The sequence below is a fragment of the Cerasicoccus frondis genome (genome assembly GCA_031296915.1).
GTDB classification, from domain to species: Bacteria; Verrucomicrobiota; Verrucomicrobiia; order Opitutales; family Cerasicoccaceae; genus Cerasicoccus; species Cerasicoccus frondis.
The window spans coordinates 1-86,411 of sequence record JAVDPC010000029.1; the positions used below are offsets into that span (position 1 = coordinate 1).

Sequence of the window (86,411 nt, forward strand, 5' to 3'; positions counted from 1 at the left end):
AGTGGCATGCCAAGTCATGCTTAAAACTGTTACCTATGTCACCGCACGTTTGTAACCCATCTTGACGGTCTATACAGTCTCGATCCGCAATTCCGTCCTGCCGGGCCACCTAATGCAACTGCGGATCGAGACGATCCGCGCCACCCTGCCACTCCAACGGGCGGCTTGCGGGACAAGCCCCACCACTCCTACTAAGCGTCATCAGCCGCGCTGAAATCCGACCGTTCGCGTAAGTAGTCGCATCGCTACCGGCGGCGGAAACCGCTGCTTCTATCGAGGCGCAGACCACGGTTTAGCATGGGGTTTTTGTGCGTGATCGTTTATCCACTGGCATGTAAATGCCAACACTTTCACCCGTTTCCCAAGAGCCGCACCAGCCGCTCATTGCCACACCGCGACACCCGCTGGGCGGGAAGGCGCGCATCCTGTTAACGTCCGTTTTCGGGCCCTACGCGCAGGACGACGAATACGGCAGCCGCAAACTGAACCCGATGGAGCTATACCACAACCAGGTGACGCGCACGCAGGGTCCGTTCTCGCTGCGTATGTTCCACCGCAGTTGGGGCATCATGATCATCCAGGCGAATATTCAGGCGCCGTGCACGGTGCTGGATTTCCCCGTCCGCAACCGCTTCATCGAAGAGCTGAAAGACAATGAATACGACGTGATCGGCATCACCGCGATCACGCCGAATATTCTCAAAGTCCGGCACATGTGTAAGCTGATTCGTGAGCTTCAGCCAAAGGCGACCATCGTCATCGGCGGACATATTTCCAACATTCCGGATTTAAGAAGACGCGTCGACGCCGACCTCATTTCGCGTGGCGACGGCGTGCGCTGGTTCCGCGAATATTTGGGCGAAGATCCTGACCGCCCCGTCAACCACCCCGCCACGTTGTCCGGCTTCGGCACACGGTCAGCGGGCTTCAGTTTAAACCCCAAGCCGGGCGACACCGCAGCTACCCTGATACCCTCAGTCGGCTGTCCGCTCGGCTGTAATTTCTGCTCCACGTCGGCCATGTTTGGCGGCAAGGGCAAGTTCATCAACTTCTACAATCAGGGCGATGAACTGTTCTCCATCATGGAGCAACTCGAGCAACGACTACAGACCAGCAGCTTCTTTGTGATGGACGAAAATTTCCTCTTCCATCGCAAGCGCGCCCTGCGCCTGCTGGAGCTCATCGAGGAGCATGATAAGGCGTGGTCATTGTATGTTTTTGCATCGGCCAACATCCTGCGCAGCTACAAGATCGAGCAGCTTGTCCGCCTCGGCATCAGCTGGGTGTGGATGGGCATTGAGGGCCGCAACAGCCAATACCAGAAGACCAAAAACATCGACACCTTCGAACTCGTCAAGGAGCTGCAATCCCATGGCATCCGCGTGCTCGGCTCTACGATTATTGGGCTCGAAGAACACACGCCGGACAACCTCCCGGCCGCGCTGGATTACGCCGCCGCGCACGACACGGATTTCCACCAGTTCATGCTCTACACGCCGATCCCCGGCACCGCCCTGCATCGTCAGCTCTCCGCCGAAGGGCGCATGAAGGACGAGAGCCTGTTTAACCCGTCGGACATCCACGGGCAGCAGGAGTTTAATTACCACCACCCCACGATTCCTTCGGGCACGGAGGGAGACTGGGTCATCCGCGCCTTTAACCGCGACTTCGAGATCAACGGCCCCAGCATTCTGCGCATTGCGCGCACCACGCTCGCCGGTTGGAAGCGCTACGCACAGCATGCCGATGCGCGCATCGTGCGGCGCTTCAAGCAGGAAGCCTCCGGGCTGGCCACGACTTACCCGCCCGTCATCAAGGCCGCCATCAAGCACTTCAAAGGCAACGTCGAAGTGCAGAATCGTCTCCGCGCATTACTGAAAGATCTGCAGCAAACGTTCGGCTTCAAGGCGCATCTATCCGGTCTCGCCAGCCCATGGGTCTCGCACCTGATCAAGGCCGAAGCCAAGCGCCTTGCCAGTGGCTGGACATACGAGCCGCCAACGTTTTACGAGCGCAATGAATACCGTGAGGACTCGGCGATTCCGCTGTGTCAGTTTGCGAAGCCATTGTGCTCTAGCATCAACGTGTAACGACAGAGACGCATCTCAAAAGAAAAATGCTCGCCTGAGTTCACTGGCTGGCTCTGAATGCCCGCATGCCATTGTCCCCCAGTGAGACGCGCACGCTGCTCGAAAGCCTTGGGCACCGTCCGAACAAGCGCCTCGGTCAGAACTTCCTGATCGACGGCAACATCGTGCGCAAATCACTGGAGTTGGCCAATGTTCAACCCGGCGATAAAGTCGTGGAGGTCGGCCCGGGCTTGGGCACCCTGTCCTCTGCCCTGCTGGAAGCTGGCGCCGAAGTCTGGGCTGTCGAGTTTGACCAGCGTCTCCACGCCAATCTCGACGCCACGCTGGCGAAAGAGCATCCGGAAAAATTTCACCTGCTGCATGGCGACGCCGTGGACTCCCCACGCGCAAACTTTGCATTGCAAAGTAACTACAAGATCGTCGCCAATCTGCCTTACGCGATCTCGACGCCGTGGATGGAAAAAATCCTCGCTGGTCCCCTGCCCGACCGCCTCGTGTTGATGCTGCAAAAGGAAGCCGCCGATCGTTTCACCGCAGCGCCCGGTCACAAGAACTACGGGGCGATTTCGGTGTTCATTGAAGCGGCCTATCAGCGCAAGCCCGGGCACAAGGTTTCGCGCCAATGCTTTTACCCGGCGCCCGATGTCGACTCCACGCTGCTGCACCTGGAGCGTCTGCCCGACGCCTTTCATTTCAACGCCACGCAACGCGAAGTCATCCGCGCCATTTTCACCCAGCGCCGCAAGCAAATCGGCAGTCTGGTCAATAAGCACCCGCGCGCAGATGCATTACGCCCATGGCTCGCAAAATTGGCCGAACTGGGTATTCCTGAAACCACCCGCCCGGAGGCAATTCCCCTGCCGGGGTGGCGGCAATTGCCAAGTATCGATCAGGATTAAACGACAAATCATGCTTGCAACGCGAGATTCCGGCGGGATTAGATAGGCGGAAATCCCCCGCCATGAGCCTCGATCTCCAGCGCTTTCAAAATCCCCCTGCCTCGTTTCGTGGCGCGCCGTTTTGGGCGTTGAACCACGACCTGACCAACCACGACCGACTGCGTGAGCACATCGACGCCTTTGCCGAGATGGGCCTCGGCGGCTATCATTTACACGTTCGCTGCGGCCTGCAAACGCCCTACATGGGCCAGGCGTTTCTCGACACCCTCAAAGCCGCGCGCGACTACGGCGCGAGCAAAGGCATGCTCAGCTACCTCTACGATGAGGACACCTGGCCATCCGGTTGGGCCGGCGGAGCCGTGACCACTGAGCTTCAGCATCGCCGCAACTGGATGGAGCTCCGCAAAGGCCAGCCAACCGAACCACCATCCGCAATGCGCACGCCCGTCTGCGCCTACCGCATTGAGCAAGACGAAGACGGAAAATTGATCAGCGCCGAGCGCATAGATTACGATGCAGGCGACGAAACCTGCTGGCGTCTCACGCACGTGATCGCGCCCAATGTCGACCGCTACAACGGCGCATCCTATGTCGACTCAATCAGTCCAACGGCCATTCGCGCGTTCATCGATTTCACCCACGAGACATTACTCAAAAGCTTCGGCGGCGAATTTCCTGCGGACGTGCCTGCGATCTTCACCGACGAGCCAAACTTCGGCCCCAACTCACCGCTGCGTGAACCGTTCGATGGGCAGACAACGCTGGCGTGGACCGGTGATTTACGCGACAGTTTTCGCGCGGCTTGGGACGTCGAATTGCTCGACATATTACCCTGCGTGGTCTGGCCAAGGGCGGACGGCGACGCGACCTGGCGCTGGCGCTATTGGGATCATTTGGCCGGTCGTTTTGCCCAAGCCTACAGCCAACAAATTGGCGACTGGTGCGCCGAGCACAACATCGCCTCGACCGGCCACATGCTCCACGAAGATGACTTAACCGGGCAAGCGGGCAGCACCGGCGAAAGCATGCGGCACTACCCGCATTTTCAAATCCCCGGCATCGACCTTTTGTGCGATCAATATCTACCCGCCACGGCGAAGCAAGCCGTGAGCGTCGCACGACAGGAGGGCAAATCCCAAGTCATGAGCGAGCTCTACGGCGTGACGAATTGGGACTTCCCATTTGCTGGCCATAAAGCGCAGGGCGACTGGCAGGCGGCGCTAGGCATCAACCTGCGGGTGCCACACCTGGCTTGGCTCAGCATGGAGGGTTCGAGTAAGCGCGACTACCCCGCAGTGATCGGTCTGCAATCCCCTTGGCGCCGCGAATACAAAATGGTCGAAGACCACTTTGCCCGCGTCGGCGCCGCACTGAATGAAGGACAGGCGCTCGTCCGCATTGGCGTTGTGCATCCCGTTGAAAGCATTTGGGTTAAGCGTGGCGTCAATTCTCTGGATAATGCCAACGCCAGCGAATGCGAACAGACGTTCAACGACACGCTAAACTGGCTGCTCGACGCCGGTCTCGACTTCGACTTCATTGCGGAATCGCTTCTGCCACAGCAAGAGCGCCATACGGCTGACCCCGTATGGCAAGTCGGCAAAATGAGCTACGATGTCGTCGTGCTACCGCCGATGGAGACTATCCGCCAAAGCACCCTCGACAGCCTGGAGTCGTTTCTAAAACGAGGCGGCGTCGTTATCGCACTGGGCAAGCTGCCTAAGCTTTGTAATGGAAAGTTAAGCGACGCGCCAACCACTAAACTTTGCAACGCAAAGTTAATCAACAGCAGCGCCATTGCCCTGCGTGACGCATTGGAACCGTGGCGCGAAGTCGCATTTGAACAAGGCGCCAATCAGTTCGTTGGAACCATCAACCACCAGCTACGCCAAGTCGGCGAGGAGCGCATTCTCTTCTGCAGTAATCGCGCGCGCACCGACAAGCCATCACGCCCCTGGGCGCCCTTCATCGAGCAGACGACAATCCGCATAAAAGGACACTGGCGAGTGCGCGAACTTTGCACTGCAAAGGGAGTTGAGCACGACTGCGCTTATCATCAGGCTGACGGCTGGACCGTGATTCCCTGGCAATGCCATCCGCAGAGCCATCGCCTACTTCGCCTCACTCCGGGCGAAGGAGAACACACCGTTTCGGAGCCGACTTGGCAAGCCGTTCGGGACCTCCCGGAGCCCCTCGACATTCAGCGTGTAGAACCCAACGTTTACCTGCTCGATCAGGCCGAATGGCGGATAGACGATGAGCCCTGGCAACCCGCCGAAGACACGCTCATGGTCCAGCTCAAACTCGCAGAGCGCTTTGGCTGGCCGGACTGGGGCCAACCCTACTCCGTTAAAAATCCTGGGCCGAAACGGAGAGTCTCCCGGCGCTATACTTTGCATTGCAAAGTAAATGTCCCCGATTCGCTTTTCATGTGTGAGCGTTTGAACGAAACCTCGATTATGCTCAACGGCGCCCCACTGCCCGCCCAGGCGACCGGCTGGTGGGTTGATCGTGATTTACCCACGATGGCGCTGCCTGCATTAGCCGCAGGTGATCACGTTCTGGAAATCACACAGGAACTCGACGGCGTGCAACGCTACCTCGAGTGGTGCTACGTGCTGGGCGATTTCGATGTGGTAACCCGAGGCGCGCACGCCTGGATAGTTGCGCAGGAAGCCAAATTCTGGGGCGACCTTACGCGCCAAGGCTTGCCGTTTTACGGCGACAACCTCAACTACATCGTCTCTATCGAGATAACCGAAGCCGGACGCTACGCACTGCGTTGCCCGGACTTCGGCGGCGCCTTGCTCCGCGTTTGGTGTGACGGCCGCGACTGTGGCCCAGTCGCGTATTCACCTTATCGGATTGAACTTGGCGAGCTCGCCCCTGGCGCCCACGAGTTGCGTATTCGCTGTTACGGCACGCGCATGAACACCTTTGGCGCGCTGCACAATAACTGCCCCAACTGGACGTGGTGGGGTCCGCCAGCCTGGCGACTCGATGGCCAGCATCGTAACAACGTGTGGCGACTCCGCCCAACCGGCATCCTGCGCGCGCCCATGCTCGAACGCACTGTCTAGCCCACCGCCGCGCGGTAGCTGTAATCGAAAAGCAGCTCGAACTCGCGTTGTTGAATCGCCTGGCAGCGTGCTTCATTTTCGCCGCCACGGCGGTATGCCGCTTTCACTTGGTCGATAAAATCGAACGGATCGAAGTCGGGAAATTCCGCCGCCAACTCCGTCAAAACCGGGTGCTGCCCCACCAGTCGAAACCAGTATTTGGCATTCCCATAGTCCGGCTCGCGACGGTGCATGATCCCATGCCAGAAACTGCCGGTCGAATCGTCAATGCCTTGGCTGATCGTGTGCGACTCATCGAGGAAATCCAGTCGCAGCAAAACGCCGCTCAAGCAAGCTTCCGCCATCGGCGCATTCACCACTTGCGTTCCTGCAAACGCATGGCCGACCGTCAGTTCATCGAAGCGCGCGCGCAGTGAGTCATTGGGCTGCCCCGGGCCGAGGTTAACGGGGTGTTCGATGGTCAGCCAGTCGGCAAGAACCGGGCCGTAGTCTGCGGGGTTAAAGCTCATGTCGTCAGCCAACCGCCTGCCCGCCGCTTAGTCAAACACGACCGTCTTGTTATTATAAACCAGAATGCGGTGCTCAAGCTGCCAACGAATCGCCTGGGCGAACACCGCCTTTTCCAAATCCTTACCGCGACGAATTAAATCCGCCGGTCCATTGCGGTGGGTGACGCGCGCCACGTCCTGCGCAATGATGGGCCCTTCGTCGAGGTCGGCCGTCGCAAAATGCGCGGTGGCGCCAATCAATTTCACCCCGCGTTCATAAGCCTGATGGTAGGGACGCCCGCCCGCAAAGGCTGGCAGAAAGCTGTGGTGAATGTTAATGACCGGGCAGCCGATATTCGCCAAAAAGTCCTCCGACAGCACCTGCATGTAGCGCGCCATAACGACGAGGTCCACCCCGGCCTCCTGCAGAATGCGGATCTGCTCCTGCTCGGCCTTTTCCTTCGTAGCCTTGGTCACCGGGATGTAGTGGAAAGGCAGGTCATACGATTCCGCCGCCGCCGCCAAATCAGTGTGATTCGACACCACCACGACAGCCTCGCCGGGAAATTCCCCCGAGCGAAAACGCAGCGCAATGTCGTGAAAGCAATGATCGATCTTCGACACCATGATGCCCACCCGCTGCCGTTCCGTGCCCAGCGACATGTTGCACGACATGCCCAGCTCGCCCTCAGCAAACTCGGCAAAGGCCTGCGCTTCAGTTTCCGGCTGACTGCCGTCTGCTGACTCCCACACGAGACGCTGGAAAAATACGTTCGCCGCATCGTCACGATGCTGATCGGCGTGGCGAATATTGCCGCCACGGGAAAAAATCCAGCTGGCGACATTGGCGACGATGCCGGGCTTGTCGGGGCCAAAAAGCAGGGCGGTGATCGGGTTGGCTTGGTTGGACATGGTGTTACACGCTATAAAAGCCATCTGCGCGCTCGTATAAAGTCTTTTATCACCCCGGGAGGCCATCTGGCGAATTACCGAAATTCATGTATCAATTAGGAGGTAATACTCAAATTTCATCTAATTTGTAAAATGATCGTAAAGGATAGCTGAACTGCGATTAAAGATTCCGGCAAAACATTGTCAAAGCCTCTGCCTGCTTCTGGGTGATCCCCCCAATCTGCCAAATATGAAACTGTAAGGCGCTGAAATATCCCTGCGCACATCGATCAATTTTGATTTATTCTTGGCATAACCATCACCTACCATGAAAAGCATCTATGACTGCATCTGTTTTTTCGGGCGCACCAGCATTGCCCTGCTAGCCGCAACGGCGCTTGTCGCCACCACCCAGGCAACCCCTGACAACACCCTCCCCATCAAAGACGCGCAAGGCGCCGTGATTGGTTCAGTGATTCAGCCGCTCAAGTGCAAAGCCAACGTCGCGCCATCGGTCATGATTGAGCTCAAAGACGGCACGCAACAGGCCATCCTCGCCAGTAACCTCCAGCGCGAAGGCGACGCCTACATCCTGACGCCCGCCAGCATCCCCCAAAGCGAAACCGAGGAAGCCTTTAATTCCGCCTTCGAAGTGCGCTCCATGACGATGGTCCTCATCATGCAAAGTCATGAGGACGCCAAAATACTCAGCGAAATCTCCAATCTCGCCTACAACATCAAGGACAACCGGCTCTACCTCAACGGCTCCATGAGCAACACCTACTACCTGGAGCGCCTGCTGGAAGTCACTTCCGAGCTGTGCGAATTCGAAATCGTGCCCAACATAACCTTCAGCGCAGACTCCGCGCGCAGCTAGAGCCTGTGAGCGAAAAGCCAACAACGCTGGCGCGGAAAAGCACTCGGTTTAGGGCTTGGGGCCAGATTGGAAGTTCGCGGCGTTGGCATTTCAATCACGGGCTTCCAGCCCGCTCAATCAAAGCCGCCTTGCGCTGCATCCAATCTCTACCCCACCTGACTAGGCCAATCTAGATGAAAAGTGCTCTAGAGTAAGGCCTAAACATTTCCGCTAAACGCAGCCCCCTGATGGGCGCTGCGTTTTTTTGTGCAAAAAAGGCATTGACGCAGTGAACATTTATCTAATACTCATTTGCACAACAAAGAATCTACTATGAAAAAACTTACCACCCGCCAGCAAGAAATCCTGACTTACATCCAGCAGCAGTTCCGCGAACAAAGCTATTGGCCGAGTATTCGTGAAATTCAAGAACACTTTGGATTTAAGAGCACTAACGCCGTCATGGGCCACCTGCGCGCGCTTGAGCGCAAAGGCTACATCAGCCGTGCGCCCGGCCAAGCCCGCACCTTCCGCGTCACCTATGACGACGGCACCAACAAGCCCGTTTTCGCCAAGGACGTGGTCGACATCCCCATTTATGGCACCATCGCCGCCGGTTATCCGGAAGGCGTGGAATCCGGCGGTGAAATTGGCCGCCTCCAGCTCGACATTTCCACTGCAGGCGTCCGCCGCAACAAGCGCGCCTTCGCCCTCAAAGTCCGTGGCGAAAGCATGATCGACGCTGGCATCTATGACGGCGACGTAGTTGTCCTCGAGCCTGGCCTCCCGAAGGAAGGCGACATCGTGGCGGCCCTGATCGACAACGAAACCACGCTCAAGCGCTACGTGCAAGACGCCAGCGCCCCCTACCTGAAGGCTGAAAACGTCGACTATCCGGAGCTTCATCCAGTCGCCGAATTGGTCATCCAGGGCATCGCCAAAGCCGTCGTCCGCACCCTGTAAGGGATTCCGGGCCATGACTGAGGCCAGCTTGCTGGAGCAGCGCATCGGATATTGTTTCCGCGATCCCAATCTGTTGGAGCAGGCGCTCACGCACTCATCCCGACTTCAGGATTTTCCGGAAGCCACTGACAATCAACGGCTTGAATTTTTGGGCGACTCCATATTGGGCGTCTTTCTAGCCGAGGCGCTCTTTCAAACCTATCCAGACGAACGCGAGGGCTTTCTGGCCCGGGCGAAATCGGTCTTGGCCAAAGGCAATTTCCTTGCCCAGCTTGCCCGCGAGCTCGACCTCCCCCCCCACCTTCGACTCAGCGAGGCCGAACGCTCACAAGAAGGCCACACCCGCGACGCCGCGCTGGAGGACGCCCTCGAAGCGTTAATCGGCGCCATCTACCTCGACAGCGATTACCCGACCACCCGCGCCTGCCTGCAGCAGTGGTTCGGCGACCTCCCCCCCCGGCTTAAAAAAAGGTTGGCGCAAGACAACCCCAAGGGCCGCCTCCAAGAGTGGATCCAAGCCCAGGGCCAGGAGCAACCCGCCTACACCATCGTCAACGAGACTGGCCCCGGCCACGCCCGCGAGTTCACCGCCGAAGTCGCGATTCAGGGTGTCGTCCATGGTTCTGGCAGCGGAGCCAGCAAAAAAGAAGCCGAGGAAGCCGCCGCCCGCAGCGCCATCGCAGAACTGGATATTTAGGAGGCGCCCCAAGATTTTCGCGGGCAAAAATTGCCTTTCCCTGGAAAACGTCTTTTCTGGTTCGTTTCCCGCCTCCCTACTACCCACTAACCAATGAAACCCGTCGTCCTGCCAACTGACGCCGATATCCGCCTTTTGTACGGGGTGGCCGGCCCGGCAGTGCCTGCGGTCAGCGTGGAAGCAATCAGCGCCCCCCCCCGCCCCCCGACTGGTATCGCGATTTTGGTTGGGCAGGCAGGTAAAACCTTGGAGGCCTGGGCCGAAGATTTTGATTATTTTTTCCGGCGCAAATTTCCAAAGGCTAAGGTGCGCGTGCATGCGTTCCCGCGCCTGGGTGAGGTCGAGGAGGATGACGCCCGCGCCTTCGAACTCCATTGCGACCGACTCGCCGCGCTGTCTGCCCTGGTCGACGCCCGCCCAAATGAGCTCGTCTGCCTCGCGGTCCAGCCCGACGCCCTGCTGCAGCCCCTCCCCCCTCCCCGTCAGCTAACCGCCGCCTCAGTTCAGCTCAAAGTCGGCGCACAAATCGATTTCCAGGGCTTGGTGGACCAGCTCAACGGCGAGCTTGGTTACGACTCCGAGGCCATCTGTGAGACACCGGGCCAGTTCGCCGTCCGCGGCGGATTGATCGATATCTACCCGCTCAACGCCACCGCCCCCCTCCGCATTGATTTCTTTGGCGACGAAATTGAGTCCATCCATGAATTTGACCCGACCAGCCAACGCTCGGGCGATTCGATCAGCGAAACCTTTCTCTCTCCCGCGATAGAGGTCACCACGAGCCAAACCGCCACCTTGCTCGATTACCTGCCCAAGCGTGTCACCTGGCTTCTGCGCGAACCGGCCCAGCTGACCGAGCGCGACCCCGAGCTTTTTCAATACCCGGAAAACATCCCCCCCCCTTCGCGGAACCTGAAACACCTCGTCGACGCCCGCGCTGGTTGCACTGATCAGTGGATTGCCCTCGCGGAAATTGATCAGGCCCTCCCCCTCCTGGGTAAAACGCCGCAGAAAGATGAGCTGATCAGCGAGTCACTGGAGCCCTACGCGACCTTTGCCGAAACGACCCAGATGGGCGTCATCCGGCAGGAGTCCGAGCAGCGCTCCCGGCGGGATTTCCTGAGTCAGATTCTACGCTGGCAAGAGGCCGGGCATCGCACGATTTTCATCCTCAAAACTGAGGCCGAAGAACGCCGCCTCCGCCAGATGCTCGAAGAGGACGCCTCTGGCCGCAAACTGGAGGCCGAGTTCCAAATTGGCACGCTGAGCGAGGGCTTCCGCCTGACCTTGCCTGATCGCCGCGAGGTCTATGTGACCGAGGCCGAGCTGTTTGGCCGCAAACGCATTCGTGTCGGGCGCCGCCAACGCAAGATGCCGCATCGGCAGGCCGTGGACCAGGCCCTCGATTTCTCCGAACTCGCAGACGGCGACTACCTCGTCCACCTGCAAAACGGCGTTTGCCAGTTCCGTGGTCTGCAAAAACTGAAGATCGGCCCGCGTGAGGAGGAAGTCATTTCGCTCGAGTTCGACGAGGGCGTCACCGTCCACCTGCGCCTGCACGAAAGCCACTTGCTCAGCCGCTACGTGGGCCTGTCCAAGGCCACCCCCAAACTGGGAAAACTCGGCAGCAACCAGTGGTCCAAAGCGCGCGCCGCCGCCGAACGCGCCACGCTGGACTTCGCGGGCGAACTGCTGCGCCTGCAGGCCGAGCGTGAAACGAATCCCGGCCACGCCTGCGCCCCCGACCACCCCTGGCTGCGCGACTTTGAGGACGCCTTCGTCCACGAGGAAACGCCCGACCAAAAGCAGGCCATCGAAGACACCAAGCGCGACCTTGAGCGCCCCCTCCCCATGGACCGTCTGCTCTGTGGCGACGTCGGCTTCGGCAAGACCGAAGTCGCAATCCGCGCCGCCTTCAAAATGGCGCTGGAGGGCAAACAGGTCGCGTTGCTCATTCCGACAACGGTTCTGTGCCAGCAGCATTTCCAGACCTTCCGTGAGCGCTTCGCGAACTACCCGATTACGGTCGAAATGCTGTCCCGATTCCGCACACCACAGCAGAAGCGCGAGATTCTCAAGCAGCTCAAGGAAGGCAAGATCGACATGATCGTCGGCACCCACGCCCTGCTCGGCAAGGACGTAAAATACAAGGACCTCGGCCTGCTCATCATCGACGAAGAGCACCGTTTTGGCGTCCGCCAGAAGGAGTCGCTCAAGCAGCTCAAGCGCAGTGTCGACGTGATGACGATGAGCGCCACCCCCATCCCCCGCACCCTTTATTTTGCGCTCGTGGGCGCCCGCGACCTAAGCGTCATCGAGACGGCGCCCCGCGACCGCCGCCCCATCGAAACCATCGTCAAAAGCTACGACCCCAAACTGGTGCAGACGGCCATCGAGCGCGAGGTCGAGCGCGGCGGCCAGGTTTTCTATCTGCACAATCAGGTGCAAACCATCGAAACCGTCGCCGGTCACCTGCGCAAAATGCTGCCCAAGCTGAACATCGGCGTTGGCCACGGCCAAATGTCCGAGCGCGGCCTGGAAAAGGTCATGACGGATTTTGTTGGCGGGCGTTACGACGTCCTCGTTTGCACGACGATCATTGAAAACGGCCTGGATATTCCCAACTGCAACACGATCATTATTGAGGGCGCTGACCGCTTTGGCCTGAGCCAGCTTTACCAGCTCCGCGGTCGCGTGGGCCGATTCAACCGGCAGGCGTATTGTTACCTACTGCTACACCGACACAGCAAGTTACTGGACCTCGCCCGCAAGCGACTCGGCGCGATCCGGCAGTTCAACCAACTCGGCGCGGGCTTTCGCATCGCCATGCGCGACCTCGAGTTGCGCGGAGCCGGTAACCTCATCGGCCTCAAGCAACATGGGCACATCGCCAACGTCGGCTTCGACCTGTATTGCCAACTGCTGCGCCAGAGCATCGCCCGCCTGAAGGGCGACGACCACGCCGCCGTCATCCGCGCCAACGTGAAGCTGGATTTCGTCCTCGTCGGCCGCTACCTCGGCGAATCTGGCGAAGGCGAAGTGAAAATCGGCTACGACGCCCTGAAAAAAGTCGACCGCGACAAAGACGCCGTTGAAAAAGTCGAAGCGTTCTTGCCGGAAAGTTATTTGCACGAAGCACGTTTGCGCATCGATTTCTACCGCCGCCTGGCTTTGGCGTCGACGCAGGAAGCCGTGCGGGAGATCGGCGCAGAGCTCAAAGATCGCTTTGGCGCCCGCCCCACCGAGGTCGACATCTTGCTTTTATTAACAGAAATTCGCGTCTTCGCTGAACGTTGTGGCATTTCTTCAGTCGAAACCGAAGGCAACAAACTCAAATGCAAACGCGCGAAAAGTGGCGGCTCTGACTTTCTTATGGTCGGCAACCGCTTTCCCCGCTTGACCGGCAAGGACGCCACAACCAGAATGCGCGAAATTTTGACATTCCTGAAACGACAGGAACCAAAACTGACATGACCAAATACCTGCCCATTTTCATATCGCTGATTTTTGCGCTTCAAGCACAGGCCCAACTCAAGGAGGACTGGGATATCAAGTACACCAACGGCATTGCCGCCCAGGTGAACGATGAAATCATTACGCTTGAAGCCCTGCGCAAGGAGGTGGCCCCTCTCGTGCCCGAAGTGCGCCGCAGCTCACGCACACGCATGGAGTTCGACCGGAACATCCAGTCGATCACGCGCGAAATCCTTCAAAACATGATCGACCAGATCCTGATCATTGCGGAGTTCGAGGAAAAGGGCTATCAGATTCCCCAGCCCTATCTGGACAACGAATACGACGACTACATCACCAAGGAATTTAATGGTAACCGCTCCGAATTCCTCGAATACCTCGCACTTCAGGGGAAGTCGGACTTGCAGTTTCGCGAAGAACTCCGCGACCGCATTGTGGTCAGCTACATGCGCAGCCAAATGCTGAAGTCGCAGACTGAAGTCAGCCCGCAGAAAATTCAGGAGTATTACGAAAAAAACAAGAGCCAGTTCTTCGAAGATGAAGGCGTCAAACTGCGCATGATCACCCTGATGCCGATCACCGGCGAGAGCGAAGACCTCATGGAGCAGCAGGCAACCACCATCATGGAGCAATTGTCGCAGGGCGCGGACTTTGGCGAACTCGCCAGCAAATACAGCCAGGACATGAACGCCGCCAACGGTGGCGACTGGGGCTGGCGCGAATACACCGATCTGCGCGACGTCATCGCCGACGCCGCACGCCAGCTTTCGGTCGGCGAATACAGCCAACCCATTATCGACAATGAAGTCACCTTCATCGTCAAGGTCGACGAAAAGCGCGAATCCGGCGTCAAGCAACTCGCTGCGGTGCGCCAGGAAATCGAGCAAGCCATTACCAATCGCCTAGCCCGTCAAGCGCAGGAGCGTTGGCTCGAACGTTTGCGCAAGAAAGCCTACGTTAAATTCTTCCTTCGCGAAGCAGGCCAGAGCCCGCAAATCGACGACAGCCCCGTCCAAATGACCTTCGGCAAGAATGAAGAAGAGCCAGAGGCTCCGATGCCTTGGGAAGCAGCCCCTCAACAGCGAAACGAACCGATTCCAGTCGAGGCCCCGGCACGCACCAACGAAGGCATGGGCCCACATGGCCCAAAGAAGTAGTTGTAACAACAGCAATGATTTCTTTCCTGAGGGCGCAGTTATCTGCGCCCTTTTCGTTTGGTCCGCCAACGCTTTGGCGCACCATGCCGATTGCATCAATCCAGGCTGATCAACAAAAAGGCCGCCCCATATCGGGACGGCCTTTGTTTTAAATGTATCTGGGCTTAACCCACCGCAGCTTCCTGCTCGAAGAATAGGGCGTCATCACGGACAACAACCTTGATCGGCTCGCCACGTTTGACTTCCTCCCGGAGGATTGCCTCTGCCAACGGGTCTTCCAAGTGACGCTCGACTGCACGACGCAACGGACGCGCACCGTATTTCTCGTCCCAACCACGTTCGATGAGGAAATCCTTGGCTTCGTCGGTGATCACAAAGCTGATGTCGTGATCCTTCAGACGCTTGCTGACCTTGGTGAGTTCCAGGTCGACGATCTTGGTCATGTTTTCCTTCGTCAGTTGGCGGAAGATCACGATCTCCGTCAAACGATTCAGGAACTCCGGCTTGAAGGCCTTCTTGGTCTCGTCGAGGATTTTCTCCTTAACGCGCTCGAAGTCGCGGGCGTCATCCATGCCCACATCGAAGCCCATCGAAGTGCTCCGCTGCAGCACATCGGCGCCAACGTTCGAGGTCATAATCAGGATCGTGTTGCGGAAATCAACCGTGCGGCCGAGGCTGTCAGTCAGACGGCCATCTTCCAGAACTTGGAGGAGAATCTGAGCCACATCCGGGTGCGCCTTTTCGATTTCGTCGAAGAGAATCACGCAGTAAGGCTTGCGACGCACCTGCTCGGTGAGCTGACCGCCTTCCTCGTATCCAACATAACCGGGAGGCGAACCAATCAGGCGGCTGAGCGCGAACTTCTCCATGTATTCAGACATGTCGATCTGGATCAGTGCTTCCTGATCGCCAAACATTTTCTCCGCCAGAATCTTGGCCAAGTGCGTCTTGCCCACACCTGTCGGCCCGAGGAACATGAATGAACCGATCGGACGACGCGGATCTTTCAAGTCTGCGCGCGAACGGCGCAAAGCCTTGGAAATAACCTGCGTCGCTTCGTCCTGGCCGATGATGTAATTCTGTAATTCGGCTTCGAGGCCAAGCAGTTTCTGGCTTTCGGTCTGCTCCATGCGGGAGAGCGGAATGCCCGTCCAGTCGGAAACAACTTCACGCATCTGCTCTTCGTCTACCGTAATAACCTGCTCTTCACGGCTGGTCTTCCAGTCTTCAATCATCTGCTCGCGCTTGGCGCGCAGTTGCTTTTCCTGGTCACGGAACTTGGCGGCCTGTTCGAAATGTTGCTTACTGATCGCGTCTTCCTTTTGCGCGCAGACTTCATCAATCTGCCCCGCGAGGTCTTCGATCTCTGGCGGACGATTCAGCGAATCAATGCGGGCGCGCGAACCTGCCTCATCAAGCACGTCGATTGCCTTATCCGGCAAGAAGCGTGAGGTGATGTAGCGGTCCGAAAGCTTGACGGCGTATTCCAAAGCGGAGTCGGTGAAGGTCACCTTGTGGTGGTCTTCGTATTTGCCGCGGATGCCCTTCAAAATCTGCAAGGTGTCCTCCATACTTGGCGCCTCCACCTTCACCGATTGGAAACGGCGATCCAGCGCACTGTCCTTTTCGATATACTTGCGGTATTCGGCCAAAGTCGTGGCGCCAATGCACTGCAATTCGCCGCGGCTGAGAGACGGCTTGAAAATGTTCGACGCATCCATTGCGCCTTCCGCAGCGCCAGCGCCTACGATCGTGTGGAGCTCGTCGATGAAGATGATGATGTTCTTCGCGCGGCGAATTTCATCCATCACCGCCTTGATGCGCTCTTCGAACTGACCACGGTATTTCGTGCCCGCAACCATCAGCGCAAGGTCGAGGGTGATCACTCGCTTGTCGGCCAGAATTTCCGGCACCACGCCTGAAGCAATCTCCATGGCGAGGCCTTCAACGATAGCGGTCTTGCCCACGCCAGCTTCCCCAATGAGGACTGGGTTGTTCTTGGTGCGGCGGCAAAGGATTTGAATAACGCGGCGAATCTCCTTTTTGCGGCCGATAACCGGATCCATCTCACCATTTTTGGCAAGTTCGGTCAGGTCGCGACCAAAGGCCTTGAGCGCCGGTGTCTTGACTTCCTTTTTGTCGTCGCCACCCGATCCACTGGCGCCAGCCGGTTGTGCGCCACTGAGCGGCGCATCTTCGGATTCACCAGAGAAATTGGGATCGAGTTCGGAGAGGATTTCGTTGCGGCAACGCTCGATATCCACATCCAAGCTCTTCAAAACGCGGGCGGCTACGCCCTCGCCTTCCCGCAACAGCCCCAGCAGGATGTGCTCGGTGCCGATGTAGGAATGATTCAGGGATTTGGCTTCCTTGCCGGCAAGGGCGAGGACTTTTTTGACACGCGGCGTGTAGGGAATGCTGCCAGTAGGCTTGCTTTCCGGACCGGTGCCAACTTGCTTTTCGACCGCCGCACGCACGGTGTCGAGGTCGAGCCCCATTTTCTGTAGGACGTTGACTGCTACCCCCTGGCCAAGGTTGATCAGGCCGAGCAGTAAATGCTCAGTTCCGACATAATTGTGGTGAAACCGGTCTGCCTCCTTGCGTGCGAGGGCGAGGACCTGTTGGGCTCTGGGGGTGAAATTATTCATTGGCTCCATTCAGTTATCAGTTCCTTGGTGTTAGTTAATTATTAAAATCACGAAAATGCCAGCTTGTCAAAATTGAGAGACGGCATTCGGCCAGTTTCTTCCCGCAACATCCGAGCCCGGGCAATATCCCGGCCCTCGCTGTCGATATTTTCCCGCGCGGCGAATTGGATGTGCCCCGGCTGACACTCGAGGAACAACCGGTCTACCTGCGCCCGCTGCTCGCTGGGTAGCAGACCAAGGTCTACCGCCAGACGTATGAGCGAGAGAAAATTCATAGCTTCGCTTGAGCTTAAAACGTGCCCATGCTGCAAAATTCCGTAGGCGCGGCCAATTTTATCAGCCAATTTCGACGGATCGTTTTCCACCAAACGGAGCCGCGCGTTGATTTCCTGCTCCTTGATCGTCTCGATCACGCTGCCCAAACGGCGGATGATGTCGGCCTCGCTTTCGCCCAATGTTTGCTGGTTGGAAATCTGAAAAAGACTGCCCGAAGCGTCCGAGCCTTCCCCAAACAAACCGCGCACCACCATGCCCAGTTGATTGACCGCACGGACGACTTTCTCCATCTGCCCAGCCAGCACCAACCCTGGAAGGTGCATCATGACCGAGGCGCGCAAACCCGTTCCAACATTGGTCGGACAGGCAGTCAGGTAACCAATTTCCTCGGAAAAAGCGTAGTCGAGTTTGTCCTCCAGACAGCTGTCGATCGTGTCGATGGCCTGCCAAATATCCTGGAAGTGGTACCCGGAACGCAGCACCTGAATGCGCAAGTGATCTTCTTCGTTAATCATGATCGCTACAGCCTGATCCGGACTCACAACGACTCCGGAACCCGCTCCATGCGCCGATAATTCACGGCTGATCAAATGACGTTCGACGAGCACCTGTTTTTCGAGATCGGAAAGACTTTCAATTTCGAGCACCGCGCCGTTTTGCATGGCGTCCAACGATGCAATCGCCTGCTCACAAGCGGTCAAAACGTCCCGCCGCTGCGCCGTTTTGGCCCACCCGGGGAATGGGTGTCCCTGAAGGTTGCGCGCCAAGCGCACCCGCGTACTGATGACGACCTCTTGAGGCGGCTCAGCCGCATGAGTTAATTCACTTTTGCCGTCAATGAGCGGTTGTATCTGCATGTGTGCGTAAAATGTCCTGGTCATCGGGATGATGCGCCTCGCGATGAAGCGCGGGGAATAAAAGAACAAAATTTTTGGACGCTAAGCGCCCACGCTAACCATGGGAACAGTTAGTCGATTCGGAGTCGCTTTGCAAGGCTTTCAGTTCGTCTCGCCATTTGGCCGCCTCCTCATAATTTTCACTGAGCACGGCGGCCTCCAGGGCAGCTTCGGCTTCCTCAACCTTGCGTTTGTGCTGTAATCTGGCCACGAGCATTTGAGGATACTTGCCCAAATGATGGGTGCCACGATGCATTTTTGCGAGCATGGGCGCAATGAATTCACCCAGTGTCTCATAACACTCGGGGCAACCGAAGCGACCGAGCTTTTTAAAGTTTTTCGTGCTGAAGCCGCAGTTTGGGCAGGTGCCGGAAGCCGTATGCTCACTTGAAAAGGCTGCGTCATCGCCAGTGGAAAGCAGGTCGGCTAAAGAAAAGCCTGCTGGGTCCGTGACGCCTTTCTGGTGCGGACAGTCCTCGCAAAAGTCCAGTTTCTTGATCTCGTTATTGACGATTTGCGTCAGGTGGATCGTGGCCGGCTTTTGGCAGTGACTACAATCTGGGGGCTTTGCCATGTTCAATTCCTCTATTAATAATTGCCGATACGTAACCTTATCGGCGCCTTTCATCAGAGCCTTAGCACATCATGCACCAAGTCACCGGCTTTCGTCAACCAGCGCCAACACAAAGTCGATGGTCAAAGCCGTCTTGCCCTCCAGTTTGATGGACCCACGCATGAAGTTGAAGCCGCGTGTTTCCTCCTTGAAAATCGCTTCGATTTCGATGGTGTCGCCCGGTTTCACCATGCGCTTAAAGCGCGCATCCTGGATGCGTGAGAGCACCGGGGTTTTTCCCGTCAAGTCAACGCCAGCAGCCTCCAAGCGCTTGGCGAGGTAGATGGCGCCCGTCTGAAAAACCGCCTCGCACAGCAGAACACCCGGCGTGATCGGATTACCCGGATAGTGGCCTTCGTAAAAGTTCTCCTCGGCCTTTAAAGTACGGCGGCAAAGCCCGCGTGTATCGGTGATTTCGACAATTTCGTCGACAAACAGAAACGGCGGGCGGTGGGGAATCGTGCGGAATATCTCTTCCATGAGCCCCATTAATTGGTTGGCGATCTCAATATTGCAACGGCTAATCGAGGGGAATTCTACTCAGAAAATCCCCGCAATGACGCCAAAGCCAAAACTACCTAATAATGTGTGTTATCAGTCCGCGCAGCATATTGCTTCCAGACGGCCAGCGCCTCATCCCTCAGCAGCTCTAGTTGCGGCACTTTGCGATCCTCGGCTCGACGCTTCAACTCCTCCTGAATAAACGAGTCATCGAAACCGCCAAACTCAAGCGCATCGGCATGAGTCGACGCATAATAGACCTTTTCGATCCGCGCCCAGTAGATCGCCGCCATGCACATGGGGCAAGGTTCGCCGGACGTGTAAATCGTCGCGCCGGAGAGGTCAAAATCGCCAACCTTGCTGGATGCAGCGCGAATCGCCGCCATCTCCGCATGCCAAGTCGGGTCATTTTGCGCGACCACGCGATTCCAGCCTTCGCCGATGATCTCGCCTCCCTGGACTACAACCGCGCCAAACACGCCACCAGAACGATCCTCAATGCCCGCGCGCGCCGAGAGGGCAATCGCACGGCGCATGAATGCCTGGTGCTCAATGCTCATCTTGGGAGCCTGAAAGAAGCCCCTGAATTACTTGGCGTCTGGATCGCCCAGATCGGGAATGGATTGCAGCGCGCCAGCTTCACCCCATTGAGCGAGCTTTCCGTCAACAAAGTAGACCATGTAAGTGGGCTTGTTCTTGTCCCCAGTGTAGCGCCAACCGGTGACCTTCTTACCGCTCTTATTGATCGAGTTAGCCACGACATCGTAGTCGTCGCCCATTTCTTCGCGAACCTGGTCCGGAGTCATGCCAAAGTTCAGCGCCTTAACGCCACCAGAGCTGCTCGCGCAGGCAGACAGAAAAAACGACAGGAAAAGTAACGTAATGATTCGCTTCATGCCGCCAATGTAAATTCCGCCGCCCACGACACAAGGACGTAATTTCAGGCAGCGTTAAGAAATTTCGCCCGATGTCATACTCATGCTTTCGAATGTGATATTTATTATAATCATCCAGAAAACAGAGTGATACAAAACAGCTATAGCCTTTTCAAAGGATTCCAATGTTTGCTTGACGCCAATTTAATATTTATTAAAAACATACCATCACTGCTTCATTACGCAGCGATGCATCCCCCCATTGCCCATGAGAAAACGATTCAAAAAAGCGCCTTCCCCCAAAGGTTTCGCCTTGGTGATATCCCTGATACTAATGGCCCTGATGGTGCTGCTCATGACCAGTCTCGCCACGCTGACCAGCGTAGAACTGTCATCAGCAACTCAAAGCAAACAGGACGTTGAAACCCGCGAAGTGGCGCGCTTCGCAATCCTCGAAGCCATGGGCGAACTCCAGCAATTCATGGGGCCTGACGCCCGGATCAGCGCTCGGCACGAGATCTACGATGCAGACCCCGACACCCTGGCGCTGGACAACGTGAGCAACCCTTGGCTGACCGCCATCTGGGACGCATCAGCCCCCGATCAGTTGCCTCGCACGCTCATCAGTGGCAATGACCAATCCGCCTTTGATCCCGCCAGTGCGACCAGCTATCCTGGCAACTACACTGGCCCAACCAGCAGCGCCCTGCCCTCGCCCAATGCAGACGACGACATTGCGCTGATCTACGAAGACTCCGCCAATCCCAGCAATGATCTCTATGCGCCAAAGGAAGACATCGTGAACGCCGACGGCGTCACCACAGGGCGCTTTGCCTGGGTGATTCTGGACGAGGGCATCAAGACCAACCTCCACTCACAAACACATGCCAGCATACCTGCCGAGCTCTCCCCCCTCCCCAACCAAAGCTTCACTGCTCCAGAGACAACTGGGCTTCAATTACTCGACGGCATGGCTGACTTTGACGAAGGGTCGACGGAGCGTTCGCTGATCGAGCGTTCCATCGACATGTCCGTGCTCGATAGCCTGTCATCGGGCGGCCACTCGCTGGCGTCTGAGAATTTTCATCACGCCACGTTCAAGTCGACAGGCGTCCTTTCCAAAACCACGTACTCGTCGGATACGAATCTCTGGGGCGGCCTGAAAGTCGACCTAACCAACGCCTTGAGCGCAGATGGCCTCGACCCCAGCCTGATCGGCGAACACATTTTCCCGGCGGCCACCAGCAACCCCGGCGACGACGGCGGACCGCTCTGGGACCAGCTTCACGCCTGGGTCAACCTCTCCCCCTCTAATGGCAATACGGGCTCTGGCGCGGCGTATGCGCCGATTCCCTACGATGGCGATTCGCCGGGCGTCACGCCGGTGCTCACCCTCGTCCAGCTCCACGTAAATGTGCTCGTGCTTGAAGAAGCCACCCCAAACCAATACGCGATCTGGTATTTCCTGCAGCCTGCCTTCGTATTGTGGAACCCCTATGACGCCGCAATAGACGCCAGTTCCTTCATCGTCGACTCCCAGTTGTCGAACAGCGGCGCCACCGAACTCAAATGGCTGCACCGCGTGGAATGGCATCCACAGGCGTCCTCATCGGAACCCGTCATCCAATTCCCCACCTCCGGCGTGACCGAAGACGGTAATCAATATCAATACATCGGCCTGCAAACGCCTGCCTATGGCCGCATCGCCTTCCGGCTCAACCTGAGCAGCAACCTCCAGCCGGGCGAGGCCGTTGTCTTTTCCCCACAACTGGCGGATCAGGTCATCACCAGCGCGGCGAGCCCGCTAGACCTTTACCCTGGTTACCGCAGCGGATTTTCTTTCGCATTCAAGGTCCCGAATTCCACGATGACCATTGACCCCGCCGAACATTCGCTTGCCGTCATCCAGACGATTTCCCAACAGCGGGTATCTGGCGTAGTCCGACTGGCGCGCACAGAGAGTGAACTCGCCACACAGCCGCTTCAGCATATCGAACGGCTCAATATCTCCGGCTTCAATTCCAGCAAATACTGGGACCGTCTCTACGCCACTGGTTCGCAACTCGACATTTATGGTGAACCAGGCACATCGAACGCGCCCTTCATTGAGGACATTGGCGCGAACTTCTCTTACCGTGCAGGCCAGAAATTCGCCCATAGTCGGCTGGAAGAACACGAAGCCACCAGCACATCCGGCGCGGAGTATTTCCGCATCCAATGGCTGGAAGACTACAACCCCACCGCCCCCTACGTCGGCCGATCGCCGCTCGAATACGAAGCCAGCTCCAGCAGTAATGGCGGCACGGGCGACAATCCTTCCTGGATTGCCGATTTCTTCTTCACCACCGAACTCGCCTCGGCTATCGACGACGCCGAAATTCCGAACAATGGAGACAACGCTTTCGTTGGCTTTACCGATGACGCCTCCGACAGCCTCAGTGCGCCGCTCTTTCACCTGCCGCGCACCAGCCGTGAGTTTTATTCAATCGGCGACCTGCGTCATGCCCGCCTTGGATTGGCGCAGGGTTATACCCAGGCGCAGAACTACTGGAAATGGGGCAACACCTCCCCCGCCTACGCCATCGGCAGCAGCAGCGCGAGCCCCTACCTCGAAGCCGATTCGGTCTACCGCGCAGGGTGGCCAGATTTCAGCAGCCCGGACTCAGGCGCGCCCGTTTACTACGACATGCCCTGGAATCTCAACACCGCGCTTTGGGATGACTATTTCTTCTCCACCATTGTCGACAGCGATCTCCGCAGCTCGTCTTATCTGGCGGAAAACCCACGCATTTACGGCAAAACGGACCTCGTCGACGCCAACCTCGACTCCGCGACTGACGCCGCAGGCGAGCTCTACGTCCACGGCGCATTCAACGTCAACTCCACTTCGGTCGAAGCGTGGAAAGCGCTGCTCGCGGCCAACTTTGGCGCTGAGGTGGAAACGACCAGTGGCACCGAAAGCAATCCGGAACAAACGCCCTACCTCCGACATCCGTATCCACGCAGCGAGGCAGTTACAGCCGACTCCAATACCCTGCCGGAAGACGCAGAATCCTACACGGGTTTTCGCACACTGAGCGAAGCGGAAATCGATACGCTCGCCAACGCAATCGTCAAGCAGGTCAAGCTACGCGGACCCTTTGTCTCGATGGCGGAATTCGTCAACCGGGCCCCCACCCCAACCAGCCACATCAGCCGCACGATAACCGACCCCGATTCCTGGCGTCAAACTGGGGCACTGCAGGCCGCCATCGATGAGTCCGGCATCAATGCGTATTACTTTGATCTCAATGACGCCAGCGACGGCGACGACGACTCGCTCGAATACAGTGTCGAGGACCCCGAAAATCTCTACCTCGACAACATCATGGCCTCACGCTACTTCCGCGAGTTCAATCGCGACGCCATGCAAGGCGCCTTCGCCGCCAACGCTCCGGGTTACCTGACGCAGGGTGATTTGCTCGCTGCTTTCGGCAGCCAGTTGACGGTGCGCTCGGACACCTTCCGCATCCGGGTTTGGGCCGAGTCGTTGAACCCACTGGGCATGCGAAACAACGAGATGTGGGCGGAAGCCGTAGTCCAACGCACCCCGAACAAACTCGACCCCAACGAAACCATCACGGATGGCGATCCGCTCAACGGCCAAGGTCGCCGATTCGTGATCACCAGCTTCCGCTGGCTCAATTCACCCGACTCGCATTAAGTCCATCATGCGCTTTCTAACACTCGCCCAAATTCTTGCCCTAATCTGCTTCATGATGCCCTTGGCGCATGCTCAGGAGGCGCCCCCTAGCGTTCATTGCCAAGTTAGCCTTTACCTGGTGGGCGGTCGCGCCAAAGGCGCGCAAGCTGTCGCCCGCGGAGCTGAACGGAAAACGGAAAAACTGTATTACTTCAGTTCCGGCGAAGCGCATGAGATTTCCATCAAGGCTGGCCAACGCACGCCAGAGTTTCCCTACATCGGCGATCCGGAGTTTAAGCTTTACCGTCGCAGCGGGACCGATGCGGCTGGTCAGCCCGCGTATTCACTAGTCGCATCTCAACGCCTGAGTCTCGACGAACAGCGCACGATGCTGACCCTGGTTGAGCAGGGGCAACACTATGCCCTCCTGCCGCTCGATCTCGCCCGTATTGAAGCAGCTTCCAACGAGGCGCTCGTTCTCAATCTGGGCAACCTGACAATCGCTTGTCTGGCGGGCGACCAGAAGTTCACTTTGCAACCGCTTGAGTCCAGACAGATTTCGCTCCGCCCGGTCGGCTCAGACCTGCAATTTGAAATCAAATGCGCCGCCCAACTCCAGGACGATTGGGCCATCGTTTATTCCGGCTCCCAAACGGTGCGAAAAGGCAGCCATTACGTATTTCTGCTGCTGCCAGAAGACGACGGCAGTGTCTATCGCGTCATTCGCTTTCGCGTTTAGGGATTACCAGCGTCGCTGGCGTATCACTGCTCAATGCGCTTTAGCGTGAAGAAACGGTTGCCGCCCAAGGCGCCGTAATCCCGATCAGGAATCTTCACAAAATAGCCCTTAGGATGAAATTTTGGATGGTTCGTCATCCAGGCGTAAGATCCGCCCGTAACCGGAGTGCCGCCAACATAGGTCAGGTTGCCAAAGCGATCCACCACCCGCAGCTCACCCGCGAAATATTCGTTACTGATCGCGACCGCATAGTTGAGCAAACGCGCAAAACGGCCCGGCTTCCCCTGCCCGGCAATGCCAGTCAGGTATTGAATGCGCTCATGCACGCGTGGGACCATCGCCAATTGCCCGTTCGCCTCACGGTAAAAGCCATCCACCTGCCCACGCACGCCCCCCGCTGTGATCACATCGAGAATATTTGCCGAATTGGTGTCCGCCACCTGCATCCGCGTATAGGGCTTGGGCAAAGCAACGCTACGCGCGTGCAACGTCAACAAAATGGCCTCCATCGCCGCCCGTGAATCCGACTCCGACACGTAGCCATGCTCTCCGGGAAAAGGCGCTTCGTTGATTAATAACCTCGCCAAAAAGCCCTGGGCCGATTGGGAAGGCGGCAGTTCGACTACGGCAATAGCACTGTGCCCAGCCCAGAGCCAGCAAGCAGCAAGCGCCAATATCCTCCCGAAGGCTCCAGTAGTAAGCATGACGCCTATCATGCAAACTGAGAACCTTGGAGACAAGTTCTTAGATCCCCTATGCGAGTAAACCCTGGAACCGACAAATTTACAGGGCAATGAACCTTATGCTAATTTAATGGCCCAAATCCCATTAAGACTTATTATGCCAGAGTCATGAAGCCCTACTGTTATTTATTCGCCCTCGTCGCAGCGCCATCCGTGTTTGGATTTGGCACGCTGATCCAAACGTTCGAATCCGGCGAAGACACTTCGGACTGGGGGAACTCATTTTGGGATGCGCCAGCTGGCTTTACCGCGACAACGCCCAGCTTCCTTGATTCATCTATTGGCGGCGCGCAAGCTGGCTATGGCAGCACTTCAGATGGCCAGGATGCCCGTCGGGTCTATAAATTCAACACGGCCAACCTCGACTATACCAGTGAATACACCATTTCACTGTACATAGTCCTTTCCTCAGACAGCATCCCCAGCAGCGGCGAGTTCTCGGTGATCAACGGTAACTATGGTGGCGAAAGCTTTGGCGATCTACGCGTTGTTTCCGACGGCGATAACCTCGACTGGGAAGCTCGGGATGACTCTGTCTTTCAAGATGTCGGCATCGATCTCGCCGCCGACACGCCATACTTCATCCAGTTTACCATCAAACCTGAAACGGCTACCTACGACGTTTACGTTGCCGAAGTAGATACATTTGGAGTTGTTCAGGAATCCGGCTCCCTGACTGACCTGTCAATCGCATCCTACGTCATCACCAATGACAACTACAGCACGCTCCGGGTTCATGCGAACGCCTCGGCGGGCACACTCGATTTTGCTGCTGACAACATCAACATTGCCAACGTCCCCGAGCCGCGAGCATTCGCGGCTTTGGCCGGATGCGTCGCTCTCGCGGCAGTGTGGCGACGTCGGCAGCAAAGCTAGGCACGTTTCATCTAATCGCCACTCTGGCTTTCCTGGTATTCGTCGATGATCGCCTGATGCAGACGGCTGGCGTTCAGCCCAACCATCACCCGATCGCCCACGATGAATGCGGGGCCATGCGTCAGCCCATGCTGTTCCAACAGCTCACGACCACGAGTTGATTTGATTGCGTCATAAACAACGTAATGAAAATCCTGCCCGGTCAGGAACCGCTTCACCTCCGTCGTATGGGGCGTATTGTCGGAGACAACGACGATCACGCGCACGTGCTCTTTCGCTTCATCATATAAATCGTAACCAGACTTCGGCTTTCCTGAGGCGGATGAGAACTTAGGCTGCTTTAGCAATTCGCGGCTCTCTTCGCTCAACCGCTTCAGCGGGAAAGTGAAACGCTGCTCATCAACGGTTCGAATAATTTCCACTTCCCCATCCCGAACGGCCACTACCCGGCAGGAGAGCGTCCGCCCCTCAACATCCGTTAATTCGACCGTCTGAGAAAACGGATTCTTTAATTTTTCCAGGAATGACGTCTCTTCCAGATTACCGTCATTGCTCGCTGACAGCAGCGAAGAAATATCCACGTCCCTCCATTGAACGAAGGCCACGCCGAGCAAGACAAATAACAGACCTGCAAAAATCCATTTCACATCCGAGAATTTGCAGAACGAAACAATCGAAAGCGAGAAGTAATCACAATTCGGGAATAAAAATTACGGAATCAAATGAGGGCGCGCACAACCCGTTATCAACAAAAAAACCCAGGCCAAGAACGACCTGGGTTCGTGAAAAATAGGACTCGGCGACTTAAAGCGCGGCGAGGATCTTCTTTTCGAGTTTGACGATGTCGACACCGAAGCGACGGATGCCGTCGGAGAGCTTCTCGGTCGCCATTTGATCTTCGTTGAGCATCCAACGGAAGGTCTTTTCGTCCATCGAGATCTTCTCGACATCGGCTTCCTTGGCGCTCGCGGCGTCGAGCTTCTTTTCAAGCACGCCTTCGGTCGCGGCCAGTTCACCCAAGAGCTTCGGGCTAATGGTCAATAGGTCGCAGCCGGCCAGCTCGATGATTTCGCTGGTGTTGCGGAAGCTCGCGCCCATGACTTCAGTCTCGTAGCCGAACTTCTTGTAATACGTGTAGATCGCCTGCACGGACTGCACGCCCGGGTCTTCGGCGCCGACGTATTCCTTGCCAGTCGAAGCCTTATACCAGTCGAGAATGCGACCAACAAACGGCGAGATCAATTGTGCGCCGACTTCCGCTGCGCCAATGGCCTGCGCCATGGAGAAGAGCAGCGTCATGTTGCAGTTAATGCCGTCCTTCTTGAGGATTTCTGCGGCCTTAATCCCTTCCCAGGTCGTCGCCAGCTTGATGAGGATGCGCTCGCGGGAAATGCCGTTCTTTTCATACAAGGCAATGATATCGTGGGCGAGGTCGACGCTGCCCTCGATGTCAAAAGACAAACGGGCGTCGACTTCCGTGGATACGCGACCGGGGACAATTTTCAGAATCTCGGAGCCAAAAGCGACCAGGAGGTCGATCATGACTTGGCGGCTCAAGGCGTCGCCCGTCAGGCTCGAGCCCTTGTTATCAGCAATCGCCTTGTCAAAGAGTGCGCCGTATTCAGGCATTTCCACCGCAGAGTAAATGAGGGACGGATTCGTGGTCGCGTCCTGCGGCTGGTATTCCTTCATGGACTCAAAATCGCCGGTGTCCGCAACCACCTTGGTGTATTGCTTGAGGGATTCGAGTTGGTTCGTGGCTGTTTGGGTGCTCATGTTGTGGTATTTGATAGGTATGGCAGTGTGGCCAATGGTTTAGTGGTTTCTTAATTAGCCAGCGTGTTTGCTGAACATGACACCAAAGGCGGAGCAACTTCAATCCTTAAGCGCAGATTTAACGGCAATTACCGCCAGAATCCCCCAGCCGACCAGAAAACAAATCCCACCCAGTGGCGTGATAGGCCCCAGCCAGCGCAAACCACTCAGACAAAGCCAATACAACGAGCCGCTGAAAAGCAAAACGCCCAGCACGAAAAACGCCGCTGCAACCGTGATCGCCCGTCCCTTAACCGGGGCCAAGCCCAGCGCCAGTAGCGCCAGCGCATGCCAGAACTGGTAATCCGCCGCCGTCTGCCAGGTTTCGGCCTTTCCGCTCGCCTCCAACATATCCTTAAGCCCGTGAGCCCCAAAAGCGCCCAACGCCACCGCGAGAAAGGCCAGCACGGCAGCGGTCGCTACTAGACATGGATTAGAAAAATAAGCTGTTCGATTGTGTTCACTCATACAAAGATACCCTTGGTTTTTGCACAAAATCCAAAGTATTAGGGACTTTTGTGGCGGTTATGTAAAGAAAGACAACTAATCGGCATACGACATGCTCAAACAAAATTCGAAAAAAATCTTGTTTTTTTGAACGTATTTTGAAATTGTTCGTCCTGTTGAGCCTAACCAGCTCAAAAAACTAGCAAACAAACCTAACTGACACACAAAATGAAAAAGACCATCGCGACTATCGCTCTTGCTGGCGTCGCAACGGCAGCTTCCGCTGATTTCCTCAGCGATCTGTCCATCGCCGGCACCTTCGACTACGAATCGGAATACGTTTTCCGTTCGTCCAAGCTCGCTCAAGAGTCCTTCCAGCCAAGCGTTGACTTCGGCTACTCGGTACTCGGCGGCGACCTCTATGCTGGTATCTGGACCATGCAGCCGATCTCTGCTGGTTACGCCAACGAAATCGATTTCTACACCGGTTATGCATACCCGGTGACCGACATCTTCACCGTTGATGCTGGTTTCACATACTACTACTACCCAGACACCGGTGTTGGTGGCCTGACTCGTAGCCGTGAAGTCTTCCTCGGTGCTTCCGCTGACGTTCTCCTCAGCCCTGCTGTTTACTTCTACTATGACGTAGACCTCGAGCAGACTGTATTTGAGTTCTCCATCGGTTACAGCCTCGACCTCGGCGAATACGCCAGCGTTGAAGGTCTGTCCCTCGACACCGGTGCATACCTTGGCTTCGTCGACACGCAAGACGTAGGCGGCCTCGGTGGCGGTCTCCACAACGGTTACACCTACGGTGGCATCACTCTCGACCTCGTTTACGCTCTCAACGAGAACGTATCCAGCTCGATCGGTGGTCGCTGGTCCATCAACAACGACGGCAAGGGTGCTGGCGTAAATGTTGGCGGCGAGTCCAAGCTCTGGTTCGGTGCGACCCTCGGCTTCGCTTACTAAGCCTAGTCTGAGCTAACACTCATCACTTTCAAACCCGCGCTGGTCAATCCAGCGCGGGTTTTTGCTTTCCTGATGTCGGCAATTTGCTTTTGCTGATCCCTTTCCACCATGAGCGAATCCACTCCCACCGCCCCCCCCTCCACCCAAAAACTAATCGTCGAATTGGGCGAACGCAGCTACCCCATTTGGATCGCCAGTGACACAAGTTCGCAACTGCTCAGCGACCTCCAGACCCGCAAAGGTAAGGTCGCCGCGCTGATTGATCAGGCGCTGATCCAGGCGATGCCCGGAATTCGCGAAACCGCCTATACCATTCCGACTCACCCGAAAGGCGAAACCGCCAAGTCCATGACTATGCTTGGCGCAATCTTCGATTGCCTCGCGGAACAGCGCGTCGCCCGCGACGGTTGTCTGGTGGCGATCGGTGGCGGCGTAACCGGCGACCTCGGTGGATTTGCCGCCGCCAGCTATTTACGCGGCATCGATTTTTACCAAGTCCCCACCACCCTGCTGGCAATGGTCGACAGCTCTGTCGGCGGCAAGACCGGCATCAATATCCCGGCAGGTAAAAATCTGGTCGGAGCCTTCTGGCAACCTCAGGCCGTCTACATATCCACGGATTTGCTCAGCACCCTCCCCCCTTGGGAATTCTCAGCCGGCATGGCCGAAGTCATTAAATACGGCATGCTATACGATCCAGCTCTCTTCAAACAGCTCTGCGACTTGGAAAAGCCGCTCAGTTGGGATCACCCCGCGCTGCCCGGCATCATTCACCGCTGCTGCGAGATAAAGGCGGAAATCGTCAAAGCCGACGAAAAGGAAACCGCGGCGTCGGGCGGTCGCGCCCTCCTGAACCTCGGTCACACCTTTGCGCATGCCATTGAGAACGTCGCTGGTTACGGGACTTACCTACATGGCGAAGCCGTGGCGATTGGCCTCGTGCTTGCGGCCAAACTCTCCAAAGCCTTGCCCGGCATGGGCATCAGCGAAGATGACATTGCACAGGTGGAATCGCTAATCGCGCGCTATCACTTACCCACCAGCCTCCACTGCCCGCTGAAGCGCCATAGCCGCCACGCCGACTATCACTGGCTCCCCACTAATAATGTAGCGATCATGGACGACTGCCCGGAAGACATGCCCGCCCCCCCCGTCAGCATCGACAGGCTCATGGCCGCCATGATGCGGGATAAGAAAGTCAAGGCGGGCAAGCTGCGCTTTGTCGCCATGGAATCCATTGGCCAGGCTGTCACGGTGAACGAAGTCGATGAATCCCTGGTGCGTCAGCTTTGGCTGGATGCAGGCGCCCAGTAGCCAATGCACACGCAAAGGCTTCATTTTTAACGACTTGCCAAAAGAATAATTCGTTCATACAGATAGCTCTACTCGACGCAGATTACGCGTCTAAAGACTGACATCATGGCTGGCATCGACGAAACCATAGTCCGCGAATATTTCGAACTGAACGGGTTCCTCGTCCGGCAAATGCGAAAATACCAAGTCCAGAGCCGCGCCAAGCGCAGTGAAGAAGAGATCGACTTGATCGTCTGGAATCCCGGCTACCGCCCACAAAGCCGAAAGCCGAACTTTATGTTGTTCTCCAACGAACTACCGCTCATTCACCGCGCCGTGGTGTTCGTCAAAGGGTGGCACAGCCAAAAATTTACCCCCGCCACCCTCCGTGGCAGCGCTGATATTTTCAAATTCCTGGAGAAAGATGTCTACAAACGCGCTGAGGAGCTTTTCGCCATTGAAAAAGATCAAGTAGGCGACTTGGGCAATTTCATGAAAATCCTCGTGCTACCCGGCCTCCCCACCCACGAGCCTCACAAAAGCGAGTCCATCAAGCTCCTCCAAGACGTAGGCTTAGACGCGATCATTTCGTTCCGCTCGATGCTGCAGGACATCCTTGGCAAGATCGAGATCAACCACAACTACTCCAAGGACGACTTCCTCCAAACCCTGCGAATTCTGAAAAACTACGACATGGTCAAGAGTCCTCAAATGGACCTCTTCAACACCAAGGGATAACCCTTGCCCACGTTGCCCAGCATCGTGAAAACTCACATTGCTCGCTTGATTGAGCCCTTAGCGCTGGCTAACGATAATTAGACATGAACGGGAATTTTAATCAGCCGATGGTGGATGAGTGTGCGCAAATGGGCGCAGGCGTGGAGATTGCCTCGTTTGCGATCGTCAAGGCTGGCGCCGTGCTCGGCGATGGCGTGAAAGTGGACCATTTTTCCGTGATCGGCGGTGATCCGCAGTTCCTGGGTTTCGATACGTCTCTGAGCACCGGCGTCCGTATTGGCCGAGGCACCGTGATTCGTGAAGGCGTCACGATCAACCGCTCCACACACGAAGGCGAGTTCACCGAGATCGGCGAGAAATGCTTTTTCATGGCCAACAGCCACGTAGCGCACGATTGCGTCGTCGGCAACAACGTCATCCTCGCCAATGGCGTCCTGCTTGGCGGACACGTGACCGTGGGGGACAACGTGTTCTTCGGTGGCAATGCGGCCATCCAACAGCGCACCCGCATCGGCGAAGGCGCGATTATTGCCGGCTTGGCGCGCATGACCATCGATGTGCCGCCATTCGTCATGACGGGAACTGACAACAACCTCGCAGGCCTAAACCTGATCGGCCTCAAGCGCCGTGGCTTCACAGCCGAAGAAATTTCCGACATCAAGCGCTGCTACCGCGCAGTTTACCTGAGCAAGGAGCTTGGTGGCCCAGTTGCCAAAGCAACAGCAGCGCTCGCCAACGGCCTGTCGACGACTGCGCGCGGCAAGCAGTTCCTCGAATTTTTCACCGAATCGGAAGGCCGGAAATTTGCCCGCCCCCGCCACTAGCCGCCTTCCTTTCAACCCGAATCGCAGTTCTCAAATTGAATTTCCATGCTCCCTCTTGCCATTACCTGCGGCGATCCAGCCGGCGTCGGCCCGGAAATCATTGAGCAATGGCTCGCTCAAAACCCCGACCGCCAGCGCGACGTCAGTGTGATCGGTCCGCAAACGTGGTTGGATAATATTCAGTGCGCCAACCCCGTGCCGGTCGGCGACCGCAGCTTTGTCGCCACGCCCGGCCAGCCGACAGTTGAAGGCGCGCGCATTGCGCTGGAAGCCTTGGAAGAGTCCGCTTACGGCTGTCGCCAGCAGCGCTACCGGGGGGTCGTCACCGCTCCCGTCAGCAAGCACTGGATGGAGCAGGCTGGCTGGTCTCACCCTGGCCAAACCGAGTTCTTTGCGGAGCGCTGGTACGGCGAACCGTCCATGGCTTTCGCGGGCGGCAAGCTCACCGTGCTCCTCACCACCTGGCACATTCCGCTGGCCGAAGTGCCCAATCATTTAAACGAGGAGACTATTGGGCGCGCCGTGAAAAACGCCGCATTCCTCGCCGAACGCCTGGGCGCCGCCCAACCCCGCATTGGCGTTTGCGGGCTGAATCCACATGCTGGCGAAGGCGGGCTGCTTGGCTACGAGGAGCAAGGCGTCATCGACCCCATTCTGGAAAATCTGCGCGACCGTTACCCGGGTCTATCCAGCTGTCAGCCCGGCGACACACTTTTCTGGCGTCAACTTCAGGGCGAATTCGATGTCATCATCGCCATGTACCATGACCAAGGCCTCGCCCCGCTCAAGGCGGTCGATTTTGATCAATCGGTCAATATTACCCTGGGCCTGCCCTTCGTTCGGACCAGTCCCGACCACGGAACCGCCTTCGGCATCGCTGGTAAAGGCCGTGCAGGCATCTCCAGCTTCGCCAATGCCGTTAGATTGGCGGAAAAAATCGCTTTGTAACGAATTTGTCGCCCGAGTGCGCGAAAACTGGAACAGGATGTGGTTATAATGGAAAACGAAAATCAAACCACGTATTTCCATGAAGAAAACTGCTCTATTACTCTCCGCCAGCGCACTGCTGGCGCTCAACGCAAACGCACAGCTCATCATTACAGGCGTATTTGATGGTCCACTCTCAGGTGGCATTCCCAAGACAGTCGAACTTTACGCAACTGAGGCGATTCCAGATCTTTCGATTTTTGGATTAGGTGCTGCCAATAATGGTGGCGGAACTGATGGCGAGGAATTCACATTCTCGGGTAGCGCATCATCCGGTCAATTTATCTACGTAGATCTCGATGCCACTGCATTCGAAAATTTCTTCGGCTTTACTCCTGATTTTACTGATTCAAACGCCACCAATGTTAACGGAAATGATGCAGTAGAATTGTTCAAAAACGGCACGGTAATTGACGTATTCGGTGACATCAATGCCAATGGTTCTGGTCTAGCATGGGATTACCTCGACGGATGGGCCTATCGTATCGATGGAACGGGCCCTGACGGCAGCACGTTCAATGTTGGCAATTGGTATTACAGCGGAATTAATGCACTCGATGGAGAAACAACGAATGCAACTGCTGCAACACCATTCCCAATTGGCACCTATGCCGTTCCCGAGCCTTCGACCTACGCGATGATTGCTGGCATAATGATGCTCGGTTTGGCCATCTACCGTCGCCGCAAATAAGACTTTGTTTATTAGCCATAAATAAATTACCACTACGCGAAAGCCCCGGCTCAATGAGCCGGGGCTTTTACTTTGTAATTAAAGAATTTTTGCGCGCAAATTATCAGACTGAAGAAAGCGAGACAAAGAGGGTAACGAAATCTCCAAGGCTGAAAGCGCTCGCCTACTTCTTGGTGAAGCGATTTTCGGTTCCAGCTAATAGACGCTGAATATTGCCCTTGTGGCGGATAATAATCAACGCGGCGAGCAGGGCGAAGAATGCAACCAGTAAGCCTGGCGACCCCGCCATCAGCGCCAAGAGCGGGAGGCTTACGCCGAAGGCGATCGAGGCCAGCGAAACGTAACGCGAAGTATAAAACGTGGCCACCCAAACGAGAAGGCCGCAGATCAGCACCAACGGCGCCAGCGCGAGCAGCCCGCCCATGGTGACGGCGACGCCTTTCCCCCCCTTGAAGCCAATAAAGATCGAAAAACTATGACCAATAATCGCACCCACCAGACCAATGATCGCAAACGCAAGTGCGTGTTCGCTATCCACGACTAACTGAGGCAACAGCGTAGCGACGAAGCCTTTGAGCGCATCCAGCGCGAAGCAAAGGTTGCCCGCCTTTTTGCCGATAGCCCGCTTGACGTTGGTCGCGCCGGGATTACCGCTGCCGACCTTGAGGATGTCGACACCGTGCTTCTTGCCAATGATGACAGCAAACGAGATCGCGCCGAGTAAATACCCAACGAGCAGTGCTCCAATGGCGGCCAGAATGTTCATTTAAGGTTCGAAAGTTTGAAGGTTCGTATGTTCGTAGGTTATGGCGTGATTGTCATTGGGCAACAACCTTCGAACCTTCAAACTTTTCGAGCCTTCGAACCAAGCTTAAAGCTCGATGATCTTGAACTTCTCGATGTGCTCGTGGTTGGAGATTTCCGCTTGGGCGGCTTCCGAAGGAGCGCTGTCGAGCTCGACCACGCTGATCGCAAAGCCTTCTCCGTGATCGCGAGCCAGCGAGAGGTTGGCAATGTTTACGCCGTCCTTGCCGAGCACCGTGCCCAGGAGACCGACCATGCCGGGAACGTCCTTGTTCTTCACCACGAGCAGTGTGCCCGAGGTGTTGACTTCGACGCCGTGGCCATCGATTTCGACAATGCGCGGGCTCTGGCTCTTGCCAAAGAGCGTGCCAGCCACGGTGCGCACCTTGCCTGTCACTTCAACGGTCTCGACCTTAATGAGCTCCGTGTAATTGGCGTCGACGCTGCTCTTGCTGGTCATGACTTCCACGCCAAGCTGCTCGAGCTTGCTGGGGGCGTTGACGTCGTTGACGTTCGGCGAAATGCGACCGAGGTAGCCACGCTGAACGGCGCGTGAAAGCGGCGTAGTGTCCAGCTTGGTGATCTTGCCGTAGTAAGTGATGTTCAGCTTCTCAACCGTGTCCTTGGAAAGCTGCTGGATGAAGCTGCCCAGCTTTTCGCCAAGGTTCAGATACGGCTTGAGCGCTTCGAGGGCCTTGGGGTCAATCGAAGGCATGTTGATCGCGTTGCGAACCATACCGCCATTGAGGGCGTCGGCCATTTGCTCGGCGATTTCGATGCCCACGCTTTCCTGAGCTTCGGCAGTGGAGGCGCCGAGGTGTGGGGTCAGCGTGACCGTGGGGAATTTGCGCAGTGGGCTGTCTTCTGCGGGGGGCTCGTCTTCAAATACGTCGAGACCGGCGGCGGCGACTTTGCCGCTTTCGAGGCCAGCAATGAGCGCTGCTTCCTTGATGATGCCGCCACGGGCGCAATTGAAGAGACGCACGCCGTCCTTCATCTTGGCGATGGCGGCTTCGTCGATCATGTACTTCGTTTCCGGCGTCAGCGGCATGTGCACCGTGATGTAATCGCTCTTCACAAAGACTTCTTCGAGCTCGACCTTCTTGAGGCCCAGCGTTTCGGCGCGAGACTCGGTCAAGTATGGGTCAAAGGCGAGCACGGTCATGTTGAAAGCCTGTGCGCGCTTGGCGACCTCAGCGCCGATGCGGCCGAGGCCACAGATGCCGAGGACTTTCTGGTTAAGCTCAGCGCCAGCGGGAAGGCTCTTGCGGGGAAAGCCGCCATCCTTCATTTCCTTGTCCGCGCGGGCAATTGGGCGCGAACCGCAAAGCAGGTGAGTAAAAGTCAGCTCCGCCGTGGCAATCGTGTTGCCACCGGGGGTGTTCATGACGATCACGCCGCGCTCAGTGGCGGCGGGAATGTCTACGTTGTCCACACCTACGCCAGCACGACCGACAACTTTCAGCTTCGGCGCGGCGGCCATGACCTCAGCGGTTACCTGGGTGTCAGAACGAACGGCGATGCCTTCCACGTCCGGATGCTCCGCCAGCAACTTCAAAACTTGCTCAGGATTCTTCTTGGGGGACCAATCCGACACGACTTCCCATGCAACGATGACTTCGGCGCCAGGCTGCTGCTTGAAATGTTCGATGCCCAAAGGCGAGATTTTGTCTGCGACCAGGATTTTCATAATGGAAGCAAAGGATTGAACGCGACCCCGGGCGAAATGCAACCGTAGAAAAAGTTAAAACAGCCCGAAGCAGAGGTTTAATAAGGGGAACTGCTTGACCAGATTAGCTCAACGCGTCTCCACTGAGCTTGAGGCCGTCCTCATGCATTGGCAAGAAACCCCTGCAAACGCTCAGCCAGCGCAGCCTCGTCTTTCAGTTCGCATTCCCAAAGGATCAACACGCGCCAGCCCATTTCGGCATAAGCCAACTGGTGCGCTTGATCACGGGAGACGTTGCGCGCGATTTTCGCCAACCAGTAATCCCGATTATTCTTAGGAGTCCGAGCGCCACGCACACAGTCGTGCCCATGCCAGAAACAGCCATGGACGAAAATGACTTTCTTCCGACGGCGAAACGCCAAGTCCGGTTTACCCGGCAGATCCTTGACGTGCAGACGATAACGAAAACCAAGCCCATGGACCAGGCGACGGACCGTCAGCTCCGGCTTCGTGTCCGCCGACTTCACCCGCCGCATGATGCGGGATCGCGTCGCTGGGTCCTCCCGCATCAGGCCGAAACGGAGGTTCGGTCCCGCAATGTGGTCTGCGCTAACAGCGGCTCCAGTAAATGCGCCGCCAAGTAGCGTACGACCGGCACGGCCACGCCATCGCCAATCAAATGGTACCCTTCATTGTAACGCGCGGGAAGTTGATAGCTATCCGGCAAGCCCATCAGGCGCGCAGCTTCGCGCACCGAAAGCAGACGTGTGTGAACCGAATCACCGTCGACGAAAATCAAAGTCTGCCGACTGGAGCCCCCCCCAGGAGTCCGCAAACAGCCCGCAACGCCATCAAAACGCACTTCCGCCCGCTGCATACGCTGACCGTCACAGACACGCGTACGGCGGTAAATCGTCCCCACCATGGGCTGCTGGGCAGCTTGGGCTTGGCCCAACTTGGCGCGATGCTTGGCGTCCATCATGGAGAGCAGGCGCAGTGTTTCTTCGGGCGTATGCCATTTCACGCCGGTGGGTTCTGCTTCGATGCAGTCCGCCAGATCAATGTCCCGCGCCGCTGGTTTCGGCAAGCGCCACCAGACCCAGTCACGTTGTAAATCCTCGCCCAGACGTTCGTAAGCCTGTCGCAAGGCCAGCGGGTGAAAATGCTCGCTCGGCGAGTCAGACGCCAATTCAGCAGGCAATGATTCACCACGCAGCACGGCGACAATGAACAAGCGCGGACGCGACTGCGGCAGGAAATCCACCGCATCCATCAGCAGTGCGCCAAAGCGATACCCCCCCTCCTGCAATGCCTGCGCCAAAGCGCGGAAATCTTGTCCATGGTGAGAAGTGAGCAAACCGGCCACATTTTCCAGCACAACGCACTGCGGCGCCCGACCTTCGTTTGCCAGCGACTGCATCAGGCCCCAAAAAGCCCAGAACGAGCCCGACCGTTGCCCAGCCAGCCCCGCGCCCCCCCCGGCCAGCGATAAATCCTGGCAGGGAAAGGATGCCCAAGCCAGCTCGGCGCACGCGGGTAAATCACTCGCCGCAAGCTCCTGGACCGGCCTCGTAGCAAGCGGCTCATCGGTGCCCCAGTTTCGACGGTAGGCAGCGTTCTTCTTCGCGTCACAGTCATTGGCTAACAGCGGCCGCCAATTGGGCCCCAGCCCCATCCGCGCCATGCCGCCACCAGCGAAAAACTCGTAGTATCCCCCCCCGCGCTTCATCCACCCTAAAGGTTGTTCATGTCGATTTCGATCACCTTGCCGCCACTGAGCTCGGAGCGAATACGCGGCGCCAAGGGGCTCTTGGGATTGTCCTCAACATAGTCGCGCAAGATCGCCTCACGCTCCGGAAATTGTCGCTCGCGCAGCAAAATCACCACTGCACTGCGTTGCATCGCGAGGTCTGGATCTTCAAGAGACGCCGCCACAATGTCCGTCCAGCCATCAACCTGCATCGCACTGACAGCCTCCATCGCAGCCACGCGCACATCGACCGCTTCGTCGAGCATCAGGTCAAGCAAGAGGTTTTCCGCCTCCTTGCGCGGCTGCCGGAGCGCCATCTGCACGAGCGAAGCACGCACATCGGGATACGGGTTGTCCAGCAGCGTGAACACCAAGTCCTCAGACACTAATTCCGGTCGCGCATAATAATGCGTGACGGCCATCGTGCGAATCTCCTGGCTGGAGTCGGTCAGCAAACGCTTCATGATCTCCGGATGCTCACCTGCGAGGTTTAAATTGAGGAACAGACGCACGGCCTCCGCGCGAAGCACCGAGCTACGCAGCTCGGTCAACTTGGGCGCCAGCGGCTCGGCCAGTTCTCGATAGTTGCGCAAGATTTGTAAGAGACGTTGGCCTTGATCCTGCGTCAAACGATCTGCAGCGAGCGCCTGGATCAGCCAATTTAATTCCTGTGGATCACCTGACCAGCGAAACAACGCCAAATGCGCCTCAGCGGAAATCTCTGCATTGTCCGATGCGGCAATCTGCTGAAGCAGCGCCACGCCTTGTGGCGAGCCACGGCGGCCGAGTTCCGCAGTCAACCGTTGCAATGCAGCGGGATCATCTCCGTCGACAATGGACTGAGCGGGCTCAGCCCACACCTCTGGGTCGGCATAACTAATTGCCAACGGAATGGCGTCAAGCCGCACCCCACGGTCAGGATCGCTCATGAGCGTCACAAACACCTCCGGCGAAATGTTCACACTCAGGTTATTAAAGTTAATCAACGCATTGCGACGCACTAAAGCATCCTCATCGTGAAAAGCGCCCTTGAGCGCGCCACGAACTTTCGGGCTCAGCTCTTGATTACGCATATCCGGGCGAATCATACGCGCCGTGCGCCAAATGCTCATGAGCTGTGGGATCATGGCCGACACCATGCGGCGCACCTCCACGTCCTCATCGGCAATGTGCAGCAAAATCGGTTCCACGTTCTGCGCTGGCAATCCGTTACGCCACTCCGCAATCGACACCAACGCCGCGCGGCGAACACGCGCACTGGGGTCACCCATCGCGCGGATCACGGCTTGCTTGGCTTGACGGGCGTGATACTTACCCAGCAACATGGCGGCGCCTGCTCGCAGCTCAGCATTGTCGGATTGCAGGTCCTGCAAAGCGCGATTGATTGTGTCCCGCTCTTGCACCGTCAGTTTCGGCTCGGGCAGTAGCTCAGGCGGCAACATGGAGCGATCAAACTGATTACTCTGCGCGATCACCGAGGACGCTAACAACAAGCTAGCCAAGCCAAGAGAAAACAAACGAGCGCCAACATTGACTAATCCAGCCTTCCGCGCATTTCCCGTATCCTGTTTCTCAAATCGCATGATCAATCTACCCTAACGCAGCCCAAGGCTACGCCGCCAGAACCATTCAATGCCAAATACTGCCAATAAGGCCAGCAGAAACGCGAAATTCCGCGTCCAATGCGTCCGCTCTTCGATCAGTGGAATGCTGCTGGAAAGCCTCAGCTCGTCAATATCGTCCAACTCCTGCCAAGTGAAGTACTCGCCACCAGTAATCCGCGCCACGTCGCGTAAAACGCTTTCACGGAAGCGAAGATCTTCGTTTTCACGTCCGGCGCGGCGCGCGGCAAAATAAGCCGTGTGCTGCAAAACCTCGCCATCCGGGAATTCAATTTCGTAATCGACACGATACTCACCGGGCTGGTCCAGCAATGCGTCACCCGCGAAATGCCCTGGGTCCGCCGCTTCCGGGATCAAGTCCACTTCGGGCAAAATATCGCCGTTGGGCGCGGTAACGGTCGCGCGGATGCGGGCGTCTTCAGAGGGACGGAAATCACTGCCGCGCACTTCGATGTCCAAGGCTACTGGACCGCCCAGACTCACCACTTCGCCCTGGAGCGGCAATTCAACGCGAGGCTTGCCTCCCATCGCCAACCAGGCAACCAACTGCTGCCAAAATGCGGTGTGCTGCTCGTTTTCACGCGCACTGGTCAACGCCCAGCGCCAGGTGCTTTCAGTGCCCAGGTAGGCGACACGGCCCGCGCCGTAAGCATGAACGGCCAACACCGGTAGCCCAGGGCGCTCAGTCTCCGCTGCGACCCGCGCACCCAACGACAAGCCCGCTGGCTGGAAAAACAACGTCTCCGCAGGCAAATAGGGACCAGGAGGCATAGACAAGACGCCGGCCTTGGCGTCCTTAAACACCGGTTGCGGCGCGAGCTCGATCGGCGTTTGCTTCAAAACGCGGCCCAACTCGCCCTCGCGGACGGGCAGCAAAGCCTTCAGGTCTTCCGGCATTTCATTAGGATCGCCGAGAAACAGCGCCCCCCCTCCCCGTCGCAGCAGATAATCTCGCAGCCCCTCGCGGGACTCGGGTTTCATCGCGTTTACGGCGGAGATATCCACGATCAGCACTGAGTGCGGAAAGAGTTCTTCCGAGCTTTCAGGAAATCCGGTCGCCGTTTCATCCATAGCGTCCCCATCGCCAAAGCCCTGTTTATAAAAGCGCTCGGGGCCGGTCTGAATAATGCACAGCCGCTGCAATTGGTCGTCGTCGCCAAGCGCCTGCTGCAAATAACGCCAAAACGGCCCCAGCCGCGCGCTCAGGTAGAGCAGGCTCTGGTTTTGCGGCAAGGTAATGTCCACCGCCGCATAATCCAAGTCGTTGGCGCGGTTATAATCACCAGTGGCAGGCGTCTTGAGCATCGCACGGTAAACTTGCAATCCTGGCGCTTCCGGGATCGTGCTGAAAGTGACTTGGCTTTCCTGACCAGCCGGCAATTCCAACGCTTGGGATTCAATTAATACATCCTGCGCAAAAAGTTGCACCTCGGCCTTGCGCGCCTCACTGAAGTAATTGTTCACGGAAACCGTCAGCGTCAGCGGTTCGCCCAACGGAGCGGACTCGGGAGCGCTGGAAAACTGAACCGCAATGTCGCCCGGCGGGGTTGGCTCACCGATGCCCACGACGCTGATCGGAATGCCCGCTTCGCGCCAAGCCACAGCGGCGTCGGGTAAGCGCTCGCCTTGTAAGTTAATGCCGTCGCTCAGCAACAAGGCGCCCCCCAGTTGCGCGCTGTCTAGAGTCCGCGTGTTCAGAAGCTGGTTCAGCCCGTTGCCCAATGCGGTGTCGCCGCTGCGGGCCGACCAATCCGCGCCAGCTTGCCAACCAGCCGCAATCGTCGAAGGCTCCAGCGCATATTGCTCTGCCAAACGCGCCCAGAGATTGTCCTCGGCATCGGTCTTCAGGGCCTCCTGCAGCACCCCCAAGCGAGTCTGCGCTTTCGCCAAATCAGCCGTTTCCATGCTCCGGGAAACATCGCCGACAATCGCCACTGCAAATTGACTCGCGTCCGGTAACTGCCGCGAAACAAAGGGATTGAGCAACAACAGGACGATCAACCCCACACCGACCACGCGTAATGCCGCCAGCCCCCAGGCCGCATTTTTCATGACGGGGGGACGTTTCCACAGCGCCCAACCCGCCGCCGCCAAACCCGCCAGCATAATGGCCAAAGCGGGGAATGGGGTATCGAAGCCGGTCATGGAAAAGGATTTAGAAACAAATGGTTTTAACTACGAATGGCGCGAAAGCACGCGAATTTCAAACTGTGAATTAGAAATTATCTGCCTGCTCCAGCCAATTCCGCCCCTGTTCGCGAGAATCGTAGTTTATCAGATCACCGTGCACGCAGCGTGAACTGCTCACACTTGGTGGCGATGCCTAGTTCGACATCTATATCAACCAAAGTTCCACAAATGCGCACATCATTCGTCGCCACGGGCCAAACACGAGGTAGGCCATCAAGGAAGCGTAGGACGATCGGCTGAATTTCGCGGCCCAAAATGCTTTCATAGGGGCCGGTCATCCCGGCGTCGGTGTGGTAAGCCGTGCCCCGTGTCAGGATTGTCGCATCGCCCGTTGGAATGTGCGTGTGCGTGCCCACCACCATTTGAGCGCGGCCATCCAGGTACCAGCCCATGGCGACTTTTTCCGAAGTGGTTTCGGCGTGAATTTCAGCCAAAATCGCGTCGCATTGCCCGTCCAATTCGGCGATCTTGGCGTCCGCGCAGCGAAACGGGCAGTCCGCATTGGTTTTCATGAACGTGCGTCCCAATACGGTGAACACGCCCAGCTTCATGCCTTTGCGCTCAATGATAAGATGCGTGCGACCAGGGTTTTCGGGGGGGAGGTTCGCCGGGCGACAAACACTGGCCAACGTCCCGATTTCATCCACAAATCCACGCTGATCCCAGACATGATCGCCCAAGGTAATGCCGTCGACTGCCGAATCCAGAATCTCGCCAGCGATTTTACCCGTGAGCCCCGAACCGGCGGCGGCGTTCTCACCATTGGCCACGACGAAATCGAGCTCCAGCTCCTCCCGGAGTAATTGAACCTGGGCTTTGACAAATGCCCGCCCGGGCTTTCCGACGATGTCGCCAATGAATAAAATGCGCATGCCCCATGCACGCATGGGGAGGTTAAAGTTTAAAGGTTAAAGTTTGATGTAACCATTGCGACGCCCCTAACTTTCCACGGCGAGAGCCGATTCCGACTGGCAGCTCACAATAGCCGGCGCTTCGTGGATCAGCGAATCGTCTTCCAACGCCGCAACCATGAATAGTGCAAAATCGATGCGCCGCGTAAGGTTGCTTTTGAGTATCTCGTCACCCACGTGGTGCGACCATGCAGGCAAGCCCTCGCTCTCGCCCTCCTCCAAATCGCTGCCACGGACTACGGTCCAGCGCCGATCACTCGCAAAGATACGACGACAGGCCTCGACCTGATCATCAATGTCCACCAGTCGCAGGAAGCGCGTGATTTTACTCACGACTGTAAGCATTGTCGTGAATAGTTTCGAATACTGGTCCTGCCCGTCCTTGGTAATGTGCCAGCCACAGGAGAATACGAGGCGCGCATCCGGCTCGGCAAAATCCAACACCGCCTGCGCCGTCCCAGAAGAATAGTCATCCACGCCCCACGGCACAAGGACAGTCAGCACACCATCGCAGCCCGCAACCGCTTTTTCGATCACCGCGCGGTCATTGGTCCGGCCCGGGATGATCGTTATCCGGTCCTTGAACGCATCTAGCTTCCCCACACTTTGCGGCCGACACACACCCACCACCTCATAGCCACGCTCCAGACAATGCCGGACCATGTATTGACCGAGCTTCCCCGAGGCGCCGATGATGCAGGCTTTACGCATGCACGGTAGATTGCGCCACTCCTCACTAAAGTCCATCAAGAGTTTGAACTTTAACCTCTGCGTGACAAGGTGGTGTGAATAAATCCTTGCCCACTGGCATCCCCCACTCTAGCTTCCCGCGCCCTTGAGCCCTACATCCCGCTTTGGGATTGCCTTTGGCGTGCGAATGCCAAGGATGGAGGGTTTTCCACATACGAAAATAACCCAAACACATCGAAGACAATGAAAACCGAATCAGTCGTTAACTTCCCGCCACAGGATGAGAAAGGTCCCGCTATGAAAGGCGCTGACGTTCTCGTCGCTTGCCTTGAGCGTGAGGGTGTCGACGTCGTCTTCGCTTACCCAGGCGGGGCTTCGATGGAGTTGCACCAGGCCCTGACCCGCTCCAACAATATTCGCACCATCCTGCCGCGCCACGAACAAGGCGGCGGCTTCATGGCGCACGGCTATGCCCGCTCCACCGGCAAGGCCGGCGTCTGCATGGCCACCTCTGGCCCCGGCGCAACGAACCTCATCACCTGCATCGCCGACGCATTCATGGACTCGATCCCGCTGGTTGCGATCACTGGCCAGGTGTTCCAGGAACTCATCGGTAAGAGCGCCTTCCAGGAGACCGACTTTTTCGGCATGACCTTGCCGATCGTGAAGCACAGCTTCCTCGTCCTCGAAGCTGAAGAGCTGCCTATGATCGTGAAGAAAGCCTTCGAAATCGCTACGACCGGCCGCCCAGGCCCCGTCGTGATCGACATCCCGAAGGACGTTCAGCAGAAGATCTGGGAGCCTGTGTTCCCTTCGAAGGTTGAAATCCCCGGCATGCGCCCGGTCCCCCACGCCTCGGACGCAGAGCTGATCGAGGTCCTCCAGAAAATTGAAAACAGCCAACAGCCCGCGCTCTACATTGGCGGCGGCATCATCTCCTCGGAGTCCAGCCCTCAACTGCGCGAATTCGCGGAGCTCACCGGCGTGCCCGTTGCGTCGACGCTGATGGGCCTTGGCGCCTTCCCGGCTGACCACCCACAGAGCCTCTACTGGTTCGGCATGCATGGCACCGTGGCCGGTAACTGGGCCGTTTGCGACAGCGATGTGCTCATCACCTTGGGCGCCCGATTCGACGACCGCATTACCGGCACCGTTTCCAAGTTTGCGCCCAACGCGCACATCGTCCACTTCGACATCGACGAAAGCGAGTTCAATAAGAACAAGTTCGCGCATCAGACCGTTTACACGGACGTCAAGTATGCGCTGACCCGGATGATCGAACTCATCAAGGCTGGCCACTTCAAGAAGCCTGACCTGAGCGCCTGGTTCACCACGATCAACCAATGGAAGCAGGAGCATCCGTATCCCTTCCACTACAAGCCCAGCGAACACATCCTGCAGCAGGACGCGATCAAGACCTTGTTCGAAGTCACCAAGGGTGAGGCGATCATCGCCACGGGCGTGGGCCAGCACCAGATGTGGGCGCCGCAGTATTACCACATCAGCGAGCCGCGCACGTTCATCAGCTCTCTCGGCCTTGGCACGATGGGCTTTGGCTACCCGGCTGCGCTTGGCGCCGCCGTTGCCCACCCGGACAAGCTCGTTGTCGACATCGACGGTGACGGCTCCTTCCTGATGAACATTCAGGAGCTCGCCACGGCCAAGATCGAAAAGATCAACGCCAAGATTCTGGTTCTGAACAACCAGCACCTCGGCATGGTGGTGCAGTGGGAAGACCGCTTCTACGACGGCGTTCGCGGCCACACCATTCTCGGCGATCCGAACAACATCGGCGGCCCGGACAACATGGATGCGATTTACCCGGACTACGTAACCGTCGCCCAGGGCTTCGGCATCCCCGCCAAGCGCGTTTATAAGAAGGAAGACCTCAAGGCCGCCATTGAAGAGATGGTCAACACCGAAGGGCCCTTCCTGCTCGACCTCATCGTGCCCTACACTGAGCACGTGCTGCCGTTCATCCCACAGAAGAAGTCAGCCAAGGAAATCCTCACCGACTAGCAGCGTCCCGCTGCACCGGAGAGTCGGCCGCTGGCCGATAGCTGCGAGGCAAACGAAAGTGTTTCGAAACGCGTCCCATACGGGGCGCGTTTTTTGTTTTTACGCGGAAGCGGCATCTTGCCGCTTTGGACGATTTAGCAAATAAAGCGGCTAGAAGCCGTTTCTACATTCGTACAACAACCCCTACTTGAAGAGGTTATACTTCAAAATCGCGTAGATTGCGCGGAAACCGTCCTTGTAACCAATCTTTTTACCTTCTTCGTAAGTACGGCCATAGTAGGAAATGCCTACCTCGAAAATGCGCACTTTGAGTTTCGCCACCTTTGCGGTAATCTCGGGCTCGAAGCCAAAACGATTTTCCTCAACCTCGATCTGGTCAATGATCTCTTTGCGGAAGACCTTGTAGCAGGTTTCCATGTCGGTGAGATTGATGTTGGTGAAGGCGTTGGAAAGAAACGTCAGGAACTTGTTGCCCAGCATGTGCCAGTAGTAAACCACGCGATGGGATTCCCCCCCGGCAAAACGCGAGCCATAAACGACATCCGCCTTGCCGTCCAGAATCGGCTTGAGTAGCTTGGGGTATTCCTGCGGATCGTATTCCAGGTCCGCATCCTGAATGATGACGATGTCGCCCGTTGCTGATTTGAAACCAGTGCGCAGCGCGGCGCCCTTGCCCTGATTCACCTCGTGATAAACGATCTGGCTAACTTCCGGCTTTATTTTTGCCTCCAGAATGTCCCGGGTGCCGTCAGTGGAGTAGTCATCGACGACGATAATTTCCATATCGTCCACGGGCGAAGCTTTCACCGCAGCAATGACAGATTCGATAGTAGCAGACTCGTTATAACACGGAATAACGATAGATAGTTTCATCGCGGGACACCGTATGCGGGCGATCCCCGTAAAAGCGAGGCAAAATCACATCCGTCCCCAACCGGCCAACAATACAGAAACACTTGCCAGACAAGCAGCTTCCGTTCGCAAGACGCGCTCGCCCAGGCTGGCCAGTTGAAAACCAGCGCCACGCAACAAATCCCGCTCCTTCGCAGACCAGCCTCGCTCCGCGCCAATGGCGAGCGTGGTCGGTTGCTCAGGCAGATTCAATGATGACAGCGGCCCAACTCCTTCATAAACATCGAGCGCAGCCTGACCCGGCGTGGCGACAGCGGTAAGGGCATCAGCCAATTTGGGAAAATGCCGCACCTCGGGCAATTGCGTGGCAAAGCCCTGCTCCGCCCCCTGCCAAAGACGTTCACGCCATTCCTCGCTCGACCAGAGTTTGCTGCTCGCATACGAGGCCTCACCTTTTTCGGCTTGAAAGAAATCCAGTCCGGCCACCCCGAGACACGCGGCCTCGAAGAGCACGCGGCGTGCAGTTTGCGGACGCGGCACGCCCACCAATAACCGAATCGGGTGTGTGACCGGCGCCTGCGTTTCCCAAGCGATATCGAGCCGCATGCCAGCGGGGCCATCTTCCACGATTTTGCCCAGGCCGCGCACGCCATTCACCACCCCTACATAGACGGGATCACCCACGCCCAGCCGGATCACTTCACGAATGTGCCTCGCGCGGGGGTCGTTGGTCGGAATCAGCGCCGCTTCTTCAGCCGTCTGGAACAAAATGAGATTCACGGCAGCAGCGTCAGGGTTACCTCCCCCCTCGGCAAACCTTTATCACCGCACAACCCGCCTTGGAAAAAGGAAAATGTTTGCCATCCCCCCGCCCTTCCCGCTTGTTACTCGTTTTTTCGCATGTTCGGAGCACCACTCACCAAGACGCTGATTCGCACAACGGCTGCCCTCATTGCCTTACTGGCGGCGCCACACGTCCAGGCGGACGCCACCCTCAGCTTGCCCGAGACGGTTTTCCCGGAGCTGGAGTCCATTTTGAAGCAAATGGAGGGAGAATCGCCCGACATGCTGATCCGCCGCGCGCAGGTCCAAGCGGCGGAAGCGGCTGAGCAGTCTCGCTTGGCGCCAAAATGGCCACAGGTTCGCCTGAATCTCCAGATGATGAACCGCAGTGAATTCCGGAGCAGCGACCCAACCTACCAGAACACCACGCAGCCGTTTGGCATCGCCCGTCTGGAACAGGAGCTTTACCACTGGGGCGCACTCGACGCCCACCGCGACATTGGTAAATTTGAAAAGGCCATAGCCGACAACAATTATCAGGAAACCTATCGCCTACTGACCCTCCGCGTGCGCAGCCTCTACCTTCGTCTGCTATTCGCCCGCGAACAAGTTGGCTTCTACCAAGCAGAGTCCAATCGCTTACAGCAAAGCTTGTCCCGGAGCCAACAGCAGTCCGATGCAGGTCGCATTACGGCAGACCAATTGGAAAGCGACCGACTCAATCTGGAAGAGTCCGACATCCAGCTCGACCGCTCGCGCGACGAAGCCCAAATGCTGGAGGAAGACCTGCGTCTGGCATCCGGCTGGCAAGGCCCGATCAATGGACCAACCGATGGGCTTCTGCAGCGCTTTCAAGCCTTGGCGCTCGAGGAAGCCGAGTCCGCCGCAGAGATCATTACCAGCCAAGCCCCCCCCTCCGTTGAGTATCTAAACAAACAACAACAGCTCAACATTGCCGAGGCCAACTACACGCAAATCCGCTCGCAAAACCTGCCCTTGCTCGACTTCGTCACCGAGGCTTATCAGGACCAGATCGCCACCCAAGGTCGCGACAACATCGACCGTACCGTGCTCGCCGTTTACTTGCGTGTAAACTGGCACATCTTCGACGGTTTTCAGACCAAATGGGAAAAGATCCGCTCCAAGGCTGAGCAGCGCGCCCTGCAAGTCCAGGCCGAGCACATCGCAGAAAAGGATAAGCTCGACGTCGAGCGTCTCAAACGCGAACGCAAGTTGATCGAGCGTGACATTGCCCTATGGGAGCGCCGAGTGAGCCTGAGCGACAACCAGCTCAAGCGCGTGCAGGTGGACCGCGAGAAAAACACCGCCACTGAAAACGACCTCCTCAGCGCGCAAAACACCCTGCTGGCCGACCGCCTGACTCTCGCCAACTACCGTCTCAGCCTGTTCAACAACTCTACCGAACTACTCTCTCTTTACGGCAAGGATCCCTTCGGCGCTCCGAAGCACCCGGCGATCAAACCAGTCGAAGAGGAATTCGATGAGAACTTTTTCTGGTAATGAAATCCCTGTGGAAAATTTTATTGGCGCTCGTCGTGATTGCCGCGCTGGCCGCGATTCCGCTGCTTAACTCCCGCACCCAAGTCAAAGCCAAGGCCGTGCAACGCGGCACCGCACTGGACGCCATTTCGGGCAACGTCAGCGTGCAGGCCGCACTCGACATCGAGCTAAAAAACCGCGAACCCGGGCTCATCATCGAGTCTGCCTACGACCCAAGCCGGGGCGGCGTGCCCGTAACTGCTGGCCAAGTAGTTTTCCAACAAGACACGCGCGACCTCGATTTCGAAATCGAAAACCTCAAGCTCGAGCTCGAAACCGTCAAAAAGCGCATTGCCAACGGTTCGCCGCTGGAACCCGACTTACAGACCGCCAAACAGGACCTTGACCAAAATCAGGCCCTGGCCGATGGCGGCAATTACCCGCAGTCCGAGTTGGAAAAAGACAAGCGCGCCGTGATCAAGCTCGAGCGCCAAGTCCGCCAGCAATACCTCGACTGGGAGCAATCGGAGAAGTCCCTCGCCCAACAGATCCGCCAACTGGAGGAGCGCCGCAGCGACATGCAAATCCGCTCCCCTATCGACGGCTTGATGATCGATGCTCAAGTGTTTCCGGGCGACTACGTGGAAGGCCCAACTGTCCTCGCCCGCGTGCTCAGCAACCAGAAGCTCGTGCGCATCAGCATCAGCGAGGAGGATTACCCCGGCATCCGCCCCGGCCAGTCTGTGTCGCTCAAGCTGCTCGGCGTCGGCAACAAGCTCTTTACTGGCCAGGTATCCCAGTTGCTGCCGACGTCCAATGCCGAAACCAAGCGCCGCGATATTTTCGTGGAACTCGCCAACGCCGAGGAAGGCGACCTCGTGGACGGCATGACCGGCGAATCTTCGGTCACCAAAGCCAGCCGCGAGAACGCCTTGATCATTCCGCGTCGTGCTCTGCTCGGCAACGCCGTCTTCGTCGTCAATGCTGACCAAGTCGAAGAGCGCGCCGTCGAGCTCGGTTTCGTGGGCCTCGTCCAAGCCGAGATCACCGGTGGCCTTAAGGAAGGCGAGCAGGTCGTGACCGAAGACCCACGCGAACTCAAGCATGGCGATAAAGTTGAAGTGATCGAATAAGCTGCCGTGAGCCCAAACTTCGCCATCGCATTCCGCTTCATCGTTTCCCGCAAGCGCTCCATGATCATGAGCCTCGCGGGCATTGTGTTCGGCGTTGGCTTTTTCATCGTCACCCAGGCCCAGACCAGCGGTTTCGAGAAATTCTACATCGACACCATCATCGGCGCCGACAGCCCGATCCGTATTGAAGACCGTTTTCAGGACATCGGCCTCGCTATCAACGCGGCCGACAGCGAGGGCAACCGCAGTAATTTCATTACCGAGACAGACCCCAACCGCAAATACATTCACGGCATCGAATACCCAAACAAGCTGCGCGAAGCCGTCGTAGCATTTGACGACGTAACCGCCGTCTCCGAGGTGCTGCGCGGTGAATCTCGGGCGCTCAGCAAGACCAGTGAGCAAACCGCTCGCGTGCATGGCATCCGCTTAAAAGACCACCTACAGGTGACCGACCTCGAAAGCCAGATGCTGTGGGGAAGTCTCGACAACTTCGCTTTCAACCCCAGCTCCGTGCTGCTGGGCAAGAAATTCGCCGAGCGCATGCACGTCGAAGTCGGCGACTACATCCTGTTTGAATACGCGGGCAGCACGCGCCGCTACAAGGTTGCAGGCATCTTTGAGACGGGCATTGAGCAGATCGATAAACAACGCGTTTACATGCACATTGGCGAGACGCGGGCGCTGCTGAAAAAACCATTTGGCGAGGCGTTTTTCCAGATCGCCGTACGCGACCCGGACAAAGCCATGCAAGTCGCCGCGCGCCTGGAGGAGGCGTTGCACCACAATGTCATCTCCTGGCAGGAGCGTGAAAAATCCTGGCTCCAAGTGTTCTCCGTGCTACGCATTTCATCAGCAATTACCGTGTCGACGATCATCCTGATTTCCGGCCTCGGCATGTTCAATACGCTCGCGATGCTCGTCATGGAAAAGACACGCGAGATCGCCATTTTACGCTCCATCGGTTACACCCGTACAGACATTTCACGCATCTTCCTTTGGCAAGGTTTTCTCGTCTTGCTGGCGGGCACCTTCTGCGGCTGGATTTTCGGAGCAGGGGTCACCTTTGCCATCTCGAAATTGCCGATCCGCATTCGTGGCATTTTCACGGCGGATTCGTTCATCGTGAATTGGGACCTCAACCACTACATCATGGCTGCCATCGTGGCGGCGTTCACCGTCATGATCGCAAGCTACATTCCCGCGCGGCGCGCGGCGGGCCTGGAACCTGGCAGCATCATCCGCGGCGCCAGCATGTAATTAAAAATCACAATAACTATGAGCTGTATTTTCTGCGACATCTTATCTGGTAAATTACCCGCGTATATGATCTACCGCGACGATTATGTGGCTGCGTTCATGGATATCCAACCCGTAAACCCTGGCCACACATTAGTCATTCCGGTGCAACATGCAGTTGGGCTCAGCGACCTACCCGTGGAAGATGGCGGAAAAATCTTTGCCCTTGGTCAACGAATCGGAAATGCCCTGAAAAAGTCTGGCCTGAAATGCGAGGGAGTGAATCTGTTTCTAGCCGATGGCGAAGCTGCAATGCAGGAAGTTTTTCACCTACACCTCCATGTCTTCCCGCGCTTTAAAGGTGATGGCTTTGGCCTGACCTTTGCAGATTCATACTTTACCAAACCGCATTATTCGGAACTAGCCGCGCCCGCAGAGCAGATTAAAAAGTTTCTATAGCAGTTCATGCCTGAAGCAACGCCAGCAAACGTCGAACCCGTGCTCCGCGCCGAGGACCTGCACCGCTTCCTCGGACAGGACGAATCCCGCGTACACGTGCTCCGGGGCGTGAACCTGGAACTCAAGGCGGCGACGACTTATTCCGTCGTGGGTCAGTCAGGCTGCGGCAAGAGCACGATGCTCTACTTGCTCGGGCTGCTGGATCGCCAGGACAAGGGCAAGATCTGGATTCGCGACGAACTGATGTCCGACGCCTCCGACGCCGAACGCACCGCCGCGCGCAGCCGCCACATCGGCTTCGTTTTCCAGTTTCACTTTTTGCTGCCAGAGTTCAGCGCTGCAGAAAACGTCATGCTGCCAATGCGCAAGCTGGGCGTTCGCTCCAACGATGAAATGCGCGCCCGCGCCGAGCACCTGCTCGGTCTGGTTGGGCTTCAGGAAAAGGTTGATCGCCTCGCCACCCACCTTTCTGGCGGCGAACAGCAGCGTGTGGCGATCGCGCGTTCGCTGGCAAACGACCCTGCCCTACTCCTCGCCGATGAGCCAACCGGCAACCTCGATGTGAAGAACTCAGACATGGTTTTCAACCTCCTGCAAAGCCTGAGTAAGGAGACCGGCCAAGCAATCCTCATGGTCACCCACAACGCCGAGCTGGCGACCAAAACCGATGCCTGCCTGCGCATGCAGGACGGTCGGTTTATTCATTAAACTATTTCCCTGCAGGCGGATCGAGATTAATTGAGCGGGCCAGCTTAATCGAATCGTCTCGGCCTTTTTCAAAGGACATCGGATCAGCGATGCTATAGATGGAGTAAATTTCGCGTAAATCACCCAAGCGATCAACGCACGACACCGGCAAATAAACCGTTGGGCTAATGTCCATGTTGCAGGAGAATACAGAGACTGGTATCTCACCTTCTGTATCTACATAGGTTTGCACATCCTTGAAATTCTCCCCATGGACAGAGACCGAGCTCACCATATTTTGCAGAAGCGCTATTTTATCTTCACGATTCATGAGGCTGAAACTATTCGGCATCGCCTGAAAATGCATATCCGAAATACGTCGATAGCCTGGGCGCGCAGAAAAGCTCAGTGGCGTCAGCACAAGCACCTCGTAGTCTGAAAACAGGATAATTTTATAGGGTGCGTAACCACCGCCATAAAAATTATCTGTAATCTGATCAGCCGCGTTAATCAAATCAGTACGCGCAACAACCCCTTCCTGATACACTTTGTAACCTGTCGGCACTTCGAAGGAAAACCCTTCCAAACCAACACCTTCGCCGATAACGGTGTTGCCTTGAACATGGTAATTATCCTCGGTGCTCTCACAGCCAATCAGCGCAAATCCCAAGGCGACAAGGAGTAAAATATTTTTCATACGGGATATGATCGAATGATATTATCACCGTTTGCCAACGTAAATCTGCAAAGTATTTTGGGTGACGGCTGGCACCTCTAGCACAGCCTTCCAGCCAAAAAAGTTCTCCTGGCGCTGGACGCATGGCCCTCGCGGTGACACGTTGACTCGTATGCAAACCGAATCCCAAACCCTCGACGCCATCATTCAGCGGCGACGCACTTTAAAAATGCTGACCGACGAGCCGCTGCCCGCCATCAACCAACGAGCGGTGATCAACGAGATAATCCAAGCTGGCGCTTGGGCGCCATTCCACCGCCCCTGCGCAAGCGAACATCGTGGACAGCTGGATTCAATCGTTCCCTGGCGCGCCTATGCACTGGACGCCACGGCATGCCGTCATTTGCGGGAAAAGCTCATCAGCGTGGGCGATAGCAGCAAGATTATCCAAATGCTGGCCGCAGCCGAAGCGTTAATTCAAGTAACCTGGCTACCCAACCGCCCCAAAGCGGAGACTGACGCGCTGTTCGAGCCCACCTTGGAAAACATGGAACACCTTGCCGCCGCCTCATCAGCCGTGCAAAACATGCTACTCGCCGCCACCGCCAGATGTTTTGAGAACTACTGGAGCAGCGGCGGGGCCCTCCGCGAGTCTCAAGTCTTTACCTGGTTGGGCATACCGGAAAACGAAATTTTGCTCGGCTCGATCTTCCTCTTTCCCGCCGATGCCGCAGGCGCTGAAGCCGCTCCGGGAAAATTGCGCGATAAACGAGGTCCAGTGGAAAGCTGGGCCAAATGGGCTCTCTAGAGCACTTTTCATCTAGATTGGCCGAGTCAGGTGGGTTAGAGATTGGATGCAGCGCAAGGCGGCTTTGATTGAGCGGGCTGGAAGCCCGTGATTGAAATGCCAACGCCGCGAACTTCCAATCTGGCCCCAAGTCCTAAACCGAGTGCTTTTCCGCGCCAGCGTTGTTGGCTTTTCGCTCACAGGCTTCCAGCCTGCGACGCTCAAGCCGCCTTGCTGAACACGAAAAATCACTGCGGCCTGATCGGCCAATCTAGATGAAAAGTGCTCTAGGCAGCGTCTAACTCCAAACGATGCGTTTCCGGCAAAAAGCAAATGGCGACCGTTGACACCGCAGCAAGCCCCATCAGGTAGAAGGTTGGCTCCAGCGGGTTGCCGGATTCGCCGATGAGCCAAGTGGCGACCATGGGCGTCGTTCCACCAAAAATCGCCATGGTCAGGTTATAGGCCATCGATACCGAGCTACAACGGAATGTCGCCTTCGTGTTCTCCACCATTACGGCCGTGCTTGCTCCCAGTGTGGCGCCGATCAGCAACGCAAACCCCAACTGGCCCAGAAAAACATAGAGTTGAGTCGTATGCTGGATCAGCAGAAATAAGGGATAGGAAAACAGCAGACAGCCCAGCGAAGAAAAAAGCAGCACTGGCTTACGGCCAACCCGATCACTGATCCACCCCCAGCCAATCGAGAAAATCACGAGGGCCAGCATCGCCAGGGAATTTATTTTCAGGCTCACGCCCTCAGGCATGCCCAGTTCCTCATGCGTGTAGGTGGTGATGTAAATGAACATCATGTAGAAGCCTGCGCTGCCCAGCAGAAACATTCCCATGATCTTCAACATGACGCGCCAGTCTGTCTTGATCGCCATCCAGGTGGGAGGACGCCCAGTATGACTCTCCGGCTCATTGCCGGTTAAGTTTCGACGAAAATACAGACAAACCGCCATGACGCTGATCCCGCCAAGAAATGGTAGGCGCCACCCCCAGCTTGCGAGTTGTTCTGGCGTGAGCGCATCATTGATCAATGCGCCAACATACGAACCACCCAGCATTCCCAGAACACCGCCAACAAACGCCCACACCCCGATCGCTCCCCGTCTGCCCGGCGGCGCATTCTCCACGAGGTAAATAATCGAGCCAGTGAACTCTCCGCCCACCGAAAACCCCTGCAACATACGCAGCAACGTCAACAAAACAGGCGCGGCCAGCCCGATAGCCTGATAATTCGGTAAAACGCCAAGGGCAAAAGTAGAGAGCCCCATGAGAATCACCGACCAACGCAGGACGACTTCGCGGCCTTTGCGATCCCCCAAAGAGCCGAAAAACACTGCCCCCAACGGACGAGCCATAAAGCCGGAAGCAAAAACCCCAAAAGCAGCCAACAAAGAAAGCGTTTTGTCTTCAATCGGGAAAAACTGCTGGCCGATCGTCGAAGCAAAAAATCCATAAGCCGCGAAATCAAACCACTCCAACACATTCCCGATTGCGCCGGCAATAAACTGTTTACGATCTTTCAACATCGCTCACGAAAACACAGTGCCCCTCACTCAATGAGACTCGAATGAATTGGCAAGCCAACAACCTACCCTCCTTCGCTTAGCGCTTGAACCGAAAGGATTGGCCAGAGTATAATTTAATCAGAAAAAACGTCCTGCTTCAGTCACTAGACTATTCCCAATCACACAAACAGCGCCATGAGTTCACCCACACTGGTGTTAAAAATTTGTAAAATCCATACATCACGCAATATGTAGGGGTTTTCACTTAAAAGCAAAATACTTGGCTCGATAATTGCACGATGCGTCATGCTTATAACCTAGCTATGGAGACTGATGGCTTAAACATCGCCTGGATACTCGTTACCGCCGCCATGGTAATGACTATGCAGGTGGGTTTTTGCCTGTTGGAATCTGGCTTGGTCCGCGCAAAAAACAGCATCAATGTCGCCATTAAAAACATGGCGGACTTCTGCGTTTCCGCGACAGTGTTTTGGTTTATCGGCTTTGGCCTGATGTTTGGAGGCGGCGCGCTCTCAGGCTTCGTGGGCCTGACAGACTTCCTATTCGATCCCGGCCACGAACCATTCCTCCTGGCTTTTTTCGTTTTCCAGTTGGTGTTCTGCGGCACTGCGATCACGATTATCTCCGGCGCAGTTGCAGAGCGCATTCGCTTCAGCGCCTATCTTTGCGTGGCGCTATTTGTGTCCGGGGTCATATACCCGCTGTTTGGACACTGGGTCTGGGCGACCAATGAAGCGGGGCCAATGGGTTGGTTGGGACAACTGGGCTTCCTTGATTTTGCCGGGTCAACGGTCGTTCACTCCGTCGGCGGATGGGTCGCGTTTGCCGGAGTGCTCATCATCGGGCCTCGCATCGGGCAATTCGAAGCCGATCAGCCCAAAATCCAGGGACACAACTTGACGCTGGCCTCTGCCGGCACCCTCATACTTTGGTTCGGCTGGATCGGTTTCAATGGTGGAAGCACACTGGCCCTCAACGACCGCGTGCCCGGCATCATCGCCAACACCATCATCGCTGGCGGCTTCGGCGGCCTGTCCTCCATGCTCATCGCTTATGCTTACTACGGCATGCCCAAGACCTGGGCCATCATGAACGGCATCATTGGCGGCTTAGTTGGCATCACCGCTTGCTGCAACGTGGTCAGCATTACATCGGCGGCGTTGATCGGTTTGATATCCGGCGTCATCTGCTTCCTGGGGATGATGTGGATGGAAAAGCGTAAGCTTGATGATGCAGTCGGCGCAGTCCCAGCTCATGCTTTTTGCGGCGCCTTTGGCACGCTGTCCGTGGCGTTATTTGGCGAAACAGAGGCCTGGGGCACTGGCTTGAGCCGCTTCGAGCAACTCGGCGTGCAATCCCTGGGAATCCTGACCTGCTTTGCCTGGACCTTTACAACGGCTATAGTGTTTTTCTACGCCTTGCGCAAAATGGGCAAACTACGCGTAACGCCAGAGCAGGAGCGCGCGGGCCTCAATGTATCCGAGCATGGGGCAAGCACCGAGCTGGTCGACCTCATAACCGAGATGAATATGCAGCGCCAGGCGGGTAGCTTTGACTACCAAGTCCACGTCGAGCCGCATACTGAAGTCGGCCAAATCGCCACCGAATACAATCGCGTGATCGCCAAAGTGGCAGAGGAATTCCGGCGTCGCGGCGAAGCCATCATCGCGGCCCAAACAGCCCGCAATGAAGCCGAGCGCGCCAACAAGGTGAAGAATGAATTCCTCGCCAACATGAGCCACGAGCTGCGCACGCCGCTCGGGATCATTACCGGCTATACCGAACTCGTTCAAGAGGAGCTGCGTGACAACGGCGTTGAAGGATACGGCGACGATTTACAAACCATTGCCGACGCCAGCAACCACCTGCTGCACCTCATCAATGGCGTCCTCGACATTTCAAAGATTGAGTCTGGCCGTTTGGAAATACACTTGGAGCCCGTCGACATTGGCGACCTTGTGCATCGCCTGGCCCAAACCGTTAAGCCTCTGCTCCGCGAGAACGCCAACGAACTCACCCTCTCCATTCCCAGTGACTTGGGCATTCTCGTGACCGACGAAATCAAGCTTCAGCAATGCCTGCTTAACCTGATTTCCAACGCCACTAAATTCACCGAAAAGGGTGAAGTGCGCCTGGCCCTGTCGCGCGCCCAAAGCCAAAGCAACCGCCCGCTTTTCATATTTGAGGTCGCCGATACCGGCATTGGCATGACTCCAGCGCAAATGGAGAATATTTTCGAGGCATTCACTCAAGCCGACAGTTCGACAACTCGTAAATACGGGGGAACTGGACTCGGCTTGGCGATCACCCGCAGCTTTTGCCGCCTCATGGGGGGCGAGATCGCGGTCGCCTCTAAGCCTGGCGTGGGATCCACGTTTACCATTACGCTTCCCGCAGATCTAGGCCCGACGGAGAAACCGATTCCGGCCGAACAATTGCAAATAAATTCTGTCCAGCGGACATGAACCCGCCCTATATTTTGGTCGTGGAGGACAACCCAACCCTCTGCGATATGATCCGGCGTAGGCTGGAACGCCGGGGCTACACTGCGGCTTGCGCCAAAGACGGCCAAGCAGGTCTGGAAACTGCGATCGCGACCAAACCAGACCTCATCCTTCTCGATATGAGCCTGCCAATCATGGATGGTTGGACTGTGGCCAAGGCATTGCGTAAAAACAAAGCAACCCGCGATATCCCCACCATCGCAATCACGGCGCACGCCATGCGCGGTGACCGCGAGCGCGCTCTCGGAGCTGGTTGCCATGAGTTTGAAACCAAGCCAATTGATTTCGACCAGCTACAGACTAAAATAAATATGTTCCTGCCCCAACCAAACGACGAAATCTCAGAGTAGCTTTCAAAAAAAGCGCGCATAGCCGAAGCCACACGCGCCCTGATTCCTAATACTCTTCAGTAAATTCAAACTTCCTTTTTCTCCAGCGGATAGAACTTCACCCAGTCGATCTCATATGTCGCAGTTTCCGACGGTGGGCCTTCAATCCAGTTTTTCATGGTCCAGGAATTAAAGAAGAACTCGTAGTTTTCATCGACCCAGGCGTCTTCAGTATAGCGCCATGTGTGGATGATCTTTCCGTCGACATGCCAGTCGACTCGATCAGGCAAAATATCAAAACCCCACTCATGAAAGTCATCAGATGGGTTGAAATCGACTTCCTGATAATGAGCGTAGAAATTGTTGCGTCCCTTCAAATGAATCGCCAAGTGCACCTCCGCACGATCCTCATGATGCTTCGAGGTTAGGAACTCTATGTCCACCTCGCTCATGCCCCCCTGACCATTGGTCTCAGGTCGAGATTTGTCATCCCAATCCTTCGTAAAAATGCTGTTGAGCACCCCCGGAACTGCCGAAGGCTTAACCCGCGCCACCCAACGCCCATAACCAAATTCTCCCTTCGTCTGCATCGACCCACCCTCGCCTGGCAGCTTGGGCAGCACCGTTTGCACCATCATCCCTTCGCCATCAGTTTGACAACGGGACTTGGCCATTTGGGTCTTGTTCTGCTTCCAGGTCGCCACTCGCCAAGCTTCCTGTGACTGTTCCCACCCAGGATCAAAATTGTCAACGAACGCTGGTTCTTTGGAAAAAGAATACTCAGTTTCGGCGACCAAAGTGGCTGTGAACGCGACAGCAAGTGCCGCCGATGAAGCAAGGTAACGAGTCAAAAAGGGGGATATCATACGCATGATTAAAGGATAACACGTGTCTTAATGCAATCAAATTCATCTAAATCATCCGATTGACCACAAGTTGCCAACCCTCCGACTTGCTGAATCCTAAGCCAGAAGATTCATTATCAAAGCAATCAGACCGGGCGATCCATTCACCCAAGCACACTTCACGCTTACGTAACTGAGTCCGCTTGAGTCGTTCGTCTGGCGCACATTCTCCTCGATAATTCTTCACGTCTTCGCGTGAGTTCACTTAGTGTAAGCGGCTCTGGCCAAATTCAGGGCCCTCAAAAGCTTTAATTTGAAAACACTACCTGGAGTTTCCAGCTACGTTCACCAAACACGCTGAGGGCCAATTGATAAAAAAATCCACCGGCAAAGCAGATTTAACGTGATTTTTGCCGGAAACCGGTCAAATAAGGTGTTTTTTCAGTTAAAAATAGTCATTGCGCCATCTGCAATGGCTGGCCTAATCTTTGGCGCTTATCAATCCCCTGGACCACCGCGCGTAACCAACCGCGCAGAAACCAATTGCTTATGGACATCAAGGAGATCAAACAGATCGTTGAACTAATGAAGCGTTCGGACCTGACGGAGTTCGAGATTGAGGAAAAAGACCTCAAGCTCCGCATCAGCCGTAACGGAGGCGTCGTCGTCGCCGCTCCTATCGCTGCGCCCGCTGCCGCGCCTGCTCCGGTAGCCGCTGAACCAGCTGCTGCTCCTGCCGCTTCGGCGGCCCCGAAAGATGAACCCGGCGTAACCATCATCAAGTCTCCGATGGTTGGCACCTTCTACCGCGCGCCCAGCCCGGACAGCAAGGTCTTCGCCGACATCGGCACGAAGGTCAAGCCAGACTCCGTGGTCTGCATCATCGAAGCGATGAAGGTCATGAATGAAATCAACGCGGAAGTCTCCGGCTCCATTGTAGAAATTCTCGTCGAAAACGGTCAGGCCGTTGAATACGGACAAGCCTTGTTCAAGGTTAAGGCTTAACAAACGCATTACCTGCAAGCGCGCCAACGGCAATCCGTGGGCGCGTGCGATTATCCATGATTCAAAAGATACTCATTGCCAACCGTGGCGAAATCGCCCTGCGCATCGTGCGCGCCTGCCGGGAACTCGGCATCCGCACGCTGGCGGTCTACTCCGAAGCCGACGAACAAAGCCTGCACGTGCAGTTGGCTGATGAAGCCATCTGCATCGGGCCCGCCGCCTCTTCGGAAAGCTACCTGAAGGCCGACCGCATCATCAGCGCAGCGGAAATCGCCGACGTCGACGCCATTCACCCGGGCTTCGGCTTCCTCTCGGAAAACGCCGAATTCGCTGAACAGTGCGAAAGCTGCAACATCAAGTTTATTGGCCCGAAGTCGGAAACCATCCGCCTAATGGGCGACAAGGCCATGGCCAAGGAAGTCGCCAAGCGCGCCAAGGCTCCGACTATTCCTGGCAGTGATGGCCCCGTCAACGATGAGAAGGAGGCGGTCAAGATCGCCAAGGAAATCGGTTTCCCGGTCATCATCAAGGCGGTCGCCGGTGGCGGCGGCAAAGGCATGCGCCTGGCCCACAACGCCATGGCCTTCGCCAAGGAATTTAACACCGCACGCCAGGAAGCCGAAAAAGCGTTCGGCAATGGCGACGTCTACATCGAGAAATACATCGAAGAGCCGCGCCACATCGAGTTCCAGATTCTGGCCGACGAGCATGGCAAGGTCCTCCACCTCGGCGAGCGCGATTGCTCCGTGCAGCGTCGCTACCAAAAGCTGATCGAAGAGGCGCCCTCCCCCTACCTGACCGACAAACTCCGCGCCAAAATGGGCGCAGCTGCGGTCCGCATTGCCCAGGAGTGTGACTACCAGAACGCCGGCACCGTCGAGTTCCTCGTCGATAAAAACGGCGACTTCTACTTCATCGAAATGAACGCCCGTATCCAGGTGGAGCATGGTGTCACCGAGGAAGTCACTGGCCTCGACCTCGTGAAGCGCCAAATCCGCATCGCCGGCGGCGAAAAACTCGAACTGGAGCAGAAGGATATTAAAATCCTCCGTCACTGCATCGAGTGTCGCATTAACGCTGAGGATCCAACCCGCAATTTCGCGCCCTGCCCAGGCGAAGTGAAGTTCTACTACACTCCCGGCGGCCACGGCGTGCGCATTGACTCACACGTCTACCAAGGCTACCACGTGCCGCCTTACTACGACAGCATGGTCGCCAAACTAATGGTCTATGGGCGCACCCGCGAGATTGCCATGGACCGCATGTACCGTGCGCTCAATGAATACATGATTCGCGGCATCAAAACCACGATTCCGTTCTGCGCCGCCGTCATGAAAGACCCGGTCTTCCGCAGCGGCGATGTCACCACGAAGTACATTGAGGAATTCCTCAGCCGCACGCCGCGGGATGTCTTCACCATCGACGACTCCATGTAACCCTAAACGGAACTTGGTGGTATTTTTCGTGATCAAAGATTGAATTATCGCCATTATTCCGTAAACATTTGGATATAAACCATAAAAATCATGCCAGCGAAAAAGAAAGCCGACGTGCCGGTGGACGAACCGGATCCCCACACCATACCAGTGCCGACTGAAGAAAGCGACGAGGTTGACGAGATTAAAATCACCTTTCAGGTGGTCGCCAACATCGTGAAAATGTCGACCATGGAGGTCGATGGCGTTTACTCCGTGAAGGATGGTTCCGACGGCATTTGGGAAACGTTCGGTGGCCGCAAGAGCGAAAAAGGCGTCGAAGTAATCGAGGACGAAGCTGGCGAGTATGTCATCAAGATCCACGTCGAGCTCCTCTTTGGCGTAAAGCTGGCTGACACTGCCCGCATCATCCAACAGCATGTGCGTGAGCAAGTAGAAACCATGACCGGCAAGAGCGTTTCCAAGGTAGATGTCTACATCGACGGCGTTCGCGAAGTCGCTCCCAAGATCGAGGACAAGGACACCTGGAACCCGCCACACACCGATTAACCTTATCTAGCGCATGGATTTCGACATCAAGCAACAGTTGCTGGACCTCTACAACGCGTCATTCTCATTTCAGAATCCGCAGTGGTGGTATTGGTGGTTGGGCGCCGCAGGCGTCATCCTGGTGTTGATCATTATTTTCCGCCTACGCAGTTCGAGTAAGAATTTCCGTGTCTTCCGCGACGAAAGCGGCGTAGCGGAAACCACAAATTCCGCGCTCCGCGACTTGGTCCGCATTGCCTGCGACGGCGTCGAAACCGCCAGCAAGCCCAAGATTAGTTTCAAGAAGAAGCATGGTCGCATCAATGTAGAGATCCGCGCGAAACTTTATCAGGGGCAGCGTCTCGGTGAAGTCCGCGACCACATGCGTCGCCGTGTGACGAAAATCTTCCAGGACACCCACGGCATTCTGGTCGGCGATGTCAGCTTCACGGCAACCGGCTTTAAGAAGAGCAACAATGCTCCTGCCATGGATGCGGAACCTGAAGCCTACGAGCCCATCACGAAGCTTGAGCCAAAGCCCGAACCTCAAAAGGAACCGGAGCCGAAGCCGGATAATAAGCCCGCTTTCATCGCACCCAAGGAGCCAGAAGAAACCAAGCCCGCAAAGGAAGAACCGAAAGCAGAATCCACTGAGGAGCCGAAGAAAAAAGGCGGCCTGTTTGGCGGTTTTGGCGGCAAGAAAAACAAGCCTTCCATCGTCGAGGACGCTCAGAAAAAAGATGCTGGCGAGCCATTGGAGGACGACGACTTTTCCGCATTGTTGGCTGAAAACGACGAGCTTCCCGAAAAGAAGTCCGAAGGTAACTAATCAGCCGCCCCCCAATGAGCGATATTTGGCCGACGCCCCCACGCGTGTATGGCATTCTGGACACAGGATACGTCGCGCCGGAGGATTGGATTTCAAAATGCCAAGCGCTGCTTGATGGCGGCGCCGACATCATTCAACTAAGGGCCAAAGGCAGCACTTTAGATCAGCGGCGCCAATTACTGGAGTCGATATTGCCGCTCTTCGCGCTCAGTTCGACACCGCTGGTGCTGAATGACGACTGGGAACTGGCTTGCGAATACGAAGGCGTCGGCGTCCATGTTGGCCAAGACGACACGCCAGTCGCTGAAGTTCGCGCGGCGCTGGGTCCGGACCGTGTCCTCGGCCTATCGACTCATTCTCCCGAGCAGGCGGATGGGGCCATTGCGTTGGCGGATCAACTAACCTACTTTGCGGTCGGCCCAGTTTTCGCCACCCAAACCAAGCCTGACTACACGCCCGTCGGACTGGAGCTCGTGCACTACGTTGCCTCCCAACGCCCCCCCCTTCCGTGGTTCTGCATCGGGGGCGTCAAGCGCGGTAATGCGCGCCAAGTTATCGAAGCGGGCGCAGAGGCATTGGTCGCCGTCTCTGATTTGCTCTGCGCCAAGGACACCGCTACCGCAGTGCAAGAGCTACGCGAACAGTTTGCGTAGTTGCCCTACCTATTCGACGCCGAAACGGTAGATTGTCGTCGAGCGAAACACCTCGCCTGCGTGCAAAACGCCATTCCCGAGTTCGGGGCAGTTTACGCCATTCGGATAATCGTGGGTCTCCAGGCAAAAGCCACTGTGTAGACCATACGAACCAGTCTTGCCGGGTTCCCCCTCCTCCATCTGAGCGCTCGTGTAAAACTGCAGGTAAGGCTCGGTCGTCAGCGTTTCCAGCACACGCCCCGTGTGAGGCTCACGCACGCGCGCAACCAAACGTGGCTCTTCCGTGCGCCCCTCGGGCAAAAAGTATCCGTCGCCATGCCCCTGAAAAAGCCCTGTCACACGGTCACTGATAAACGCAGGCTCGCGAAAATCATTTGCCTGTCCATCGACGGAACGCTTCTCGTCGAGCAAGGTCATCTCATCATTGCAGGGAGCATACTCGCTGGCCAGAATTTGCACTTCGTGATCCAGAATCGTGCCTTCTCCCTGCCCCTTCAGGTTGAAATAACTGTGGTTCGTCACCACTAAAGGCGTGGCCTTGTCCGTCTGAAATTCGTAGTCGATGCGTAATTCATTTTCTGGCGTTAGCGCATAATCGACTTGGCATTGCAGATTACCCGGATAGCCGTTCGATCCCTCCGGGTCGGTGAAAGTCAGGCGTAATTTGTCCTGCCCACCGTCACGAATGACTTCAGCATTCCACAAGAATTTATCGAACCCGACTAGGCCACCGTGAAGGTGGTTGGAAAGGTTGTTGATGGCGAGCTGGTAGTCGACGCCATCCAAGGTAAACTTCCCTTTGGTCAGTCGCCCCGCAACACGACCAGTCAACGCGCCAAAATACGGATGCCCCGCCAGGTATCCGGCCAGGTCCGGCTTGCCCAACGCAATGTCCGCCATGACGCCATTGCGGTCTGGCGCCTCAATCGAAACCACGATGCCGCCATAGTTGGTGATCGTCACCTTAAGACCATTGTCGTTAGTCAGCGTGAAAAGTTGCACGTCCTCGCCAGTTGGGAGGACGCCGTATGGGGCGGAAGTTATAGGCATTTTATGTGATTAGCTAACAGGGGCAGAGCTGGAATGTTGGGGTTCGTCAAAGAAAACAAACTTAAGGGACATCCCCGCAACAAAAAAGCCCAGAATGAACATCGCCACGCTAATAGAAGGAATCAACCAGTTCTCAGTAGAGAAATTCATGGCCATGAACACCAAAGCTGTCAGCGGACAAACCATCATAAAAATAGCCGGTATTAAGGCGAAACGATAGCCCAACTGACGATCTTTCAAAAAGACGATGAAGGTAACCAGCGCCAGACCAGCCATCATTTGATTTGTGGCTCCGAAAAGCGGCCAAAGCGCCTGCCAAGCTGGCACTCCATTAAATTCCTGTATCGCAAAAAGCGCAGGCGCGATGATAACAATCAGTGTTCCCACATAGCGCGCCGTTGGCCCCTCCCAACTCAGCATCTCCGAGAGAATGAAGCGCGTCAACCGAGTGCAGGTATCAAGCGTGGTCAGGAGAAACGTGCTGACGGTCAATGCAGTGAATTCGCGCCCCCACTCCTGCGGGACGTGCAAGGCGCTCATGAAGACCGCGGCCCCGTTGGCAAAGATCTGAACCGGCTTCAGTCCCGCAGTCTCAGATTCACTGAGAATCGCAATGCTGGCTAAAGCAAAAACTGCCAATAAGCCCTCAACCAACATTCCTCCATAGGCGACCGGTTTCGCATCCCTCTCCCGCTCCACTTGCTTGGATGTGGTGCCACTGGCAACCAAACTATGAAAACCACTGCAGGCGCCACAAGCCACCGTGATGAATAGCACTGGAAACAGATAGAGTGGATTCGCGCCTCCCGAATTAAACCCCGTAAAGACCGGAGCCTGTAAAGAACGTCCGGAAAACAGGAGCCCCACAATGCCCACCAACATCATTGCATAGAGAAAGATCGAGCTCAGGAAATCACGGGGCTGCAGCAAGACATTTACCGGCAACACCGCTGCAATGAAGCAGTAAGCGACAATGAGCCCCAACCAAATATCTTTAGAGATGCCTGCGGCGGGAAATGCATGCCCCAAATACAACCCGGCAAACGTAAGCGGGATGAACAACGCCAAAGTAATGCCCCAGGGCAATCCCTTCCAGCGCAACACCAAGCCAAAGGCCACGGCGCAGAAAATAAACCAACCCGATGCGGTCGCCACCGACGGGCTCGCGGCAAAGGTTCCTGCCGTCAAGTCCAGGAAAACAATGATCACATAGATCAGCGCCAGCAGCAGGAAGAGGCGGAAAAAAACACCTGTCTGCGGTCCAACAAGCGACTTGGTTATCTCAGTAATCGTTCGCCCACGGTAGCGCAACGACATCAGCAAGCTACCGAAATCATGAACGCCACCGAAGAAGATCGCGCCGACTAGAATCCATAGCCAAGTCGGCCCCCAGCCAAAATACATCGTTGCCAGGATCGGGCCCACAATGGGCCCAGCACCCGCGATCGAGGAAAAATGATGACCGAAGACGATGGATGCCCGCGTCGGCACATAATCAACACCATCGTTCTTTTCGACAGCAGGAGTTTGGCGCGCATCATCGATTCCGCACCGACGGCATAGAAAACGTCCATACAGGCGATAACCAAGCGCGAGAATAACCAGCGAAATCAATAAAATCGTTACCAGCATCAGAAAGGGAGCAACTGAGAAAACTCAGGAGCTTGAGTCATAAAGCTCGCTTATGCCAGCAAATACCCAAACGACCTGCTAGTCTATGCGGTATGAAACCACACTCTGTACAGCCATTCAGTCAGTATAGTACAAAAAAATTTCCCGAGCAAACCCGGGAAATTTTGTTAAGTAATAGAGGCTCCTGACTTAGGCGCTGCGTCGACGGCGGTAGGCAACCAAACCAAGAACGCAGAGGCCTGCAATTGCGGCATAGGTCGAAGGTTCGGGCACTGCGGTGCCGTAGATTTGCACGTTGTCTAGGCTAATGCTCTGGTTGCCTAGGGTTCCAAACGTACCGCGGAACCAGATATCATTGGAACTAGCATCAACAGTGCTGAGTGTGTTCACCTCACCTGTTGCAACATCGATAGTATCGGTGCCTATCGTTACGAAGTCAGTTCCATTCGTGCTGTATTCCCAAAGGACATCATAAGAGGCAGCGCTGCTCAAACCAGCGGCATAGGAGAAGACGAAGTCCGTCATCTCAGTGCCATTTCCGCTTGCATAAAACACAAAGCTCAAGCCACTTGCATCATTAAAAAAGCCATTTTGGAATTGCTGCGAGTATGCGGGATTCAACGAAAGTTGATCACTGATACCCTCTGGGCGCGTAGTAATCTTGGTGTTCAAGGCAACATTCTGAGCGTTCACTTGAATGCTACCCAGAGCGCCGTTTTGAACAAAAGCACTGGAACCATTGGTTCCATCAGCGTAGAATGTGCCATTAGAATTTGCAACACCGTCACCAGTCACGTCGGACCAATTACTTGCGGTCGTCAAAGCGCTGTCTTGGATGTTGGTAAAATCCCAACCAGCCAACAAAAGGCTCGCTGCGCTCGCAGAGCTAGTGAGCGCAGCGGCTGATAATGCAATAATAACAAACTTTTTCATGGAAATATGAGTTATGTTGTTGGACCTGAAGCCGGGAGATTGAACTCCCGACTCACAGGGTAAAGGTTATTTTTTAGAGGTGTCTAATTAACCAGTAACGCTTGCAAGCTACTAGAGGTTGTCACCATTTCCGTTGTCCACGAGGATACCACGAACGTTCATGGCAGTCCAAGAAGTCGTAAACAAGGTGGCAGAAGCATTTTCCGGGAATGCACCGATGAAGTTACCTTCGGTAAAGAAGGTGCTGGTGTAAGGGACCACCGTCGCGCCGCTACCGCTAGAAGCGGAGGTCAGCGGAACTGGGTTAACACCGTTTTGCGTGGTTTGCGCATTTGCGCCAGCGCCAGAGATCAAACCAAAGAGCGGATCATTGGAACCACCGGAACTGCCGATGCGGTTGCCGAAGCTACCAGGAGCACCTACAGGAGGTGTCGAGCCAGATGCGCCAACAACGGTCTGCGCGACACTCTGAAGGCCGATCGTAGCGACACTATCCTCAGCAACATCTACGAACAGAACGCCAGCAAGGTTGAGCGTGCCTGCAGCAACTTGCAGTTGAGAATCAGGTGAAGGGTAACCAAGGGTAACCGAAATGTCATTCACACCACCACCGGCGATGGAGAGACCAGGCTTCGAAGTTGGGCCGTCAAATACGATGGAATTATACAAACTACCACCGAAGCCTTCTTTGATACGCATGAAGCCGTTGTCACCTAAACCAGTTTGGCTGGCATTGCCGGGGCCAAACATGGTGATGTTATAGAGAGTAGGGCTTGAGAAAGGCGAACCCGAGATCGTGTTACCAGCATCTTGACCGTCCCACTCACCGCAGGAGTCGGCTTGAATGTCGGAATTTTGAATTGAACCAGCCATGATGAAACCAAACTGAGCGAATCCAGTCCAACCTTGGTCAACATCCAGACCGTCGTCATTGAAGTAACTCAGCATGAAATACTTAACTCCAGCGGTGCCGCCGAAAATTTCGATGCCGTCGTCACCCGAGCAGTAAATGTCGATGTATTCAAGTTCGGTGCCATAACCTACGCCGCCGAGTGTAAGGCCTTGTTGCTCATCTCCTTCATCGAGGGAGCGACCAGAGTGGCGGATCGACACATACTTCAGGGAGCCAGAGCTGTCATTCGTGTTGCGACCACCATAAGTTACGCGATCATCTGTCAAACCGTAGCCTTCGATGTATGCCAAACCTGCGATACCAGGTCCGGCATCAGGGTCAATTCCTACGTTGGTTGGCGCATATCCAAGCAATGTGACGGCGCCCCATTGATTCACTGCCGCTGCACTACCGACGAGGGGAGGAAGAGGAGCAGTCTTCGGAGCGGCATCTACCCAAGAGTCTGTGCCAGTCCAACGGACCGGAAACTCAACTGTGCCTACGTTAGCAGTAGTAAAAATGATTGGATTCGTGGCAGAACCTACAGCGTAAATTTCACCACCACGGGTAACGCAAAGGCTACCAGGAAAGTCAGTAACGAGCGGAGCTGGCTGACCACGTACGATCACGCCGGGCTCGATCGTTAGCGTAACGCCAGGCATGACGAAGGTGAAACCTTCAAGCACGTATTCGGTGTCAGCAACTGTGCCACTAGTTCCAAGAGTGATGTCCTCAACGATGTTGTAGAGGCCAGTTCCTGTATTAACGACAGCAGAACCAAAATTGGCAGGCGTGATTGCGGTTGTCGCCCAGGCGCTAGCAGCGCTCAGAGAAACTCCCAGAATGATAGTTAGTTTAGTTTTGGACATGTATAGATATGGGTTTTGGTTGAGATTGTGATGATAGATGAACATCATGACGTGGCTGCGACGATGAAGTGTAAATCATGTTACAATTTTCACATTAGAACGTATACTCGATCGCGAATCGGTAGCTTTGACCAATGTTGTAACTGGTTCTGTCGTAAGTCCGATTGATAACTGGGGTGACATACTCAATACCCCGGGCTGTGTTCGTGATGTTCGTAACCTGAAACTTGAACACCAGGTTATCAGTGATGTTTTGATTCAAGGTCAAATCGAGCTGGTAGTAGGATTTTGTATACTGATCTACGCTGTTATCCAAACCGGAACCAACTGCGGTAAGCACATCGCTCTGTGAGAACACCGCTATCGTTATCGCGGTCCCCCAATCGGGTTGATTGAACGTCAAATTCGCATTGACCAACCACTCTGGTTGGTCAAACAAACGGCGATCAGTCGGCAAATTATTATTTCCATAGGGGGGGCCGTCAGTGCCGATCAGAGACCCATTCTGGATGTTTCCATTCGCCGCGTATGTAAAATATGAATCCAATACGTTTTCTGGGAAACCGACCGAAGCATCAATATAAGTGTAGTTGGCTCCGATCGAAAAATACTCCAGCTCTGGCGAAAGAAAATCCAGAGACGTTTGCATCTCAACTTCGATGCCTTTAATACGAGCTGTATTTGGATTATTGAAAAAGGACTGAATAGAACGTCCAGTGACTGAATCTCGTAATACGATTTGCTCAATGGGGTCCTCAATTGTCTTATAGAATGAGCCAAGTGCAATAAAACCTGTATCGAAGTCATATTGGACTCTGACATCAAAGTTCTCGACCTGCGAAATCCCCAAAGTTGGATTTCCTAGAATGGTGTCACCGGTCTCAAGGTTACGTGAGAAATATGGAGACAACTCTCGAAATGAAGGATAGGCGACAGTTTGTGCATATCCCAAACGAACATTCCAATCCTCCAGAAAATCATATGACACAGTTGCCCCAGGCAGAATATAATTTTTATCAATATCCCCCTCAACACTTGCATCTGTAAATCCAATGATTTCGCCATTAGTGGGATTCGTTAATGAAGAACCGCGAGGTGTAGAAGTTAAGAACTGATCCAGCGTGCGTGTCGGCGTCAATTGGGCATTACCAGATGCATTGAACAACACCTTGGTTACTCTTGCTCCACCGGTGAAAGACAAATCATCATTAATGCTGAATTCGCCCATAAAATAGCCCGCAATCTCTTTACGACGCGCATCAGCAAAAGATGGGAAAGAGGTTGTGCCAGCCGAACCAGTGCTGAAAGCATAGTCAAACAGCTCTTCACGAGTGGCGAATCGTGGCGTTACAGAACCGATCGTCGAAACTGCATCAACTTGATCGACATGACGATCTGCAAAAGACCAATAACCGCCTCCGGACACCACAGAAGAAATCCGTTTATTTATATCAAATTCGTAGTTCGCGTCTAGACGGCCCCCATTGGTCTCATCATCAATGCTGCGGCTAGTCTCTGTCAGAATCGGAGGTGTATCGCTGCCTCCAATACCAGCAGCACTGTCATAGAAGTAACCCGCAGGATTCGACCCAGTGCCATTATCGTAAAATGAATTAAATACCGTTTGCTGCGGTAGATCACTAGACGTTTTTGCGTAAGTAACTCCCCAAAAGATAGTCAAATCTTCAGTTTTGGGTTCAAGTAATTCTCCACCAAGCTGAAAGGCGGTAACATTTCTTTGTTCATAAGAAAGAGTATCGCTGCCGAATGTATTGGTGTCGGCATTGCCACGGCCAATAATATTCAAACCCGTTGAACCAGAATTGCCCGAACTCGGCGTGCCAACCCCCCGGTCTGAGTCAGTCAACTGGGTGTTCTGGAAATTAAATTCCGAAGGTAAGTGGCCATTATCTTGTCTTTCCGCAAAGCCGTTGCCGCTCTGACTAAAGAGAAAGTTGAAGACAATTTTATTGTTACCTGCTTTATCAAACTCGTAGCCAAGACCACCGAGCATACCGATCAGCACATCTGCATCAGAACTGGTTGTGTCATAAAGCAGTCCACTCGCGCCCAACTCCCCCAAAAATAAAGAGCCCGGTTGACGAGTCGTATTGAAAGCTGGCACATGGCCAGGAAACCCCGGGGGCACGCCGAAGTAATTACTATTGGTCGCATATCGATTCTGCTGTGTTCCAATTTGGGTGCTGTAAGAGCTGTCATAAGATGCCGACGCAATAAACCCAAGGTTTCTGCCATTGTCCAATTCGTAGGTATTCCCTCCTCCTGCACTGAAGGTTAACCCAATGGGAGGACTCCCCTCTTCTGCAACAACCGACATGCCAGAGATTCGGGCGCGTTGATTTAGAGAAGGATCATCCGGCGTAGTTTGACGGTTTGATTTGCCATTGGCCCAATAGTCTGAGCTGCCAGCGTTTGGATCCTTTAAATACTCATCAGAGAGCGCCAGACTATTGAAGCGAAAGCCAGCCTTACCCCATGCGGTAGGCTCATCGGGAAAAGATTTCGTATTCAGTTCAAACGCAGCACCCGAAGAGTTACTGGGCATATTGGGGAGAAAACTCTTATTGGTAATGACGTTCTCGATGATAGACGTCGGGAACAAATCCAGTTGCAATCCCTGACGAACCGGGTCTGGACTCGGCATTGGTAATCCATTTACCAAAGTACTATTGTAACGATCGCCAAGTCCACGAACCACTGCGAACTTACCACCCACAACGTTGACGCCAGGTAAGCGTTGCACGAGGTCTGACAAGTCCGTTCCACCAAATTTAGCGAAGTCCTCTGAAGAAAGAAAGTCAACCGTGCCAGCAGCCTCACGCCGAAGATCAGCCAGCAAATCGTTTTGGCTACTTAGGGCTTCGGCGCCAATTTCGAATTCTTCCAGTTCAAAGATGTTATCAAGTGTAGGTGGTAATTCGCGCGGCATAGGGAAATCACCACGCGCGGCCTCATTAGGTAAAACCTTCAAATCGCGAATAGCGGAAGAACGATATCCCGACTTTACAAATCGCAGCGTGTAGACACCAGCTGGAACACCAACAAAACGGTACTTACCTTCGTTATTTGTCGTTTCAAAACGATCACGCTCAGCTTCATTGCCTAATTCACGAGCTTCTTCATCTGGCCAAACTAAAAGGACGGTGACTCCACTGACATAGTCACCGCTTTCTGCATCAAACACCTGACCGACAATATTACCCTCTCCTTCCGGAATAGCTTCAGACTCAGCACTAGTCAATGGCTCCTCAGTCACGCCAGCTTCTTCGGCGCTCTCTGCATTCTCAGTGGGCGTCAATGTTTCTTCACCATCATCCTGAGCGCGGACTTCTGCAGTCGACAGCGCACTCACGGCAATCATCGCTAAGAGTAGCGTATTTTGCCGGGGTAGAATTGCCCGTAAGATTACTTGAAAGATGTTAGTCATGGTTAAGAGCTAGCTAATCCGTCCTTCGACTAGATGTTGGCTTGATTTTGAGAGACCGCCTTTCTGGCTTCAGAAATCTGTTTGCTTAAATCTGATTTGAAACGATCAAGGTCTTCAATATCGGTCGCGTCATAGCGCGCAATCAGGCGGCCATTCTTATCAATTAAAGCAACCGTGAATCCCACGGGCTGATGGAAAAACGTATCAACATGGCTTAACGCCAGGAAGGTCGGCATTGTAGGAACCGACACATTATAATCGATGAGCAGCTCGGCCAGACTTGCCTGTTCAGGAGCGTTGAGCGGAATCAAATAGGAACCAACGGAATCAGGCTGCCATTCTTGATAAATTGCCCGATCAAATTGCTGAATCAATTTTTGGTCATCAGCATCTTGAAGGTCTGCATAGGCGATCAGAAAATAATCTTTCCCCGCGATGTCTTCCTGACGGAGTTGGACCCAACCATCCGGGTGATAAAATCGAGTTCCGTATAGCTTGGTAAACAGACCGTGACTGCTCCATGAACGCGTCTTGGAAAGCTCCTCATATTGCTGCTCAAAATCAGTATCATCGAAAGGCAGGCGCTGAATGCCATATCGCCCAAAATCAACCAGCACATTGTTACCCTCCACGCGTAACATCACACCGCGACGACCTGGCTGGAGCACTTTATTGCTATCCTGAAGCTCAAGCGGTTTTTCTAACCGAACAAATGGCGGCCACCATTCAGAGCGTAGTTCTTGTTCGGACACGCTCACATTATCTGCGCCTGCAGCTCCGAGCATAGGCAAAGAGCACCATGCTAAGAACGTATAGAAAAGTGCTTTAGACTTATTCATAATCAATTCCCTCTCATCTGTTGTAGTTCAGCTTCCGTCTTAGCATTACTGACCAACGGCGCTGAACTAACGAGTGGCCCATTGGCTCCTCTTTGCGCGTTGGATTTTCCATCTCCCTGCTTTAATAAAGCCGCTTGATTCATTGCCTCCTCAGCAGCCTCCTCGCGAGCTAACTGCTCAAGTGATTCGGGCACCTCGATGCCACTGCTCCTCAGCATCGGAATGAACTTGGGATCATGCAGCTTTTCCTGTGCTTTCTGACTCAAAGAAGCAAAAGGCCGAATTTTTAAAGCTGACTGATCCTTTCCATCGCCCAAAGCGTATGCTGGAGCTGACGTATCAGAACCACGGGACGATGGATCTAGCGTTGAATTGCCGCTAGCTTCGCTCGCTTCCTCAATAGCCAACCAGAAATAATCATTATTGGTGATATCATGCAATTGAACACGCTTTGATCCTACATCCACTTGCATGAGTCTGTATCGCTCAGTGATCGTTTCATTCTGTGTTAGCAGATGCGATCGATTCGAGTCAGATTCAATGATCAACGCCCAATACTCTGCGTCTATTCGCAGCAGTCCCTTCAAGTGAAAATACTCACTTTTCGCCGATAGAGACACCACCCCGAAGAAACCCCAAAGCAATGCGATCATAGCAAAGGCTTTGGCTCCTCGCGATGTTACAGGCAAACATTTGGACGTGGCAGTAGGCATTTCAATGGAACTAGGAGCGCATTGCCATCTCGACCTTGTCGAGAAAGCGACGGATTCGTTCGTCGTCCTTAATTACAAGCGCACTGCGCAAGAGCTCGGATGCTTCCTTATACTTTTTCGTGCGCACAAGAATTTGCGCATGCTTGACAAGTGCGTTGAACTCAAAATTTTCCAGCTTCTGGGCGCGTTCGAGATACAATACAGCACGCTCGATGTCATCTTGGTCTGCATAGTATTGTGAAATTTCCAACAATGCCTCACCACGCGTACCGTCACGCTCAATGATGGACTCCAACAAGCCAACCGCCTTTTCCTGATCGCCAGAGGCGCGGGCAAGCATCGCCTGAAGAGTCAAGAGCTCCAGTTCCTGATCATTATTAAGCTTCTCCGCGTAAGCAGTTTCCATCTTTGCCAATAAATCCTCAGCTTGACTTTTAGCGCCTGCCCGAAGCATCAAACGCGCTGATCGAACGCCATTGGAGAAGCGGTCTGCACTCGGATTCTTATCGATCGCCGCCTTGTAGGCATCGAGCGCAGCATCGTAATTACGCTGGTTAAAGTAGATATCCCCTAAGAGGTAAAGGCTCTCTTGTTTCGCCTTGCCGAGTGAACGCACCATTTCGATGTTGATCACTGACTTCTCCGGTTGGCCGTGACCAAGGTAAGCATTCGACTGGAGAATCCAAAGCGTCGCGTTGTCAGGCTCGCTTTGGAGCATTTCATCCATCAGGGTAATGACTTCCTCATAACGCTCCGAAGCCAAGAGAGCTTGAGCGAGGCCCAGCTTCCAGTCACGCTTATCCGGCTGCTGCTGAATGGCGTCACGGTAAGCTTCTTCTGCGGACAGATATTTTTCCTGACTCAGGTATGCATAGCCCATCAAGCCGTAGTTGCGACCATCCTGCTCACCAAGTTCAATGGCCCGGCTAAGATGTTTAAGAGCTTCTGCATAATCCTGCTTCTGCACATTGAGGAGCCCCAAATTCTTATGCGCGCGGCGAAAATCTGGGAATTTCTCAACTGCCTTGAGGTAATACTCTTCAGCAAGATCAAGCTCAGATTGCTGGAAGTAAAGATTCGCCAAAACAAACATCAGCGCAGCGCTGGAGTCATCATTGATCTCATCATTTAGACGGGCGGAAGCGGCACGGGCATTAACCTTCATGAGCTCGATTAAGTCTTGCAGGAGCTCGACTTCCTCAGGGCTCACCTTTGGCTCAGCGCCAGAAAGGAACCCATAGCTGCCAACGAAACGCTCGGCCCATTCCGGGTCGTTGAAATTTGGCGCGGCCGCAGAAAAATCAATGCTGGTCTGGGCAGCAAGGCCTGCCGGAATTGCGGCTAATAGAAAAAGTATATGCTTAACTTTCATGATCAAAAAAGTGCTATTTAATACGAACAGGAATCGGTAAGTTGGCTTTGGCTTTGGTGGGTCGACCTTGATAGGTGGGCGCTGAGAATTTTCGTTTTTTCACTTCCGATAGAATAAAGTCATTGAATTGAGGAAGGTCCGATGAAGAGATCTCCGCCTTGGTCACATCCCCCTCTTCGCTAAGTTCAATGTAAACAATGACTTTCCCGCTAACGGCCTTCTTACGGAGACGGGCTGGAAAATCGAATGGTGTGCGATCAAGCAGGCGCGGCATTTGGTCCAGGTCGGAAAAATCAACCAAGTCTTCTGTGCCCAGGGATTCCTGGCTCGTGTTAAAGGTCGGCATATCGAAGTCGCCCGCTAAGCTTCCACCCGTGCCTGGATTCAAAGCGATTTCCAACTGATCGAGCGAAATTTCGGGCGGCGGCTCCTCCATCTCGGGCGGCGGTTCTTCCTCGGGTTCTGGCGGCTCAGGCGGCTCTTCCAGCTCTTCTATTTCAGGCGCAGGGAACGCCATGACGGGCTCAGAAATTTCATTTTTCGCCGGCTTGGTGATGCCCACCAAAGGCGCTATCGCCATGAGCACAAACAGGCCAAAAGAGAAAATCGAGCCACAGACCACGCCAAGTGGCAAATCGCCACGGGCTGTTGGGATACGGAAACTTACGTAGGGCTTATCCGACATAGTTAATCCTTAAACGTTGATACGCTGATTTTTTTAGCGCCCGCGTTTTTAACTTCAGACCACACTTTGGAAAAGGTGCCATGGTCCGCCAAGCTGTCGGCCTGGATGATTACCGGAATGTCGTTTTGTTTGATCTGTTGCTTTACTTGACCAGAAACGCCGGAGATGCCGATTTCCTTCCCTCCATAAACCACACGGTTATCCGAAGTGATTGCGATGATGATACTGTTCTTTTCGAGATCTTCATCAGTAAGTGCGGGCGGCTTGTTAATTTCGACACCTGGCTCCTCCACGAATACCGTGGTGACGATGAAGAAGATCAGCAAGATGAAGATACAGTCGATCATCGGTGACAGATTGATCTCTGTATCCTGTTCTGGATCGTCGTTGATGCTGCGTCCGGCCATAAAATTAATTCGTAGTGGTAAAGCTGAGTTGCTGTGCTCCCGCAGAAGCTGCTTGGTCCCAAACTGAAATGAAAATGCCATGCGCGGCATTTTCGTGGGAGCGGATCATGACCGGAGTTACCGAGTCCTTCATTCCCTTCTTCACAACGTTCTTCACTTGGCTGATCGGGATTTCCTGGCCTTCAAACACAATCTTGTTGTTGGCGGTGATCTCAATCATCACGTTGTCATTTTCTTCGTTGTTATTTTCCGGATTCGCAGATGCATCGGGCTTATTGACCTGCACCCCCGTTTCCTCGACAAAGACCGTGGTGACGATGAAGAAAATCAGCAGAATAAAGATACAATCGATCATCGAAGACAGATTGATCTCCGTCTCCTCGTCGGCGTCATTAAGTAAGCTACGGCGTGCCATGATTTAATCGATTTTAAGTTCGGAAAGCGTCAGACACTCCAATCGGGTAATATTGGCTTCTAGGTTATGCTTCTGTCGCTGAATGATCATCACGATAAAGAGACCTGGGAGCGCGATAATCAGTCCTGTCAGCGTAGTTAACAGGGCCTCTGAAATACCTGAAGCGACAACGCCAGCCGTCTCACCACCTGCGCTGGTGGCCAAACCGAGGAAAGTTTGCAACATTCCCATAACGGTTCCCAAAAGTCCCAACAGAGGCGCTGTGGCGACGAGCGTGTTTACAAAACGCACACGGCGATCAACCAAATTCAGAAGAGCCATGCGAACCTCATCAAAACGATTGCGCACCTGCTTAGCCGAAGTCGTATCCGTCTGCGTGTAGCGGATTATCTCACCAACGCGACCTTCCGCCTTTTCAGGAAACAGAACCCACTCGCCCCACTGATACTCGTTGCGTTTGCTTAAGCTGGAGCGTCGCACGTACAAGATGAGCTGAAACGCTTGTGTGTAGAGAAGACATGCAAGCAGGAACAGTGGGATCATCACAATGCCCCCGCTAGCCCATACGCCAATGATCTTCTCGATGGTGATGCCGCCTTCCATAATTTCGGGCTTCTCGGATTAACTGTCCTTCTTGTCATGACGGCGAGCCATGACGCCGTTGACAAAAGCGACCGCACCTTGCTCAAGTAAACCAAGCTTGCGTTTCGCCATGCGTGACAACATGCCGTGCAGAATCAAAGTCGGGATCGCGACAATCAAACCCAACGCGGTGGTGACAAGCGCCTCGGAAATACCAGAGGAAAGGCTCTTTGCGTCACCGGTGCCAAAAATCGTGATCAACTGGAAGGTTTTGATCATACCGATAACGGTGCCCAAAAGTCCCAAAAGTGGTGCAGCCGCAGCGGTGATTGCCAGGAATGGCAGAAAGCTTTCCAAGGTCGGACGCGCCTTGAGAATCCGCTCGAACATCATCTCTTCGAGGATGCCGCGCTTTTCTTCAGCGTTGATTACACCGGCGGTCAACATCTCACCAGCTACGCCGCCCACGCTGCTCGCCTTGTCTTGAGCAGACTTGGAGTCACCTTTATCAAGGTCAGAGATGATAGCATCAATTTCATTAGGCTTAGCCACTTTGAAGCTAAAAATCTGGAAGCATTTAAACAGCGCCAGGAGAAGGCCAATGATGCCTAATGCAATGATAACAATGCCAACTTCACCGCCGTCATCAATGTATCCCTTAAGCGTCTTTCGCGCTTTGGCGACTTTCAGCGCCTTGCCGAGAGTGGAGTCAAATGGCAGCGCCCCGGAGCCGCTATTCACAGTACTCGAGATGGCGCCATCAATGTTATCAGGTAAGTCCACGACTACAGGATCTGCAGCGTTGAGTTGGGTTTCAACTAGGCCATACACGGCTCCATCTTTACTAGAGAAGTACACCGTTGGTCCCATCGTGATGAATTTGCCATCCACCAGGATGCCGTCCGGACTCAGCGCCGCGCCCTCATAACCGTGACCACCAATAAGGTTGCCGATACGGCTCATCGCGCTGTCAATGACGTCGGTCTGTATTGCACGCTTCTCTTCAGAGCTCAAATTTACGTTCTTCGGGGCAAGCTTAGCTGAGTTAATGCCTTCTTCGTAAATGGCCAACTCACTGATGTTAATCCGACCCTCGAATTCATTAATGAACTCGTTCAAGCGGTTGTTAATAAAGTCCGCTTGGTCTTTCATTTGGCCGACTTGACGCTCAAGGCTGGACAAGTCAATCGAACGACTATCCTTGATTTTTAACAAACGATCACGTTCACGGCGAAGCTCTAGAACTTTGCTTTCCAGTTCGTTGACCTCCTTCGACAGGGGAATCTTATCCTTCGCGATCTCGCTGCGAACTTCAGCCAACTCCTTCAGAGAGGCATCCAGCTTTTGTGAGGCGTCAGCGGAAACTTGCTGAAAATCTTGGGCCGCCAATGGCGAAATCAACAGGCTGGCAAAGGCCAGCGGTAGCGTAATTGCATGCTTCAAGTTCATGGTATGAAGTATCGGTGTAGGCGGTTAAATTACTTGATTTGAATAGGCAGTTGGACGAATTCAATGACGTCAGTATTGCCTTCATACATGTCCATGAATCGCTTGGCGTCGCCCGCGATAGAATTGTCTTCAGTCCACTGCCAGCCATCCTGCCCAGGCGTGCCGAAACCAGCTACTTTGCCTTGGGAATCTACATAGATGGCAAAACCGAGTCCCCAATAGAGGGTCAGCACTTGGATCTGCTGGTCGCCAACTTTCCGCGTTTCACCGTAGAAGTTAGCCGTGCTGTTAAATTTTTCGGCTTGGCCAAGAATTCCGAGGATGTTCACCAAACGCTGGCCAAGCGATAGAGTCGCTTCCTCTGGGTTCTCTGGAATACGAACAATCAAAGGCTCCAGCTTCTTTTTCAATGGCTCGGGGAATTGTTGCACCAACGAAAGGAGATCAGCCTCCATTTCTGCGATTTTCTGAACCATCGCAGTATCGGCGCGTTGCAAATTAGCGCGTTCGATCAGCAATTCGTTGCGCATTTTGTCAGACTCCGTCGTTGAGTCCTCCAATTCTTGAACCTGCTCCTCCAAGCTAGCAGCCTGTGCCGAGAGCAGTTCGCTGGTCGACTTCAGGAACTCCTGCTCGACTTCCCAGTCCGACTTTTCCTCGGAAATGATTTGGCGCGTTTCCACCCATTTGGCCATAGTTGCCTTGGCGTCAGCCACGGGATTCTGCTGCCCAGAGAGGGTTGCCACTCCCGCACAGCAGGAAAAAAGAGCGATGGCGGTTAACCGAATGTTCATGTCTAATAAATTGTTCGTAGATTGAAGCCCAACGTAGAACAGATTTAACCGCCCTTGACTAGAGGTTGGTTGTTAAACTTATGTCACACTTTACATTCAGGTTACGGTATCGCCATATTACCGTAACATATGCAAATACAGTGCAGATTTGGCGCGGAAAGGGCGCCCTCCTTAAGGACTTTGGGCCTCGAAACTTTAAACCCGTACATGCAGAAACCCCGGAGCTCCTGTCCGGGGTTTCTTGTGTATGTTTCTACTACTTAGCTGCTAACTTTAATGACTCCTTGATAAAAATCATTCACCTGGAGGCGGCGGAGGCATGTCCTCCAAATCTGCGCTGCGAGGCGGGCCTTGACTGTGATCAGCCGGGCCATGCTGACCACCCTTGGGAGCGCCTTGGCGTCCCCCCTGGCGCTGCTGGTTGCGCTGCATCATCCGGCGCGCCTGCTGTTTTTCCTCGTCGCTAAGGATGCCGTCGCCGTCCTTGTCGAAGCGCTCAAGCAGCTTGGCTTCGCGCTCGGCGACAAAAGCGTCGTACTGGGCGCGTTCTTCGGCCGACAGAGCGCCATCGCCATCGGCGTCAAAACGGCGGAGGGACATTTGCTCGCGATGGTATTCCCTGGCGGCTTCACGCTCGGATTCGCTCAGCTTGCCGTCGCCATCGGCGTCAAACTTGGCCAGAATGTCTTCGCGGGAGGGGCGTTCAGGACGTTCGCCTTTTTGTGGGCCATGTGGTCGAGCATTTTCGCCCGCTTCATCCATCGGCGGGGGCGGCAGATCGCCATCGCCCAAGGCGGCCGATTCGGCATGAGCCAGTCCCGTGCTCAACACGGCGCTCAGAAAGAGGTATTTAATAGATTTCATTTCGCTTTACTTTGGTTAAATTTCGAGGTGGTTGATTTAATGAGTTCAACCGAGCACGAAGCCAAAAGTTGCGAAAAAATTTGCTGAGAGAGTGATTGAAGAACGGCATAAGCCTGTATTGAATTGTTGATCAGATGTTTGAAGTCACCTTCAGCGACCAAAGTATGGCGATGCTCAACCGGCTGGATATCACCATCCAAATGCCGATCATTGAGCGTTTCAGCAGCCTCACCAGCAAAGACCTGACTGCTGGCGGTGACGACGTGGGCAAGTTCGAGCGCGGCGGCAAAAGCTACTACCGCCTGCGGGCGGGCGAATACCGGATTTACTTTGAAATCGTAAACGACAGCCGCCTGCTCAGCCACTACATCATTCACAAACACACCCTGGCCGATTTCATTTTCCGCTTCAAACTGCCTTACCACGAGGAAACGCTCGTCGAGCAAAACCAATCGTTCTGGCAATACGTGGAGAGCCTCACCCGCCACCAACAGGATAAAATCCCGGAAGAACACACCCCGCCCTCAGGCAATGCCTAAGACGCCCCCGAAAGAATCCTCCAGCCAGAACGAGCTGCCCTACCGCGATGTCAATGAGGCTGCGCGCATTTATCTGCTGCCCAACCTCTTCACCGCTGGCAACCTGCTCTTTGGTTTCCTCGCCATCATCTGGTGCATTCGCGGGCGCTACGTCGCCACGGATGACAGCCAAATCGCCGATTACTTCACCGAGGCCGTTTTCTTCATCCTCGGCGCTGGCGTGTGCGACATGCTGGATGGCCGCGTAGCCCGCCTGGGCGGGCGCGAGTCGCTGTTCGGCAAGGAATTTGACTCCATCGCCGACATGGTCAGCTTCGGCATGGCGCCTTGCCTGATGATGTTTTTCCTCATCCTCAGCCCCACAGAAGACTGGGAATTCTTCCGCCAAATCGGCTGGCTTATCGGATTTATCTACCTGCTGTGCGCCGGCATCCGTCTGGCCCGCTACAACATAACGACGAACCCCTTTATCCCCGGCATTGAGAAGCATGCTGGATTGGGCGATTTCCAGGGCCTCCCTGCCCCCGCCGCCGCTGGCATGGTGTCCACAATTGTCCTCGTGATGCTCAACTTCGAGTTCCCCCGCGGTTTCTATTTATTCCTGCCGCCTTTGATGCTGCTCATTGCCTGGATGATGGTCAGCAATGTTCGCTACCCGAGTTTTAAGCACCTGGGCTGGCAGACGCATCTGCGCATTCAGCACTTCGTTGGGCTGATCATCTTCGTGATGCTGCTGATCTTTTTCTGGCGCTTCTCCTTTGCCCTGCTGTTCATGGCCTACCTATTCTTCGGCCTGATTCGCCACTTAAGGACACGCAAGACCCTCGGCGCCCAAGACGACGACAATGCCTGATGCGCGACCACCCCTGGCCGACCAGGCGGATCGCGACCGCTTCACCGACGAGCTGGACCGAAATTTCACGGTAACCGCCCCTGCAGGCGTTGGCAAAACCACCGCCATCGTCAGTCGCGTCGTCAATCTGGCCAAGGCCGACGCCGGTCGTGAACACCCCGCCCTTCCCCGCCTGGCAGTCGTCACCTATACCCGCAAGGCAGCTGATGAAATGCGCCGTCGCACGGCGGACAAGCTGCACGAAGAGCACTTGGGCCCCGAAGTGCTCTCCCGCTTTAACCAAGCCTTCTTTGGGACGATTCACAGCTTCTGCCTGGAGCTCCTGCGCACCTTCGGGCCACTGGCTGGCCTGGCGCCGCAATTCGAGCAGGCGGGCAATCTCGACGCCCTCTGGCGCGACTTCCGGCGCAGCAAAGACAGCCTCCTTGAATGCCTGGACGATGGCCCCCGCGAAAGCCTGGAACGCCATGGCTCACTCAGCAGCTTGCTGACGCTCGTATCCAAGTTTGGTCCTCAGATTCCGACACCGCCCCCCCCTGGCCCGGCGCCCATGGTCGACCTGACTCCCATTCTCACCTTTCAACCGCCCAATAAAAGAGGCCTCAAAGGCATCGAGGAAGGCCAACGTCTGGCTGCCAATTGGCAAGAAGCCTACCAAAGCGGCGACCCTTGCCCGCCCCTCGACTTCGATAAAGGCAGCCAGGAATTTAAAGAAGAATGGAATCGCGCCTGGGCGCCGCTCAAGCGCTGGCTCGGCGAAGCCTACCTTTACGTCGCCGCCCACCTGGCCCGGGAATTCCGCGCCTTCCGGGTCGCCAGAGCGGAAATCAATTTCGACGACCAGATTGCCCTCGCCGCCGAACTGCTCAACCACCCCGCCGCCGGTCCCGCCATTCGCGAACAGGAACGCCTGATCATCCTGGATGAAGCTCAGGACACCGATCCCCTGCAATTCGCGGTGCTGCTCAATGTGGCTGGCAGCCAATGGACGCCCGGGCAGCCCATGATGGAATCCATTGGCCCGCCCCCCGGCCGCTTCTGCATGGTCGGCGATCCGCAGCAGTCCATCTACAGCGAGCGCGCCGACCTCCCCACCTACCGCTCGATACATGAGGGCATCGTGCTGCTCGACACTGCCGAAGCATTGAGTTTCACGGTCACCATGCGCTGCGACGAGCAGATTGTAGACGCCGTCAACCAGTTCTTCCCCAACATTTTACGCCGCGAGGATCAGCCTGGTCAGCAGGCAGCGTTTGTGCCATTGCACGCCCGCCCCGACGCCGGGCCCGGTCGCTTTGAGCGCCTCACGTTGAAGCCTGGTGAGGAAGATGACGCGCCCACCTCCGCCAATAAAGATTCCCTTCACGCCGAATCAAACGCCTTGGCCCAGTGGCTGCGTAAGATCGGGCGTAGCGGCTTGGGCGTTCGCGACTGGAGCGAAGTGGCCATCCTCGCGCCACGCAATGACTGGGCTGAATCCCTGAACCACGCCATCGAGCTCGCGGGCCTGCCCGTGCAGTCTCATTCTCGCCGCATCAAGCGCGCTGGCGATCCCGTCTGGGCTTGGTCGACGGCGCTCATCCGCGCACTCGCCCAGCCCGAGGACGAGTTCGAGCTCGTAGGCGTGCTGCGGGAAATCTTCGCCTTGTCCGACAGCGCAATCGCCACCGTGAAGCAGACAGCGGGTAAATTTGCTGACGCCATTGAGACGCATCAATCAGCGTTTGCGGAGAACCCAGCGACGCGACCGGTGATCGAGACACTCCTGACCTTGAGCGCAGTCAGGAGCGACATTCAGGACTTGGCCCTCGGCGATGCGTTTCGCGTGGTCTGCCAGCGCTTGCAACTCCGCGAACGGCTCACGGCTCTGCCCGAACTGGAGCACAGCCGCATCGACGCCACCCTCAAGCGCATTCAGGCCAACGCCTTGCAAGCCGAAGAGCACGGCGACGGCCTGGCCGACTGGTCCCGCAGCCTCATCCAATCCCTCTTGGACGACTTGGAAAGCGACGACCCCGCTCCAGGCCACATTCAGCTGTTGTCCTGCCATAAGTCCAAAGGGTTGCAATGGAGCGTCGTCATCACGCCGTTTCTGCACTATCGCATTTCGCGCCGACCTCAGAATTTCCCACGCTACTATCCGGCCACTCGCGCTCATGACGAATGCGTCGCCTACGATAAAAGCTGCGACCTGGTGCGCGCCGAGCTGGCCGACCAAGACTTTCGCGAGGAAACCGAACGTCTCGCCTACGTCACCTGGACCCGCGCCCGACGCCGCGTAATCATCGTCGACGCCAAAGCCTTTTACCAAAAGCCAGCGCCATCAATGAGCTGGGCCGAGCTTTGCCACACCAGCGGCCAATCTACCAATGCCCAGGCTTGGGTCAACTTGCCCGAGTTCGAATCCTGCGACGATGTCCTCGTTAACAATGGACCAGCAAGCGCCAGTGACGCCCCCCCCTCAGCCAGCCCCTCGTTTTTCCATATCCCAGCTCGAGCGACGGCGCTCCAAATCGCCTCCAGTCAGAATTTTCCACAGCGCATCTTACCCAGCAGCCTAGCCAACCACAACGCCGCCTCCAGCGATGAACCGACCGGGCACGCCCGCGACGAAAGCGACTGGCGCGCCGAGCCCGGCTACCCCGAAACCCAAGACGGCAGCAGCGCACTTGGTGGCGCCGACTACGGCAACTGGTGGCACGGCACGCTGGAACACGGCCCGTGGGGCCACCCCATGGAAGCCTGGGCCGCCCACCAGGCCGCCGCCCTGCCCCACGCTCCCAACCCACAACGCGGCGCCGATGAGCTCGCCGCCCTTTTTGCCACGCCGGAATTCCAGTGGCTCAACAGCCCTGATCGCCAGGTCCGCGCGGAGGCCTCACTGTTCTGGCCGGACTCCTCGCGCGCCCCCGATGAGCTTGAACTCGGCCTCGGCATCACCACCGCGCCCGCCCAATTCGCTTACGACGGCTTCATTGACCTCCTCGCTTACGACGCCGAACGCGACGCCTGGCGCATAGTTGACTGGAAGACAGATCGCATTTTCAAAAATGCCGCTCGCGAGCTGCGCGCCTGCTACGGCCCCCAACTCGCTGCCTACGTCGAGGCGCTCGGGAAAATGTTCTCCCGCCCCGTCGAAGGCTACCTCTACAGCACGCGCGCCGCCCGATGGATCAAGCTAAACGCCTAAACTTCAATCAACACGCCCCCCTGTTATCCCTAAGGCCTATTCTGTCTATTTATAGTGAAAATGTTCCAATCACGCGAAGGATGGGCGTCTAATATTTCTTAATTGAAAAATTTGCTTTCCTGTCACAGGAACTACCATTGAGATTCACTCCCTATGGCCAGCTTGAAAGATATAGCCGATGAAGTAGGCGTCTCAGTCTCCCTCGTTTCCAAAGTGATCAATGATAAACTGGGCACCACCGGCGCCCGGAAAGAATTGATTGAGGCGATTAAAGCCAAAGCCGATGAGCTAGGCTACAAGAGGAACTTTAACTCCATCGCCCTACTCGCTAAACGACAGGGCGCTTTCGCTGTATTCATGCACCGCATTGGAGCCAAGGGCGCGATGCTGACCGAAGACAGCTTGGAAGGCATGGCCGAGGCTGCGCATCAAAACAATCTGCGCATGATGCTGAATTTCGTCACCGAATACGACGACTACATCAGCCGCCTGGAAGGCCTGCACACCGGCATGGTCGATGGCGTGCTGCTCAGTGGCGTTTTCCACATCGAAGCCGTCCCGCAACTACTCAAACTTAGAAAAGAAGGCCTGCACCTCGTGAGCACCTTCAGCAAACCGATCCACGAAAGCATCCCCAATGCAGGCCTCGTTGAGGAAAACACGTCTTACATCAGCGCCAAGCATTTGATCGAGCAAGGTTGCCAGAACATCATCACGTTCGACACCATGCCCATACGCACCCAGGGCTATCGCCGCGCCCTGCAGGAAGCCGGCATCGAAGTCAATGAGCGGCTAATCCTGCCGATGCCCCAGATGCAGGCCGGCTACCACAGCGCGACGGCCCGCGGCGCCCTGATCGGAGCCCTGGAGTCCGGATTGGAAATCGATGGCGTGTGCGCGCAGTCCGACAGTCAGGCGGTGGGCGTCATCAACGAACTACTCAGCCGTGGCGTCAAAGTCCCAGACGACGTAAAGGTGACCGGCATCGATAATTCCCCATTCTGTGAATCCTGCAGCGTTGCACTCACCAGTATAGACCAAAAATTTGCCCAGCGTGGTCGCCTCGCGGTTGAAATGCTGGAAAAGCTAATTGAAGGTCAGCCCGTTGAATCCTTCCAACTCGAGCCTGAGCTCGTGGTTCGCAAGTCGAGCGAGGCCTAGTGTGGTGTCAGCGAAGTTCGCTGCATAAATACTGAACCTTACCGAGGATCAGATCTGCGTCCGCTGTCCACT

Annotated in this window: 76 protein-coding genes; 35 read left to right on the forward strand and 41 right to left on the reverse strand. The window is 55.6% G+C overall.

Going from position 1 to position 86,411, the window contains the following annotated elements; translation table 11 throughout:
* Positions 1-338 precede the first annotated feature (338 nt).
* The 3 genes from RBB63_RS18430 (at position 339) to RBB63_RS18440 (ending at position 6,069) form a co-directional block, all read left to right on the forward strand.
* A complete protein-coding gene (locus RBB63_RS18430) occupies positions 339-2,090 on the forward strand; it encodes a B12-binding domain-containing radical SAM protein (RefSeq protein WP_309386490.1) in 1,752 nt (583 codons plus the stop codon).
* 65 nt (positions 2,091-2,155) lie between these two features.
* Positions 2,156-2,989, forward strand: a complete 834-nt coding sequence (gene rsmA / locus RBB63_RS18435) for a 16S rRNA (adenine(1518)-N(6)/adenine(1519)-N(6))-dimethyltransferase RsmA (RefSeq protein ID WP_309386491.1) — start codon at positions 2,156-2,158, stop codon at positions 2,987-2,989.
* Positions 2,990-3,051: 62 nt separating this feature from the next.
* Complete coding sequence (locus tag RBB63_RS18440) at positions 3,052-6,069, forward strand: type 1 glutamine amidotransferase family protein (RefSeq protein ID WP_309386492.1); 3,018 nt, start codon at positions 3,052-3,054, stop codon at positions 6,067-6,069.
* Here RBB63_RS18440 and RBB63_RS18445 read toward each other — a convergent pair.
* Together RBB63_RS18445 and purU are read right to left on the reverse strand one after the other, a co-directional pair.
* Positions 6,066-6,578, reverse strand: a complete 513-nt coding sequence (locus tag RBB63_RS18445) for a hypothetical protein (protein WP_309386493.1) — start codon at positions 6,576-6,578, stop codon at positions 6,066-6,068. The two genes, RBB63_RS18440 and RBB63_RS18445, sit on opposite strands and share 4 nt — an antisense overlap.
* Before the next feature lie 27 nt (positions 6,579-6,605).
* Complete coding sequence (gene purU / locus RBB63_RS18450; RefSeq protein WP_309386494.1) at positions 6,606-7,469, reverse strand: formyltetrahydrofolate deformylase; 864 nt, start codon at positions 7,467-7,469, stop codon at positions 6,606-6,608.
* Positions 7,470-7,776: 307 nt separating this feature from the next.
* On the opposite strand from purU, the gene RBB63_RS18455 reads away from it, so the two are divergent.
* The 5 genes from RBB63_RS18455 (at position 7,777) to RBB63_RS18475 (ending at position 14,595) form a co-directional block, all read left to right on the forward strand.
* Positions 7,777-8,325 carry a hypothetical protein gene (locus RBB63_RS18455; RefSeq protein ID WP_309386496.1) on the forward strand — a complete coding sequence of 183 codons (549 nt, stop codon included), beginning with the start codon at positions 7,777-7,779 and terminating at the stop codon, positions 8,323-8,325.
* Positions 8,326-8,637: 312 nt separating this feature from the next.
* The gene (gene lexA / locus RBB63_RS18460; RefSeq protein WP_309386497.1) at positions 8,638-9,267 is read left to right on the forward strand and encodes a transcriptional repressor LexA; all 630 of its coding nucleotides are present in this window, start codon (positions 8,638-8,640) and stop codon (positions 9,265-9,267) included.
* 13 nt (positions 9,268-9,280) lie between these two features.
* A complete protein-coding gene (gene rnc / locus RBB63_RS18465) occupies positions 9,281-9,964 on the forward strand; it encodes a ribonuclease III (protein WP_309386498.1) in 684 nt (227 codons plus the stop codon).
* A gap of 93 nt (positions 9,965-10,057) precedes the next feature.
* Positions 10,058-13,438, forward strand: a complete 3,381-nt coding sequence (mfd, locus tag RBB63_RS18470) for a transcription-repair coupling factor (RefSeq protein ID WP_309386499.1) — start codon at positions 10,058-10,060, stop codon at positions 13,436-13,438.
* Positions 13,435-14,595, forward strand: coding sequence for a peptidylprolyl isomerase (locus tag RBB63_RS18475; RefSeq protein WP_309386500.1), 1,161 nt, complete (start codon positions 13,435-13,437; stop codon positions 14,593-14,595). Before mfd ends, RBB63_RS18475 begins: the two co-directional genes overlap by 4 nt.
* Positions 14,596-14,759: 164 nt before the next feature.
* Here RBB63_RS18475 and RBB63_RS18480 read toward each other — a convergent pair whose 3' ends face one another.
* The 6 genes from RBB63_RS18480 to RBB63_RS18505 form a co-directional block, all read right to left on the reverse strand.
* On the reverse strand, positions 14,760-17,252 hold the full coding sequence (locus RBB63_RS18480; protein WP_343219136.1) for an ATP-dependent Clp protease ATP-binding subunit: 2,493 nt from the start codon (positions 17,250-17,252) through the stop codon (positions 14,760-14,762).
* A gap of 38 nt (positions 17,253-17,290) precedes the next feature.
* Positions 17,291-18,376, reverse strand: a complete 1,086-nt coding sequence (locus RBB63_RS18485; protein ID WP_309386503.1) for a protein arginine kinase — start codon at positions 18,374-18,376, stop codon at positions 17,291-17,293.
* A 94-nt stretch (positions 18,377-18,470) separates the two neighbouring features.
* Entirely contained in the window at positions 18,471-18,989 is a 519-nt protein-coding gene (locus RBB63_RS18490) for a UvrB/UvrC motif-containing protein (RefSeq protein WP_309386505.1), read from the reverse strand.
* An 81-nt stretch (positions 18,990-19,070) separates the two neighbouring features.
* Positions 19,071-19,508 (reverse strand): 3-hydroxyacyl-ACP dehydratase FabZ family protein, encoded by a 438-nt coding sequence (locus RBB63_RS18495; protein ID WP_309386506.1) that lies wholly within the window; start codon positions 19,506-19,508, stop codon positions 19,071-19,073.
* A gap of 98 nt (positions 19,509-19,606) precedes the next feature.
* Positions 19,607-20,089 (reverse strand): nucleoside deaminase, encoded by a 483-nt coding sequence (locus RBB63_RS18500; RefSeq protein ID WP_309386507.1) that lies wholly within the window; start codon positions 20,087-20,089, stop codon positions 19,607-19,609.
* A 27-nt stretch (positions 20,090-20,116) separates the two neighbouring features.
* On the reverse strand, positions 20,117-20,425 hold the full coding sequence (locus tag RBB63_RS18505) for a hypothetical protein (protein ID WP_309386508.1): 309 nt from the start codon (positions 20,423-20,425) through the stop codon (positions 20,117-20,119).
* A 247-nt stretch (positions 20,426-20,672) separates the two neighbouring features.
* On the opposite strand from RBB63_RS18505, the gene RBB63_RS18510 reads away from it, so the two are divergent.
* Together RBB63_RS18510 and RBB63_RS18515 are read left to right on the forward strand one after the other, a co-directional pair.
* Complete coding sequence (locus tag RBB63_RS18510; protein WP_309386510.1) at positions 20,673-24,107, forward strand: pilus assembly PilX N-terminal domain-containing protein; 3,435 nt, start codon at positions 20,673-20,675, stop codon at positions 24,105-24,107.
* A gap of 7 nt (positions 24,108-24,114) precedes the next feature.
* Positions 24,115-24,825 (forward strand): hypothetical protein, encoded by a 711-nt coding sequence (locus RBB63_RS18515; protein WP_309386511.1) that lies wholly within the window; start codon positions 24,115-24,117, stop codon positions 24,823-24,825.
* A gap of 23 nt (positions 24,826-24,848) precedes the next feature.
* On the opposite strand, the gene RBB63_RS18520 is transcribed toward RBB63_RS18515, so the two are convergent.
* Complete coding sequence (locus RBB63_RS18520) at positions 24,849-25,529, reverse strand: hypothetical protein (protein WP_309386513.1); 681 nt, start codon at positions 25,527-25,529, stop codon at positions 24,849-24,851.
* A 147-nt stretch (positions 25,530-25,676) separates the two neighbouring features.
* Between RBB63_RS18520 and RBB63_RS18525 the strand changes: the two genes are divergently transcribed.
* Positions 25,677-26,444: a hypothetical protein gene (locus RBB63_RS18525; protein WP_309386514.1), complete on the forward strand. Its 768-nt coding sequence runs from the start codon at positions 25,677-25,679 to the stop codon at positions 26,442-26,444.
* A gap of 11 nt (positions 26,445-26,455) precedes the next feature.
* On the opposite strand, the gene RBB63_RS18530 is transcribed toward RBB63_RS18525, so the two are convergent.
* From RBB63_RS18530 to RBB63_RS18540, 3 genes are all read right to left on the reverse strand, one after another.
* Positions 26,456-27,091, reverse strand: a complete 636-nt coding sequence (locus RBB63_RS18530; RefSeq protein ID WP_309386516.1) for a thioredoxin domain-containing protein — start codon at positions 27,089-27,091, stop codon at positions 26,456-26,458.
* A gap of 157 nt (positions 27,092-27,248) precedes the next feature.
* Positions 27,249-28,220: a transaldolase gene (gene tal / locus RBB63_RS18535; RefSeq protein ID WP_309386518.1), complete on the reverse strand. Its 972-nt coding sequence runs from the start codon at positions 28,218-28,220 to the stop codon at positions 27,249-27,251.
* Positions 28,221-28,319: 99 nt separating this feature from the next.
* A complete protein-coding gene (locus tag RBB63_RS18540) occupies positions 28,320-28,727 on the reverse strand; it encodes a DUF423 domain-containing protein (RefSeq protein ID WP_309386519.1) in 408 nt (135 codons plus the stop codon).
* A gap of 207 nt (positions 28,728-28,934) precedes the next feature.
* Here RBB63_RS18540 and RBB63_RS18545 point away from each other — a divergent pair, with 207 nt between their 5' ends.
* The 6 genes from RBB63_RS18545 (at position 28,935) to RBB63_RS18570 (ending at position 34,214) form a co-directional block, all read left to right on the forward strand.
* Positions 28,935-29,681, forward strand: a complete 747-nt coding sequence (locus tag RBB63_RS18545) for a TorF family putative porin (RefSeq protein WP_309386521.1) — start codon at positions 28,935-28,937, stop codon at positions 29,679-29,681.
* A 108-nt stretch (positions 29,682-29,789) separates the two neighbouring features.
* Positions 29,790-30,995, forward strand: coding sequence for a 3-dehydroquinate synthase (gene aroB / locus RBB63_RS18550; RefSeq protein ID WP_309386522.1), 1,206 nt, complete (start codon positions 29,790-29,792; stop codon positions 30,993-30,995).
* 105 nt (positions 30,996-31,100) lie between these two features.
* Positions 31,101-31,712, forward strand: a complete 612-nt coding sequence (locus RBB63_RS18555; RefSeq protein WP_309386523.1) for a hypothetical protein — start codon at positions 31,101-31,103, stop codon at positions 31,710-31,712.
* Positions 31,713-31,795: 83 nt separating this feature from the next.
* The gene (gene lpxA / locus RBB63_RS18560; RefSeq protein WP_309386525.1) at positions 31,796-32,536 is read left to right on the forward strand and encodes an acyl-ACP--UDP-N-acetylglucosamine O-acyltransferase; all 741 of its coding nucleotides are present in this window, start codon (positions 31,796-31,798) and stop codon (positions 32,534-32,536) included.
* A gap of 45 nt (positions 32,537-32,581) precedes the next feature.
* Complete coding sequence (gene pdxA / locus RBB63_RS18565) at positions 32,582-33,484, forward strand: 4-hydroxythreonine-4-phosphate dehydrogenase PdxA (RefSeq protein ID WP_309386526.1); 903 nt, start codon at positions 32,582-32,584, stop codon at positions 33,482-33,484.
* A gap of 79 nt (positions 33,485-33,563) precedes the next feature.
* The gene (locus RBB63_RS18570; RefSeq protein WP_309386527.1) at positions 33,564-34,214 is read left to right on the forward strand and encodes a PEP-CTERM sorting domain-containing protein; all 651 of its coding nucleotides are present in this window, start codon (positions 33,564-33,566) and stop codon (positions 34,212-34,214) included.
* A 163-nt stretch (positions 34,215-34,377) separates the two neighbouring features.
* Here RBB63_RS18570 and plsY read toward each other — a convergent pair whose 3' ends face one another.
* From plsY to RBB63_RS18610, 8 genes are all read right to left on the reverse strand, one after another.
* Positions 34,378-34,980 carry a glycerol-3-phosphate 1-O-acyltransferase PlsY gene (gene plsY, locus RBB63_RS18575; RefSeq protein ID WP_309386528.1) on the reverse strand — a complete coding sequence of 201 codons (603 nt, stop codon included), beginning with the start codon at positions 34,978-34,980 and terminating at the stop codon, positions 34,378-34,380.
* Between the two features lie 105 nt (positions 34,981-35,085).
* Positions 35,086-36,708 (reverse strand): phosphoglycerate dehydrogenase, encoded by a 1,623-nt coding sequence (serA, locus tag RBB63_RS18580; RefSeq protein WP_309386530.1) that lies wholly within the window; start codon positions 36,706-36,708, stop codon positions 35,086-35,088.
* A gap of 140 nt (positions 36,709-36,848) precedes the next feature.
* Positions 36,849-37,256 carry a very short patch repair endonuclease gene (locus RBB63_RS18585; RefSeq protein WP_309386532.1) on the reverse strand — a complete coding sequence of 136 codons (408 nt, stop codon included), beginning with the start codon at positions 37,254-37,256 and terminating at the stop codon, positions 36,849-36,851.
* A complete protein-coding gene (locus RBB63_RS18590) occupies positions 37,256-38,416 on the reverse strand; it encodes a DNA cytosine methyltransferase (RefSeq protein WP_309386533.1) in 1,161 nt (386 codons plus the stop codon). Before RBB63_RS18590 ends, RBB63_RS18585 begins: the two co-directional genes overlap by 1 nt.
* 5 nt (positions 38,417-38,421) lie before the next feature.
* Entirely contained in the window at positions 38,422-40,020 is a 1,599-nt protein-coding gene (locus RBB63_RS18595; RefSeq protein WP_309386534.1) for a HEAT repeat domain-containing protein, read from the reverse strand.
* Between the two features lie 12 nt (positions 40,021-40,032).
* Entirely contained in the window at positions 40,033-42,204 is a 2,172-nt protein-coding gene (locus RBB63_RS18600) for a hypothetical protein (RefSeq protein ID WP_309386535.1), read from the reverse strand.
* Between the two features lie 134 nt (positions 42,205-42,338).
* Positions 42,339-43,136, reverse strand: a complete 798-nt coding sequence (locus RBB63_RS18605) for a TIGR00282 family metallophosphoesterase (protein WP_309386536.1) — start codon at positions 43,134-43,136, stop codon at positions 42,339-42,341.
* A gap of 51 nt (positions 43,137-43,187) precedes the next feature.
* Complete coding sequence (locus tag RBB63_RS18610; protein ID WP_309386537.1) at positions 43,188-43,871, reverse strand: NAD(P)-dependent oxidoreductase; 684 nt, start codon at positions 43,869-43,871, stop codon at positions 43,188-43,190.
* Between the two features lie 222 nt (positions 43,872-44,093).
* Between RBB63_RS18610 and ilvB the strand changes: the two genes are divergently transcribed.
* Complete coding sequence (ilvB, locus tag RBB63_RS18615; protein ID WP_309386538.1) at positions 44,094-45,869, forward strand: biosynthetic-type acetolactate synthase large subunit; 1,776 nt, start codon at positions 44,094-44,096, stop codon at positions 45,867-45,869.
* 183 nt (positions 45,870-46,052) lie between these two features.
* On the opposite strand, the gene RBB63_RS18620 is transcribed toward ilvB, so the two are convergent.
* Both RBB63_RS18620 and RBB63_RS18625 read right to left on the reverse strand, forming a co-directional pair.
* On the reverse strand, positions 46,053-46,742 hold the full coding sequence (locus RBB63_RS18620; protein WP_309386539.1) for a glycosyltransferase family 2 protein: 690 nt from the start codon (positions 46,740-46,742) through the stop codon (positions 46,053-46,055).
* 45 nt (positions 46,743-46,787) lie between these two features.
* On the reverse strand, positions 46,788-47,501 hold the full coding sequence (locus tag RBB63_RS18625) for a 16S rRNA (uracil(1498)-N(3))-methyltransferase (RefSeq protein WP_309386540.1): 714 nt from the start codon (positions 47,499-47,501) through the stop codon (positions 46,788-46,790).
* A gap of 120 nt (positions 47,502-47,621) precedes the next feature.
* Between RBB63_RS18625 and RBB63_RS18630 the strand changes: the two genes are divergently transcribed.
* Genes RBB63_RS18630 through RBB63_RS18650 form a run of 5 tightly spaced genes read left to right on the forward strand, consistent with a single transcriptional unit; the run spans position 47,622 to position 52,543 of the window.
* Positions 47,622-49,025: a TolC family protein gene (locus tag RBB63_RS18630; RefSeq protein WP_309386541.1), complete on the forward strand. Its 1,404-nt coding sequence runs from the start codon at positions 47,622-47,624 to the stop codon at positions 49,023-49,025.
* Complete coding sequence (locus RBB63_RS18635) at positions 49,025-50,137, forward strand: efflux RND transporter periplasmic adaptor subunit (RefSeq protein ID WP_309386542.1); 1,113 nt, start codon at positions 49,025-49,027, stop codon at positions 50,135-50,137. Before RBB63_RS18630 ends, RBB63_RS18635 begins: the two co-directional genes overlap by 1 nt.
* Positions 50,138-50,143: 6 nt before the next feature.
* Positions 50,144-51,397, forward strand: coding sequence for an ABC transporter permease (locus tag RBB63_RS18640; RefSeq protein WP_309386543.1), 1,254 nt, complete (start codon positions 50,144-50,146; stop codon positions 51,395-51,397).
* A gap of 18 nt (positions 51,398-51,415) precedes the next feature.
* Positions 51,416-51,835, forward strand: a complete 420-nt coding sequence (locus RBB63_RS18645; protein WP_309386544.1) for an HIT family protein — start codon at positions 51,416-51,418, stop codon at positions 51,833-51,835.
* A gap of 6 nt (positions 51,836-51,841) precedes the next feature.
* A complete protein-coding gene (locus RBB63_RS18650) occupies positions 51,842-52,543 on the forward strand; it encodes an ABC transporter ATP-binding protein (protein WP_309386545.1) in 702 nt (233 codons plus the stop codon).
* 1 nt (position 52,544) lies between these two features.
* Here RBB63_RS18650 and RBB63_RS18655 read toward each other — a convergent pair whose 3' ends face one another.
* Positions 52,545-53,219: a hypothetical protein gene (locus tag RBB63_RS18655; RefSeq protein ID WP_309386546.1), complete on the reverse strand. Its 675-nt coding sequence runs from the start codon at positions 53,217-53,219 to the stop codon at positions 52,545-52,547.
* 151 nt (positions 53,220-53,370) lie between these two features.
* Between RBB63_RS18655 and RBB63_RS18660 the strand changes: the two genes are divergently transcribed.
* Entirely contained in the window at positions 53,371-54,006 is a 636-nt protein-coding gene (locus RBB63_RS18660) for a nitroreductase family protein (RefSeq protein ID WP_309386547.1), read from the forward strand.
* A 266-nt stretch (positions 54,007-54,272) separates the two neighbouring features.
* Here the strand turns inward: RBB63_RS18660 and RBB63_RS18665 are convergent, their stop codons facing one another.
* The gene (locus RBB63_RS18665; RefSeq protein WP_309386548.1) at positions 54,273-55,523 is read right to left on the reverse strand and encodes an MFS transporter; all 1,251 of its coding nucleotides are present in this window, start codon (positions 55,521-55,523) and stop codon (positions 54,273-54,275) included.
* Between the two features lie 158 nt (positions 55,524-55,681).
* A complete protein-coding gene (locus tag RBB63_RS18670) occupies positions 55,682-55,810 on the reverse strand; it encodes a hypothetical protein (RefSeq protein ID WP_309386549.1) in 129 nt (42 codons plus the stop codon).
* 15 nt (positions 55,811-55,825) lie between these two features.
* Between RBB63_RS18670 and amt the strand changes: the two genes are divergently transcribed.
* The gene (gene amt, locus RBB63_RS18675; protein ID WP_309386550.1) at positions 55,826-57,988 is read left to right on the forward strand and encodes an ammonium transporter; all 2,163 of its coding nucleotides are present in this window, start codon (positions 55,826-55,828) and stop codon (positions 57,986-57,988) included.
* The gene (locus tag RBB63_RS18680; RefSeq protein ID WP_309386551.1) at positions 57,985-58,377 is read left to right on the forward strand and encodes a response regulator; all 393 of its coding nucleotides are present in this window, start codon (positions 57,985-57,987) and stop codon (positions 58,375-58,377) included. The genes amt and RBB63_RS18680 overlap by 4 nt, the downstream gene beginning before the upstream one ends.
* A gap of 65 nt (positions 58,378-58,442) precedes the next feature.
* Here the strand turns inward: RBB63_RS18680 and RBB63_RS18685 are convergent, their stop codons facing one another.
* Positions 58,443-59,060 (reverse strand): glycoside hydrolase family 16 protein, encoded by a 618-nt coding sequence (locus tag RBB63_RS18685; RefSeq protein ID WP_309386552.1) that lies wholly within the window; start codon positions 59,058-59,060, stop codon positions 58,443-58,445.
* A 690-nt stretch (positions 59,061-59,750) separates the two neighbouring features.
* Here RBB63_RS18685 and accB point away from each other — a divergent pair.
* The 5 genes from accB (at position 59,751) to thiE (ending at position 63,652) form a co-directional block, all read left to right on the forward strand.
* A complete protein-coding gene (gene accB / locus RBB63_RS18690; protein WP_309386553.1) occupies positions 59,751-60,206 on the forward strand; it encodes an acetyl-CoA carboxylase biotin carboxyl carrier protein in 456 nt (151 codons plus the stop codon).
* Positions 60,207-60,262: 56 nt separating this feature from the next.
* A complete protein-coding gene (gene accC / locus RBB63_RS18695; protein ID WP_309386554.1) occupies positions 60,263-61,642 on the forward strand; it encodes an acetyl-CoA carboxylase biotin carboxylase subunit in 1,380 nt (459 codons plus the stop codon).
* Positions 61,643-61,732: 90 nt separating this feature from the next.
* Complete coding sequence (locus tag RBB63_RS18700; protein ID WP_309386556.1) at positions 61,733-62,191, forward strand: Asp23/Gls24 family envelope stress response protein; 459 nt, start codon at positions 61,733-61,735, stop codon at positions 62,189-62,191.
* Positions 62,192-62,204: 13 nt separating this feature from the next.
* Positions 62,205-62,999, forward strand: coding sequence for a hypothetical protein (locus tag RBB63_RS18705; RefSeq protein WP_309386557.1), 795 nt, complete (start codon positions 62,205-62,207; stop codon positions 62,997-62,999).
* A 14-nt stretch (positions 63,000-63,013) separates the two neighbouring features.
* Entirely contained in the window at positions 63,014-63,652 is a 639-nt protein-coding gene (gene thiE / locus RBB63_RS18710) for a thiamine phosphate synthase (protein WP_309386558.1), read from the forward strand.
* A 9-nt stretch (positions 63,653-63,661) separates the two neighbouring features.
* Here thiE and RBB63_RS18715 read toward each other — a convergent pair whose 3' ends face one another.
* From RBB63_RS18715 to RBB63_RS18785, 15 genes are all read right to left on the reverse strand, one after another.
* Positions 63,662-64,702, reverse strand: coding sequence for an aldose epimerase family protein (locus RBB63_RS18715; protein WP_309386559.1), 1,041 nt, complete (start codon positions 64,700-64,702; stop codon positions 63,662-63,664).
* Between the two features lie 9 nt (positions 64,703-64,711).
* Positions 64,712-66,334 carry a carbon starvation CstA family protein gene (locus RBB63_RS18720; protein ID WP_309386561.1) on the reverse strand — a complete coding sequence of 541 codons (1,623 nt, stop codon included), beginning with the start codon at positions 66,332-66,334 and terminating at the stop codon, positions 64,712-64,714.
* A gap of 189 nt (positions 66,335-66,523) precedes the next feature.
* Positions 66,524-67,267, reverse strand: a complete 744-nt coding sequence (locus RBB63_RS18725; RefSeq protein WP_309386563.1) for a PEP-CTERM sorting domain-containing protein — start codon at positions 67,265-67,267, stop codon at positions 66,524-66,526.
* Positions 67,268-67,378: 111 nt separating this feature from the next.
* On the reverse strand, positions 67,379-69,028 hold the full coding sequence (locus RBB63_RS18730; protein WP_309386564.1) for a hypothetical protein: 1,650 nt from the start codon (positions 69,026-69,028) through the stop codon (positions 67,379-67,381).
* 94 nt (positions 69,029-69,122) lie between these two features.
* Positions 69,123-72,476 (reverse strand): TonB-dependent receptor, encoded by a 3,354-nt coding sequence (locus RBB63_RS18735; RefSeq protein WP_309386567.1) that lies wholly within the window; start codon positions 72,474-72,476, stop codon positions 69,123-69,125.
* Positions 72,477-72,505: 29 nt separating this feature from the next.
* Complete coding sequence (locus tag RBB63_RS18740) at positions 72,506-73,315, reverse strand: hypothetical protein (RefSeq protein ID WP_309386569.1); 810 nt, start codon at positions 73,313-73,315, stop codon at positions 72,506-72,508.
* A gap of 2 nt (positions 73,316-73,317) precedes the next feature.
* Positions 73,318-73,968, reverse strand: a complete 651-nt coding sequence (locus RBB63_RS18745) for a hypothetical protein (protein ID WP_309386570.1) — start codon at positions 73,966-73,968, stop codon at positions 73,318-73,320.
* 70 nt (positions 73,969-74,038) lie between these two features.
* A complete protein-coding gene (locus RBB63_RS18750; RefSeq protein ID WP_309386571.1) occupies positions 74,039-75,400 on the reverse strand; it encodes a tetratricopeptide repeat protein in 1,362 nt (453 codons plus the stop codon).
* A 13-nt stretch (positions 75,401-75,413) separates the two neighbouring features.
* Positions 75,414-76,085, reverse strand: coding sequence for a TonB family protein (locus tag RBB63_RS18755; protein ID WP_309386572.1), 672 nt, complete (start codon positions 76,083-76,085; stop codon positions 75,414-75,416).
* Positions 76,086-76,087: 2 nt separating this feature from the next.
* Positions 76,088-76,492: an ExbD/TolR family protein gene (locus RBB63_RS18760; protein ID WP_309386574.1), complete on the reverse strand. Its 405-nt coding sequence runs from the start codon at positions 76,490-76,492 to the stop codon at positions 76,088-76,090.
* 4 nt (positions 76,493-76,496) lie between these two features.
* On the reverse strand, positions 76,497-76,907 hold the full coding sequence (locus RBB63_RS18765; protein WP_309386575.1) for an ExbD/TolR family protein: 411 nt from the start codon (positions 76,905-76,907) through the stop codon (positions 76,497-76,499).
* Positions 76,908-76,910: 3 nt separating this feature from the next.
* Positions 76,911-77,510, reverse strand: coding sequence for a MotA/TolQ/ExbB proton channel family protein (locus RBB63_RS18770; protein ID WP_309386576.1), 600 nt, complete (start codon positions 77,508-77,510; stop codon positions 76,911-76,913).
* A gap of 18 nt (positions 77,511-77,528) precedes the next feature.
* On the reverse strand, positions 77,529-78,938 hold the full coding sequence (locus tag RBB63_RS18775) for a MotA/TolQ/ExbB proton channel family protein (RefSeq protein ID WP_309386578.1): 1,410 nt from the start codon (positions 78,936-78,938) through the stop codon (positions 77,529-77,531).
* A 29-nt stretch (positions 78,939-78,967) separates the two neighbouring features.
* Positions 78,968-79,732, reverse strand: a complete 765-nt coding sequence (locus tag RBB63_RS18780) for a DUF3450 family protein (protein WP_309386579.1) — start codon at positions 79,730-79,732, stop codon at positions 78,968-78,970.
* A 294-nt stretch (positions 79,733-80,026) separates the two neighbouring features.
* Positions 80,027-80,596: an EF-hand domain-containing protein gene (locus RBB63_RS18785; RefSeq protein WP_309386581.1), complete on the reverse strand. Its 570-nt coding sequence runs from the start codon at positions 80,594-80,596 to the stop codon at positions 80,027-80,029.
* Positions 80,597-80,730: 134 nt separating this feature from the next.
* Between RBB63_RS18785 and RBB63_RS18790 the strand changes: the two genes are divergently transcribed.
* The 4 genes from RBB63_RS18790 to RBB63_RS18805 all read left to right on the forward strand — a co-directional run bounded on the left by RBB63_RS18790 (position 80,731) and on the right by RBB63_RS18805 (position 86,339).
* Complete coding sequence (locus RBB63_RS18790; RefSeq protein WP_309386582.1) at positions 80,731-81,135, forward strand: type II toxin-antitoxin system RelE family toxin; 405 nt, start codon at positions 80,731-80,733, stop codon at positions 81,133-81,135.
* Positions 81,128-81,988: a CDP-alcohol phosphatidyltransferase family protein gene (locus RBB63_RS18795; protein ID WP_309386584.1), complete on the forward strand. Its 861-nt coding sequence runs from the start codon at positions 81,128-81,130 to the stop codon at positions 81,986-81,988. The genes RBB63_RS18790 and RBB63_RS18795 overlap by 8 nt, the downstream gene beginning before the upstream one ends.
* Positions 81,981-85,178: a UvrD-helicase domain-containing protein gene (locus RBB63_RS18800; protein WP_309386585.1), complete on the forward strand. Its 3,198-nt coding sequence runs from the start codon at positions 81,981-81,983 to the stop codon at positions 85,176-85,178. The genes RBB63_RS18795 and RBB63_RS18800 overlap by 8 nt, the downstream gene beginning before the upstream one ends.
* A gap of 153 nt (positions 85,179-85,331) precedes the next feature.
* A complete protein-coding gene (locus RBB63_RS18805; protein WP_309386587.1) occupies positions 85,332-86,339 on the forward strand; it encodes a LacI family DNA-binding transcriptional regulator in 1,008 nt (335 codons plus the stop codon).
* The last annotated feature ends 72 nt before the right edge of the window (positions 86,340-86,411 follow it).

Coding starts and splice junctions, on each gene's coding strand:
- RBB63_RS18430 (WP_309386490.1), top strand. CDS start 339: ATGCCAACACTTTCACCCGTTTCCCAAGAGCCGCACCAGCCGCTCATT.
- rsmA (WP_309386491.1), top strand. CDS start 2,156: ATGCCATTGTCCCCCAGTGAGACGCGCACGCTGCTCGAAAGCCTTGGG.
- RBB63_RS18440 (WP_309386492.1), top strand. CDS start 3,052: ATGAGCCTCGATCTCCAGCGCTTTCAAAATCCCCCTGCCTCGTTTCGT.
- RBB63_RS18445 (WP_309386493.1), bottom strand. CDS start 6,578: ATGAGCTTTAACCCCGCAGACTACGGCCCGGTTCTTGCCGACTGGCTG.
- purU (WP_309386494.1), bottom strand. CDS start 7,469: ATGTCCAACCAAGCCAACCCGATCACCGCCCTGCTTTTTGGCCCCGAC.
- RBB63_RS18455 (WP_309386496.1), top strand. CDS start 7,777: ATGAAAAGCATCTATGACTGCATCTGTTTTTTCGGGCGCACCAGCATT.
- lexA (WP_309386497.1), top strand. CDS start 8,638: ATGAAAAAACTTACCACCCGCCAGCAAGAAATCCTGACTTACATCCAG.
- rnc (WP_309386498.1), top strand. CDS start 9,281: ATGACTGAGGCCAGCTTGCTGGAGCAGCGCATCGGATATTGTTTCCGC.
- mfd (WP_309386499.1), top strand. CDS start 10,058: ATGAAACCCGTCGTCCTGCCAACTGACGCCGATATCCGCCTTTTGTAC.
- RBB63_RS18475 (WP_309386500.1), top strand. CDS start 13,435: ATGACCAAATACCTGCCCATTTTCATATCGCTGATTTTTGCGCTTCAA.
- RBB63_RS18480 (WP_343219136.1), bottom strand. CDS start 17,252: ATGGAGCCAATGAATAATTTCACCCCCAGAGCCCAACAGGTCCTCGCC.
- RBB63_RS18485 (WP_309386503.1), bottom strand. CDS start 18,376: ATGCAGATACAACCGCTCATTGACGGCAAAAGTGAATTAACTCATGCG.
- RBB63_RS18490 (WP_309386505.1), bottom strand. CDS start 18,989: ATGGCAAAGCCCCCAGATTGTAGTCACTGCCAAAAGCCGGCCACGATC.
- RBB63_RS18495 (WP_309386506.1), bottom strand. CDS start 19,508: ATGGAAGAGATATTCCGCACGATTCCCCACCGCCCGCCGTTTCTGTTT.
- RBB63_RS18500 (WP_309386507.1), bottom strand. CDS start 20,089: ATGAGCATTGAGCACCAGGCATTCATGCGCCGTGCGATTGCCCTCTCG.
- RBB63_RS18505 (WP_309386508.1), bottom strand. CDS start 20,425: ATGAAGCGAATCATTACGTTACTTTTCCTGTCGTTTTTTCTGTCTGCC.
- RBB63_RS18510 (WP_309386510.1), top strand. CDS start 20,673: ATGAGAAAACGATTCAAAAAAGCGCCTTCCCCCAAAGGTTTCGCCTTG.
- RBB63_RS18515 (WP_309386511.1), top strand. CDS start 24,115: ATGCGCTTTCTAACACTCGCCCAAATTCTTGCCCTAATCTGCTTCATG.
- RBB63_RS18520 (WP_309386513.1), bottom strand. CDS start 25,529: ATGCTTACTACTGGAGCCTTCGGGAGGATATTGGCGCTTGCTGCTTGC.
- RBB63_RS18525 (WP_309386514.1), top strand. CDS start 25,677: ATGAAGCCCTACTGTTATTTATTCGCCCTCGTCGCAGCGCCATCCGTG.
- tal (WP_309386518.1), bottom strand. CDS start 28,220: ATGAGCACCCAAACAGCCACGAACCAACTCGAATCCCTCAAGCAATAC.
- RBB63_RS18540 (WP_309386519.1), bottom strand. CDS start 28,727: ATGAGTGAACACAATCGAACAGCTTATTTTTCTAATCCATGTCTAGTA.
- RBB63_RS18545 (WP_309386521.1), top strand. CDS start 28,935: ATGAAAAAGACCATCGCGACTATCGCTCTTGCTGGCGTCGCAACGGCA.
- aroB (WP_309386522.1), top strand. CDS start 29,790: ATGAGCGAATCCACTCCCACCGCCCCCCCCTCCACCCAAAAACTAATC.
- RBB63_RS18555 (WP_309386523.1), top strand. CDS start 31,101: ATGGCTGGCATCGACGAAACCATAGTCCGCGAATATTTCGAACTGAAC.
- lpxA (WP_309386525.1), top strand. CDS start 31,796: ATGAACGGGAATTTTAATCAGCCGATGGTGGATGAGTGTGCGCAAATG.
- pdxA (WP_309386526.1), top strand. CDS start 32,582: ATGCTCCCTCTTGCCATTACCTGCGGCGATCCAGCCGGCGTCGGCCCG.
- RBB63_RS18570 (WP_309386527.1), top strand. CDS start 33,564: ATGAAGAAAACTGCTCTATTACTCTCCGCCAGCGCACTGCTGGCGCTC.
- plsY (WP_309386528.1), bottom strand. CDS start 34,980: ATGAACATTCTGGCCGCCATTGGAGCACTGCTCGTTGGGTATTTACTC.
- serA (WP_309386530.1), bottom strand. CDS start 36,708: ATGAAAATCCTGGTCGCAGACAAAATCTCGCCTTTGGGCATCGAACAT.
- RBB63_RS18585 (WP_309386532.1), bottom strand. CDS start 37,256: ATGCGGGAGGACCCAGCGACGCGATCCCGCATCATGCGGCGGGTGAAG.
- RBB63_RS18590 (WP_309386533.1), bottom strand. CDS start 38,416: ATGAAGCGCGGGGGGGGATACTACGAGTTTTTCGCTGGTGGCGGCATG.
- RBB63_RS18595 (WP_309386534.1), bottom strand. CDS start 40,020: ATGCGATTTGAGAAACAGGATACGGGAAATGCGCGGAAGGCTGGATTA.
- RBB63_RS18600 (WP_309386535.1), bottom strand. CDS start 42,204: ATGACCGGCTTCGATACCCCATTCCCCGCTTTGGCCATTATGCTGGCG.
- RBB63_RS18605 (WP_309386536.1), bottom strand. CDS start 43,136: ATGCGTGCATGGGGCATGCGCATTTTATTCATTGGCGACATCGTCGGA.
- RBB63_RS18610 (WP_309386537.1), bottom strand. CDS start 43,871: ATGCGTAAAGCCTGCATCATCGGCGCCTCGGGGAAGCTCGGTCAATAC.
- ilvB (WP_309386538.1), top strand. CDS start 44,094: ATGAAAACCGAATCAGTCGTTAACTTCCCGCCACAGGATGAGAAAGGT.
- RBB63_RS18620 (WP_309386539.1), bottom strand. CDS start 46,742: ATGAAACTATCTATCGTTATTCCGTGTTATAACGAGTCTGCTACTATC.
- RBB63_RS18630 (WP_309386541.1), top strand. CDS start 47,622: ATGTTCGGAGCACCACTCACCAAGACGCTGATTCGCACAACGGCTGCC.
- RBB63_RS18635 (WP_309386542.1), top strand. CDS start 49,025: ATGAAATCCCTGTGGAAAATTTTATTGGCGCTCGTCGTGATTGCCGCG.
- RBB63_RS18645 (WP_309386544.1), top strand. CDS start 51,416: ATGAGCTGTATTTTCTGCGACATCTTATCTGGTAAATTACCCGCGTAT.
- RBB63_RS18650 (WP_309386545.1), top strand. CDS start 51,842: ATGCCTGAAGCAACGCCAGCAAACGTCGAACCCGTGCTCCGCGCCGAG.
- RBB63_RS18655 (WP_309386546.1), bottom strand. CDS start 53,219: ATGAAAAATATTTTACTCCTTGTCGCCTTGGGATTTGCGCTGATTGGC.
- RBB63_RS18660 (WP_309386547.1), top strand. CDS start 53,371: ATGCAAACCGAATCCCAAACCCTCGACGCCATCATTCAGCGGCGACGC.
- RBB63_RS18665 (WP_309386548.1), bottom strand. CDS start 55,523: ATGTTGAAAGATCGTAAACAGTTTATTGCCGGCGCAATCGGGAATGTG.
- RBB63_RS18670 (WP_309386549.1), bottom strand. CDS start 55,810: ATGACGCATCGTGCAATTATCGAGCCAAGTATTTTGCTTTTAAGTGAA.
- amt (WP_309386550.1), top strand. CDS start 55,826: ATGGAGACTGATGGCTTAAACATCGCCTGGATACTCGTTACCGCCGCC.
- RBB63_RS18680 (WP_309386551.1), top strand. CDS start 57,985: ATGAACCCGCCCTATATTTTGGTCGTGGAGGACAACCCAACCCTCTGC.
- accB (WP_309386553.1), top strand. CDS start 59,751: ATGGACATCAAGGAGATCAAACAGATCGTTGAACTAATGAAGCGTTCG.
- accC (WP_309386554.1), top strand. CDS start 60,263: ATGATTCAAAAGATACTCATTGCCAACCGTGGCGAAATCGCCCTGCGC.
- RBB63_RS18700 (WP_309386556.1), top strand. CDS start 61,733: ATGCCAGCGAAAAAGAAAGCCGACGTGCCGGTGGACGAACCGGATCCC.
- RBB63_RS18705 (WP_309386557.1), top strand. CDS start 62,205: ATGGATTTCGACATCAAGCAACAGTTGCTGGACCTCTACAACGCGTCA.
- thiE (WP_309386558.1), top strand. CDS start 63,014: ATGAGCGATATTTGGCCGACGCCCCCACGCGTGTATGGCATTCTGGAC.
- RBB63_RS18715 (WP_309386559.1), bottom strand. CDS start 64,702: ATGCCTATAACTTCCGCCCCATACGGCGTCCTCCCAACTGGCGAGGAC.
- RBB63_RS18720 (WP_309386561.1), bottom strand. CDS start 66,334: ATGCTGGTAACGATTTTATTGATTTCGCTGGTTATTCTCGCGCTTGGT.
- RBB63_RS18725 (WP_309386563.1), bottom strand. CDS start 67,267: ATGAAAAAGTTTGTTATTATTGCATTATCAGCCGCTGCGCTCACTAGC.
- RBB63_RS18730 (WP_309386564.1), bottom strand. CDS start 69,028: ATGTCCAAAACTAAACTAACTATCATTCTGGGAGTTTCTCTGAGCGCT.
- RBB63_RS18735 (WP_309386567.1), bottom strand. CDS start 72,476: ATGACTAACATCTTTCAAGTAATCTTACGGGCAATTCTACCCCGGCAA.
- RBB63_RS18740 (WP_309386569.1), bottom strand. CDS start 73,315: ATGAATAAGTCTAAAGCACTTTTCTATACGTTCTTAGCATGGTGCTCT.
- RBB63_RS18745 (WP_309386570.1), bottom strand. CDS start 73,968: ATGATCGCATTGCTTTGGGGTTTCTTCGGGGTGGTGTCTCTATCGGCG.
- RBB63_RS18750 (WP_309386571.1), bottom strand. CDS start 75,400: ATGAAAGTTAAGCATATACTTTTTCTATTAGCCGCAATTCCGGCAGGC.
- RBB63_RS18755 (WP_309386572.1), bottom strand. CDS start 76,085: ATGTCGGATAAGCCCTACGTAAGTTTCCGTATCCCAACAGCCCGTGGC.
- RBB63_RS18760 (WP_309386574.1), bottom strand. CDS start 76,492: ATGGCCGGACGCAGCATCAACGACGATCCAGAACAGGATACAGAGATC.
- RBB63_RS18765 (WP_309386575.1), bottom strand. CDS start 76,907: ATGGCACGCCGTAGCTTACTTAATGACGCCGACGAGGAGACGGAGATC.
- RBB63_RS18770 (WP_309386576.1), bottom strand. CDS start 77,510: ATGGAAGGCGGCATCACCATCGAGAAGATCATTGGCGTATGGGCTAGC.
- RBB63_RS18775 (WP_309386578.1), bottom strand. CDS start 78,938: ATGAACTTGAAGCATGCAATTACGCTACCGCTGGCCTTTGCCAGCCTG.
- RBB63_RS18780 (WP_309386579.1), bottom strand. CDS start 79,732: ATGAACATTCGGTTAACCGCCATCGCTCTTTTTTCCTGCTGTGCGGGA.
- RBB63_RS18785 (WP_309386581.1), bottom strand. CDS start 80,596: ATGAAATCTATTAAATACCTCTTTCTGAGCGCCGTGTTGAGCACGGGA.
- RBB63_RS18790 (WP_309386582.1), top strand. CDS start 80,731: ATGTTTGAAGTCACCTTCAGCGACCAAAGTATGGCGATGCTCAACCGG.
- RBB63_RS18795 (WP_309386584.1), top strand. CDS start 81,128: ATGCCTAAGACGCCCCCGAAAGAATCCTCCAGCCAGAACGAGCTGCCC.
- RBB63_RS18800 (WP_309386585.1), top strand. CDS start 81,981: ATGCCTGATGCGCGACCACCCCTGGCCGACCAGGCGGATCGCGACCGC.
- RBB63_RS18805 (WP_309386587.1), top strand. CDS start 85,332: ATGGCCAGCTTGAAAGATATAGCCGATGAAGTAGGCGTCTCAGTCTCC.